The organism is Xanthobacter versatilis (genome assembly GCF_043193975.1).
GTDB classification, from domain to species: Bacteria; Pseudomonadota; Alphaproteobacteria; order Rhizobiales; family Xanthobacteraceae; genus Xanthobacter; species Xanthobacter autotrophicus_E.
This window is the reverse complement of record NZ_JBAFVB010000006.1, coordinates 225,125-326,484: the sequence shown is the minus strand read 5'-3', so window position 1 is coordinate 326,484 and position 101,360 is coordinate 225,125. Positions and strand designations below refer to the sequence as shown.

General features: G+C 68.3%; 84 protein-coding genes, 4 tRNA genes, 1 pseudogene and 1 riboswitch (1 of these 90 cut by a window edge). Of the genes and pseudogenes, 60 read left to right on the top strand and 29 right to left on the bottom strand.

The genetic code is table 11. The features are described from left to right. A pseudogene (locus V5F66_RS14435) lies at window positions 1–1,134 on the top strand (hypothetical protein); the annotation flags it as partial. Window positions 1,135–1,212: 78 nt separating this feature from the next. Here the strand turns inward: V5F66_RS14435 and V5F66_RS14430 are convergent. Both V5F66_RS14430 and V5F66_RS14425 read right to left on the bottom strand, forming a co-directional pair. Then, a complete protein-coding gene (locus tag V5F66_RS14430) occupies window positions 1,213–2,586 on the bottom strand; it encodes a cellulase family glycosylhydrolase (protein ID WP_394094099.1) in 1,374 nt (457 codons plus the stop codon). A gap of 147 nt (window positions 2,587–2,733) precedes the next feature. Beyond that, entirely contained in the window at window positions 2,734–3,738 is a 1,005-nt protein-coding gene (locus tag V5F66_RS14425; RefSeq protein ID WP_012115544.1) for an NAD-dependent epimerase, read from the bottom strand. A 427-nt stretch (window positions 3,739–4,165) separates the two neighbouring features. On the opposite strand from V5F66_RS14425, the gene epsC reads away from it, so the two are divergent. Continuing rightward, window positions 4,166–4,756: a serine O-acetyltransferase EpsC gene (gene epsC, locus V5F66_RS14420; RefSeq protein ID WP_198139121.1), complete on the top strand. Its 591-nt coding sequence runs from the start codon at window positions 4,166–4,168 to the stop codon at window positions 4,754–4,756. Window positions 4,757–4,774: 18 nt separating this feature from the next. Continuing rightward, complete coding sequence (locus tag V5F66_RS14415) at window positions 4,775–5,968, top strand: glycosyltransferase family 4 protein (RefSeq protein ID WP_012115546.1); 1,194 nt, start codon at window positions 4,775–4,777, stop codon at window positions 5,966–5,968. A 92-nt stretch (window positions 5,969–6,060) separates the two neighbouring features. Here V5F66_RS14415 and V5F66_RS14410 read toward each other — a convergent pair whose 3' ends face one another. Next, window positions 6,061–7,164 carry a DUF2778 domain-containing protein gene (locus tag V5F66_RS14410; protein WP_049775989.1) on the bottom strand — a complete coding sequence of 368 codons (1,104 nt, stop codon included), beginning with the start codon at window positions 7,162–7,164 and terminating at the stop codon, window positions 6,061–6,063. Window positions 7,165–7,566: 402 nt separating this feature from the next. Further along, a complete protein-coding gene (locus V5F66_RS14405) occupies window positions 7,567–7,914 on the bottom strand; it encodes an ArsC family reductase (protein WP_394003468.1) in 348 nt (115 codons plus the stop codon). A gap of 135 nt (window positions 7,915–8,049) precedes the next feature. Here V5F66_RS14405 and V5F66_RS14400 point away from each other — a divergent pair, with 135 nt between their 5' ends. Further along, entirely contained in the window at window positions 8,050–8,421 is a 372-nt protein-coding gene (locus V5F66_RS14400; RefSeq protein ID WP_041575806.1) for an antibiotic biosynthesis monooxygenase family protein, read from the top strand. A 26-nt stretch (window positions 8,422–8,447) separates the two neighbouring features. Here the strand turns inward: V5F66_RS14400 and V5F66_RS14395 are convergent, their stop codons facing one another. Then, a complete protein-coding gene (locus V5F66_RS14395; RefSeq protein WP_394094098.1) occupies window positions 8,448–9,617 on the bottom strand; it encodes a CaiB/BaiF CoA transferase family protein in 1,170 nt (389 codons plus the stop codon). A 202-nt stretch (window positions 9,618–9,819) separates the two neighbouring features. Here V5F66_RS14395 and crtY point away from each other — a divergent pair, with 202 nt between their 5' ends. The 4 genes from crtY to V5F66_RS14375 are packed head-to-tail and all read left to right on the top strand — an operon-like array spanning window position 9,820 to window position 14,673. Further along, on the top strand, window positions 9,820–10,977 hold the full coding sequence (crtY, locus tag V5F66_RS14390; protein WP_394094097.1) for a lycopene beta-cyclase CrtY: 1,158 nt from the start codon (window positions 9,820–9,822) through the stop codon (window positions 10,975–10,977). Further along, a complete protein-coding gene (locus V5F66_RS14385) occupies window positions 10,974–12,488 on the top strand; it encodes a phytoene desaturase (RefSeq protein ID WP_394094096.1) in 1,515 nt (504 codons plus the stop codon). Before crtY ends, V5F66_RS14385 begins: the two co-directional genes overlap by 4 nt. Continuing rightward, window positions 12,485–13,420, top strand: a complete 936-nt coding sequence (locus V5F66_RS14380) for a phytoene/squalene synthase family protein (RefSeq protein WP_394094095.1) — start codon at window positions 12,485–12,487, stop codon at window positions 13,418–13,420. The genes V5F66_RS14385 and V5F66_RS14380 overlap by 4 nt, the downstream gene beginning before the upstream one ends. Further along, window positions 13,417–14,673 (top strand): glycosyltransferase, encoded by a 1,257-nt coding sequence (locus V5F66_RS14375; RefSeq protein WP_394094094.1) that lies wholly within the window; start codon window positions 13,417–13,419, stop codon window positions 14,671–14,673. The genes V5F66_RS14380 and V5F66_RS14375 overlap by 4 nt, the downstream gene beginning before the upstream one ends. Here the strand turns inward: V5F66_RS14375 and V5F66_RS14370 are convergent. Genes V5F66_RS14370 through pabB form a run of 3 tightly spaced genes read right to left on the bottom strand, consistent with a single transcriptional unit; the run spans window position 14,639 to window position 17,380 of the window. Next, window positions 14,639–15,199: a GNAT family N-acetyltransferase gene (locus tag V5F66_RS14370; RefSeq protein ID WP_012115555.1), complete on the bottom strand. Its 561-nt coding sequence runs from the start codon at window positions 15,197–15,199 to the stop codon at window positions 14,639–14,641. The two genes, V5F66_RS14375 and V5F66_RS14370, sit on opposite strands and share 35 nt — an antisense overlap. A gap of 1 nt (window position 15,200) precedes the next feature. Beyond that, entirely contained in the window at window positions 15,201–15,992 is a 792-nt protein-coding gene (locus V5F66_RS14365; protein WP_394094093.1) for an aminotransferase class IV, read from the bottom strand. Further along, entirely contained in the window at window positions 15,989–17,380 is a 1,392-nt protein-coding gene (gene pabB, locus V5F66_RS14360; RefSeq protein ID WP_394094092.1) for an aminodeoxychorismate synthase component I, read from the bottom strand. Before pabB ends, V5F66_RS14365 begins: the two co-directional genes overlap by 4 nt. Window positions 17,381–17,692: 312 nt before the next feature. Here pabB and V5F66_RS14355 point away from each other — a divergent pair, with 312 nt between their 5' ends. Then, window positions 17,693–18,364, top strand: coding sequence for an AzlC family ABC transporter permease (locus V5F66_RS14355; RefSeq protein ID WP_394094091.1), 672 nt, complete (start codon window positions 17,693–17,695; stop codon window positions 18,362–18,364). Next, the gene (locus tag V5F66_RS14350) at window positions 18,361–18,708 is read left to right on the top strand and encodes an AzlD domain-containing protein (RefSeq protein WP_394094090.1); all 348 of its coding nucleotides are present in this window, start codon (window positions 18,361–18,363) and stop codon (window positions 18,706–18,708) included. The genes V5F66_RS14355 and V5F66_RS14350 overlap by 4 nt, the downstream gene beginning before the upstream one ends. Window positions 18,709–18,834: 126 nt before the next feature. On the opposite strand, the gene glnA is transcribed toward V5F66_RS14350, so the two are convergent. After that, a complete protein-coding gene (gene glnA, locus V5F66_RS14345; RefSeq protein ID WP_041577350.1) occupies window positions 18,835–20,244 on the bottom strand; it encodes a type I glutamate--ammonia ligase in 1,410 nt (469 codons plus the stop codon). Between the two features lie 51 nt (window positions 20,245–20,295). Beyond that, window positions 20,296–20,634 carry a P-II family nitrogen regulator gene (locus V5F66_RS14340; RefSeq protein ID WP_012115561.1) on the bottom strand — a complete coding sequence of 113 codons (339 nt, stop codon included), beginning with the start codon at window positions 20,632–20,634 and terminating at the stop codon, window positions 20,296–20,298. A gap of 222 nt (window positions 20,635–20,856) precedes the next feature. Between V5F66_RS14340 and V5F66_RS14335 the strand changes: the two genes are divergently transcribed. Beyond that, window positions 20,857–22,347 (top strand): NAD(P)H-hydrate dehydratase, encoded by a 1,491-nt coding sequence (locus V5F66_RS14335; RefSeq protein ID WP_394094089.1) that lies wholly within the window; start codon window positions 20,857–20,859, stop codon window positions 22,345–22,347. A 49-nt stretch (window positions 22,348–22,396) separates the two neighbouring features. Here V5F66_RS14335 and V5F66_RS14330 read toward each other — a convergent pair whose 3' ends face one another. Beyond that, window positions 22,397–23,665, bottom strand: a complete 1,269-nt coding sequence (locus V5F66_RS14330) for a multicopper oxidase family protein (protein WP_394006090.1) — start codon at window positions 23,663–23,665, stop codon at window positions 22,397–22,399. 457 nt (window positions 23,666–24,122) lie between these two features. Here V5F66_RS14330 and V5F66_RS14325 point away from each other — a divergent pair. From V5F66_RS14325 to V5F66_RS14285, 9 genes are all read left to right on the top strand, one after another. Beyond that, window positions 24,123–24,207 (top strand) — tRNA-Leu (locus V5F66_RS14325). 152 nt (window positions 24,208–24,359) lie between these two features. After that, the gene (gene tig / locus V5F66_RS14320) at window positions 24,360–25,718 is read left to right on the top strand and encodes a trigger factor (protein WP_012115564.1); all 1,359 of its coding nucleotides are present in this window, start codon (window positions 24,360–24,362) and stop codon (window positions 25,716–25,718) included. Window positions 25,719–25,803: 85 nt separating this feature from the next. Continuing rightward, window positions 25,804–26,439 carry an ATP-dependent Clp protease proteolytic subunit gene (locus tag V5F66_RS14315; protein ID WP_012115565.1) on the top strand — a complete coding sequence of 212 codons (636 nt, stop codon included), beginning with the start codon at window positions 25,804–25,806 and terminating at the stop codon, window positions 26,437–26,439. A 407-nt stretch (window positions 26,440–26,846) separates the two neighbouring features. Next, complete coding sequence (clpX, locus tag V5F66_RS14310; RefSeq protein WP_012115566.1) at window positions 26,847–28,115, top strand: ATP-dependent Clp protease ATP-binding subunit ClpX; 1,269 nt, start codon at window positions 26,847–26,849, stop codon at window positions 28,113–28,115. A 333-nt stretch (window positions 28,116–28,448) separates the two neighbouring features. Continuing rightward, window positions 28,449–30,866, top strand: coding sequence for an endopeptidase La (lon, locus tag V5F66_RS14305; protein ID WP_012115567.1), 2,418 nt, complete (start codon window positions 28,449–28,451; stop codon window positions 30,864–30,866). A gap of 324 nt (window positions 30,867–31,190) precedes the next feature. After that, window positions 31,191–31,469, top strand: coding sequence for an HU family DNA-binding protein (locus tag V5F66_RS14300; RefSeq protein ID WP_012115568.1), 279 nt, complete (start codon window positions 31,191–31,193; stop codon window positions 31,467–31,469). Window positions 31,470–31,967: 498 nt separating this feature from the next. Further along, a tRNA-Val gene (locus V5F66_RS14295) sits at window positions 31,968–32,043 on the top strand. 307 nt (window positions 32,044–32,350) lie between these two features. Continuing rightward, a tRNA-Asp gene (locus tag V5F66_RS14290) sits at window positions 32,351–32,427 on the top strand. 198 nt (window positions 32,428–32,625) lie between these two features. Then, window positions 32,626–33,498 (top strand): SGNH/GDSL hydrolase family protein, encoded by an 873-nt coding sequence (locus tag V5F66_RS14285; RefSeq protein WP_394094088.1) that lies wholly within the window; start codon window positions 32,626–32,628, stop codon window positions 33,496–33,498. A gap of 118 nt (window positions 33,499–33,616) precedes the next feature. Here V5F66_RS14285 and V5F66_RS14280 read toward each other — a convergent pair whose 3' ends face one another. Both V5F66_RS14280 and V5F66_RS14275 read right to left on the bottom strand, forming a co-directional pair. Continuing rightward, the gene (locus tag V5F66_RS14280) at window positions 33,617–34,258 is read right to left on the bottom strand and encodes an alpha/beta hydrolase (RefSeq protein ID WP_394094087.1); all 642 of its coding nucleotides are present in this window, start codon (window positions 34,256–34,258) and stop codon (window positions 33,617–33,619) included. A gap of 100 nt (window positions 34,259–34,358) precedes the next feature. Continuing rightward, a complete protein-coding gene (locus V5F66_RS14275) occupies window positions 34,359–35,300 on the bottom strand; it encodes a ring-cleaving dioxygenase (RefSeq protein ID WP_394094086.1) in 942 nt (313 codons plus the stop codon). 345 nt (window positions 35,301–35,645) lie between these two features. On the opposite strand from V5F66_RS14275, the gene V5F66_RS14270 reads away from it, so the two are divergent. The 3 genes from V5F66_RS14270 (at window position 35,646) to V5F66_RS14260 (ending at window position 38,597) form a co-directional block, all read left to right on the top strand. Beyond that, window positions 35,646–35,903 (top strand): hypothetical protein, encoded by a 258-nt coding sequence (locus V5F66_RS14270; protein WP_012115723.1) that lies wholly within the window; start codon window positions 35,646–35,648, stop codon window positions 35,901–35,903. Window positions 35,904–36,227: 324 nt separating this feature from the next. Further along, a complete protein-coding gene (locus V5F66_RS14265; protein WP_394094085.1) occupies window positions 36,228–37,577 on the top strand; it encodes a tetratricopeptide repeat protein in 1,350 nt (449 codons plus the stop codon). Window positions 37,578–37,589: 12 nt separating this feature from the next. Continuing rightward, window positions 37,590–38,597, top strand: a complete 1,008-nt coding sequence (locus tag V5F66_RS14260; RefSeq protein ID WP_394094084.1) for a FecR family protein — start codon at window positions 37,590–37,592, stop codon at window positions 38,595–38,597. Window positions 38,598–38,711: 114 nt separating this feature from the next. Here V5F66_RS14260 and V5F66_RS14255 read toward each other — a convergent pair whose 3' ends face one another. Beyond that, window positions 38,712–39,890: a glycosyltransferase gene (locus V5F66_RS14255; RefSeq protein ID WP_394094083.1), complete on the bottom strand. Its 1,179-nt coding sequence runs from the start codon at window positions 39,888–39,890 to the stop codon at window positions 38,712–38,714. A gap of 312 nt (window positions 39,891–40,202) precedes the next feature. Here V5F66_RS14255 and V5F66_RS14250 point away from each other — a divergent pair, with 312 nt between their 5' ends. From V5F66_RS14250 to V5F66_RS14220, 7 genes are all read left to right on the top strand, one after another. Then, a complete protein-coding gene (locus tag V5F66_RS14250; protein ID WP_012115727.1) occupies window positions 40,203–41,210 on the top strand; it encodes an ABC transporter substrate-binding protein in 1,008 nt (335 codons plus the stop codon). 33 nt (window positions 41,211–41,243) lie between these two features. Next, entirely contained in the window at window positions 41,244–41,870 is a 627-nt protein-coding gene (locus V5F66_RS14245; protein WP_012115728.1) for a glutathione S-transferase family protein, read from the top strand. 42 nt (window positions 41,871–41,912) lie between these two features. Beyond that, window positions 41,913–42,695 carry an ABC transporter ATP-binding protein gene (locus V5F66_RS14240; RefSeq protein WP_012115729.1) on the top strand — a complete coding sequence of 261 codons (783 nt, stop codon included), beginning with the start codon at window positions 41,913–41,915 and terminating at the stop codon, window positions 42,693–42,695. Between the two features lie 7 nt (window positions 42,696–42,702). Next, the gene (locus tag V5F66_RS14235) at window positions 42,703–43,473 is read left to right on the top strand and encodes an ABC transporter permease (RefSeq protein WP_012115730.1); all 771 of its coding nucleotides are present in this window, start codon (window positions 42,703–42,705) and stop codon (window positions 43,471–43,473) included. A 4-nt stretch (window positions 43,474–43,477) separates the two neighbouring features. Next, window positions 43,478–44,881, top strand: a complete 1,404-nt coding sequence (xdhA, locus tag V5F66_RS14230) for a xanthine dehydrogenase small subunit (protein ID WP_394094082.1) — start codon at window positions 43,478–43,480, stop codon at window positions 44,879–44,881. Beyond that, a complete protein-coding gene (gene xdhB / locus V5F66_RS14225; RefSeq protein ID WP_394050619.1) occupies window positions 44,878–47,172 on the top strand; it encodes a xanthine dehydrogenase molybdopterin binding subunit in 2,295 nt (764 codons plus the stop codon). The genes xdhA and xdhB overlap by 4 nt, the downstream gene beginning before the upstream one ends. A gap of 109 nt (window positions 47,173–47,281) precedes the next feature. Beyond that, window positions 47,282–47,833, top strand: a complete 552-nt coding sequence (locus tag V5F66_RS14220; protein ID WP_394006073.1) for an invasion associated locus B family protein — start codon at window positions 47,282–47,284, stop codon at window positions 47,831–47,833. Window positions 47,834–47,942: 109 nt separating this feature from the next. Here the strand turns inward: V5F66_RS14220 and V5F66_RS14215 are convergent, their stop codons facing one another. The 6 genes from V5F66_RS14215 to V5F66_RS14190 form a co-directional block, all read right to left on the bottom strand. Further along, complete coding sequence (locus V5F66_RS14215; RefSeq protein ID WP_394050621.1) at window positions 47,943–49,907, bottom strand: AsmA family protein; 1,965 nt, start codon at window positions 49,905–49,907, stop codon at window positions 47,943–47,945. A 121-nt stretch (window positions 49,908–50,028) separates the two neighbouring features. Continuing rightward, window positions 50,029–51,777: an ABC transporter permease gene (locus tag V5F66_RS14210; RefSeq protein ID WP_394094081.1), complete on the bottom strand. Its 1,749-nt coding sequence runs from the start codon at window positions 51,775–51,777 to the stop codon at window positions 50,029–50,031. Between the two features lie 27 nt (window positions 51,778–51,804). Then, complete coding sequence (locus V5F66_RS14205) at window positions 51,805–52,851, bottom strand: Fe(3+) ABC transporter substrate-binding protein (protein ID WP_041577417.1); 1,047 nt, start codon at window positions 52,849–52,851, stop codon at window positions 51,805–51,807. A gap of 435 nt (window positions 52,852–53,286) precedes the next feature. Further along, window positions 53,287–53,766 carry a bacterioferritin gene (gene bfr, locus V5F66_RS14200; RefSeq protein WP_012115737.1) on the bottom strand — a complete coding sequence of 160 codons (480 nt, stop codon included), beginning with the start codon at window positions 53,764–53,766 and terminating at the stop codon, window positions 53,287–53,289. A gap of 144 nt (window positions 53,767–53,910) precedes the next feature. Continuing rightward, window positions 53,911–54,147, bottom strand: a complete 237-nt coding sequence (locus V5F66_RS14195; RefSeq protein WP_081437088.1) for a (2Fe-2S)-binding protein — start codon at window positions 54,145–54,147, stop codon at window positions 53,911–53,913. A 209-nt stretch (window positions 54,148–54,356) separates the two neighbouring features. Next, entirely contained in the window at window positions 54,357–56,231 is a 1,875-nt protein-coding gene (locus tag V5F66_RS14190; RefSeq protein WP_394094080.1) for a PAS domain-containing sensor histidine kinase, read from the bottom strand. A 704-nt stretch (window positions 56,232–56,935) separates the two neighbouring features. Between V5F66_RS14190 and V5F66_RS14185 the strand changes: the two genes are divergently transcribed. The 11 genes from V5F66_RS14185 to V5F66_RS14135 all read left to right on the top strand — a co-directional run bounded on the left by V5F66_RS14185 (window position 56,936) and on the right by V5F66_RS14135 (window position 67,018). Continuing rightward, complete coding sequence (locus V5F66_RS14185) at window positions 56,936–57,490, top strand: phasin family protein (protein ID WP_012115740.1); 555 nt, start codon at window positions 56,936–56,938, stop codon at window positions 57,488–57,490. Between the two features lie 251 nt (window positions 57,491–57,741). After that, window positions 57,742–58,215, top strand: a complete 474-nt coding sequence (locus V5F66_RS14180) for a phasin (protein WP_081437089.1) — start codon at window positions 57,742–57,744, stop codon at window positions 58,213–58,215. Window positions 58,216–58,344: 129 nt separating this feature from the next. Further along, a complete protein-coding gene (gene waaF, locus V5F66_RS14175) occupies window positions 58,345–59,367 on the top strand; it encodes a lipopolysaccharide heptosyltransferase II (protein ID WP_394000349.1) in 1,023 nt (340 codons plus the stop codon). Next, the gene (gene waaC / locus V5F66_RS14170) at window positions 59,364–60,371 is read left to right on the top strand and encodes a lipopolysaccharide heptosyltransferase I (protein ID WP_394094079.1); all 1,008 of its coding nucleotides are present in this window, start codon (window positions 59,364–59,366) and stop codon (window positions 60,369–60,371) included. Before waaF ends, waaC begins: the two co-directional genes overlap by 4 nt. A 73-nt stretch (window positions 60,372–60,444) precedes the next feature. Then, complete coding sequence (rfaD, locus tag V5F66_RS14165; RefSeq protein WP_012115744.1) at window positions 60,445–61,455, top strand: ADP-glyceromanno-heptose 6-epimerase; 1,011 nt, start codon at window positions 60,445–60,447, stop codon at window positions 61,453–61,455. Window positions 61,456–61,467: 12 nt separating this feature from the next. Then, complete coding sequence (gene rfaE1, locus V5F66_RS14160) at window positions 61,468–62,916, top strand: D-glycero-beta-D-manno-heptose-7-phosphate kinase (RefSeq protein WP_394094078.1); 1,449 nt, start codon at window positions 61,468–61,470, stop codon at window positions 62,914–62,916. Between the two features lie 303 nt (window positions 62,917–63,219). After that, window positions 63,220–63,419, top strand: a riboswitch (cobalamin riboswitch). Window positions 63,420–63,464: 45 nt separating this feature from the next. Then, window positions 63,465–63,656, top strand: a complete 192-nt coding sequence (locus tag V5F66_RS14155) for a CbtB domain-containing protein (RefSeq protein ID WP_012115746.1) — start codon at window positions 63,465–63,467, stop codon at window positions 63,654–63,656. A 15-nt stretch (window positions 63,657–63,671) separates the two neighbouring features. Beyond that, window positions 63,672–64,400 (top strand): CbtA family protein, encoded by a 729-nt coding sequence (locus tag V5F66_RS14150; protein WP_394094077.1) that lies wholly within the window; start codon window positions 63,672–63,674, stop codon window positions 64,398–64,400. After that, entirely contained in the window at window positions 64,397–64,918 is a 522-nt protein-coding gene (cobU, locus tag V5F66_RS14145) for a bifunctional adenosylcobinamide kinase/adenosylcobinamide-phosphate guanylyltransferase (protein ID WP_394094076.1), read from the top strand. Before V5F66_RS14150 ends, cobU begins: the two co-directional genes overlap by 4 nt. Continuing rightward, the gene (gene cobO, locus V5F66_RS14140) at window positions 64,915–65,547 is read left to right on the top strand and encodes a cob(I)yrinic acid a,c-diamide adenosyltransferase (RefSeq protein ID WP_394094075.1); all 633 of its coding nucleotides are present in this window, start codon (window positions 64,915–64,917) and stop codon (window positions 65,545–65,547) included. Before cobU ends, cobO begins: the two co-directional genes overlap by 4 nt. Window positions 65,548–65,551: 4 nt before the next feature. Beyond that, complete coding sequence (locus V5F66_RS14135; RefSeq protein ID WP_394094074.1) at window positions 65,552–67,018, top strand: cobyric acid synthase; 1,467 nt, start codon at window positions 65,552–65,554, stop codon at window positions 67,016–67,018. Here V5F66_RS14135 and cbiB read toward each other — a convergent pair. Then, window positions 67,002–67,973 carry an adenosylcobinamide-phosphate synthase CbiB gene (cbiB, locus tag V5F66_RS14130; protein WP_394094073.1) on the bottom strand — a complete coding sequence of 324 codons (972 nt, stop codon included), beginning with the start codon at window positions 67,971–67,973 and terminating at the stop codon, window positions 67,002–67,004. The genes V5F66_RS14135 and cbiB overlap by 17 nt on opposite strands. Window positions 67,974–68,341: 368 nt before the next feature. Between cbiB and V5F66_RS14125 the strand changes: the two genes are divergently transcribed. The 4 genes from V5F66_RS14125 to V5F66_RS14110 all read left to right on the top strand — a co-directional run bounded on the left by V5F66_RS14125 (window position 68,342) and on the right by V5F66_RS14110 (window position 72,465). After that, entirely contained in the window at window positions 68,342–69,097 is a 756-nt protein-coding gene (locus V5F66_RS14125; protein ID WP_394000334.1) for a metallophosphoesterase, read from the top strand. 230 nt (window positions 69,098–69,327) lie between these two features. Then, window positions 69,328–70,518, top strand: coding sequence for a polysaccharide biosynthesis/export family protein (locus V5F66_RS14120; RefSeq protein WP_012115753.1), 1,191 nt, complete (start codon window positions 69,328–69,330; stop codon window positions 70,516–70,518). Between the two features lie 199 nt (window positions 70,519–70,717). After that, window positions 70,718–71,890 carry a vWA domain-containing protein gene (locus V5F66_RS14115; RefSeq protein ID WP_012115754.1) on the top strand — a complete coding sequence of 391 codons (1,173 nt, stop codon included), beginning with the start codon at window positions 70,718–70,720 and terminating at the stop codon, window positions 71,888–71,890. Then, complete coding sequence (locus V5F66_RS14110; protein ID WP_012115755.1) at window positions 71,887–72,465, top strand: hypothetical protein; 579 nt, start codon at window positions 71,887–71,889, stop codon at window positions 72,463–72,465. Before V5F66_RS14115 ends, V5F66_RS14110 begins: the two co-directional genes overlap by 4 nt. On the opposite strand, the gene V5F66_RS14105 is transcribed toward V5F66_RS14110, so the two are convergent. Further along, window positions 72,451–73,461, bottom strand: coding sequence for a YcjF family protein (locus V5F66_RS14105; RefSeq protein ID WP_012115756.1), 1,011 nt, complete (start codon window positions 73,459–73,461; stop codon window positions 72,451–72,453). The genes V5F66_RS14110 and V5F66_RS14105 overlap by 15 nt on opposite strands. A 212-nt stretch (window positions 73,462–73,673) precedes the next feature. Between V5F66_RS14105 and V5F66_RS14100 the strand changes: the two genes are divergently transcribed. The 5 genes from V5F66_RS14100 (at window position 73,674) to V5F66_RS14080 (ending at window position 77,193) form a co-directional block, all read left to right on the top strand. Further along, entirely contained in the window at window positions 73,674–74,405 is a 732-nt protein-coding gene (locus V5F66_RS14100) for a cytochrome c biogenesis CcdA family protein (protein WP_012115757.1), read from the top strand. 205 nt (window positions 74,406–74,610) lie between these two features. After that, window positions 74,611–75,342, top strand: a complete 732-nt coding sequence (locus V5F66_RS14095; protein ID WP_012115758.1) for a metal-dependent hydrolase — start codon at window positions 74,611–74,613, stop codon at window positions 75,340–75,342. A gap of 149 nt (window positions 75,343–75,491) precedes the next feature. After that, on the top strand, window positions 75,492–76,001 hold the full coding sequence (gene coaD, locus V5F66_RS14090; RefSeq protein ID WP_394094072.1) for a pantetheine-phosphate adenylyltransferase: 510 nt from the start codon (window positions 75,492–75,494) through the stop codon (window positions 75,999–76,001). A gap of 46 nt (window positions 76,002–76,047) precedes the next feature. After that, the gene (locus V5F66_RS14085) at window positions 76,048–76,608 is read left to right on the top strand and encodes a peptidylprolyl isomerase (protein WP_012115760.1); all 561 of its coding nucleotides are present in this window, start codon (window positions 76,048–76,050) and stop codon (window positions 76,606–76,608) included. 126 nt (window positions 76,609–76,734) lie between these two features. Continuing rightward, a complete protein-coding gene (locus V5F66_RS14080; protein ID WP_012115761.1) occupies window positions 76,735–77,193 on the top strand; it encodes a peptidylprolyl isomerase in 459 nt (152 codons plus the stop codon). A gap of 114 nt (window positions 77,194–77,307) precedes the next feature. Here the strand turns inward: V5F66_RS14080 and V5F66_RS14075 are convergent, their stop codons facing one another. From V5F66_RS14075 to V5F66_RS14060, 4 genes are all read right to left on the bottom strand, one after another. Continuing rightward, complete coding sequence (locus V5F66_RS14075; protein ID WP_012115762.1) at window positions 77,308–78,078, bottom strand: proteasome-type protease; 771 nt, start codon at window positions 78,076–78,078, stop codon at window positions 77,308–77,310. 105 nt (window positions 78,079–78,183) lie between these two features. Then, window positions 78,184–79,356, bottom strand: coding sequence for a GNAT family N-acetyltransferase (locus V5F66_RS14070; RefSeq protein WP_394094071.1), 1,173 nt, complete (start codon window positions 79,354–79,356; stop codon window positions 78,184–78,186). 122 nt (window positions 79,357–79,478) lie between these two features. Beyond that, window positions 79,479–80,219: a glycerophosphodiester phosphodiesterase family protein gene (locus V5F66_RS14065; protein ID WP_394094070.1), complete on the bottom strand. Its 741-nt coding sequence runs from the start codon at window positions 80,217–80,219 to the stop codon at window positions 79,479–79,481. Between the two features lie 22 nt (window positions 80,220–80,241). Then, the gene (locus tag V5F66_RS14060; RefSeq protein WP_012115765.1) at window positions 80,242–80,706 is read right to left on the bottom strand and encodes a RidA family protein; all 465 of its coding nucleotides are present in this window, start codon (window positions 80,704–80,706) and stop codon (window positions 80,242–80,244) included. Between the two features lie 140 nt (window positions 80,707–80,846). On the opposite strand from V5F66_RS14060, the gene V5F66_RS14055 reads away from it, so the two are divergent. The 10 genes from V5F66_RS14055 to V5F66_RS14010 all read left to right on the top strand — a co-directional run bounded on the left by V5F66_RS14055 (window position 80,847) and on the right by V5F66_RS14010 (window position 91,267). Continuing rightward, on the top strand, window positions 80,847–81,668 hold the full coding sequence (locus V5F66_RS14055; RefSeq protein WP_012115766.1) for a cell envelope integrity EipB family protein: 822 nt from the start codon (window positions 80,847–80,849) through the stop codon (window positions 81,666–81,668). 25 nt (window positions 81,669–81,693) lie between these two features. After that, window positions 81,694–81,984: an acylphosphatase gene (locus V5F66_RS14050; RefSeq protein ID WP_394050647.1), complete on the top strand. Its 291-nt coding sequence runs from the start codon at window positions 81,694–81,696 to the stop codon at window positions 81,982–81,984. A 189-nt stretch (window positions 81,985–82,173) separates the two neighbouring features. Beyond that, entirely contained in the window at window positions 82,174–83,694 is a 1,521-nt protein-coding gene (locus V5F66_RS14045; protein ID WP_394094069.1) for an ArnT family glycosyltransferase, read from the top strand. Then, window positions 83,685–84,185 (top strand): GNAT family N-acetyltransferase, encoded by a 501-nt coding sequence (locus V5F66_RS14040; protein WP_394094068.1) that lies wholly within the window; start codon window positions 83,685–83,687, stop codon window positions 84,183–84,185. Before V5F66_RS14045 ends, V5F66_RS14040 begins: the two co-directional genes overlap by 10 nt. 158 nt (window positions 84,186–84,343) lie before the next feature. Next, window positions 84,344–85,054, top strand: coding sequence for a glutathione S-transferase N-terminal domain-containing protein (locus tag V5F66_RS14035; RefSeq protein WP_012115770.1), 711 nt, complete (start codon window positions 84,344–84,346; stop codon window positions 85,052–85,054). An 82-nt stretch (window positions 85,055–85,136) separates the two neighbouring features. Further along, on the top strand, window positions 85,137–87,212 hold the full coding sequence (locus tag V5F66_RS14030) for a CHAT domain-containing protein (RefSeq protein WP_394050653.1): 2,076 nt from the start codon (window positions 85,137–85,139) through the stop codon (window positions 87,210–87,212). A 119-nt stretch (window positions 87,213–87,331) separates the two neighbouring features. Continuing rightward, a tRNA-Ser gene (locus V5F66_RS14025) sits at window positions 87,332–87,423 on the top strand. 578 nt (window positions 87,424–88,001) lie between these two features. Next, window positions 88,002–88,181, top strand: a complete 180-nt coding sequence (locus V5F66_RS14020; RefSeq protein ID WP_394050655.1) for a Myb-like DNA-binding domain-containing protein — start codon at window positions 88,002–88,004, stop codon at window positions 88,179–88,181. A gap of 171 nt (window positions 88,182–88,352) precedes the next feature. Then, the gene (locus tag V5F66_RS14015) at window positions 88,353–90,050 is read left to right on the top strand and encodes a glycosyltransferase (RefSeq protein ID WP_394094067.1); all 1,698 of its coding nucleotides are present in this window, start codon (window positions 88,353–88,355) and stop codon (window positions 90,048–90,050) included. Continuing rightward, window positions 90,047–91,267 (top strand): glycosyltransferase, encoded by a 1,221-nt coding sequence (locus V5F66_RS14010; RefSeq protein WP_394094066.1) that lies wholly within the window; start codon window positions 90,047–90,049, stop codon window positions 91,265–91,267. Before V5F66_RS14015 ends, V5F66_RS14010 begins: the two co-directional genes overlap by 4 nt. Here V5F66_RS14010 and V5F66_RS14005 read toward each other — a convergent pair. The 3 genes from V5F66_RS14005 to V5F66_RS13995 form a co-directional block, all read right to left on the bottom strand. Beyond that, window positions 91,218–92,552: an aminotransferase class I/II-fold pyridoxal phosphate-dependent enzyme gene (locus V5F66_RS14005; protein ID WP_394094065.1), complete on the bottom strand. Its 1,335-nt coding sequence runs from the start codon at window positions 92,550–92,552 to the stop codon at window positions 91,218–91,220. The two genes, V5F66_RS14010 and V5F66_RS14005, sit on opposite strands and share 50 nt — an antisense overlap. Further along, window positions 92,549–99,919: an SDR family NAD(P)-dependent oxidoreductase gene (locus tag V5F66_RS14000; RefSeq protein ID WP_394094064.1), complete on the bottom strand. Its 7,371-nt coding sequence runs from the start codon at window positions 99,917–99,919 to the stop codon at window positions 92,549–92,551. Before V5F66_RS14000 ends, V5F66_RS14005 begins: the two co-directional genes overlap by 4 nt. Before the next feature lie 255 nt (window positions 99,920–100,174). After that, window positions 100,175–101,360 carry the 3' portion of a glycosyltransferase family 4 protein gene (locus V5F66_RS13995; protein ID WP_012115778.1) on the bottom strand. It continues 101 nt past the right edge of the window, so the window shows 1,186 of its 1,287 coding nt (coding positions 102–1,287); the start codon falls outside the window, past its right edge — the gene reads right to left on this strand; its stop codon occupies window positions 100,175–100,177.

The following is a 101,360-nucleotide window of genomic DNA, read 5'->3' as shown; positions in this document are numbered from 1 at the left end:
ATTGCGACCGACGGCACGCGCACGACGCTGACCTATGATCCGTCCTCGGGCAATCTCACCCAGTCGGTGTTGCAGGCAGCAAGCGGGGTGGTCACCACCAAGACCTATACCGCCGGCGTGTTGACGCGGACGGTTGTGGCGAATACCGACGCTTCTGTCGATTATTACTATTACAACATCACCGGCCAGACCTACACCTCGCAGCATCTGACGGTGAACTCAGCGGGCGTCACCGTGCTCACCGAGCGCTTCCACTCGGACGGCACCCGGGACTATGTACAGACGGTGGCCGCCAACGGCACCAAGGACACGATCAACTACAACAGCGCTGGCCAGAAGACCACGGACACCATCGTTACAGTGGACGGCTCGCGCACCACGCTGACCTATGATCCGTCCTCGGGCAATCTCACCCAGTCGGTGGCCCAGGATACAAGCGGTACGGTGACCAAGACCTACACCAACGGCGTGCTGATGAAGACGGTCGAGCAGCACTCGGACGGTACGATCGACTATTATAATTACAACATCACCGGCCAGACCTACACGAGCCAGCACCAGAAGACGACGAGCAGCGGGAGCATTCTGGAGATCGACCGCTACCATGCCGACGGCACGTTTGATTATGTCGAGATCCGCCATACGGACGGTTCGAAGGATGTTTCGAACTATACCAGCACCGGTGCAATCCTGAACCATTCGCTTATCCAGGCGAACGGCTCCAGGGTGGTCGACAACTATCTGCAGGATGGAACCAAAGATATTCGCCACGATACCTACGACACGGCGTTGAACCTCCTGATCCGCGATTACGAGCACATTGATGGAACCCATACGATCTATTCCTACGGGAACAATCAGGTGCTTGATGGTGGGGTGCAGAACGACACCTTCTATTTCCGCAATACCACCGGAGGTACCCTGCATTATGATGGTGGCAACGATACGGTGCTGAATTTCGACACCAGCGGCGGGCACATCGTCATCGACAGCAAGCTGGCCCACAGTACCAGCGACCTGGTGATCACCCAGACCGGCAGCGATGTCACCATAACCATCGATGCGAACGATACGATCGTGCTGAAGGCGACCACAGTCGCCAACGTGCATCTCGACGCATTCAGCTTCGTGTGATGCTCGTTTGCGGCTCCGCCGATCAGGAGGGGTCCCCAAATGGTCCCGCGCCGCCCGCGGCGCGGGACGTCCGGCCCGTCACGGTGCTTGACTGACCTCGATTGTCACGTTCGCGGCGTCGAGGTCGACGATGACCGGTTCAGGGCCGAGCGCGATGGTGTTGGATGCCGGAGCGGGCCCGGCATTGCAGAGGGCTTTGGTCCGCGTCGGCTCGCGGTTCGGGAGCCGCAGGGTGCCCTTGGCTTCTGCCCGGGTGGTCCAGCCGACAAGGCGTATGCCCTGAGGCGTGGTGGCCTGCAGGATGAAGACATCCCGGAATGGCCGTTCCAGCCGAAAGGTGGTCGAAGCCTTGATCAGCTTGATGGCTTCCCGGACCGCACAGGCCGCAGGCTTCGGATTGTAGTTGTAGTCATAGAGGCCAAAATTTTCCTCGAGCTCGTCGAGGGAGCGGCCCTGGTCCTTGAGCTGGTAAATCCAGGCTCCCTTCATCCAGGGTGTGGCGGCAGACCACAACAGCACCTGCGCGATGTTGTCGGCAGCCGCTGTCTGCGTGATCACGCAGGGGCGGCGCGCTGTGGGCCAACCGAACTCGGTGAGATAGATCGGAACGTCGGCGCCGGTCTGCGCCCGAAGTCGGCTCTGAAGGTCGCCGAGCCGGTCGATAATGTCGGTGGCATTGCGCGTGCGCACGTCCGGCTCGCAGTGATTGTAAAGATGAACGGAGAGGCCGGACGCATTCTTGATCGCGCCATCGCGTACGATGGCCTGGGTCCATTGCCAGCCGGGGTCCGAACCGACCGCGCCCGACAGGAGGGTGGTTGTGGGCTCAGTGGTGCGCAGCGCTGCAATGGTGGTGCGGGCGAGCGCTGAATAATGCGCCGCGGCACGCGGATCTGAATCCACGCCGGCTCCCACCAGCCACGGCGGGCGCTGGCCGCCGGTCAGGTTCCATTCGTTCCAGATCTCGAACATGGGATTGGAAGACCGGGTCGCCGCGGCGGCGCGCACCGCGAAATCGGCGTATGCGGTGCGGCCGGCCTCGTTCATGGGCTTCACGCCGCCGTCCACCGCCGGATTGGAGTGGGAGAGGATCAGGAGCGGCTTGGCCTTGGTGAGCTTCATGAAGTCGAAAAGCCGCGTCGGCCTCAGGACTCCGGGCGGCGTGCCGGGCGCGTCGAACACCGGCCAGGCCAGGTCATCGCGAAACGAATCGAACCCGATCTCGTCCACCAGTTCGGCGGTCTTCGTGGGAATGTAATTGTATTCGCCGCCGATGCCGAAATGGACACAGATCCCGGTGATGAAGGGATCGGGGCGCTGTGAGAGCGGGCCATTGGCAAATTTCAGCGTCTTGATATCGGCGCCGGCGGCAGGAGCGGTGAGGCCGGCCACGGTGAGGCCGGCGGCCAGAAGCGCGATCTGAACGCCCGAACGCAAGCTTTTGCCCATCATCCGTATCTCCCCGCTAGGCTGCGCCCCGTTGTGCCCACCCCCGGCGGCCGGTCGGGGGATGGGCACAGCAAGGCAACCAGAGGCCGGCGTTGGCGCGGCGGAGGCGGCGGTAGGGCCGTCTCTGGCAAATACGGGAGCGCTCCGGGATCAATAATGTTCCTGGTACCACTCCGCGAACCGGCGCACGCCCACCTCGATTTCAATCTGCGGCTTGAAGCCCGTCAGGGCCACCAGCAAGTCGGGGGCGGCGAATGTGCGCGGCACGTCGCCCTGCTGCATGGGCAGCATCTTGCGCACTGCCGGCTTGCCCATGCTCTCCTCGATGGTCTCGACAAAGCGCATCAGCGCCACCGGCTGGCCGCCGCCGATATTGACGATGCGGAAGGGCGCGTGGTGCGACAGCGTATCGATGACGCCTTCGGCGGTGACCCGGTTGGCTTCGTCCGGCGGGACGCCGATCAGCCGCACGATGCCTTCAATGAGGTCGTCGATATAGGTGAAATCCCGGCTCATCTTGCCTTCGCCGTAGATTTCGATGGGCCGGTCGTTGCGGATCGCGTCCACGAACTTGAACAGCGCCATGTCCGGCCGGCCCCACGGCCCGTAGACCGTGAAGAAGCGGAAAGCCGTGGTGGGGATCTTGTGGAGGTGGGAATAGCTGTGCGCCATCACCTCCATGGATTTCTTGGTGGCCGCATAGATGGTCATCGGCTCGTCGGCCTTGTCGCTCTCGGCGAACGGGACCTTTTCGTTCGAGCCGTAGACGGACGAGGTAGATGCGAGCAGCAGGTGCTTGGGCTTGAAGCGCGACGCCAGATCGATGACGTTGAACGATCCCACCAGGTTGGAATCGATATAGGAGCGGGGATTCTCCAGGCTGTAGCGGACCCCGGCCTGGGCCGCGAGATGCACGATCACGTCCGGCTCGGCAAGCTCGGCCGCCTTCTCCAGCGCATCCTTGTCCTCAAGCGCCGCAATCACCGCCTTGAAGCCGTTGGAGCGGGCGAGTATGGCGTGCCGCTTTTCTTTCAATGCAACGTCGTAATACTTGGTCATGCCATCGTAACCGACGACAAAATGGCCCTCGTCGAGCAGCCGCTTCGCCAAGTGAAATCCGATGAAGCCTGCAGTGCCAGTAATAAGATACCGCATCCGATTCCCTCACTGCGGGGCGGATTGGCTTCATTCAGCCCCCGATGGCCCGCCTCGGCTTCACGCTTACCGCACTGCACACAGCCATGTCTACCACGGAGAACGATGGGACGACGGGACCGTTGCAACCGCGTGGAAGCGGGTCCGGAACTGCCGGTTGAACCGGCCCCAACGTGAGGGGGCGTCAAGCGGATACGGGATGCCGCCAGGACGATATCGAACCATTTTTCTGCTGAAGATGCGCCATGCGCCGAGCGCTTCCAGCCGATGGTGCGCTGCGCAAGAGCGCAGCGCCGCCTCGAAGTCATGCTGCACTGCGATCCGTTTCATGCTATCGCAGAGGCCACTCTCGAACACGCTCGCCAGCTCCCCCTTGGGTCCGTTCGCCTGCATGTCCCGCGCGCATCTTTCGCAGGAAAGGAAGGGTATGACCGTTTCGGAAACGCCCCTGCAGAAAATCAAAGCTGATCTTCGCCACTATGCGTCTTCCGAGCGCAGGGGCGTGTCTACTGCCTTTGTCTTCCGCATGTTCCTGCTGACGCCTGGGTTTCAGTTCGTGTTCGCGAACCGGCTGCAGGAGATCGTCGTCCGCATCCCGCTCATCGGGCGTTTGCTGCGTCGGATCATCTGGTGGGCGACCTGCCTGATCTTCAGCTCGGAGATCGCGCTCGCGGCCAAGGTCGGGGGCGGCCTCTACGTGCCCCACCCCTATGGCATCGTCGTTGGCGCGGCCACCATCGGCCGGAACCTGCGCCTGCTGCAGAACGTGACCATCGGTCGCAAGAGTTCGGTCGACCCGCGCGATCCGGTGATCGAGGACGATGTCCAGATCTCCGCGGGCGCTGTGCTGCTCGGCCCCATCACCATCGGCGAGGGGGCTGTCGTCGGCGCCAATTCCGTCGTGCTGAAGGACGTTCCGGCCGGAGCCCTGGCCATCGGCATTCCGGCGCGGATCATTCCGGCCGCCGTGCCCGAGGTTGTGGCTGGCGCCGACCCTCTCGTCGCCTCCGCCCTCTGACCGCGGGGCGGCTCGACCATGCGCATCGCCCTGTTCAACGCGCTCTATCCGACGCCGCTCCAGCCGAAGATCTTCGGTGGCGCGGAGGTGCTCGTGCGGCAGATCGCCGAACGTCTCGTGGCCCAGGGCGACGAGGTCACGGTGGTGCGCCTTTCGCTGGACGGGATCCGCCAGACCGAAGAGGCCAACGGCGTGCGCGTGGAATTCGTGCCGATCCGCAACCTCTTCACCCCGTTCGGGCCGCGGCATAACACGCTGGCCCATCTCGCCTGGCACGTCATCGACGACTGGTTCGTCGCACCGGGCGAGATCGCCGGCATTCTCGACGGCTTTCGACCGCAGGTCGTGCACTCCCACACCCTCAACGGCCTGAACGCCCACATCTGGCACCTGGCGCGGGACCGGGGCGTGCCCGTGGTCCACACCCTGCACGATTACTATCTCGTTTGTCCGCGCTGCTCGCGCTTCAAGGGCGAGGCCCCTTGCGCGGTGACTTGCGGCAGCTGTGCCGCCCTCACCGTTCGCCGCCGGCAGCGCGCCGGGCTCGTGAATGCGGTGGTGGGCGTGAGCCAACGGACGCTCGACATCCACCTTGACGCGGGGCTGTTCGCGGATGCCGCCCGCCACGTCATCCGCAACGTGCCCAATCCGGACATCACATTCGTGCCCATGGACCTGCCGGGGCGGCCGTTGCGGGTGGGATACCTGGGGCGCTTCTCGCCGGAAAAGGGCGTGCGCCTGCTGGTCGAGGCGGCGGGGCGCCTGCCGCCGGGGACGGTAAAGCTCGTGCTCGCCGGCAATGTCTCCCAGGAGGAGCGAGCGGCGCTCGCCGCGCTGGCGCCGCAGACCGAGCTGGATTTCGTCGGCTTCGTGGCGCCGAAGGATTTCTACGCCCAGGTGGACGTGGCCGCAGTGCCCTCGATCTGGGAAGAGCCGGGCGCCCTCGTCCTGCTGGACGCGCTGGCCGCCGGCCGTCCGGTGCTCGCGACGGCCTTCGGCGGTTTGCCGGAAATGTTCGCGGACGGCCTCACAGGATGGACCGTGCAGCCTGATGCCGAGAGCCTCGCCAGCACCATCGGCCGACTCGTGGACACGCCCGCCTTGGTGCTGGACGCCCACCGGCGCCTTGAAGCGCATCGCTCCCGGAACCTTGGCGACATGGTCGCCAGCTATTCGCAGATCTATCGCGATCTGGCGCGGCTTCCCGCCTGATCAGATCAGACGGCATCAGGTCAGGCGGGCTTCTGCTCGCGCACCTGCCGCATGTTCTTGCGGCATCGTCTGGCCGCAGACGGCGTCGATGCTCAGCGCGGCTTCAGGAACGACATGAGGAAGTTCTCTTCCTTCGGCGCGTTCGCGAGCTGGGCGACCACCACGATCTTCTTCACTTCGCCGCGCTTGAAGGCGGTGAGGAATTTCTCGTAGTCCTTGAAGGAAATGCAGCCGTTGGAATCCCCGCGCGGGCCGAGCATGTAGGTGTGGGCGAGGATGCCGGCGCGGCCATACATCTTGCCGGTGCCCACCGGATTGAGGCGCACCGCCTCGACCCCATGGAACAGGGATTCGCGCATGGTCAGCGAATAGGTGTTGGGCGGGGTGGCGCCAACCATCCGCTTGGCCACGTGGCGCGGATCATCCAGCAGCTCGCCGTAGCCCGAATGGGCTTCCAGCTTGTCGCCGTTGGGCATGTAAACAACCTTGCCCTTGATGTCGTAGATCGCATAGCCCGAGCCGGGCGTCGGCAGCGCCACCTCGTCATCGGAGGCGGGCGGTGTATCGGTGGCGGCGGGCGCGCTCGGAGCGGCAGGCGTGTCCACGAGTGGCGCCGACGGATCGGGCAGGGAGGCGTAGGCGAGGCGCTGCTCGCGCACCAGCGGGTTGCGCTGGGGCAACGGTGCGCCGCCCTGGTCGAGCTGCTGGAGGGCGCGGATGCCGTCGCCGGCCGCCATCTGCGGGATGCGGTTGGGCAGCGGGTTCGCCAGGGGCAGCGGGACGTTGCGGGCGAGCGGGGTGCCCATGTTCACGGGCGCTGAGGCGGAAGCCTGCTGCGCGACGTTTGCCGTGGCGAAGGGCGCGCCTTCAATGGACAGGCTGGTCAGGTAGATGCGGTCCGGCTCAAGCTCAAGGGCGCCGGAAGAGACGATCAGGGATACTTCGGTGACGGTGGCTCCGGCGGCGGCAAGCGAGAGCTCGCGTACCGGGCGTTCCACCACGCGCGGCTCGGAAACGCCGAATGCGAACGAGCCCTGGGTCACCCAGACGGCCCCGGCCGCCACCAGCAGACCGGCGAAAATCCCGGTGCCGATGCCGACAAGGGTCGCGTGCCTTGATCCGCTGCGCGGACGGCCCTCCGGACCCAGCGGGTCGAAGGTGGCATCCTCGTCCGATGTCCAGCTCTTATGCCTCATGGTCCCTGCTATCAGCGTTGCCGGACGTTTCCGGCGCTCGTTCCTCATCGGCAGGGTCCCACGGTGGTGCGACGAACGCGCTTGCATCGCACAAACCTCGCCCGGTGCGGAATGCTCCGCCCGAATCGCCGGCTTGTTGAATGCCCGGCCGGATGTGCCCGAACCGTGCGCCAGCCCCCCAAACCTGCCTAAACTCGGTAACTTTTCCCTTTACGACCCCCGTAACACCAGATCACGAAGGCGAGAACAAGGCCATCGGGGCCGGACTTTAGCAATCGAGGGCCAGCTTGGCGAGGGCATTGTATTCCGCTGCGTAATGTTGCGGTGCGCCATCACGGACCCGAGATTGAGCCCTCACCGGCGTGCATGGCCGGGGGTGCCGGTGCTCGTCCGGTGCGGGGCTCAGCCGAATTTCGCGGCGTACTCCTCGGGCTTGAAGCCCACTAGAAGGTCGCGTCCCGTCTCCAGCACCGGACGCTTGATCATGGATGGCTTCTCCAGCATCAGGCCGATGGCCTTGGCCTCGTCGATGCCCTCCTTGTCGGCGTCGGGCAGCTTGCGAAAGGTGGTGCCGGCGCGGTTGAGGAGCTTTTCCCAACCCACCTTCTTCACCCAGCCTTCCAGCGTCTTCCGCTCGATGCCGGCGGTCTTGTAGTCGTGGAAGGCGTGGTCGACGCCGTGCGACTCAAGCCAGCCCCGAGCCTTCTTCATGGTCTCGCAGGCCTTGATTCCATAGATCGTCGTCGCCATCGCAATGCCCCGTATTGAAAGCGCGGACTTTACCTGAGCCGGACGCGCGACGGTATCGTATGCGTCAAATCCGGTGCGAAGCTTGCGGGCGATGTAAAGTCGCGGCAACAGCGGCAAAAGCCGAGGGAGGGGAGGTTGATCGCCATCATTTTCGAGGTCTGGCCGGCCGAGGGCCAGAGGGAAACCTATCTCGACCTGGCGGCCCGGTTGCGCATGGAGCTGGAGCAGATGGACGGCTTCATCTCCGTGGAGCGCTTCGAGAGCATCACCGAGCCTGGCAAGATGCTTTCCCTGTCGATCTGGCGGGACGAGGAGGCGGTGAAGGCCTGGCGCAACCTGCCCATCCATCGCAAGACGCAGGCGGCCGGGCGCGCCGGCATCTTCCGGGATTACCGCCTGCGCGTGGCCGCCGTGCTGCGCGACTATGGCCTCGATGCCCGCGATGAGGCGCCCGAGGACAGCCGCGCCGCGTTCCGTCCCCGGATGGAGCCCGACTCGGCCTTCTGAGGGACGGTGGCGGACGGGTGAGCGCCCTACCGCAGTTCTGGTGGCCAGGCGAGGCCGGAGCGGCCTTCGCCCTCGTCGGGCGCCGCGGCGGCACGGGCCACCTCGTCGCTGAGGCCGATCTCGCGCAGCACCTCGGCGGTGCGGTCGGAGAGATCCAGCGGGCGCGCCTCGGCCGGGGTGCGGGAGAGGCGCGGCACGGCGGGCACGCGATGGGGGCCGCATCCGGGGTGGCGCGCGGCGACATGGGGATCGCTCCAGACCTCGTCGGGCGCGAGCACCGGGGCGACGCAGGCGTCCGTGCCTGCGAACAGGGCGGTCCAATGGTCGCGCGGCGCGCTGGCGAAGGTCTCCGCCAGCTGGCGCTCGATCCCCGGCCACAGGTCGCGACGCATGTGGTCCGGAGCCTCGCCCAGATCGAGGGTGCGCCACAGGCTCTCGAAGAAGCCGCGCTCCAGCGCCCCCACGGCCATGAAGCCGCCGTCGGCGCAGGCATAGGTGCGGTAGAACGGCGCCCCGCCGCCCAGCAGCCCGTCGCCGCGCTCCGGCCAGTGGGGCGTCTTCCACAGGGGTAGGTGCATGGCCATGAGGGAGAGGGCGCCGTCCATCATGGCGGCATCGATGAACTGGCCGCGCCCCGAGGCCCTGGCCTCGATCACCGCCGCGAGGATGCCGATGGCGGCGATCAGGCTGCCGCCGGCGAAATCCGCCACCAGGTTCAGCGGCGCCTCCGGCGGCGCTCCATTGGGGCCGAGGCCGCCGAGCACGCCGGACAAGGCGAGATAGGTGATGTCGTGGCCGGCCTCCCTGGCCCGCGGGCCATCCTGGCCGAAACCGGTGAGGGCGCAATAGACGAGGCGGGGATTGAGCGCCGACAGCTCCGCATATCCCGCGCCGATGCGCTCGGCCACGCCGGGGCGGAAGCCCTCCACCAGCACGTCCGCCGTTTTCACCAGCGCGTGGAGCGCGGCGCGGCCTTCCGGGGCCTTGAGGTTGAGGGCCACGTGGCGCTTGCCGCGGGAGAATTCCGCGATGGCGACCCCGGCGCGCCCGCCGCCCACCACGATCACCTCGGCGCCGAGGTCCGCCAGCAGCATGGTGCAATAGGGGCCCGGCGCGAGCCGGGACAGGTCGATGACGCGCACGCCTGCGAGCGGACCGCGCGGGGCGGGGGTAGGGGAGGGCGGCGTATCAGGCATGGCGTTTCCCTTTTTCCCGGACCTGCGGGGAGCGTTCTCTCGGGCCCCGCAGCAGCCTTCGGCGGACTCAGTATGCGGGGGTCCGTCCGGGCAGCGGTTATGGCAGATTGGGGGCCGAGCTGGAATCCGGGGCGGGGGTGACAGGCGACAGCCCGGCGGCTATTGCCCTTGCGGGGGCAACGGCAGGAGCAGCGCTTAGGGCATGGACATCGTCTTCGTCGGCGCCGGACTTGCCAATTGCCTTATGGCGGCGCGCCTCGCGGCCCAGCGTCCCGGCCTTCACATGCTGCTGCTGGAAGCCGGCGAGAGCGTGGGCGGCAATCACAGCTGGTCCTGCCACGACAGCGATCTCACTGCCGCGCAGCGCGCCTTCCTCGCTCCCTTCCAGAGCTATCTCTGGGCCGGACACGGGGTGCATTTTCCCGCTTTCTCGCGCACGCTCAAAGGCGGCTACGCCACCATTTCCTCCGAGCGCATGGCCGAGGTGATGAATGAGCGCCTGTGCGCCGCCATCCGCACCAATGCCCGCGTCGCCCATGTGGCGCCCGACCACGTGGTGCTGGAGGGCGGCGAGCGCATCGACGCCCGCGCCGTGGTGGACGGGCGCGGCCCACTCGCCTCGCGCCATCTCGACCTCGGCTACCAGACCTTCCTGGGGCAGGAACTGCGTCTGTCGCGGCCCCATGGCCTCACCCGCCCCATCATCATGGATGCGCGGGTGGAGCAGCTGGGCGGTTACCGCTTCGTCTATGTGCTGCCGCTGGACGACGACACGCTGCTGGTGGAAGACACTTATTATGCCGACGGCCCGGACCTTCCCGCCCATGCCTTGCGCGGCCGCATTTCCGCCTATGCCGCAGCGCAGGGCTGGGCCGTGGATTATGTGGTGCGGGAGGAGGACGGCATCTTGCCGATAGCGTTGGGCGGCGACATCGACGCCTTTCTTGCCGAGACGCCTTCGGGCGTCGCGCCCGCCGGACTGCGGGCAGGCCTGTTCCACCCCACCACCGGCTACAGCCTGCCCGACGCCATGGCCCTGGCCGACTCGGTGAGCGCGCTTGCCGACCTTTCCGGCCCCGCGCTTTCGGCGGCAGTGCGCAGCCATGCGGCGGCGGCGTGGAACGGGCGCGGCTTCTTCCGCCTGCTCAACCGCATGCTGTTCCGCGCTGCCGATCCGGAGCGGCGCTATGCCATTCTCCAGCGCTTCTACGGGCTGTCGGAAGACCTGATCGCCCGTTTCTACGCCGATCGCCTCACCCTTGCCGACAAGGCGCGCATCCTTTCGGGCCGCCCACCCGTATCGGTGTTCAGGGCGCTCTCCTGCCTTGTTGAGACGAAAGCCGCACCCGGTTCCCCATGATGCTCGATGCCACCAAGACCATCCGCCGCGCCGCCGTCATCGGGTCCGGCTTCGGCGGGCTCTCCCTCGCCATCCGCCTGCAGGCGGCGGGCATCCGCACCACCGTGTTCGAGCAGCGGGACAAGCCCGGTGGACGCGCCTACGTCTATGAGCAGGACGGCTTCACCTTCGATGGCGGCCCCACCGTCATCACCGATCCCACCTGCCTGGAAGAGGTGTTCGCCGCCGCCGGCCGCAAGCTGTCCGACTATGTGGAGCTGATGCCGGTCTCGCCGTTCTACCGGCTGCTGTGGCCGGACGGCCGGCAGTTCGACTATGTGAACGATCAGGCCTCGCTCGACGCCCAGATCGCCACCTTCGATAAGGCGGACGTGGAGGGCTATCGCCGTTTCCTTGCTTATTCGCAGGCTGTCTTCGAGGAGGGTTATCTCAAGCTCGGCGCGGTGCCGTTCCTCGAATTCTCCAGCATGATGAAGGCCGCGCCCAAGCTGGTGAAGCTGGAAGCCTGGCGCTCGGTCTATGCCATGGTTTCGCGCTTCATCCGCGACGATCACCTGCGGCAGGCCTTCTCGTTCCATTCCCTGCTGGTGGGGGGCAATCCCTTCTCCACCTCGTCCATCTATGCCCTCATCCATGCGCTGGAGCGCAAGTGGGGCGTGTTCTTCCCCCGCGGGGGAACCGGCGCCCTGGTGCGCGGCATGGTCAAGCTGTTCACCGACCTCGGCGGCGAGATCCGCCTCTCCAGCCCGGTGGACGAGATCGTGGTGGAGGGCCAGCGCGCCACCGCCGTGAAGCTCAGGAGCGGCGAGACCCTGCCGTTCGACCTCGTCGCCTCCAATGCGGACGTGGTGCACACCTATCGCCACCTTCTGCGCGGGGCGGCGCGCGGCCGCTCGGAAGGCGCGCGGCTGGCCAAGACGCGCCATTCCATGTCGCTGTTCGTCACCTATTTCGGGGCGCGGCGCACCTGGGACCATCTCCAGCACCACACGGTGCTGTTCGGTCCGCGCTATCGGGGCCTCGTGGACGAGATCTTCAAGGGCCCGAACCTTCCCGACGACTTCTCGCTCTATCTCCACGCGCCCACCGTGACAGACAAATCGCTGGCGCCGGAAGGCTGCACCGCCTTCTACGTGCTCTCGCCGGTGCCGCATCTGGGCAAGGCGGACATCGACTGGGAGGTGGAAGGCCCGCTCTATCGCGACCGCATCCTCGCCCATCTGGAACAGCGGCTGCTGCCGGGGCTGCGCGACAGCCTCGTCACCTCGCGCATCCTCACCCCCTTCGGCTTCCGCGACGAACTGTCCGCCCATCAGGGCTCGGCCTTCTCGGTAGAACCGCTCCTCACCCAGTCAGCGTGGTTCCGGCCGCACAACCGCGATGCCAAGATTGCCAACCTCTATTTCGCCGGGGCCGGCACCCATCCGGGGGCGGGCGTGCCGGGGGTGGTGGGCTCGGCCAAGGCCACGGCGCGGCTCATCCTCGCGGATCTGGGCGTGACGCCGCGATGAGCACGCCTGCGCCTACCGTCCTCGGTGCCAGCGAGGAGGCCATAAACAAGGGCTCCAAGAGCTTCGCCGCCGCCGCGCGCCTGTTCGGCCCGCGCATGCGGGAAGACGCGGTGATGCTCTATGCCTGGTGCCGCCACTGCGACGACGTGGTGGACGGGCAGGAACTGGGGCACGGGCGTGTCTCCAGCGCCGCCTCGCCCGCCGAGCGGCTCGATGGCCTCTATGAGGAGACCCGCAACGCCTATCGCGGCGCGCCCTCCGCCCATCCGGCCTTCGCCGCCTTCGCCGAGGTGGTGAAGCGCAACGACATTCCCGAGCGCTATCCCCTCCAACTGCTGGAGGGCTTCCGCATGGACGTGGAAGGCCGGCGCTACGACACCCTCGATGACACGCTCACCTATTGCTACCACGTGGCCGGCGTGGTGGGCGTGATGATGGCTCTCATCATGGGCGCGCGGGATGAAGTGGTGCTGGACCGGGCGAGCGACCTCGGCCTCGGCTTCCAGCTCACCAACATCGCCCGCGACGTGATGGAGGATGCCGCCATCGGCCGCATCTACCTGCCGGCGGCCTTCCTCGCCGAGGCCGGCGTGCCGGAGGCGGACATCGCCGCGCCGGAGCACCGCGCGGCGGTGGCCGGCGTGGTGGCGCGGCTGCTCGACGTGGCCGAGCCCTATTACGACCAGGCCCTCATCGGCATGGCCGCCCTGCCGTTCCGCGCGGCGGCGGCGGTGGGCGCGGCGCGTGGCGTCTATCGCGCCATCGGCGTCGAGGTCCGCAAGCGCGGGCCGAAGGCGTGGGATACCCGCGTCTCCACCTCCACGGCCCAGAAGGCCGGCTTTCTCGCGGGTGGCCTCGCGCAGGCCCTCGCCACGCGGTTCAGAGGCGCGCCGCCGCCCCGTCCCGCGCATCTTTGGACGCGTCCCGCATGACCCACTTCGCCGTCGTCGCCCCGCCGCTGCCGGGCCATATCAATCCGTTGCTGGTGCTCGCCCGGGAGCTTACCGCGCGCGGCCATCGCGTCACCTTCGTGCACATGGCCGATGCCGCCCGCCTCGTCGCCGGCAAGGGTGCCGAGTTCGCGCCCGTGGGCGAGAAGGACTACCCGGCCGGGGCGCTCGACGCCTATGTGGCACGCCTTGCCGCGCCAACCGGCCTGTTCGGCCTGCTCGGCACCCTGAAGGTCACCGCGGCGCAGACCGACATGCTCTGCCGCGACCTGCCGGGCGTGCTGAAGGCCATCGGCGCCGACGCGGTAATCGCCGACCAGACCGAGGCGGCGGGCACGCTCGTGGCGCGCCACCTCGGTCTGCCCGTGGTCTCCACCGCCACCGCGCTGCCGCTGAACCGCGAGATCGGCGTGCCGCCGCCCTTCGTACCCTGGCCCTACGATGCCAGCGAGCAGGGGCTGGTTTGGAACAAGGGCGGCTACCGCATCACCGACTTTTTGATGCGGCCCATGCGCCGGGTGCTGGAACGCCACGGCGCGGTGTTCGGGCTCGATCCGTTCGCGGACGGTGGCTTCTCGCCGCTCCTGACCGTGGCGCAGATGCCGAAGGGGCTGGACTTTCCCCGCTCCGAACTGCCCGCGACCTTCCACTACGGCTCGCCCTGGCGCGACGGCGCCGCCGTGCCGCGCATGGATGTGGCCTTGCCGCACGTGGAGGGCATGCCGCTGCTGTTCTGCTCCCTCGGCACCTTGCAGGGCGGGCGGATCGACCTGTTCCACAAGGTGGCGTTCGCGGCGCGGGACGTGGGGGCGCGGCTCCTCATCGCCCATGGCGGCATGCTGTCCGATGCGGAGGCGGCCCAGCTCTCGGGCCTCGCCGAGGTGCGCTCTTTCGTGCCGCAGCAGGAGGTTCTGAAGCGCTGCGCCGCTGCCGTGCTCCACTGCGGCATGAACACTGTGCTGGACGCGCTGGCCGAGGGCGTGCCGCTGGTGGCCATGCCCATCGCTTTCGAGCAGCCGGCCACCGCCGCCCGCCTCGCCTATGCGGGCGTCGCCGAGGTGGTGCCGGCGGGCCGGGCGAGCCGCGTGCGCCTCGCGAATGCCTTGAAGGCGGTGCTCACGGTGCCGGATTATCGGCTTGCCGCACGGCGCATCGCCGACGAGATGGCGGACGGCGGCGGGGTGAAGCGCGCCGCCGACCTCATCGAGCAGGCGGTGGCGGGGACGGCCGCCTGAGCCGGTATAGCACCTGCCGCCGCAGCGGATGACCCACGGGGATGATCGGCAGGTCGAAATCCCCTTCTTCGTCCCGCGCCATGCCGAGCCGTTCCATCACGGCTCGTGAGCGGCGGTTGGCCGGCACGGTGATGGCGACGATCTCCGCGAGCCCCAGCGTATCGAAGCCGAAGGCGAGGGCCGCGCGCGCCGCCTCGGTGGCGTAGCCGTGGCCCCAGAAGGCGGGATCGAAGCGCCAGCCGATCTCCACCGCCGGGGTAAAGTGCTCGTCATAGGGCACGTGCACGAGGCCGGCATAGCCGGCGAAGTCTGTCACGCCGGGCGCCTCCACCACCCACAGGCCGAAGCCGTGGCGGGTGAAGTGCGCTTCGGCCCGCTCCGCCACCGCGTCGCTGGCGGCGCGGTCGGGCACCGGCATCAGGAATTCCATGGTGGCGGGGTTGGACTGCATGCGCCACAGGCCGTCGCGGTCTTGCTCGCGCCACGGGCGCAGCACCAGCCGTTCGGTGCGCAGGACCGGCGCCACCTCAGGCCCCCGGAATGCGGGCGCGCAGCCGTTCGGCGATCGCGCGACCAGCCACCTCGCGCCCCTCCAGCGCCTTAACGGAGCGGATGCCCAGTGCCGAGGTGAGGAAGATTTCCTCTGCCCGGCTCAGGTCCTCCACCGTCAACGGCCGTTCGCCGGCGCCCTCAGTCAGCACCGCCGCCCGCATGATGCCGGGCAGCACGCCTTCCGCCAGCGGCGGGGTGACGAGGTCGCCGCCGATCACCGCGAACAGGTTGGCGATGGAGGTCTCCGCCACGCCCTCGCGTGTATTGAGCAGTACGCCATCGTCCGCGCCGCGCCGGGCGGCCTCCTGCCGGGCGAGGATGTTGTCGAGGTAGTTCAGCGATTTCACCTGCGCCAGCGGCGAGCGATCATTGCGGCGGGTGCCCTGCGCGATCACGAGCCGCGCGGGCGGGGCCGGGGCGGGCAGGGGGGCGGCGGTGATGACGAGGGTGAGATTGGGCTCGGCCGGCGGCAGCACGCCCCGTGGGCCGGTGCCCCGGCTGAGGGTGAGGCGCAGCACGCCCTCCGTCAGATCGTTCGCCTCGGCCGTGGCGGCGAGGGCGGCGGAAAGATCGAGTGTCGGCAAGGGCAGGCCAAGCACCCCCGCGCCGGCGGCGAGGCGGGCGAGGTGGGCGTCCAGCCGCAGCACGGCGCCTTCGCGCACGCGCAGGGTCTCGAACAGGCCGTCGCCGAGGGTGAAGCCCCGGTCGAACGGGGAGAGGCGCGCATCGTCCTGCGCGACGAGGCCGGTGCCGAGCCAGAGCTTCACGATGTCTCCCCCGACAAGGCCCGCAGCATGGGCGAGAGCTTCACCAGGCTCTCCTCATATTCGTCCGCCGGATCGGAATCCGCCACGATGCCGCCGCCCGCCTGGGCCAGCAGCGTCTCCCCGGCCCGGGTGATGGTGCGGATGACGATGGAGGAATCCATCGCCCCGTCGAAGCCGATCCAGCACACCGAGCCGCAATAGACCCCGCGCGGCACCGGTTCCAGCTCGTGGATGATCTCCATGGCGCGGATCTTCGGCGCCCCCGTGATGGACCCGCCGGGAAAGCAGGCGGTGAGCAGGTCCACCGGGCCGAGGCCGTCTTTCAGCCGGCCTTCCACTACCGAGACCAGGTGATGCACGCTGGCGAAGGTCTCCAGCGCGCACAAAGCCGGTACCTTCACGCTGCCCACCTTGCAGACCCGCGAGAGGTCGTTGCGCAGCAGGTCCACTATCATCAGGTTTTCCGCCCGGTCCTTGGGCGAGGCGAGGAGGGCGGCGGCAAGCCGCGCATCCTCCTGCGGGTCCGGGCTGCGGCGGCGGGTGCCCTTGATGGGCCGCGTCTCCACCCGCCCGTCGGGATCGAGGGAGAGGAAGCGCTCCGGTGAGGCGCTGAGCACGGCAAGCTCCGGTCCGGCGCGCAGGAAGGCGGCGAAGGGGGAGGGGGAGAGCGCGCGCAGGCGAGCATAGAGGGCAAGATCGCTGAGCCCCTGGGGCCGCGCCGCGCGCATCTGCTGGGTGAGGTTGGCCTGGAAGATGTCGCCGGCGCCGATGTATTCGATCACCCGCGCGATGGCGGCTTCCACCTGGGCGCGCGGCTGCTCCGGCACGAAGCGGCCGGTGCGGGAAAAATCCGGCGCCGGCGCGATGGCGGGGGCCGTCTCCAGCCGGCGGCGGATCGCCTCGGCCCGGACCTGCGCGCGCGCCTTGGCGGCGGCGCCATGCTCCGGCCGGCCGGTGGAAACGATGTAGGCGCGGCGCTCCAGCCGGTCGAAGGCGAGCACCGTGTCGTAGAGGCCGAGAACCAGCTCGGGAATGGCCGGGGCTGCCGGGCGGGGGGCGGGCAGGCGCTCCAGATGGCGGCCCAGCTCATAGCCGAGATACCCCATGGCGCCGCCGCGAAACGGCACCGGGGAGGGTTCGGCCGGCGCCGCATTGGCGGCCAGCGCCACAGACAGAACCTCGAACGGAGTGCCGGGCACGAGCCGTCCGTCCACGCGCACGCCATCGGCCGCGCTGGTGATGACCTGGAACGGATCGGCCCCCAGATAGGACCAGCGTGCCCGCGCGTCCCCCTCCGCGGCGCTGTCGAGGAAGGCGCAATAGGGCGCATCGGCGAAGGCGTGGAGGACGGCGAACGGGTCGCGGTACGGAATTTCAACGATAAGCACGGCAGGGCGACCGATTCGAAACGCTGGGCACAAGATGGCGTCCCCGACCCCCGGGGGCAATGCGCGCGATGGTCCGGAGGGCGGCACCTGACGCGAAGCTACCCCATCGCTGCATGGCCGTCGTGTTTCGCCTGCGCGAAGCTGCCTTCCCACGATCAAGGCATGTGCTATGGCATTAATCACCAGCCGGCGGGCCTGCGCCCGGCCTTCAGAACCTGTCCCCGGAACGAGCCCCGCGTGTCCGCCCCGCCTGCCCTCCATCCCGCGCATCATGCGCCGGCCGTCTGGTTCCTGAAGGGGATGAGGGCGGGCATGTCCGTGCCTGCCATCGTGCTGTTCGCGAGCTATCTCGGCTTCGGCGCGGTGCTCCAGAGCGTGGGCTTCCCGATCGGGGCGGGGCTCGTCTCCACCCTGCTGGTGTGGGCGCTGCCGGCGCAGCTCATCCTGATCGGCGGCATCGCGGCGGGCACTGCCCTGCCGGCGGTGGCGCTGGCGGTGGCCATTTCCTCCATCCGGCTGCTGCCCATGGTGGTGTCGGTGGCGCCCTATATCCGCGGGCCGCGTCGCAACCTGTTCTGGGAGCTGGTGAGCGCCCATTACGTGGCCATGACCGTATGGCTGGAGGGCCTGCGCCTGCTGCCCCATCTGCCGGGCGAGGCGCGGCTGCCCTTCACCCTCGGGCTCGGCAACGTGCTGATCGCCATCAGCATGCTCGGCACACTGACCGGCTTTCTGGTGGCGGGCGAAGTGCCGACGCCGCTGGCGGCGGCCCTGCTGCTGCTGACCCCGCTGTCCTTCACTATCCTGATGGTGCGCAACGCCGCCCGGCCCACCGACTGGCTGGCGCTGGCGGCGGGGTTCTTCCTCATGCCGGTGACACTTGGGCTGGAAGGCGGTCTCGACCTGATGATCGCCGGCATCGGCGGCGGTACGTTCGCCTATGTGGCGGGCCGGCTGCTGGAGCGTCGGCGGGGGCAGTCATGACCGGCGCCCCCATGACCGAGGGCGCGGCGCTGCTCATCGTGCTGCTGGCGGGCTTCCTGCCCACCGAGATCTGGCGTTCGCTGGCGATTCTCGCGGGACGGCGGTTGGAGGAGGGCAGCCCGGTCTTCCACTGGGTGAAGGCGGTGGCCACCGCGCTGCTGGCCGCCGTGGTGGCGCGGCTGCTGTTCGCGCCGGCCGGAGCGCTCGCCGCCGTGCCGCTGCTGCTGCGGCTGGGCGCGGTGGTGGGCGGCGTGGCCGGCTTCCTCGCGTTGCGCCGTTCGGTGTTCGGCGGGGTGCTGGTGGGCGAACTTCTCTTGGTGGCCGGCATCCTGCTGTCCCATTGAAGTGCAGCAGGCACCAGGAAAGAACCGACCTCTGCCAAAAGAAAGGGCGCCCCGAGAGGCGCCCAAGGAGGTCATGAAGACCGGAACAAGGCCGGCCCAGCCTTTTGGCCGGGCCGGAGATGTTCGTCAGACCGAGTAGTACATCTCGAACTCGACCGGGTGCGGCGTCATTTCGAAACGCATCACTTCGGTCATCTTCAGCTCGATGTAGGACTCGATGAAGTCCTTCTGGAACACGTCGCCCTTGAGCAGATACTCGTGGTCGGCGGCGAGCGAATCCAGGGCCTCGCGCAGCGAGCCGCAGACCGTGGGGATCTGCTTCAGCTCAGCGGGGGGCAGGTCGTACAGGTCCTTGTCCATGGCCTGGCCGGGGTCGATCCGGTTGAGGATGCCGTCCATGCCGGCCATGAACAGGGCCGCGAAGGCGAGGTAGGGGTTCGCGCCGGGATCGGGGAAGCGGACCTCGACGCGCTTGGCCTTCGGGTTGTTGGTGTAGGGGATGCGGCAGGACGCCGAGCGGTTGCGGGCCGAATAGGCCAGCAGCACCGGAGCCTCATAGCCCGGGACCAGGCGCTTGTAGGAGTTGGTCAGCGGGTTGGTGAAGGCGTTCAGCGACTTGGCATGCTTGATGATGCCGCCGATGTACCACAGGCAGTAGTCGGACAGGTCCGCATACTTGTCGCCGGCGAAGAGCGGCTTGCCGTCCTTCCAGATGGACTGGTGGACGTGCATGCCCGAGCCGTTGTCGCCGAAGACGGGCTTCGGCATGAAGGTCGCGGTCTTGCCGTAGATGTTGGCCACCTGGTGGATGCAGTACTTATAGACCTGCAGGTGGTCGGCCATGGTCACCAGCGAGCCGAACTTGAGGCCGAGCTCGTGCTGGGCGGAGGCCACCTCGTGGTGGTGCTTCTCCACCTTGGCGCCCATCTTGGCCATGGCGGCGAGCATCTCGGAGCGCATGTCCTGCGCCGAATCGATCGGCGGCACGGGGAAGTAGCCGCCCTTGGTCTTCACCCGGTGGCCGAGGTTGCCACCCTCATATTCGGTGTCGCCGTTGGTGGGCAGCTCGACCGAGTCGAGCTTGAAGCCCGTGTTGTACGGGTCCGCCTTGAAGCGCACGTCGTCGAAGATGAAGAACTCGGCCTCGGGGCCGAAATAGACGGCATCGCCGATGCCGGTGGACTTCGCATAGGCCTCGGCCTTGCGGGCGATGGAGCGGGGGTCGCGGCCGTAGGGCTGGTTGGTGGTCGGCTCCAGCACGTCGCAGACGATGGAGAGCGTGGTCTCGGCGAAGAACGGGTCAATGCAGGTGGTGGCCGGATCCGGCATCAGCAGCATGTCGGATTCGTTGATGGCCTTCCAGCCGGCGATGGACGAGCCGTCGAAGGCAGTGCCTTCGGTCAGGAACTCATCGTCGACCATGGAAATGTCGAAGGTAACATGCTGCCATTTTCCGCGCGGGTCGGTGAAGCGCAGATCGACGTATTTCACGTCCTCGCTCTTGATCAGGTCGAGGACGTCCTTGGCCGTCTTGATGGTCATGGGGGTATTACCTTTCTGCTGGCACGCAGGTTTTTATTGGACGCGTCAAATCGCGTCGAGGCCGGATTCGCCGGTGCGGATGCGGATCGCCTCCTCGATGGACGAAACGAAGATCTTTCCGTCTCCGATCCGTCCGGTCTGGGCCGCTCGGCGAATGGCGTCGACGGCCCGGTCTACCATATCGTCGGAGAGCACGACCTCGATTTTCACCTTGGGCAGGAAATCCACCACATATTCCGCGCCGCGATAAAGCTCGGTATGGCCCTTCTGCCTGCCGAAGCCCTTGGCCTCGGTTACCGTGATGCCTTGCAGTCCCACGTCCTGGAGGGCCTCTTTCACTTCATCGAGCTTGAAGGGCTTGATGATAGCCTCAATTTTCTTCATCCGGTCCGTCTCCCCTGGCCCGGCCACCGCCGCTGGTCGAGCCGGCAGCATTTAAGCAGGATGTATGCCATCCATACGCCTAAGTGCCTATGCGGACCAGAGCGTAAGGTGAGCCGTGTGTTGCTCATGAAATAGGCTTAATGACTTTAAATTAGGCGATTTATATCTTCATTGCGTGCGTTCGCTGAGTATCAACTGGGCATTAGAGAGGCAGGGCATCACGTGCACGCACTTCTCGATCCACAGGAAATGGGTCAGGCAGATCGACTCGCCACCGAAATGGGCACGCCGTCCTTCACGCTTATGGAGCGGGCGGGCACCGCGGTGGCCGACGTGGTGGCGCGGTTTCCGCTGCCGACCCGCGTCGTGGTCCTGTGCGGGCCGGGCAACAATGGCGGCGACGGTTTCGTTGCGGCACGGGTGCTGACGCAGCGGGGCTTCCGGGTACGGGTCGCCCTGCTGGGCGAGCGCGACAAGCTGGGAGGGGACGCAAGGCGCGCCGCCGAGCGCTGGCGCGGGCCGGTGGAGGAGCCGGCCGTCCTCGATCTCACCGAGGCCGGGGTGATCGTCGATGCCCTCTACGGTGCCGGCCTCGCCCGTGATCTCGACGGCGCGGCAAAGGCGCTGGTGATGCGCATGGCCGCCTCCGGCCGGCCCATCGTCGCCGTGGACCTGCCCTCCGGCCTCGACGGCGCCACCGGCAAGGTGCGTGGCGCGGCGGCGCAGGCGCAGGAGACGGTCACCTTCTTCCGTCGCAAGCCCGGCCACCTGCTGGAGCCGGGGCGTAGCCTGTGCGGGCGGGTGCGGGTGGCGGACATCGGGATTCCTGATGCGGTGCTGGATGTGATCAGGCCCGCCACCTCCGTGAACATGCCCGAGCTGTGGCGCCCGGCATTTCCGCTGCCGTCGGCGCTGGGCCACAAATATGATCGCGGCCATGCGGTGGTGGTCAGCGGCGGCGCCTGGACTTCGGGCGCCGCCCGCCTCTCGGCCCGCGGGGCATTCAGGGCCGGGGCCGGGCTGGTGACGGTGGCCCTGCCGCCGGACGCCCTGCCGCTGCATGCCGCCTCCTATGCCGCCATCATGCCCCGTCCCATGGCCTGCGACGACGACCTCGCCACCCTGCTCGCCGACCGGCGGCTCGGCACCGTGGTGCTGGGTCCGGGCCTCGGCATGGGGGCGGCGACGCGGGCAAAGATCGACATCGCCGCGCCGGGCCGGCGCCTCGTGCTGGATGCGGACGCGCTCACCTCCTACGCGGGCGTGCCCTGGGCGCTGGCGGACGTGGCTGCGCGCACGGCGGGCCTCATCATTACCCCCCACGAGGGCGAGTTCGCCCGTCTTTTCGCCGGGGATCGGGCGGTGCTGGAGGCGCCCTCCAAGCTGGCGCGCACCCGCGCCGCGGCGGCGCGGCTGGGCGCAGTGGTGGTGTTGAAGGGGGCGGATACGGTGGTCGCGGCGCCCGACGGACGCGCCGCCATCGCGGAAAATGCACCGCCCTGGCTCGCCACCGCGGGGGCCGGAGACGTGCTGGCCGGCATGGCGGGGGGCCTTCTGGCCCAGGCCATGCCGCCGTTCGAGGCCGCCGCGGCCGCCGTGTGGCTGCACGGGGAGGCCGCCCGCGTCGCCGGGCCGGGCCTCGTGGCCGACGATTTGCCGGAGGCGCTGCGCGAGGTCTACCGCCGGCTGTACGAAACGCTCGGGGTGCGGTGACCAGGATAGCCCGGGCCGTCCTGGTCACTCGCGGAAAATGCTCCGGGCCTCAGGCCGTCACTTCATAGGTCTTGGAGACCACCACCTCGCCGTCGCCGCCGCGCTGGCCGATGATGGACCAGGTGCCCGGCTGGGCGGCGCGGAACGCTACCCGCACTGTGGCCTTTGACGGCACCGGCACGGTGTCGTGCCACCACGGCCGCCAGCCGTCATAGACATTGTCCAGCAGCCGCACCGGATGGCCGGCGATATAGACCGACACCGGCGCGTCGAGGCTGTTCACCAGTGTCAGTACCACGCTCTTGCCGGCCTTCACGGTGCCGAGGGAGGCTGCCCCCGCGCCCGGCTTGTCGCCGATGGGCAGCTCGATGCGCAGGGCATCCTTGAGGGGGATCTCGGCCGGCAGGTCGTTGGGCGGCAGCGGCGCCGGCGCCCCGGTCGGTGGCGTGACGGCGGCGCCCACCGGGGTCACCACCGCCAGCCGGATGGGGTCCTGTGTGGTCTCGATCTCGATGATGGTGGCGTCGGCGTCGTCCAGCGTCGCCGCCACGTCCACCCGGCCGCCGGGGGCGATCTGGATGCGGCCGTCCTTCAGTTCGAAGGGCTCGGACACCGGCTGGCCGTCCACCGCGATGGCATAGCTCGCCGGCCCGCGAATCTTCAGGCGCAGGAACAGCGGGGTCGCGTTCACCAGCCGCAGCCGGGCGCGCCCGCCGGCCGGACCCTGGAAGGTGGGCGAGATAGCGCCGTTAACCGGGAAGATGGGCACCCCGCTCTCCGGCGGAAACGACTGGATGAACAACAGGTGGTCCGCCGCATAGGCCGAGGCGCCGGCCTCCTCCACCACCAGCGGGCCGGCAAGGGCGCGGCGGGCGAGGCTAGGCGAGGTCGCATGATACCAGAACGTGCCGGCATCCGTGGCCACGAGACTGAGGTTAGCGCTCTTGCCGGGCGCGACCGACGCCAGTGCGGGCGACCCCGCTGGCAGCCGCACGCCCTGCCAGGTCAGGGCGACGTTTTCTTTCAGGCTGTTGGCGAGGGTGACATTTAGTGTGCCGCCCTTCTTCACCCGCAGCACCGGGCCGGGGAGGGCACCGTTGAACAGGGCGAGCGGACCCGGTCCGGCCAGCTCAGGCAGGCTGCCTTCGGCGGCGGTGAGCGTCACCGGGGGGCTGGCCTGGGGGGCGGGGGGCACCGCCGCCGGCGCAGCGGCCGGCGATTGCGCGAGCGCCGGCACCAGCGCGCCCGCCGCGCCGGACAGGGAGAGGGCTGCAGCACCCTTGAGGACGGTGCGTCGGGAGGGAATCGGCGTCGTCACGCGGCGTCTCCTGGCAGGGTGCGTGGACCTTCATACGTGGCTGGAAAAAGGGCAAGCGGCTTTCCACCGCTGATTTTCACGGCCTGGTCGACAAGCTCGACCGCCGCCGGTCCGGACGATGCGGCGCAACGGCTTGCGGGACGGCGGCGCAAGCCCGGGGGCTACGGCCGGGGCAGATGGCGCGGCAGCTGCGCGGTCCATGGGATGGCGCCATTTTGTTGCTGCATGCGCGCGCCGTCATGATATAAGCCGCGACCCGATCCATGCGTGCACAGGCGTGCGCGTGCGGTCGAACCTCTATGGTGCGCGTCCCGGATCGCGCGTCTCCGATTGGGCGTTTCCGTGATGGAGCGTTTCCGTGACGGAGTGCTTCGGGGTCTGCCGTCCGGTGCTCCTGATGGCGCACCCGGCAGCGCGCGCCTTGCGGACGTGGCGGTCTCGCGGACGTAGCGGACTCGCGGGCGTGGCGGAACTGGTAGACGCGCGGGATTTAGGTTCCCGTGACGCAAGTCGTGGGGGTTCGAAACCCTCCGCCCGCACCACGTTTCCGGTTCGCCGGCCGCCGCGGAGGTTCGTTCGCCGCAAGGCGCGGGACGCACCGTGCGGCCTTTGGCGGGATGCCGGGGGATCTGCGGGGCCGAACCGGTTTTGAATGTTTTCCGCGCCATGCGCGACAGGATGTGAAGGCAAGACGATGCAGGTGACCGAGACCCAGGCCGATGGCCTCAAGCGCGCGTTCCGTGTGGTGGTGTCTGCCGCCGACCTCGGCGCCAAGGCCGATGCCAAGCTGGCCGAACTCAAGGGCCAGGTGAAGCTGAACGGCTTCCGCCCCGGCAAGGTGCCCGTGGCGCACCTCAAGCGCGTCTACGGCAAGTCCGTCATGTCCGAGGTGATCGAGCAGACGGTCAACGAGACCAACGGCAAGATCGTCGAGGAGCACGGCTTCAAGCTGGCGCTCCAGCCCAAGGTCAAGCTGCCCGAGGAAGATCCCCAGGCCCAGGGCCTGCTGGAAGGCGGCAAGGACCTCGCCTACGACCTCGAGATCGAGATCCTGCCCAAGATCGAGCTGGGCAACTTCAAGGACATCTCGGTGGAGAAGCTGGTGGTCGAGGTGTCCGACGCGGAGGTCGACGAGACCATCCAGCGCATCGCCGACGCCAACCGCCCCTTCGTCACCCGTGAAGGCGGCTACGCCGAGAATGGCGACCGCGTCACCATCGACTTCACCGGCTATGTGGACGGCGAGAAGTTCCCCGGCGGCGAGGGCCAGGACATCGACGTCCTGCTCGGTTCCAACGGCTTCATCCCCGGCTTCGAGGAGCAGCTGCTCGGCGTCTATGCCGGCGACAACCGCACCCTCAACGTGACCTTCCCCGAGGCCTACGCCGCCAAGGAACTGGCCGGCAAGGCAGCGACCTTTGAAGTGACTGTGAAGTCGGTGGCCGCCCCCGGCCCGCTCACCCTGGACGACGAGTTCGCCAAGACCCTCGGCCAGGAAAGCCTGGAGAAGCTCAAGGAGATGGTGCGCGCGCGCATCGCCAGCGAGCACGCCGGCGCCGCCCGCCAGAAGGTAAAGCGCGCCCTGCTCGACGCCCTCGACACCACCCACCAGTTCGCGGTGCCGGAAGGCCTCGTGGAGCAGGAATTCTTCGGCGTGTGGAGCCGGGTGCAGGAAGACCTCGCGGCCCAGAACCGCAGCTTCGCCGACGAGGGCACCACCGAGGAGGAAGCCCGCGCCGATTACCGCAAGATCGCCGAGCGTCGCGTGCGTCTCGGCCTGGTGCTTGCGGAAATCGGTGAGCGCAACAATATCCAGGTTTCTGAAGACGAGGTGACGCGCGCGGTTGTGGAACGGGCCCGCCAGTTCCCCGGCCAGGAGCAGCAGGTGTGGGAATATTACCGCCGCACCCCCGAAGCCCTGGCCTCCGTTCGCGCCCCCCTGTTCGAGGAGAAGGTCGTTGATTTCCTCCTGGAGCTCGCCAACGTGACCGAGAAGACGGTGACGCGGGAAGAGCTCTACAAGGAGGAAGAGGACGACGAGAAGGCGGCCTGAGGGCCAAAGTCCGCCTTCGTCCTGCGACGATATTGCGCGGCACGCCCCCCGGGGCGTGCCATCGCCCGCGCCCCGAGGACTGACGATGCGTGATCCTGTCGATACTTATATGAATTATCTCATTCCCATGGTGGTCGAGCAGACCAACCGCGGGGAGCGGTCCTACGACATCTTTTCCCGCCTCCTGAAGGAGCGCATCATCTTCCTGACCGGCCCGGTCGAGGACGGCATGTCCACCCTCGCGGTGGCGCAGCTGCTGTTCTTGGAAGCGGACAATCCGAAGAAGGAAATCTCGATGTACATCAACTCCCCCGGGGGAGTGGTGACATCGGGCCTCGCCATCTACGACACCATGCAGTTCATCAAGCCTGCGGTGTCCACGCTCTGCATCGGCCAGGCCGCCTCCATGGGCTCGCTGCTGCTGACCGCCGGCGAGAAGGACATGCGCTTCGCCCTGCCCAACGCCCGAATCATGGTGCACCAGCCGTCGGGCGGCTTCCAGGGTCAGGTCACGGACATCATGCTGCACGCCCAGGAGATCCTGAACCTGAAGCGCCGGCTGAATGAAATCTATGTGAAGCACACTGGCCGCTCGATGGACAAGATCGAGGACGCGCTGGAGCGCGACAACTTCATGACCGCAAAGGCCGCACTGGACTTCGGTCTCATCGATGCCGTGATCGATCAGCGCCCCACCGACGACACCTCCAAGGCGGCGTGATCGGGAGCCGCGCGACGGGGGTTCTCGTATTGCCCCCCTTGCGTGCGGTGCAAGATCGCGCTTGCATGTCGTTAAGCCGGCATCGGATGCCGCGTATCCGGCCCTCGCCCCAAAAGGCGGGGGCCGCTGCGTTCAGGGGTCTTCACATTTCGGCAGGACCCCCGGGATCACGATGCGGCCGACGGCGCGATGAAGGCGCGGCGGGTCCGGATGGTCGTATTCCGGCGCTTCGTCACCTGGGGAATGTCGCTTCCCCGCCTTGATCGTGTCGCCTCGGGGTGATTGGCTCTCATGAACCGATCACCGTTTCGGGATTGGCTGGAAATTTGCATGGTCCAATCCCCATATGTGACGCTAGCGTGATGGGCGCGTTTCGTGTCCGGATCGGTAGATGGTAGGAGACGAAGATGAGCAAGACCGGCGGCAGCGACAGCAAGAACACGCTTTATTGCTCGTTCTGCGGCAAGAGCCAGCACGAGGTCAGGAAGCTCATCGCCGGACCGACTGTGTTCATCTGCGACGAATGCGTCGAGTTGTGCATGGACATCATCCGGGAAGAGTCGAAGTCCTCTCTGGTGAAGTCGCGGGATGGCATCCCGACCCCGAAGGAGATCCGCAAGGTCCTCGATGACTATGTCATCGGCCAGGATCACGCGAAGAAGGTCCTCTCCGTTGCGGTGCACAATCACTACAAGCGCCTCAACCACGCCACCAAGCACGGCGACGTGGAGCTCGCGAAGTCCAACATCCTGCTGATCGGGCCCACCGGCTCCGGCAAGACGCTGCTCGCGCAGACCCTGGCGCGCATCCTCGACGTGCCCTTCACCATGGCCGACGCCACCACGCTGACCGAAGCCGGCTACGTGGGTGAGGACGTGGAGAACATCATTCTCAAGCTGCTCCAGGCTGCCGACTACAATGTCGAGCGGGCGCAGCGCGGCATCGTCTACATCGACGAGATCGACAAGATCAGTCGCAAATCCGACAATCCCTCCATCACCCGCGACGTGTCGGGCGAGGGTGTGCAGCAGGCGCTGCTGAAGATCATGGAAGGCACGGTGGCCTCGGTGCCTCCCCAGGGCGGCCGCAAGCATCCCCAGCAGGAATTCCTGCAGGTGGACACCACCAATATCCTGTTCATCTGCGGCGGCGCCTTCGCCGGCCTCGACAAGATCATCTCCTCGCGCTCGAAGGGGTCCACCTCCATCGGCTTCCAGGCCAAGGTGGCCCCGCCCGAGGATCGCCGCCCCGGCGAGGTGTTCCGCGAGGTGGAGCCCGAGGATCTGCTGAAGTACGGCCTGATCCCCGAGTTCATCGGGCGTCTGCCGGTCCTGGCGACGCTGGGTGACCTCGACGAGGAGGCCCTGAAGAAGATCCTCTCCGAGCCGAAGAACGCGCTGGTGAAGCAGTACCAGCGCCTGTTCGAGATGGAGAATGTGGACCTGACCATCCACGAGGAGGCTCTCGGCGCCATCGCCCGCAAGGCGATCGAGCGCAAGACCGGCGCCCGTGGCCTCCGGTCCATCATGGAGAGCATCCTCCTCGACACCATGTTCGACCTCCCCGGCCTTGAAGGGGTGGAAGAGGTGGTGATCTCGCGGGAGGTGGTCGAGCAGAGTGCGCGTCCGCTTTATATTTACGCGGACCGTGTCGGCGACGCCGGCGCCAGTGCGTGACGGCGTCCGCCCCACAGCCCGCCCCCGGCCTCGCGGCATGGGGGCAGGCCGGGGCATGGTCCGAAAGTCGGGCCAGACAGGGGGGAAGACGGAACGCGCTCCGGCACTGTTCCGCCCTCACCCGAACCCGGTAAACGGGGTGCCCTTGAAACGGGCAGGTTGCGTGTCCATTTACTTTTCGACAGTTCCGGTCTCGGGGGTCGGACCTCGTGCCTCCTGCGGTTCACGCCGCTTCAGCATTGAAATTCCACGCCCGTCTCCGGCCGCGTGCACGCGCGGCAACGCTCAGTTGTGCGTTTTTCCAGCGCGTGTACTTCTTGAAAGGATTGCGTCATGACGAGCCAGAAGCCGCGCCCGCCGCTCGTTGCCGGGGTGTCCCAGACCTACCCGGTCCTGCCTCTTCGGGACATCGTGGTTTTTCCACATATGATTGTTCCCCTGTTCGTGGGGCGCGAGAAGTCCATCCGCGCCCTCGAAGAGGTCATGCGCGGCGATACCTACATCCTCCTCGCCACCCAGGAGAACGCCTCGGACGACGATCCCGCCGCCGAAGCCATCTTCTCCGTGGGCACGCTCGCGACCGTCCTGCAGCTGCTGAAGCTGCCCGACGGCACCGTGAAGGTGCTGGTGGAGGGTGTTAGCCGCGCCCAGGTGACCCGCTACACCGAGCGTACCGATCTCTATGAAGCCGAGGCTATCACCCTCGACGACGAGAGCGGCGACCAGGTGGAGGCCGAGGCGCTCGCGCGCTCGGTGGTCACCGAGTTTGAGAATTATGTGAAGCTCAACAAGAAGGTGTCGCCGGAGGTGGTGGGCGTCGTCAGCCAGATCGACGACCACTCCAAGCTCGCCGACACCGTCGCCTCGCACCTCGCCGTGAAGATCCCGGAGAAGCAGGGCGTCCTGGAGATGCTCAAGGTCGCCGACCGCCTGGAGAAGGTGCTCGGCCTGATGGAGAGCGAGATCTCCGTCCTGCAGGTGGAAAAGCGCATCCGCACCCGCGTCAAGCGGCAGATGGAGAAGACCCAGCGCGAGTACTACCTAAACGAGCAGATGAAGGCGATCCAGAAGGAGCTTGGCGACGAGGACGGCAAGGACGACCTGCAGGAGCTGGAAGACCGCATCAAGCGCACCAAGCTCACCAAGGAAGCCCGCGAAAAGGCCACCCACGAGCTGAAGAAGCTGCGTCAGATGTCGCCCATGTCGGCGGAAGCCACCGTGGTGCGCAACTACCTGGACTGGCTGCTGTCGATCCCGTGGGGCGTGAAGAGCAAGGTCAAGAAGGACCTGCCCTTCGCCCAGCAGATCCTCGACAGCGACCACTACGGCCTCGACAAGGTCAAGGAGCGCATCGTCGAGTATCTCGCCGTGCAGAGCCGCGCCAACAAGCTCACCGGGCCCATCCTGTGCCTCGTCGGCCCCCCCGGCGTGGGCAAGACCTCGCTCGGCAAGTCCATCGCCAAGGCGACGGGCCGTGAGTTCGTGCGCGTCGCTCTGGGCGGCGTGCGGGACGAGGCGGAGATCCGCGGTCACCGGCGGACCTACATCGGGTCCATGCCGGGCAAGATCATCCAGTCCATGCGCAAGGCCAAGAAGTCGAACCCGCTCTTCCTGCTGGATGAGATCGACAAGATGGGCGCCGATTTCCGCGGCGATCCGTCCTCGGCCCTGCTCGAGGTGCTGGATCCGGAGCAGAACCACACCTTCGCCGACCACTATCTGGAGGTGGACTACGACCTTTCGAACGTCATGTTCGTGACCACGGCGAACACGCTGAACATCCCGCCGGCCCTTCTGGACCGCATGGAGGTGATCCGCATCGCTGGCTACACCGAGGACGAGAAGGTGGAGATCGCGCGCAAGCACCTTCTGCCCAACTCGCTCGGCAAGCATGGCCTGACGCCGAAGGAGTTCACCATCGACGACGGTGCGCTGCTCCAGCTGGTCCGCCGCTACACGCGGGAAGCCGGTGTGCGTAACCTCGAGCGCGAGATCTCCACGCTGGCCCGCAAGGCGGTGAAGGAGCTGGTGCTGTCGAAGAAGAAGTCGGTGAAGGTGACCGCCAAGAACCTTGAGGACTTCCTCGGCGTGCCGCGTTACCGGTACGGCGAGGTGGAGACCGAGGACCAGGTGGGTGTCGTCACCGGCCTCGCCTGGACCGAGGTGGGCGGCGAGCTGCTGACCATCGAAGGCCTCATGATGCCCGGCAAGGGCAAGATGACGGTCACCGGCAACCTGCGCGACGTGATGAAGGAATCGATCTCGGCGGCGGCGTCCTACGTGCGCTCGCGGGCGGTCGATTTCGGCATCGAGCCGCCATTGTTCGAGCGGCGCGACATTCACGTCCATGTGCCGGAAGGTGCCACTCCGAAGGACGGCCCGTCCGCCGGTGTCGCCATGGCCACGGCCATCGTCTCGGTGATGACCGGCATCGCGGTGCGCCGCGATGTGGCCATGACGGGTGAGATCACCCTGCGGGGCCGGGTGCTGCCCATCGGCGGCCTCAAGGAGAAGCTCCTTGCGGCCCTGCGCGGTGGCATCAAGAAGGTGCTGATCCCCGAGGAGAACGCCAAGGACCTGGCGGACATCCCGGCCAACGTGAAGAACGCGCTGGAGATCGTTCCGGTCTCCCGCATGGACGAGGTGCTCGCCAATGCGCTCGTTCGCCCGCCGGTTCCGATCACCTGGGAAGAGCGCCCGGTGAACGCCCCGGTGCCGGGCGAGGAGACCCCCGGCGTGGTCGCCCACTGACGAAAGATCTGGCCGGATTGCCCGCAAACCGGCCAGATTGAAGCGTTTTCCAGCGAAAAGAGAGGGCGTGTTGCCGCTTCCCCCCATCAAGCCGGGGGAGCGGCGCACGCCCTTAATCTTTTCAATGCCTTAGCGATCGGTCTCACGCCGCCGGAGTAACCCGTTTTCCCCCGTTTGTTCGCAGGCGCACAGTGGGAAATCGTGCATTGGTGCGGGTTTGACGCCGATCGCGCTTGCAAAAGCCTTATTTTCCGTGATGCTCGCGCCGTTCGTGAGGGCTTGAGCCTGCACGATTCGCGTTCTGACAACGGAAGGAAAGGTCAGATGACCACCAAGAACGAACTGATCGCCGCGGTGGCCGAAGAGGCGAAGCTGACGAAGACGGCCGCGGCTGCGGCTGTGGACGCCACCTTCGACATCATCGCCAAGGCGCTGCAGGAAGGCGAGGAAGTCAAGCTGATCGGTTTCGGCAGCTTTTCCGTGGTGACGCGCGCCGCGCGCGAAGGCCGCAATCCCCGCACCGGCAAGCCTGTCAAGATCAAGGCTTCCAAGGCTCCGAAGTTCACCCCCGGCAAGGGCCTGAAGGAAGCCGTCAACGGCTGATCGGCCCCCGGGTCCCTGACGCGGGGACCCCTCCAAAGGCTTCCCGGACGCTCCCGGCCCGCCCATTTGGCGGGCGGAGCGTCCCCGAGCCGCACGGCGGTCAGGGTGTGGGGAAGCCTTGCGCATTTTGGTGCGGCTCCGACAGTGGTCTGCCTGACGAAAATGCGATGGACAAAGAGATAGGGCATTTCCTGCGACCCAGCGCGGGCGGAAAGTGCTCTAGGTCCGGTCTGATGGCGGCTCGGCTGCCATCCTTCCTTCCAGACGGATGTGTCCTGCGGCCGGCGATCAATCGCGCCGGGCCGGAGGGCATCTTGGAGCGGCGGTGCCGCTTGCGTACATGGCTGGCCCACGGATCCCTGCCCGTGGGCAGATCCCGCAATAGCGGTCCGCAAGGCGCTGCCCTGTAGCGGTCGCAGCGGCTTTGATCCCGCTCCGCCGCTGCCGCCCTTGCCGCCTGCGGAGCATGGGACTATAGCGCCTGCACGGTCCCGGCCTGGGCGGTTAGCTCAGTTGGTAGAGCATCTCGTTTACACCGAGAGGGTCGGCGGTTCGAGCCCGTCACCGCCCACCAGGCCCGCCGCTTTCCCCTTCTCCAGCTTCGGCCATGTACGCGGTATCGACCCGCGGACGTCAGACCGGGCGCGCCGCCGATGCGCCGATGTGGAACCGGGAGATTCGTATTCGGGCTCTTCCACCCGCCTTCGGGCCAGCCGCGCGCGTGCGTCGCGGTCTCGGCGGAAAGCTTTGCCGCGACTGGATCTTTATGCGGCCTGTGGACAAGTTCGGCGCAAAAAGTGCGGGTGTTGCTTGACTTGCGCAGAGGGCTGCCGTACCACGCCGCTCTCTTCGGCGGCACGGTTCGTCCGGCGCCGGTTCGGGGGGGTGTAGCTCAGTTGGTTAGAGCGCCGGCCTGTCACGCCGGAGGTCGCGGGTTCGAGCCCCGTCACTCCCGCCATTCATCCCAATATCTTGCGACAGTTTCCCGGTAGGCTGTGACACTTTTCCAGCCGGCACCGTGACACTTTTCGTGCAAGTTTCGTCCCTGACCTTCGCGCTTGCGGCCTTGCGTTGTATCGCTATCGCTTTGGCCGGGCCTTGCGTTCCGCCGGTGAGACGACGCACTTTGGGCCTGTTTGCCGATAACCTCCGATCCATGACCCTTCCCAGCCCTTCATCCCGTCTCTTCCGGTCGGGCATGGTGCGCCGCTTCGCTGTCGGCGTGCTTGGCCTGCTGATGCTCGGCGCCCCCTTCGTCTCCGGTCCCGCCTTGGCCTGTCCCGATGACGTGCGCCCCGCGCCGCCCCTGGTGCTGGCGCAGGCCGCCAGGGTGCGGGCCGAGGGACGGCCGCTGCGCATCCTCGCCATCGGCTCCTCCACCACCGCCGGGGCGGGGGCCTCCAGCACGGCTGCCAACTACCCGAGCCAACTGGCCCTGAGGCTGGAGGCGGCGCTGGGGGAGGGGAGCGTCGAGATCACCAATGCCGGCGTCAACGGCGAGAGCGCGCCCGCCACACTGCGCCGGCTGGAACTGTTCCTGAAGACGCCGCCGGTGCCGGACCTGGTGCTTTGGCAGGTGGGCACCAACGATGTCATCTTCGGCGGCGATCCTGTGCGGCTGAAGCAGCTGGTGGGGGCTGGGCTCGATGCCATTGCGGCGGCGGGCGCGGCGGTGCTGGTGATCGACCAGCAATACTACCCGGCCATCATGAACCTCGACCGCTACGAAAGCTTCGTGGCCGCCGTGGGCGCGGCCGCTTCAGAGCGGGGGGCGCCGCTGCTCCCGCGCTACCTGATGATGAAGCAATGGGCGGCACAGGATCCGGCAGGGCTGCGCGCCACGCTGGCCTGGGACAGCTTCCATTCCAACGACAAGGGCTATGCCTGCCTTGCCGACCTGCTGGCGCCGGCCATCGTGTCGGCCATGGCGGCGCCCGCCACGGCGCCACAGGGCCCGCCGCAGGCCAAGGCGACCCCGCCCAAGGGGGCCAATGCCAGGCAGCCGGCGGCCGCTCCGGCCCTGCGCTGAGGCCCGTCGGGAGGTCTGGGGCGGCTGCCGTTCTCAGGCACTCACGGCAACCGCTCCAAACTCCTGCCTTGACGCGTGTTCTTCACCCGAACCGGTGTCGGCTTCGCGCGAAGGCGCTCTAACGGCCGATCCGGGCGATGAAGTCCCGGGCGGCGGTCAGGTCGGCGGAGGTGAGGCCGTGGCTCGCCGGCAGCGTCTTGTGCTCCACCTTTCCGCCGCGCGCCGAAAGCAGGGTCGCGAGCCGTGCGGCATTCTCGGCGGGCACGATGGGGTCCATGGCGCCGGAGAGCATCAGCACCGGCGTTGAGGGCAGGTCTCCGGCCGGCGGGTCGGCGAGTGGCACCATGGGGCGCAGCAGCACCGCGCCGGCAAGCGCCTCGGGCCGCAGCAGCATTATGGCGGCGGCGATGTTGGCTCCGTTGGAGAAGCCCACCGCCACCGGCGCGGCAAGGCCGTAGGCGGTGCGGGCGGCGGCTATGAAGTCCGCAAGATCATGGGCGCGGCGCACCACGTCGGCTTCGTCGAACACGCCTTCGGCAAGGCGGCGGAAGAAGCGCGGCATGCCGCCCTCGCTCACCTGCCCGCGCGGCGATAGCAGTGCCGCGCCAGGGGCGATCATGCGGCCGAGGGGCAACAGGTCGGTTTCATCGCCGCCGGTGCCGTGGAGCAGCAGCAGCGGCGATGCTGCCCCGTCCGTGGCGGGCTCGAAGCGATGGGTGAAGGCGAGGGCGGGCGCGTCCCGGGTGAGGGTCGAAGCCATGGGAAGATCCTCGCGGCTGGGCCGATCTGGTCGGCACCGCAGCCGCCGTTCATGAAAGGGGCAGACACCCGGCCGCACAGGGCGGCCGGGCAGGGCAGGGTCAGGCGACGGCGGGCAGGGTCGCCTCGATCTCGGCGCGATGGGCCTCGTACTGGGCCGGCAGCTTCAGGGCCTCGCCGAGGCTTTCGGGGGCCTCGTCCACCGCGAAGCCGGGATCGTCGGTGGCGATCTCGAACAGCACGCCGCCTGGCTCGCGGAAATAGACCGAGCGGAAGTAATTGCGGTCCCGCTGGCCGGTGACGCGCGCCCCGTGATGGGCGGTGAGGCGCTCCACCATTTCGGCCTGGGCAGCATCGTCGGCGGCGCGGAAGGCGATGTGGTGCACGCTGCCACGCCCCTGCCGGCCCGACAGGAAGCCGCCGGCCTCGCGGATATCCACGATGGTGCCGATCCCACCGTCCTCCGCCCCGCCCGCGGTGAAGCGGATGCGGGTACCCTCGCGGCCGGTCTCGGCAAAGCCGAACACGTCGGTGAGGATGGCGGCGGTGGCGCCGGCCTCCTTGAGCAGCAGGGTGACCGAGTGCAGGCCGCGAATGGCATGCTCCGCCGGCACCTCGCCGCCGGTCCAGGCCGGCTCCGCGTCGATGCCGGGGACCCCCACCAGGGCGAGGCGCATGCCGTCCGGGTCCTTGAAGCCGATCACCGAGGCGCCGAAGCGCTTCTCCGGCAGCTCCGGGGCAAGGCCTCGGGCGATCAGCCGCCCGGTCCAGTAGCCGATGGAGGCCTCCGGAATGCGGAACGCCGTCTCCTGGGTCTCGCCGACGCCGGCACGGCCCTCGTCCGCATGCTCCCACGGGAAGAAGGTGAGGATGGAGCCGGGGCGGCCGGCGTCGTCGCCGAAGTAGAAATGATAGGTGCCGGGATCGTCGAAATTGACGGTCTTCTTCACCAGCCGGAGCCCGAGGGTGGCGGTGTAGAAGTCGAGGTTGCGCTGGGCCGAGCCGGCGATGGCGGTGACGTGGTGGATGCCGTTGCTGGTCATGATGGCGATCTCCTCGCCGGTGGCGTCCGGCGTTGGAGTTAATTTAAGCAATGAACTGATGATATAAAGTTCGAGTTCATTGCGTATATGCAATGTAGAAGTGCGAGGCTGGCGCTCTCGGTGTGGCTTCGGCGGAGCCTTCTGGGGGCGACCGGCGGTCGCTCATTGCTTTTCCCGGGCAGCGATGCCCAATGCCGGTGAGGCGCGCGATCGGTGCTGTCCCGGATGCGGGTGGGTGGCGACGGGCGGTCTCGCGGTTTCGGCCAAGGCGACCTCGGACAAGGGGTCGCGCAATCAAGCCGCTCCCCCGGGGGCTTCATGCCGGGCGGCGGTCGGGAGGTTCCAATGACGACATTCAGGACTCATGCGGTCCGGCTCGCTCTTCTGGGGGCGGTGGCAGGCGCCGGGCTCATGGCGAGCGCGGGCTCCAGCCAGGCGGTGGTCTATTGCCGGGCCGTCGGCTACCCGAAGGGATGCGTCGTGCGTCCCACCGGCGCAGTGGTGGTGCACCCGGCGCCGGCGGCGGGCGCCGTCGTGGTCGCCCCGCGCCGGGTGATCTATTGCACCCGTCCGGGCTACCCCCGCGGCTGCGTGGTGCGTTGAGTGTCGGCCCCGGACACCGCGGCCCGGGAGGCGCCGCGGTGTCCGGGGCGTTTCGGCTGGCGCAAAGTTGATGCGGTAGCAAGGTGACGCAAGACATGCGTGCCTGTGGCAAAAATGCTCTTCCTGTCAGGAAATGTTCAGTCTGCCGGACGTTTCCAGCCGCTGCGGAATCCCTTTTCCGGAGGTGAAGTGTTAAGGAGCACTTAAGGGCAAGGGGCGGGGCCTTGCCAGCAAACGCCGGAGAGATCAGGCATGCTGGTAGTGCGGACACATGCGGAAATCAGAAAGCGATCGGTCGCCCCGGCGATGGGTCTGAGGCGCGCGGTGAGGGCCCTTGCGGTGGGCGCCCTGGCTGTCGGTGCCATGGCGCTGAGCGGCTTGCCGGGCATGGGCGTGGCGCCGGCCGTTGCGCAGCAGACGGCGGTCGCCAATGCCGATCCCGAATTCAATACCCTGTTCCAGCAGTCGCTGAAGCGCCCGTCGGACGTGGAACTCGCCTTTCGGCTGGCGCGGCGCGCCATCGAGGTGGGCGACTATGAAGCCGCCATCGGCGTCTACGAGCGGATCCTATTCTACAATCCCAATCTGGTGCGGGTGAAGCTGGAGCTGGCGCGCCTCTATTACCGGCTCGGCGCCTACGAATCCGCCCGCTCCTATTTCGAGCCCATCGCCGAGGCCCCGGCGCTCACCAGCGCCGAGCGGGACAATATCGCCGCCTATCTGGTGGAGATTTCCCGGCGGCTCGATCCCAACCAGATCACCGTCTATGCCCAGGTAGGCGTGCGCTACCAGTCCAACGCCAATTACGGCCCGTCGAGCCGCCTGGTGCTCGGGCAGGATCTCACCGCCCTGCTGCCGCCGGGCGCCACCAAGCAGGCGGACGGCAATGCCTTCGCCCTCGCCACGGTCCGCCATGTCTATGACTTCGGCAACCAGCGCGGCGATGTCTGGGAAAGCAACGCCAACCTCTATTATTCCCAGCAGTTCCAGCTGGAGAACCTCAATCTCGGCTATGCCGAGTTCAACACCGGCCCACGTTTCGCGCTGCTGCCGGACCAACTGCCCGGCTCGTCCATCCGCGCCTATGTGATCGCCGGTGGCATCGCGCTGGGTGGCGACAGCTATCTGGGCACCTATGGCGCGGGCGTGTCGCTCTACGCGCCGTTCAGCATGTATTTCGCCATCGAGCCGTTCGCCGAGGTGCGCCAGCGCGAGTACCAGAACTCGCGGGACTACCCCACCGCCAGCCTGCAGAGCGGCGACATGTGGACCCTTGGCGCCAACCTCTCCGGCCGGCTCACCGACGCGTCCGGCTGGCGCGCGCGCGTCGCCTACAACAATGCCAGTGGCGACGTGCCCTGGTATTCCTACGACAACTTCGCCTTCGACCTCGCCGTGCCGGTGGAATTCCAGGGCTTGTGGGGCGTGCGGCGGTGGGTGGCGATCCCGAGCGTCGGCTATTCGCGCTACAGCTATGACGCGCCCAATCCCTACATCAACAGCTTCATCACCCAGGTGAACGACCAGTATCGCGTGGGCCTCGCCCTCGATGTGCCGGTCCACGAGCAGTGGGGTCTGCTGACGCAGGTCCAGTACAGCTGGTCGCAGTCGACGCTGCCGAACTACGCGTTCGACAATTTCAGCGTCACCGTCGGCCCGAACGTCCGGTTCTGAGGAGCGCCGCACATGCCCATCAGCACCCCTGCGCGGCTTCTGGCCTCCGTCGCCTCCCTCGCCCTCATCGCCGCCACTGGCCCGGCGCTCGCCCAGAGCCAGTCGGTGGGCACCGCCGCCGCGGTCAACCCGCGCTCCACCGGCTCAGGGACGCGCACGCTGGAGCTCGGCTCCAACATCGTCCATCGCGAGCGCATCGAGACCAGCAGCACCGGCAGCGTCCAGGTCCTGTTCGTGGACAAGACCACGCTGAACATCGGCCCCAATTCCAACCTCCTGATCGACGAGTTCGTCTACGACCCCAACGCCAAGAAGGGGTCCATGGCCATTTCCCTCACCAAGGGCGCGGTGCGCTTCGTGGGCGGCAATGCGAGCCATTCGGACGGGGCGGAGGTGAAGACCCCGGTGGCCACCATCGGCATTCGTGGCGGCGTCGCGGCCATCCTCCATCGCGACGGCGAGACCCAGGCCATCCTCCAGTTCGGCACGCTGACCATCGTCGGGCCTTCGGGCGAGACGGTGGTGGTGCGCCGGCCCGGCTTCATGGTCACGGTCAACCGCGCCGGCATCACCGGGCCAACCCGCGTGCCGCAGGGCCAGATCGACGCCATCATCGCCCAGACCCGCAGCCGCACCGGCCAGAACGGCGGTCGGCCCGAGCCGACGCCGGACGTGACCGGCATCGACCGCGGTTCCAGCCATCCCTGTTCCATCCCGGTGCAGGGCCAGACCACCATGGATCTGGCCGCCGCCTCCTGCCGCTATGTGAACACCGACCTGAAGGGCGAGGCCGACCTCGTCGCCCAGCAGGCAGCGCAGCAGAACCAGGCGAACGTGCTCATTCCGCTCGTGCCGCAGGCGCCGTGCCCGCCTTACAGCTACAATTGCGGCGGCGGCGGTCCGGGTGGCTATTTCGCGGCAGGGCCGGTGGTGGTGCCGCAGCTGCCGCAGGGCAATCCCGGCGGCATCGGCGGCGGCATCGGTGGCTTCGGCCGCCCGCGCGGCGTCCTGGCCGACTGAGCGGGCATCGACCGAACCCGGCGCCGCGGCGCTGGCGGCCGCGGCCTGACCAGTGGCCGCGGTGCGCTGCCAGGGCCCGACAGAAAACTTGCCAGCAGGTTCGCTCGCGGCCGCTCACAGCAATGCGAGACAGCGCCGGGTGAGCACGTCGAGGGGATCCTCGGCCAGCATCGCCCGGTGCATGCGCCCCGCCGCCTCGGCCATGAGCAGGGCCTCCTCGTCCGCATGCATGGCGCGGATGGTTTCCACCGCCACCCGCACCCGGGGATCGAACAGCGGCACATTGTGGCTGAGGCCGGCGGCAGCGAGGCACTCGCCGTTCAGGTAATGCTCGCCGTGGACGCTGAGCGTCACCTGCGGCACGCCGGCCAGCAGCGCCTCGGTGGCGATGCCGGCACTGCCCTGGTGCAGCACCAGGCGGCTGCGCGACAGCACCTCGGCCATCTGCGCCGGCTTGGCGTGGACATGGACGCCGGCGGTGCGCAAGGGCTCGGTCAGGCCTTCGGCGGCGCCGGGAATATGGATCTCCAGCTCCGGCCCCAGGGCGCGCAGAGCCTCCATCACATCCGGGCGGCTCGCCACCTGGACGTGAAGATAGGCGAAGATGCCGCGCGCGCCGGGCCGCATCCGGGTGAACGGCGTGCCGAGAATCGGCCCCTCAGCCTGCCGCTCCCGGAGGTCCGCATAGGGGTCGATGAGCGGGAAGGTGCGCACGAACACGTCGTCCCCCGCAAACAGGGCGCCGATGCGCGGCAGCTGTGCCATGCCCTCATCCGCGAGCGCGCTGTTGACGCTGGCCAGAAGATCGGCGTCCCGGTGGACCGGCGGGGCGATCTCGTGCAGCACCGGCATCTGCTCGAGGTCCGCCGGCGGCAGGCAATAGGCGGTGCCGGCCTGCATGATGGCGCAGCGGCCCTGCGCGGCGGGAGCGGCGAGGGGGGCGTAGTCGCACACCATCAGGTCGGGCTGCTCCGCGTCCAGGATGGCGCGCCAGCCCCTTAGTGCCATCCGCACGCTGGCAGGATCGCGCAGGCCGGCACGCCCGAGGCTGTCGGAGAGGGTGGCCGAGGCGGGCACTGCGTCTTCGGGGCGCTGGGGCGGCGGCGGCCAGATCGGCGATTGGATCACCCGGATGCCTGCCTCGGCGAGGGGGGCCGACAATTGTGGATAGCGGACCGCCGCCACCACCTCGTTGCCTGCGGCCATGAGCCTGCGGCCGAGGCGGGAGAGCTGCGTCGTATGGCCGAAGCCGGCTCCCTGCTCCCACGCCAGCAGCACACGCTTCGCCCGCATCGTCCGTGATCTCCCTGACTGCTCTCCGGCGCTTCCGGGATGGCGGAGGCGGAGCCACTTGTCCAGCGCACCGCAATGCGCAGGATCATTGCGCAGGACGGCGACAGGATGCTCAATGGGTGGGCAGATTTACCCTGCGCTCGGCGAGGCGCGGAGCCGGCCTTCCGGAACGCGAGCCGGCCGGTGCAAAGCGCGGAACCTTGGCACGCGGGTTGCTGTTCCCGCGGCAGGCCGACGACACAGGTCACGCCGCGCCGGGGTGGATCTGGCGCGGACAACGCCACAGGACCGGAATCCCGGGAGGAGCCTTGCATGACGCCGTTACGTACTCTTCTGGCCGCCGCGCTCACCCTTCTCGCGGTGGCGCCGGCCGTGGCCGAGACCGACGTGAAATTCGCCCTCGACTGGAAGTTCGAGGGGCCGTCCGCGCCCTATTTCGTGGCGCTGGACAAGGGCTACTACAAGGCGGAAGGCCTCAACGTCACCATCGACTCCGGGCCGGGCTCGGTGGCCGGCATCGCGCGGGTGGCGGCGGGCACCTATCCCATCGGCTTCTTCGACATCAACTCGCTGATGAAGTTCCGCGACCAGAATCCGGACAAGGCGGTGAAGGCCGTGCTCATGGTCTATGACGAGCCGCCCTTCTCCATCGTCACGCTGAAGAAGACCGGCATCGCCAAGCCGAAGGACCTGGAGGGCAAGACCCTGGGCGCCCCCGCGCCCGACGGCGCCTTCGCTCAGTGGAAGGCCTTCGTGAAGGAGAACGGCATCGACGCCGACAAGGTGAAGATCGAAAACGTGGGCTTCCCCGTCCGCGAGCCCATGCTGGCGGCGGGCCAGGTGGACGCCATCACCGGCTTCTCCTTCTCCTCCTTCTTCAACCTGCGGCAGAAGGGCGTGCCCGCCGAGGACATCGTGGTAATGCTCATGTCCAAGTATGGGCTGGTGCTCTACGGCAACGCCATCATGGTGAACCCGGACTATGCCAAGGCCCATCCCGAGGTGGTGAAGGGCTTCGTGAAGGCCACCATCAAGGGCATCATCGAGACCGCCCGCGATCCCAAGGCCGCCATCGCCTCGGTGATGAAGCGCAACGAGACCGCGGACGAGGCCATCGAGTTGGCGCGCCTCGAAATGGCCCTGCGCGACAACATCGTCACAGCCTGGGTTAAGGCCAACGGCGTGGGCGACGTGGACCCGGCGCGGCTTGCGAAATCCATCGATCAGGTGGCCGTCACCTACGACTTCAAGGCCAAGCCCACGGCGGCGGACATCTTCACCGGGGAATACCTGCCGCCGGCGGCTGAGCGGAAGCTTTAAGGCCTCAAGCCGTAAGGGCGATCAGGAGCGGTGATGCGCATCTATGGGATGAACGGGTCGGGCAATTGCTGGAAGGCGGCGCAGATTCTGAGCCTCACCGGCCACGACTTCGAATGGGTGGAGACATCGAGCGGCGCCGCCGGTACCCGCTCGGCGGATTTCCTCGCACTCAATGCCATTGGCAAGGTTCCCGTCGTCGTGCTCGACGACGGGACGGCGCTGAGGGAAAGCAACGCCATCCTTCTGCATTTCGCCGAAGGCACGCCGTGGCTGCCGCCGCCCGGCCTTGCGCGCACCCGCGTGCATGAGTGGCTGTTCTTCGAGCAGTACAGCCACGAGCCCTATATCGCCGTGGCGCGCTATCTGAAATCGTGGCTGCGGCAGGCGCATCTCCACGAGGCGCGGCTGGCCGACTGCGCCACCCGAGGTGCCGCCGCGCTGGATGTGATGGAGCAGCACCTTGCGGGCGAGCCATGGCTCGTGGGGGAGGGGCCGACCATCGCCGACCTCGCTTTGTTCGCCTACACCCATCGCGCCGAGGAGGCGGACTTCGACCTCGCGCAGTGGCCGGCGGTGCTCGCATGGGTGGATCGGGTCGCCGCGCTGCCCGGCATCAACCTCATCCCGCCGCTCGACGAGATCCTGCCCCGCGCAAGTTGACGACGGCGGCCATGCGGCCGCTCCAGATCCGAAAGGCCCGTCGTGATCGCCCTCGACAACGTGACCCTCACCTATCCCGGCCGAACCGGCCCGGTGACGGCGCTGGCCGGCACCACGCTCCATGTGCGGCGGGGCGAGTTTGCCGCCGTGGTGGGGCCGTCCGGCTGCGGCAAGTCCACGCTGATGAAGCTGGTGACGGGCCTCATCCGCCCCACCTCTGGCACCGTGGCGGTGGAGGGCAAGCCCGTCACCGGCCCGGTGAAGCTTGCCGGCATGGCGTTCCAGAACGCCAATCTGCTGCCGTGGCGCACCGTGCTCGCCAACGTGATGCTGCCGCTGGAGATCGTGCCGCCCTATCGCCAGCGTTTCTCCCGTGACAAGGCCGCGTTCCAGGACAAGGCCATGGCGCTGCTCAATGTGGTGGGACTTGGCGCCTTCGCCGACCGGTTTCCGTGGGAGATGTCCGGCGGCATGCAGCAGCGGGCCTCCCTGTGCCGTGCCCTCATCCACGAGCCGGCGCTGCTCATGCTGGACGAGCCGTTCGCGGCGCTGGACGCCTTCACCCGCGAGGAATTGTGGTGCGTGCTACGCGACCTCTGGCAGAAGCTCGGCTTCACGGTGATCCTGGTGACCCACGACCTGCGCGAGGCCGGTTTCCTCGCCGACACCATCCATGTGATGAGCGCGCGCCCCGGCCGCATCGCGGAGACGCGGGCGGTGGACTTCCCGCGCCCGCGCGATCTCGATGTCTGCTACACGCCGGACTTCACCCAGCTGGTGCACGAACTGCGCGGCAAGATCGCCGAAGCCCGGCAGGCGGCGTGAGATGAAGATGAAGCTCTCCGCCGAGGATATCGCCCCCGTCGCCTTCACCGTGGGCCTGTTCGTGATCTGGGAGGCGGCGTGCCGCCTGTTCCGGATCGACACCTTCATCCTGCCCGCGCCCACCGATATTTTCGCCGCCATGGGCAAATACTGGTGGCCGCTGCTCAAAAACTCCTTCGTCACCCTGTGGACCACCATGGCCGGCTTTGCCATCGCCGTGGTGTTCGGCATCGCGTTGGGCATGGTTGTGGGCTGGTCGCGCACCATCTATCGCGGGCTCTACCCGGTGATGATCGGGTTCAACTCGGTGCCCAAGGTGGCGGTGGTGCCCATCCTCATCATGTGGTTCGGCATCGGCGAGATCCCTGCCATCCTCACCGCCTTCCTCATCTCCTTCTTTCCCATCGTGGTGAACGTGGCCACCGGCCTTGCTACCACCGAGCCGGAGCTGGAAGACGTGCTGCGGGCACTGGGCGCCTCCAAACTCGACATCATGCGCAAGGTGGGCATCCCGCGCACCGGCCCCTATCTGTTCGGGGCGCTGAAGGTGGGCATCACGCTCGCCTTCGTCGGCGCGGTGGTGTCGGAGACCATCGGCGCCAATGCGGGGGTGGGTCATCTGATGGTGCAGGCGGGTTCCAACTTCCAGATGCCGCTGGTGTTCGCGGGCCTGCTGGCGCTCGCGGTGGAGGGCATCCTCATGTACGCCATTTTCGCCGCCTTCGAGCGCCGCATGGTGGCCTGGGCGTTCCGCTCCTCCACCGGCGCGGGAGGCTGACCGGGTGGCCATCGCCTTCGTGCTGAACGGCGAAAGCGTGCGGGAGGCGACAGCTGCCCCCTCCACGACCGTGCTCGATTATCTGCGCACAAGAGCCCATCTCACCGGCACCAAGGAAGGCTGCGCCGAAGGCGATTGCGGCGCCTGCACCATCGCCATCGGACGGGCGGATGGGGAGGGGGTGCGCTGGCAGGCGGCCAATGCCTGCCTCATGCTGCTGTCGCAGCTCGACGGCGCTCTGGTGAAGACGGTGGAGGGGCTGGCGACCGGCGATGCGCTGCATCCTGTCCAGCTGGTGCTCGCCGAGAGCGACGGCACCCAGTGCGGCTTCTGCACGCCGGGCATCGTCATGTCGCTCTTTGTGCTCCAGCAGGACGGGGCGGCGGATGACGCAGCGATACACGAAGCGCTGGCCGGAAACCTGTGCCGCTGCACCGGCTATCGCCCCATCGTCGACGCCGCCCGCGCGCTCTGTGCCGCCCCTCAGGCGAGCGAGCCAGCCGTGGCCGCGCCGCGCCCGAGCACGGCCCATGGAGCGGCTGGCGAGTTGCACCTGTTCCCCGACAATCTGGCCGATCTCGTCGCCCTGCGCGCCACCCATCCGGAGGCCGTGCTGATCGCGGGGGCGACCGACCTCGGCCTCATTGCCTCCAAGCAGCGGCGGGGTTTTTCCCTCGCCATCTCCACCCGCCGCGTGGCCGAGCTGAAGCGTGTCACGCGGGAGCCGGATGGCCTCGTCGTCGGTGCGGCGGTGACCTATGCGGACGGCCTCCCGGCAGTGGAGGCGGCCTTTCCCGCCTTCGGCGCGCTCATCCGGCGCATCGGCTCGCGGCAGATCCGGGCGCTGGGCACCTTCGGCGGCAATCTCGGCACCGCCTCCCCGGTGGGGGACACCCTGCCGGTGCTGCTCGCCCTCGACGCGCAGGTGGAACTGGCCGGGCCGGCGGGTTCCCGCTGGATGAAGGTGGACGATTTCCTCACCGGCTATCGCGCCACGGCATTGGCGCCGGACGAGGTGATCGCGGCGCTGCGCCTGCCGTACCTTGCCGAGGGCGAGCAGCTTCACGTCTGGAAGCTCTCGAAGCGCCACGACCAGGACATCTCCACGGTGCTCGCCGCCTTCCGCGTGCGGATCGCCGACGGCGTGCTGGTGTCGATCGAGGCCGCCTTCGGTGGCATGGCCGAGCGGGCGAAGCGGGCACGGGCGCTGGAAGCCGCTCTCACCGGTGCCCCGTGGGGCGAGGCTGCGCCCGAGGGTATCGAGGCGGCGCTCGCGGCCGATTTCGCCCCGCTCTCCGATCACCGCGCCAGCGCCGCCTATCGCCGGGCGGCGGCGGCCAATCTCGTCCGGCGGTTGCATCTTGCCACCACGCGACCGGACGTGGCGATCGAGGTCCACGCCCTATGAGCCGCGTGGTCCATGCTCCCGCCCGCCACGAGAGCGCCAGCGCCCATGTGAGCGGGCGTGCGCTCTATCTCGACGACATGCCGGAGCCGCCCGGCCTGCTCCATGGCGTGCTGGTGCTGAGCCCGCACCCCCATGCGCGGATCGTCTCCATCGACCTCTCCGCCGCCCGTGCCCTGCCCGGCGTGGTGGCGGTGGCGGCCGGCGAGGTGCCCGGCATCAACGACATCGCCCCCATCCGCACCGGTGAGCCGGCTCTGGCGCAGGGGGTGGTGGAGTATGTGGGTCACCCGGTCGCCGCCGTGGCGGCGCCGACGCTGGACGAAGCCCGCGCCGCCGCCGCTTTGGTGAAGATCGAATACGAGAAGCTGCCCGCGCTCCTCGACCTCGAAGAAGCCCTCGCCGCCGGCGCGCGCGTCGCGCCCGACCAGATGGTGGGGCGGGGCGATGTGGATGCCGCGCTCGCCGCTGCCCCCCATCGCATCACCGGGGAGGTGTGTTGCGGCGGGCAGGATCACTTTTATCTCGAAGGCCAGATCGCCATCGCCGTGCCGGGGGAGGACCGCGACATGCAGGTCTATTCCTCCACCCAGCACCCCACCGAGGCGCAGCACGGCGTCGCCCATGTGCTCGGGCTGCCGTTCGCCGCCGTGACCGTGGAGGTGCGGCGCATGGGCGGGGCGTTCGGTGGCAAGGAGAGCCAGGCCACCATCATCGCCGCCATCGCCGCGCTGCTCGCCCATCACGCGCGAAAGCCGGTGAAACTGCGCCTGCCGCGCGACGTGGACATGGAGGCCACCGGCAAGCGCCATCCCTTCCGCATCCGCTGGAATGTGGGCTTCGACGGCGAGGGGCGTCTCGCCGGCCTCGACCTGGAGCTTGCCGCCGATTGCGGCAATGTGGCGGACCTCTCCCCGGCGGTGGTCTCGCGCGCCCTGTGCCATGCGGACAATTGCTATTTCATCCCGGCGGCGCGCTATCGCGGGCTGCTGGTGAAGACCAACACCGTCTCCAACACTGCCTTCCGCGGCTTCGGCGCGCCGCAGGGGATGCTGGCCATCGAGGCGGTGATGGAGGCCATCGCCCGCCATCTGGGTCGCCCCATCGAGGAGGTGCGGGCGGCGAATTTCTATGGCGACGCCCCGCGCAACCTCACCCCCTATGGGCAGGAGGTGGAGGACAACATCATCGCCGAAGTGGTGGCCGAGCTTGACGGCAGGGCGGACCTTGCCGCGTGGCGGCGCGACATTGCGGCTTTCAATGCGACGAGCCCCATAATCCGCAAGGGTCTCGCCACCATGCCCATCAAGTTCGGGGTGTCGTTCAACCTGACCACACTGAACCAGGCCGGCGCGCTGGTGCACGTCTACACCGACGGCTCGGTGCACTTGAACCACGGCGGCACAGAGATGGGGCAGGGCCTGTTCGTGAAGGTGGCGCAGGTGGTGGCGGACGCCTTCGGCATTCCCCTCGACCATGTGCGGGTCTCCGCCACCAGCACCGCGAAGGTGCCCAACACCTCGCCCACGGCGGCGTCCTCCGGCTCCGACCTCAACGGCATGGCGGCGCTGATCGCGGCGCAGGAGATCCGGGGCCGCATGGCAGGTGTGGTCGGCGCCCGTTTCGGGGTGCCGGCGGAGGACGTGGTGTTCGCCGACGGGCGGGTCAGCGCGGGCAACCAGAGCCTCTCCTTCGGCGAGGCGGCCAAGCTCGCGTGGCAGGAGCGGGTGCAGCTCTCCGCCGCCGGCTTCTACAAGACGCCGAAGATCCATTTCGACCTCGCCACCGCGCAGGGCCGGCCCTTCTATTATTATACCTATGGCGCGGCGGCGGCCGAGGTGGCGGTGGATACCCTCACCGGCGAGGTGCGGGTGCTGCGGGCCGAGATCGTACAGGATTGCGGCCGCTCCCTGAACCCGGCCATTGATCTGGGACAGGTGGAAGGCGCCTTCGTTCAGGGCCTCGGCTGGCTCACCTGCGAGGAGCTGAAATGGACCCCTGAGGGCCGCCTCGCGACCCGTGGCCCCTCCACCTACAAGATCCCCGGCTCCCGCGACGTGCCGCCCGATTTCCGTGTCCACCTGCTCGATCGGCCCAACCGGGAAGAGACGGTGCTTCGCTCGAAGGCGGTGGGCGAGCCGCCCCTGATGCTTGCCATCTCGGTGTGGCTTGCCATCCGCGATGCCATCGCCAGCGTTGCGGGGGAAGGACCCATCCGCCTCGATGCGCCGGCGACGCCCGAGCGGGTGCTGGAGGCGGTGGCGCTCCGCGGGGGCCATGCCGGGGCCGGATAACCCACGGGCAGGCACGATTCCCGTTGCCTCCTGCGCCCCGCGTCGGATATCTCCCCCAACGCCCCGCGCCACAGGCCGGCGGGAGGACGCGACGCAAAGGACGAAACAGATGGCGCTTTTCGATCGGCTACCCGCCTTCCGCCTGTCCGGGATCTCCGCACTGATCGTGTCGGCCGTCGCGTTCGCCGTACCCGCCGCCGCCCAGACCGCCGCCGCGCCCTCCACCGATGCCCCGGCCACGGTGACCCGCTCGGTCCATGACGACTGGACGGTGCGGTGCCAGGGCGAGGCCGAGAAGCGCGCCTGCGAGGCGGTGCAGACCCTTCAGCCCACGGGCGGCTCGGGCATCCTCGCCCATATCGCCGTGCGGGCGGACAAGGGCGGCCCGGTCCGCCTCATCGTCCTGACGCCGCCCGGCGTGTGGCTGCCCACGAACGTTGCCCTGAAGGTTGCCGGCGTCACCGACGTGGTGCTCACCTTCAAGCGCTGTGGCCAGTTCTGTGTGGCCTCCACCGAGCTGGACAAGGACCAGTTGGCGGCGCTGAAGGCCAGCTCCGGTACGGGCGACCTCGTGTTCGAGGACGGCTCGCGCCGTCCCATCATCCTGCCCCTGTCCTTCAAGGGCCTCGGCGCAGCCATGGAAGCCAGCCTCAAGGGCTGAGGCGGCTTTCGGCCGGCGGAGCTCGGCGCACCGACTCCGGTGGAATGGGGCGTTGGTATTGAATTCATAAAGACGGCTTCGAGCCGAGCGCCGCGACGGCGCCGTCGCCTCAGTTGGCCGGCGGCGTCGGCGGAGCGGCCTTGCGTCCGGACGTGCCGTCCATGGCCGGCTCGGCGGCGGCGGTGCCGGCGCGCCCCTTCACGGCTTCCAGCAGCGGCAGCGCCGCGCCCGAACGCTCGATGAGGCTCAGGGGGTCGGCCATCACCATGGGGGTGTCCCATGGCCCACGCACGCTGAAGGGCAGGTCCACGCCGGCGGTCGTGCTCTTGCCGGAGGGGAGAACCAGCGAGGCATGGCCGGCCAGGTCCAGGGACCGCTCGGCGATGGAGATGCTGCCCTCCATGCCCAGGCGCACCTGCTTGCCCTGAAGCTGCATCTCTTCCACGGTCCCCACCCCGTCGGTGATGGCGATGCGGCCGGACAGGTCGGTGAAGGCGGTGCGCCCGCCGCGGGCGTCGCTGGTGGCGGAGAGCGGGCGGCGCTCGATGCGCTGGAGCACCTGGGCCACGTCGAGCCCTGCCAGATACCCGTTGCCGGCGGAGATGGAAGCGGTGCCGGTGAGGGTGCGGGCGATCTCCACCACATTGCCGCCGGCACCCGAAACCTCCACCTGAAGCGTGCCGGTGCCTTCAATGCGACGCATGCCGGCGATGTCCTCCAGCGACCGGCCGAGGTCCACGTCGGTGGCTTCCGCCTCCAGCCGCACCTCGGCGCCGGTGGCGCGCCCGTAGGGCAGGGCGGGATCCGGCGGGCCGGGCGCAAGGCTCAGCGAGGCGCGCAGGAGCCCGCCCCAGCCGGTGGCCTCGCCCAGCACCATCACCAGCCGGCCGCCGGTGAGCACGGCGCTGGCGGCAACGGTGTTCAGGGTGGTCTCGTCCGCCACCACACGGCCGGCGGACAGGCGCAGGTCGAGGTCGAAGCCCTCAAGTGGGGATAGGTCGATGGGGCGACGGTCCCAGTTGCGGCCGTTGTCGGTGGTCAGGTGGATGCCGCCATAGGGGGTCAGCGTGATCTTGTCGGCGGCGAATGTGCCCTGCAGCACCGGCCGGCCCTGAACCAGCTTCAGCAGGAAGGCGCCGTCGCCGCGATTGCCGTCAAGGTCCAGCGACGCATCGGTCAGGGCGAGCCCGCCATCCTCCAGCGCGAGGTGCGTGGATAGGGCGAAGGGGCCGAGGCCGCCACGGGTGGGCGGCTCGATCCCGGCCCAGTCGAGCAGGTCGCGCAGGGCATCGGCTTCCGCCGACAGGGTGCCGGTGAGGACGGGAGCGGTGCCCAGCGCCGCGCGACCCTGGAAGCGCGCCTCGGCACCGGTGGCGGCCAGAACCACCCGCGCCGGCGAGGGCGTGCCGTTGAGAAAGCCGGCAGCATCATCCAGCACCAGGTTGACGGTGACGCGCTCGTCGCGCCAGTCGAAGGCGGCGCCAAGGGCGAGGCCACGTCCAGCCACCACCCGGTCGAGGTTGGCGGTAAGGCCGCTGACCAGTTCCCGCGTCAGCCCGCCTTCGGACCGCCAGGCGATGGTGCCGTCCACGATTCGCAGCTCAGGCCAGTGGGCGGCGGCGAATATGGGCGCGACCGCGAGGGCCGGGGTAAGGCCGCCGCCGGTCAGCACCAGGGTGGGATGCTCCACGATCACGTCGTCCACCTCCACCCGGCCGGCGAGGAGGTGCCAGATGTCGAGGCGTGTCACCACGTTCTCGGCGTCGAGGGATTGGCCCGATGGCAGGGGGAAGGAGACCTTGCCCAGCACCACGCGCGGGGAAGGGAAGAGGCGCAGCGCTGGTTCGCCGAGGATCACCACCTTCTGTCCCGTGGAGCCGGCGAGCGCGTGCACGGCGATGCGGCGCAACTCGGCACCGGGCACCACCAGGGGCAGGGCGGCCGTAACCACCAGTAGCGCGGCCGTGATCGCGCCGATGACGATCGCGACCACCACGCCGGCACGGCGGGCATTTTTTCCAAGGCGCAACATGAAGATCTTGATGGCTCCGATGGCGAAGAGCGCCGCCCGCATACGGTGCCTCCGACCTCGATACGGAGCGGAACCATCTGAGCCGTCTGTGTCGCTTTGATGGCTCCGGCGGGCGCAAGCGCGGCCGATGCACGCCGCGCTTGCCGTCGGCCATGCCGCAGCGTCAATCCGTCCCGGACGGTGAGACCCCTTCGGATGGGGACGGGCTGCTGCTGCGCCCCCGCCCCGCCGACGAGCGCAGGGCGGACGCTGACATGCGCGCCAGCAGAATCACCGGCCCCAGCCCGACCAGGAGGATGACGAGGGCGGCCAGCGCGCCGTCTTCATAGGTGCCGCGCGCGGCCTCGCCATAGACATGGGTCGCCAGCGTCTCCAGCCCGAGGGGGCGCAGCAGCAGGGTGGCGGGCAGTTCCTTCATGGCGTCCACGAACACGAGCAGCGCGGCGGTGGCCAGCGCCGGGCGCAGCAGCGGCAGGTGGATGCGGCGCACCGTGCGCGGCTTGGACGAGCCGAGGCTCCGGGCCGCCATGTCGAGGTGGGGGGACAGCTTGGCGTAGCCCGCCTCGATGCCGCCGATGGGGATGGCGAGGAAGCGGATGGCCAGCGCCATCACCAGCGCCGCCCCGGAGCCGGAGATCAAAAGCCCGGTGGAGATGCCGAAGCTCTGGCGGAGGAGATGGTCCAGCGCATTGTCGAAACCGGCGAGCGGGCTCAGCAGCCCCACCGCCAGCACCGTGCCCGGGACCGCATAGCCAAGGCTCGCCACGCGGGCAAAGCCGGAGGCCAGCGGCGCACGGGTGAGGCGTTGGGCCAGCGTGACCACGAGACCGAGCGACAAGGCGAGCGTGGTGCTGGCGAGGGCGATGCCCGCAGTGGTGGCCGCCTCGCCGAAGATGCGTTCCGGAAAGCTGGTGTCGGCCATCCGTCGCACGGCTGAGATGGACAGGTGCACGAAGGGCACTACGAAGCCCAGCGTCACCGGCACGGCGCAGAACAGCGCCGCGCCGAGGCCGGCGAGGCCGGTGAGGCGGGTGGGGGCCTGCGGGCGGGCCGATCCGGTGGCGACGAAGCGCTTGGCCCGCCGCGCCGCCCGTTCCACCAGGATCAGGACGAGCACGAGGGAAAGCATCACCAAAGCGATCTGGGCCGCGCCGGGCAGGTTCGAGCGGTTCACCCAGGTGGTGTAGATGGAGACGGTCAGGGTACGCACGCCGAGGAATTCGGACGCGCCGATGTCCCCCAGAGTTTCCAGCAGCACCAGGGTGAGGCCGGCGACGATGGCGGGCCGGGCCAGCGGCAGGCCGATTCTCAGGAAGGCGCGCCAGCGGCTTGCCCCCAGCGTGCGGGCGACTTCCAGTGCCGCCGCCGATTGCAGTACGAAGCTCGCGCGCGCCGAGAGGTAGACATAGGGGTAGAGCACCGCCGAAAGCACGAGGATGCAGCCGCCGGTGGAGCGCACATCCGGCAGGCGCAGGTCGCGCGGGCTGGCGATGCCGAGGACGGCCCGTAGCGCCTCCTGCACCGGGCCCAGCGGATGCAGCACGTCGAGATAGGAGAAGGCGACGATATAGCCCGGCACGGCGAGGGGCAGCAGCAGCGCCCACTCGAGCACCTTGCGGCCGGGAAAGGCGCAGGTGGCCACCAGCCACGCGCACGGCACCGCGACGGCAACAGTCGAAAGGCCGACGCCGAGCAGCAGCAGCCCCGTCTCCATCAGCGCATTGGGCAGCACCGTGGCGATGAGATGGGGCCACATGTCCCCCGAGCCTTCTGCCGCGATCACCGCGAGGCCGATGAGCGGCAGAAGGACGACGAGAGCTACCAGCCCCGCGGCCAGAAGCAGGGGGGAGATCCGCGCCGGCAGGGCGAAGCGGGCCGGGCGCGGTTTCGGGATAAGGACGGCGTCGGCCACTTCAGCCCCGCTTTCAGTCCGGCGGCGTCAGTTGTCGAAGCCGACCTTGTCGATCAGCTCGCTGGCGCGCTTGCGGTTCCTGGCGATGTCCACCAGCGAGATGGTGTCCACCTTCAGCGGGCCGAGGTCGGCGATCACCGGATCGATGGTGGCGGTGGCGAGCACCGGATATTCAAGGTTCTGCTGGGCATAGACCGCCTGCATGGCGGGGGAGACGGCGAATTCCAGCAGCTTCACCGCCTCGGCCTTGTGGGGCGCGTTCTTGGCCACGGCGGCGCCGGAGACGTTCACATGGGTGCCGCCGCCCTCGAAGGTGGGCAGCAGCACGCCGATGCCGTCGCCCCACTTCTTCTGGTCGGGGCCGCCCTTGCCGGAGCGCATGAGGCCCACATAATAGGAATTGCCCACGGCGAGATCGCAGATGCCGCCGAGGATGTCGCGGGCGCCCTCGCGGTCCCCGCCGGCCGCCTTGCGGGCGAGGTTGGCCTTCACGCCGCGCAGCCACTCTTCCGTCTTCGCCTCGCCGTGATGGACGATATAGGCGGCGACCAGCCCCACATTGTAGGGGTGCTGGCCCGAGCGGATGCAGATCTTGCCCTTCCACTTGGGGTCGGCGAGGTCCTCATAGGTGATGGCGGAGAGCTTCACCACGTCCTTTGCGGTATAGACCAGCCGCGCACGCAGGGAGAGCGCGAACCAGTTGCCGTCGGGATCCCGGAGGTTGGCGGGAATGGCGGCCGAGAGCGCGGGCGAGGTGACGGGCTGGGTGACGCCGGCATCCACCACGTCGAGGAGGTTGCCCACATCCACGGTCATCAGCACATCCGCGGGGGAGCTGGCACCCTCCGCCTTCACCCGCTCGGCGAGGCCGTCCTTGATGTAGACGCTCTTCACCTCGATGCCGGTGGCCTTGGTGAAGGCTTCGAACAGGGGGGCGGCGAGGCCGGGCTCGCGGGTGGTGTAGACGTTCACCACCTGCTGCGCGCGCGCGGCGTGGGGCGCCACAAGTGGGCTCGCCAGAAGAAGCGCGCCGCCGGCAAGAAGGCTGCGCGAGAACAGGCGGCGGGACAGCATGTGCTGCGCGAGGACGCGGCATAAGGGGCGGAACTCGGCCATCGGTATCCCTCTGTGCTCCGGCCGCCGCAGGGCCGTCATGGCAAGATGGGAGTGTGGCTAACCCCTCGCTTTGCGTTCCGTCAACGAAGAAGAAAGTGAGCTGAAAACATTGGAAGGCGTCTAATTCTTCTTTGAAATCGTTCCAATTATAATGCCATCCGCCGCAGTCCTGCCGTGGCATCAATTGGCACTTTCGGTGCATTGATGGCCTTGCGGTCGCCTGCTCGGCGGATCTGCGTCACCGACCTTGAATGCTGGCAGGCCCGCCCGCGAGCGCGCCAACCGAGGTCGAACACGAAAAAGCGGTCAAAACGAAAAGGTGGAGAAAACGAAAAAGCCCGGCACGAGGCCGGGCTTCATTCGGAGCCTGTCGCGCGCGATGGCGCAGGCGACTCAGTCTTCCAGCTCGCCGATGTGGTGCTGGGCGTAGAGCTGCAGGCCGAGCTTGGAGACGAGGTCCAGCTGGGTCTCAAGGAAGTCGATGTGGCCTTCCTCGTCCGCCATCAGCTCCTCGAAGAGGTCGCGGCTGGGATAGTCCTTCACCGAGTGGCAGTAGGTGGCGGCTTCCTGGTAGAGCGCCCGCGCTTCCAGCTCGGCGGCGAGGTCGCAATCGAGGATTTCCTTCACGTCCTGGCCGATCCGCAGCGGATCCAGCACCTGCATGTTCGGGAAGCCGTCGAGGAACAGGATGCGGTCGGTGAACTTGTCCGCGTGCACCATCTCCTCGATGGACTCGGCACGCCACTTCTTGGCGAGGGCCTTGTAGCCCCAATTGTCGAGCATGCGGTAGTGGAGCCAGTATTGGTTGATGGCGGTCAGCTCCGAGCGCAGCCCCTTGTTAAGGTACTCGATAACCTTTGCATCACCCTTCATATTCCGCTCCTGAGGCCTGTATGGCGTCTTGTTTGGATTCAGCGTTAGACCAATTCTAATGTCGAGGCAATACCGGTTATGGGGTACCCGCGCAATTTCATTCCGCAGCGGAAGTGGTAAGCCCGAATCTGGGAGTGTAAGTCGTTACTCCGCCGCCACCATTCCGGTGATGGCTGCGACCGGACAATCCTCCGCGCAGGTGCCGCAATTGTGCGCCTGCGCCTGATCCATCAGGGCGCGGATGGTGCGGGCACAACGCCCGCACTGGGGGGAGCAACCAAGACAGCGATAGACCTCGCCGGGGGTGCGCAATCCCTGGGAGCCGGCAAGAGCGTCGAGCACTTGACGGTCTGAAAAGACGTTGCATGAACAAACGATCATGGCCAAGCTCGGAAGGGCTAAATTGGAAAGCTTCTAAAAACTTGTTTCTATTACATTTTTCGCAGGAAACGGAGACCCCCGTCAACTCCGTAGAAATGCGACATGGTGCTCCCGCCGAGGTCTCGAAAGACTTCGGGGTACCACAATGGAGTAATTCTATTTTCTAAACCCGCCCAGATGGTGTCTCGCCACCGGAAAATCGCGGGACTCTATCGCTGCGGAAGGCGCAGGCGGGCGATCATGCCGCGGGCCGGCTCCGGCGCCACATCAAGAACCCCGCCGAGCTGTTCGGCCTCCCGGGCGAGGCGCGCCAGCCGCAGGGGGAGTCCGGCCGCGGCGAAGCGGTCGGGGGCCGGGGCGGGAAGGGGCGCGAGCGGATCGTGCGCCGTCGCCAGCGCCACCTCGTCCAGCGCCGCGCCGCCATCGCTGACCTGAAGGCAGGCGCCGGCCGTGCCGTCGTCAAACACCGAGACGCTGACGCTCGCCCCCGCCGGGGTTGCGGCAATAGCCTCCTCCAGCATCAGCCGGGCCAGCCGGGTCACCTGCGGGCGCTGGGTCGTCACCGTCACCGTCTCGGGCGCATCGAGTCGGAGCGCAATGCCCCGGCGCCGGGCCGCGGGTGCGAGTGCCGCCACCGTGAGGGTCACCAGCCCGGCGATGTCGCACCGTTCGGGCGCGGCCTCTTCCGTAACGGCAGTAAGGGTTGCGAGGTCGTCGAGGGTCGACGCGACGGCGGCGAATGCCTCGCGCTCCGGCCCGGACAGGGCGGCCGGTGCCGAAGTACCGGTCAGGCGAGCCAGGGGCGCGGCCAGGGCCTGCCGCAGGCGGCTGGCGAGACGGGGCAGCAGGTCCGGCCCCTCGCTGGCGGCCGCAGGAGCGGACGGTGACTCAGGATCCACCACCACGCACAGCATCTGGTCTTCGGCGCCGGCGCGGGTGAGCCCGGCGCGGGCGGGCGAAACAGTGCCGGCGCGGTCGCGCAGGGCAAGCGTGACCTGTTCGCGGGCAGCACCCGCCGCCACCCGGTCCATGGCGGCTACCACGGCGGCGCGATCCTGCGGCGCGACGGCGACGATGAAGGGCTCGCCGGCCAGATCCAGCGCAGAAAAGCCGAGCCGTTCGGCCGCCGCCTGGTTGGCGAACCGGATGGTGCCGTCCGGTTCCAGCAGGAAGAGCGGCCACGGCACCATGTCGAGCGCGTCGCGGCGGGCGATGGCGCGGGCCTCGCGGCCTTCCGCCTCGCTCAGGGGCCGGATGACATGCACCAGCGCCGGCCGGCCGAGGAAGGATGCCGCCACCAGGCGCACCTCCACCGGCAGGCGGGTGCCGGCGGTGGTAGCAAGATGCAGGCTGGCGCCGTCGCGCACGAGAAGGGCATCGAGCCCGCCGGCCGCCGCGATGTCGGCGAGGTCTTCCCACCCGCTCAGGGTGAGGAGTGTGCGGTTGGCAAAGGTCGCCGCGCCATCCTGCTGCACCAGAAGCCCGAGGGGCAGGTGGTCGAGCAGGTCGAGGTCGTCGGTTGCGGCTGGATGTTCGGATGTGGGCGGGGCGTCGGCTTCGGGCGCTTGGGCGATGCCGTGCGGCTCGGAGCGGGCAGGGCCGTTCCCATCCGCGTGAGGCAAGGCGTTGAGAGGCGCATCCGGCTGCGGGTCAAGCCGGGGCAGATCGGGACGCGGCTTCGGCCAGTCCTCGATGGCGGCGGCCAGTGTCCGGGCGATCTCGCGAAAGGCCGAGCGCTCCTGCGGCGACAGGCTTCCGGAGCGCAACGGCACCACATTCTCCCCGAAGCCGGCCGGCTCGGCGGCAGGTGGCGGCGGGACCGGGAGCACCGGCCGGGGCTGCGCCTCGGGCGGCGGTGCGGCGGCTGCGCTCACCACGCCAAAACCACGGATGCCCTGGCGCCGGCGCCCGGCATCGAACACGGGCGCTCCGCCGAGTGAAAGGTCGAGCGCGGCCTCGTCCGTGTTTGCGGTGGGCACGTGGGCCTTCACATCGGCGAAGCTGCCGCCGGCGATGGCCTCAGCGACGGCGGCGCCGGACTGAAGCAGGCCCTCGTTCTCCAGGACCGCGAATGTCGCGCCCATGAATTGGCCGGCGCGGGATCCGAGGGCTTGTGCAAATACCGGCGAGAGTGCGCGGATGCGGCCCTCGGCATCGGTCTCGAAGGTGATGCGCACCGGCTGGGCGAACAGGGGCTGAAGCGCCACGGGTATGGCGGGTGCGCTTGCCGCCTCGCCGGACGCCCCGGCGGCGGGCGCGAAGGCGGCGGGATCGGCGAACAGCACCACGGCTCCGGAAGGCAGGGCGAGCGGCGCGTAGCGGAACAGGCGCGGGACAAAGCTGCCGCGCAGGCGCAGGCGGGCGAAGCCAAAGCGTGCCAGAGTCTGGCGCGACAACTCCCGTGCCGCCGTCGCCACGATCTGGGGCGCGGGGGTTCCGGCGACCAGTCCAAGGGCGGCGCACGCCGGTGTCGCTTCCAGCACGCGGGCGGACGGCACCGCCACCAGGAAGGATGGCAGATCCTGCCGCTGCAGCGGCGCAAGGGCGAGATCCACCCCGGGAAACGAACGTGCGCTGGTCTGCGTCATGGGCTGCCGTAGGTCCATTCCGCCGGGTGCGGGCCGATTCTGCAAGGCGGAGCGCTGCCCATAGTCATGACGATTGATTAACGTCAGTGCAATTGGAGCGCTTTTTCGGCATTCATATTGGCGAAGCGCACCTGAGCCATATTAGACTTCATCGGAGCGGTTCAGGTGCGCCGCCCGAAAACCCTGGAGGAGAAACGGCCATGACGACGAAGTTCGGACCGGATCTGGAACTGCCCGCCGAGATGCGGGCCATTGCCGAGAAGAATGTGGCTCAGGCCCGCCAGGCTTTTGAAACCCTGTTCCAGAACGCGCGCGAGCAGGTCGGCGACACCGAGGGGCATTTCGAGGACGTGCGCACCGGCATCAAGGACCTGCGCCAGAAGGCGATCGGCCTCATGGAAGCCAATGTGGAAGCCAGCTTCGACTTCCTGCATCGGCTCGTGGCCGCCAAAAGCCCGCAGGAGATGATGAGCCTGCAGGCCGAATTCCTCACCAGCCAGATGAAGTCGGTCGCCGAGCAGGCCAAGAGCCTCGGCGTCGATGCCAAGTCCCTCGGCGAGACCACCGTGCGCAGCCTCGACGAGCACGCCCGCACCCTCGCCGAGCGCCTCAAGACGCTGGCCGCCGCCGCGACCGAGAGCGCCCAGGCCGCGGCGCAGGACTTCAAGGCCGTGAGCGAGAAGGCTGTCCGCGACGCCAAGACCGCCGCCGAGCATGCCGCCTCCAGCGTGACCGATCCCAACCAGTCGCACTGAGGTATCGGGTGGCGTTTATCAGTCGCTCGGATTTATTAAGTGACTGAAGATCCTTGAACTTGGCTTGTGCAGCGCAGAAATTCTTTTTGCGCTGCACGATTTGTTAGGATACAGTCACAAAGTCGAGGTTTCACAGCCGTTACCGCTCTTGTTCGAAGGTCTGATGCTGGCGCTCCGCCAGCGTCCTCCTCGCAGGTGCGGGTTTGTGCCTCGGCGCACGGACCTTAGCTGCCCGTTTTACCGAGGATGACATGAACGACACCTTCATCAAGGCCTATCAGGATCAAGTCGAAGCCGCGAAAAAGGCGTTCTCGAGCCATGCCGTTCCCGGCGTGGAAGTGCCGGCCGGCGTGCGCGAGATTGCCGAAAAGGGTCTCGCCACCTTCCGCGAGAACTATACCAAGCTCAAGGGTTCCGCCGATCAGGTGAATGCGGCGTTCGAAGACACCTATACCAGCGCCAGCAAGGGCGTGGCGGAATACAACGCCAAGGTGCTCGAGGCTGTTCAATCGAACGTGAACGCGGCGCTCGACTATTTCAATTCTCTGCTCGGCACCAAGACGGTGAGTGAGGCCGTGGAGCTGTCCACCGGCCACGCCCGCAAGCAGTTCGAGGTGCTCACCTCCCAGGCGAAGGACCTGTCCGCGCTCGCCCAGAAGGTGGCCGCCGACTCGTCCGAGCCGCTGAAGGCTTCGGTCGAGAAGACCTTCCGTACCGCCGCGTGAGATGACGTCCGGTCCGGCCCTGCCGGACCGTCCGATCCCGGCCGCTTGCCCGCCGCGTGCGTTGCTTGACGCTTGACGCGGCGGGTCCGCCTTGCAATGACGCGGGCGTTCCACCCCGCGAGCGTTCGTATGCGTGCCCTTGGTTCCGTTTCGCCCCTGCTGGTTGTCGGCCCCTCCTGGGTCGGCGACATGGTCATGGCGGCGAGCCTCGTCGAGGTGCTGCGCCTGCGTGAGCCCGGCCGTCCCATCGACGTGCTGGCGCCCCCCGCCGCGGTTCCCATTGCCCGCATGATCCCCGGCGTCCGGCGCGCCATTCCCCTCGGCCTCGGCCACGGCGAGCTCGGCCTCATGGCCCGCTGGCGGGCGGGGCGTGCGCTGCGCAACGAGGGCTACGGCAAGGCCATCATCCTGCCCCGCGCCTTCAAGGCGGCCATCGTCCCCCTCGCCGCCGGCATTCCCGAGCGCGTGGGCTACAAGGCGGAACTGCGCAGCCCGCTGCTCACCGACGCCCGGCCCGATCCTGACCGCAAGACCGCCCGCACCCTCGACCGCTTCGTGGCGCTGGGCCTGCCGGTGGGCTCCACCGCCCGCCCGCCGCGCCCACGCCTGATGCTGCCCGATGGCGCGGTGGACGTGGCCGCTGCCAAGTTCCCGCTTGCCGGCGAAGGCCCGGTGATGGTGCTGTGCCCCGGCGCCGAATACGGCCCTGCCAAGCGCTGGCCGGCGGCCAAGTTCGCGGCCCTCGCCGCGCTGGCTGTCGCCGCGGGCTACCGCATCCGCATCCTCGGCTCGCCCAAGGACCAAGAGGCGGCTGACGCCATCGCGGCGGGTGCCGGCGTGCCAGTGGACAATCTGGTGGGCCGCACCAGCCTCGTCGAAGCCGCTGCCATCCTCGCCGGCGCGGACGTGGTGATCTCCAACGATTCCGGGCTGATGCACGTGGCCGGTGCCTTCGACCGACGGCTGGTGGTGCTCTATGGCGCCTCCTCCGAGAAGATGACGCCCCCCGCCTCGCCGTTTGCCCGGGTGATGGCGCGCGATCTGCCATGCCGGCCCTGCCACAAGCGGGAATGCCCGCTCGGCACCCTCGCCTGCCTCGAAGGCATCGCCGCCGAAGAGGTTCTCGCCGCCGCCGAGCAGATGCGTCGATGAAGGTGCTGCTGGTGAAGCTGTCGTCGCTGGGGGATGTGGTGCACACGTTCCCGGCGCTGACGGACGCCATGGCCGCGCACCCCGGTCTTCAGCTCGACTGGGCAGTGGAGGAGGCGTTCGCCCCGGTGGCGCGCCTGCATCCGGCGGTGCGGAACACCATCGTCGTCCCGCTCCGGCGGATGCTGCGCAAGCCGCTCAAGGCCCTGCGCTCCGGCGAGGCCGGGCGCATCCGCGCCGCGCTGGGCGCCGAGCGCTACGATATCATCATCGATGCCCAGGGCCTGATGAAGAGCGCGGCGGTGGCGGCGCTCGCCCAAGGGCAGCGCCACGGCTTCGATCGCGCCAGTGCGCGGGAGAGCCTTGCCGCGCTCACCTATCACCGGCGCCATCACGTGCCGGAAGTGGAGCATATGGCGGTGCGCATCCGCAAGCTGTTCGCCACCGCTCTGGGCTACAGCCTCGACGGCCGTCCGGCGGATGCGGGGCTGATGCCCGGCCCTCAGACAGGCGCGTCCTACCTCGTCTTCCTCCACGGCACCACCTGGCCCACCAAGACCTGGACTCGCGCCGGCTGGCGGGCGCTGGCGGAACAGGCCGGGGCGGCGGGCCTCGACATCCGCCTGTTCGCCCAGGGTGCGACCGAGCAGGCCCGCGCCGAGGCCATCGCGGACGGCCTGCCCAACGTGCACCTCCTGCCGCCGCAGACCCTGGAAACCCTCGCCCCGGTGATCGCGGGAGCAGCGGGCGTGGTCAGCGCGGATACCGGCCTTGGCCATCTGGCGGCGGCCTATGGGGTGCCGACGGTGGGACTTTACGGCCCCACCGACCCGCGCCTCACCGGCCTCTACGGCCCCCGGGCGGTGGAGCTGAAGGCGACCCGCGACTGCGCCCCATGCGAAAAGGCGCGCTGCCGCATCGCCCCGGAGGTCATCGAGGGACCGCCTTGCCTCGCCGATATCTCCGCCGCCGAGGTCTGGCGAGCGCTGGCGGCGCTGACGGCCTGAACCGGGCCGAACATGGACAAAAGGAGGCGCGGGTGGCACACCCTGCGCCCGACCTGAAGATGGGATGTTCCACATGACCCGATCGGTGGCGCTCAGCCGCGACCTCCTCCTCGTCACGGGCGGGGCGGGCTTCATCGGCTCCAACATCGCCCGTGCCGCCGCCGAAGATGGCTATCGCGTGGTGGTTGCCGACTGGCTGGAGGATGGCCCCAAATGGCGCAACATCTCCGACATCGCGCTGCATGACGTGATCCGCCCGGAGACGGTGAACGCCTTCGTGGAGAAGGAGGGCGGTCGGCTTGCCGCCGTGGTGCACATGGGCGCCATCTCCGCCACCACCGAGCGCGATGCCGACAAGATCGTTGCCCGCAACATCCGCTCGACGCTGGATCTGTGGGAGCTGTGTGCGCGGAAGGCGCTGGGCCTCGTCTTCGCCTCCTCGGCCGCGACCTATGGCGACGGTACCTCCGGCTTCGTGGATTCGGAGGAAGCGGCGGACCTTGGCGCCCTGGCGCCGCTCAATCCCTACGGCTGGTCGAAGCTGTTCGTGGATCGCCGCATCATGGCCGACGTGGCGGAGGGCCGGCCGCGCCCGCCGCAGTTCGCGGGCCTGCGCTTCTTCAACGTCTACGGCCCCGGCGAGGGCCACAAGGGCGACATGCGCTCGGTGGTGCACAAGATCTATCCGGCTGCAGCGGCCGGGGAGGATGTGACCCTCTTCAAGTCCCACGATCCGCGCTACGAGGACGGCGGCCAATTGCGCGATTTCGTCCATGTGGGCGATTGCGTGGAGGTGGTGCGCTGGCTGCTGGAGAGCCCGGACGTGTCCGGCATCTTCAATGTGGGCACCGGCGAGGCGCGGTCGTTCGCGGATCTCGCCAGGGCGGTGTTCTCGGCGCTGGGCGAGGAACCGCGCATCGCCTACGTGGACATGCCGGAAAGCCTGCAGAAGGCCTACCAGTATTTCACCCAGGCCGATGTTTCGAAGCTACGCGCGGCGGGCTTCACGCGTCCCTTCACCTCACTGGAGGACGGGGTCGCGTCCTATGTGAACGGCCATCTGAAGCCGCGCAACGCGGCGTGAGGACAGAGCATCATGGCGGGTAAAGGCGCGACAGGCGCGGTGGGTCCCATCGCCGTCATCGGCGACGTGATGGTGGATCGCTATATCGTCGGTTCCGTTTCGCGCATCTCGCCGGAGGCGCCGGTGCCGGTGCTGGTGCACGGCGCCGAGCGCATCGTGCCGGGCGGCGCCGCCAACGTGGCGGCCAATGCCGCGGCGCTGGGAGCGCAGGTCATCCTGGTGGGCCTCACCGGCGCCGACCCGGAGGCCGAGGCGCTGAAGGACGCGCTTTCCGCCTATCGCGGCATCGACCTGTCCAGCCTGGTGGCGGACGGGGGGCGGCCCACCATCACCAAGACGCGGGTGATGAGCGGACGCCAGCAGATCGTCCGCATCGATGCCGAGGTCCTGACCCCGCCGGCCGATGACACCGTCGCGCGCCTTGTCGCGACCGTGGAAGAGGCGGTGGGGCGCAGCTCGGTGGTGGTGCTGTCCGACTATGCCAAGGGCGTGCTGTCGGATGTGGTCATCGGCGCCGCCATCGCTGCTGCGCAGGCGAAGGGCGTGCCGGTGATCGTCGATCCCAAGCGCCGCACCTTCGAGGCCTATCGCGGCGCGACGCTGGTCACCCCCAACCGGCTGGAACTGGCCGCCGCCACCGGCCTGCCCGACACCACCGACGCCGAGGCGGCCCTGGCGGCCGAGGCTGCGTCCGGCCAGTTCGGCGGCGACGTGCTGGTGACCCGCGCCGAGAAGGGCATGACGCTGTGGCGCCGCAACGGGCAGGTGCTGCATGTGCCGGCCCAGGCCCGCGAGGTGTTCGACGTGTCGGGTGCCGGCGATACGGCGCTGGCGGCACTGGCCGTCTCCCTCGCCTCCGGGCACACGCTGGAGACCAGCGTGCATTTCGCCAATGCCGCCGCCGCGGTCGCGGTGGGCAAAATCGGCACCGCAGTGGTGACGCGGGCGGAACTCAACGCGGCCCTCGACGCCAGCGTGCCCGAGGGCGCGGCCCCCGGCGCGCTGGTGGACCGTGCCCGGGCCGCCGCCGTCATCGCCGGCTGGCAGGCGGCAGGCGCCCGCGTGGTCTTCACCAATGGCTGCTTTGATCTGGTCCATCCCGGCCACGTCGCCATCCTGGAGGCGGCGGCGCGGGAGGGCGACCGGCTGGTGGTGGCGCTGAACACCGATGCCTCGGTGCAGCGCCTGAAGGGGCCGACCCGTCCGGTGCAGGACGAGGCTGCGCGCGCCCGCGTCATCGGTGCGCTGCGCTGCGTCGACCTGGTGGTGCTGTTCGAGGAGGACACCCCGCTGGAGATCATCACCGCGCTCGGTCCGGACGTGCTGGTGAAGGGCGCCGATTACCGCGAGGACCAGGTGGTGGGCGGCGACGTGGTGAAGGCGCGCGGCGGGCGGGTCGCCCTGATCCCGCTGGTGGAGGGGCGCTCCACGTCAGCGCTGGTGGCGAAGGCGAAAGGGTAGGGGACAGGGCGTGGCATGCAGACGCCTGCCGGATCCGCTACATGAAGTGATTTTGAATTATTCATTTATTTCAATTATTTGTCTGCGATTGCTAAAGTCTTGATGCATCGCTTTAAGAGGTGCTTCGACACCTCTTTGGGGCAATCCGCCGATCCGTATTCCCCCATTGGAAAGGCTGACGCCGGGCGACGACCGGGGTCCGCCTCGGGGATCGCCCCGACCGCCGTGCAGTTTTTGCCCGGGGATGGGTCAGCCCCATGGGCATGTCCGCCAAGCCGCAGTTGCGGTGGGGCGCGATAACCCTATAGTCGTCCCGTCGTCGGTGTTCGCTTTCGGGCGGACCAAGAGGGAATGCGGTGCGGGAGGTTTCTCCCTAAGCCGCGGCTGCCCCCGCAACTGTCGGCGGTGAGCGGGCCTGCAACATGCCACTGGAGCAATCCGGGAAGGCGCAGGCTTCGCAATGACCCGCGAGCCAGGAGACCTGCCGGCGACATCCTGCCCGTTGAGGGCATCGCCATGCGCCCTCGGAGGGAGGGCTGAAAGGACGGATGATGACCACCCAGACCCAGTCGCCCAATACAGCCGCCACCGAATCCGGCCTCGCGTCCCGCGCGGTCCAGATCACCCTTGCGGGTTTGCTCGGCCTGTTCATTGTCGGCGGCGTCGGCTTCTCCGGTATTCCGGTGCTGCACAATGCGGCGCACGATTACCGCCATTCCACCGGCTTCCCCTGCCACTGAGGGGAGCTTTCAGCCATGGCGATCTTTCGCGCCCTCGTCTTCGCGGCGGCGCTTAGCGGGCTATTGGCCGGTCTCCTGATGACCGGGCTGCAGCACGCGGCGACCACCCCTCTCATCCTGAAGGCCGAGGCCTATGAGGAGGCGGCGCCTGCGCCTGCCTCCCATGATCATGGCTCGCACGATCATGGTACCGCCGGCCAGTCTGTCGCCGCGCCGCATGATCATGCAGATGCCTGGGCACCGTCCGACGGCGCCGAGCGCCTGCTCTACACCGCCCTCGCCAATGTGGTAGGCGCGGCGGGCTTCGCTCTGCTGCTGCTGGCGGTCTCCGAGGTGGCCGGCGGCCTTGCCGGCTGGCGCGACGGGCTCGCCTGGGGCGTCGCCGCCTTCGCCGCGGTCACCCTGGCCCCCAGCCTGAGCCTGCCGCCCGAGCTGCCCGCCATGCCGGCGGCGGATCTGTTTGCCCGTCAGGCATGGTGGATCGGCACGGCGGTGGCCACCGCCGCAGGTATCGCCCTGCTGGTCTACAAAAGGTCGTTGCCGCTGGCGGTGCTGGCCGTGGGGCTGATCGTGCTGCCGCATCTCATCGGCGCGCCGCAGCCCGACAGCCACGACAGCCCGGTGCCCGCCGGCCTCGCCCACGGTTTCGTGGTAGCGGTGGTGGTCACGAGCTTCGTATTCTGGGCGGTGCTTGGCGCGCTGGCAGGGCTGCTGCGGCAGCGTTTCACCCGGTCTGCCGCTTGAGCGGCGGCCTCGTCCTGGTCCTCGGTGGCGCGCGCTCCGGCAAGAGCCGCTTCGCTGAAGGCGAGGTCCGGCGCCAGCCGGCGCCCTGGGCCTATATCGCCACCGCCGAGGCCCGCGACGGCGAGATGGAGGCGCGCATCGCCCTGCATCGCTCCCGGCGCGGGGAGGGATGGCAGACCCATGAGGCGCCGCTCGACCTCGCAGGCACCCTCAAGGCGCTGCCGCCCGAGCAGCCGGTGCTGGTGGACTGCCTGACGCTCTGGCTCACCAACCACCTGCTCGCCGAGCACGACCTCGACGCCGAGGGCGCGGCCCTGGAGAGCGCCCTCGCGGCGCGCCCCGGCCTCACCGTCTGCGTCGCCAACGAGGTGGGCTTCGGCATCGTGCCGGACAACGCGCTGGCCCGGCGGTTCCGCGACGCCGCCGGCCTCCTCAACCAGCGCCTCGCCGCGCAGGCGCGGCAGGTGGTGCTGGTGGTGGCCGGCCTGCCCCTGATCGTGAAGGATGTGACGCCGTGAGCGAGCCCGTTCCTCCCCCCGCCGTCGATGACGCCGAGGCCGCCCGCCATCGCGCCAAGATGGAGAAGCGCAAGGCGGTGCAGGACAAGGAGGTGGCGGAAAAGACCATCGAGAAGGGCCTGCTCATCGTCCATACCGGCCCCGGCAAGGGCAAGAGCACGGCCGCCTTCGGCCTCGCCCTGCGCATGCTCGGGCGCGGTGGGCGGGTGGGCGTGGTGCAGTTCATCAAGGGCGCGTGGCAGACCGGCGAGCAGGAGGCCTTCGCCGGGTTCGGCGATCGGGTGGTCTGGCACACCATGGGCGAGGGCTTCACCTGGGAGACGCAGGACCTCGCCCGTGACCGCGCCGCCGCCGCCCGCGCCTTCGCCAAGGTCCGCGAGCTGATGGCGGACGAGACCATCAACCTCCTCGTTCTCGACGAGCTGAACATCGCCCTGCGCTACGACTATCTCGATCTTGGCGAGGTGGTGTCCACCCTTGCCGCCCGCCGCCCCGGCCTGCACGTGGTGGTGACCGGTCGCAATGCCAAGCCGGAGCTGGTCGCGGCCGCCGATCTCGTCACCGAGATGGGGCTGGTGAAGCACCATTTTGCGGCCGGCGTGAAGGCCCAGGCCGGGATCGAGTTCTGATCGGATGGCACGCGCGCTGATGTTCCAGGGCACCGGGTCGGACGTGGGCAAGTCGCTCCTCGTCGCCGGCCTTGCGCGTGCCTTCACCCTGCGCGGGCTGAAGGTGCGCCCGTTCAAGCCACAGAACATGTCCAACAATGCCGCCGTCACGGCTGACGGCGGCGAGATCGGCCGGGCGCAGGCGCTGCAGGCGCGGGCGGCGCGGGTGCCCCTCAGCGTCCATATGAACCCGGTGCTACTGAAGCCGCAGGGCGAAACCGGCGCGCAGGTGGTGGTGCAGGGCCGCGTCCACGGCACCGCCAAGGCGGCGGCCTACCAGGGCATGAAGCCGTCGCTGCTGCCCTTCGTGCTGGACAGCTTCGACCGCCTGAAGGCCGAGGCCGACCTGGTGCTAGTGGAAGGGGCGGGCAGCGCCTCCGAGGTCAATTTGCGCACCGGCGACATCGCCAACATGGGCTTTGCCCGCGCGGCGGACGTGCCGGTGGTGGTCATCGGCGATATCGACCGGGGCGGCGTGATCGCGTCGCTGGTGGGGACGAAGGCGGTGATCGATGCCGCCGATGCCGCGCTCATCAAGGGCTTCGTCGTCAACCGCTTCCGGGGCGACCCGAGCCTGTTTGCCACCGGCATGGAGCTGATCGCCCGCCAGACCGGCTGGGCGGCGCTGGGGCTGGTGCCGCATTTCTCCGAAGCCATCCGCCTGCCGGCGGAGGACGCACTGGCGCTGTCTGCCCCGCCCGCTCCCAAGCCGAGGGCTCGGACCAGGATCTGCGTGCCCATCCTGCCCCACGTCTCCAATTTCGACGATCTCAACCCGCTGGACGCCGAGCCCTCCGTGGAGGTCCGCCGCATCCGCCCTCATGAGACGCTGCCGGTGGATACGGACCTGGTGCTGCTTATCGGCTCGAAGGCCACCATTGCGGACCTTGCAGCGCTCAAGGCCGAGGGGCTTCACCACGACATCCTCGCCTTTGCCCGGCGTGGCGGCCATGTGATGGGCCTGTGCGGCGGCTACCAGATGCTGGGCGAGACCATCGCCGATCCCGACGGTATCGAGGGCGAATCGAAGATCGCCCGGGGCCTCGGCCTGCTCAAGGTCCACACCGTGCTGTCGCCGGAAAAGCGACTGGTGGAGGTGGAAGGCGTGGCGCTGGATCCTGCCGTCGCCGCGCCGTTCTCCGGCTACGAGATGCACATGGGCGTCACCGCCGGCGCGGATGCGGAAACGCCCTTCGCCGTGCTCTCCGATGGGCGGCAGGACGGCGCCCGATCCGCTTCCGGTCGGGTCAGCGGCACCTATGTGCACGGCCTGTTCGCCTCCGATGCCTTCCGCAGCGGGCTGCTCCGTGCGCTCGGCGGGGCCCCGTCGCAGGCGGCCTATGAGCAGGGGGTGGACGAGACGCTGGATCGCCTCGCCGCGCACCTCGCCGCCCATCTCGACCTCGACCTGCTGTTCAGCCTCGCCAGATGAAGGGGGCCGCCGCGCCCGCGAGCACCAGCAGCACCATCAGCGCATCGGCCCGCCGATAGAGTCGCAGCGCCGCGCGCACGTCCTTCGCCGTTGCCTCCCGTCGCCCGTCGCCCATGTAGGCGTCCTCGGTGAAGACGCCGGCATAGACCTTGGGGCCGTTCAGCTTCAGCCCCAGCGCGCCGGCCATGGCCGCCTCCGACCAGCCGGCATTGGGCGAGCGGTGGCGCGGCGCGTCGCGCAGCATGGCGCGGTGGGCGGCGCGGGCATCGGCGCCGGGGGTGAGGGCGGCGGCTGCAATCAGCAGCATGCCGGCGAGGCGCGAGGCGGGCAGGTTCACATAATCGTCGGTGCGGGCGGCGGCCCAGCCGAAGGCGGCGTGGCGCTCGGTGAGATGGCCGATCATGCTGTCGGCGGTGTTGAGCGCCTTGTAGGCGGCGCCACCGGCCAGCCCGCCCACACACATCCACAGTGTGGGAGCCACCACGCCGTCGGAGAAATTCTCGGCGAGGCTCTCGATGGCGGCGCGGGCGACGCCGGCCTCATCCAAGGTCTGCGGGTCGCGCCCGACGATGTGGCTCACGGCAGTTCGTGCCGCCTCCAGACTGCCGCCTTCCAGCGCCTCGGCCACCCGTGCCACATGCCAGTGCAGCGAGCGCTGGGCGATGAGCGTCGAGCCGATCAGGCCCAGCACCAGCAGGCCGAAGGGCAGGGGACGCAGCAGGGCTTCAAGAAGCGCGGCGGGAACGGCGGCCGCGACAAGGATCACTCCCACCGCCACCACGCCCAGGCCCTTGCGCGTCGTGGCGGTCAAGCCGGGACGGTTGAGGCCATGGTCCAGCAGGACGATCAGCCGGCCGATCCAGATCACCGGATGGCCAATGCGGCGCACCAAGCCCGCCGGATAGCCGAGCAGGGCTTCCAGGAGGACGGCCAGCGCCGTCAGATCGAATGCCATCACGCCCCTCCCGCAGCCACGGTGCCCTGTGCCTGTCTTGCGCCAACGCCGCAAGCGCCTGCTGTTTCAAGTGCTTGGTGTGGAGCGTTTTGACGCGCGTTCTCCACGCGAGCCGGTATCCCCTTCGCGCGAAAGCGCCTTAGCCCGACCTTAGAGCCGGACTCCCCGCTCCGGTCGAGATATTCCCCTTGCGTCCCTCTGCCGCCTGTGCCCCACCGGGAACGCTGCCCCTAGGTGATTGCTGTTTTGCTTTACGTCGTTACCGCATTGCAACAAAGGCTCTTCGCAGTGCGGGCGGGCGTGTGATAGACTTTTAGCCTGATCGTGCCCCACGGGGGTGCCGCAGTGGCAAAGGTCAAGCCCCGACCATGGCAATGCTGAAGCTCCGCCCCAATCCTTTGGCTGAAGCCGCGTTCGCCCCGCCGGTGCCGCGCCTTCCGCCGAACAAGCGGGTCTATGCCGTCGGGGACATCCACGGTCACCTCGATCTGCTCAAGCGGCTGCAGGCGGCGATCGACGAGGACATGCTCGTGCATCCGGGCGTCGATTGCATCGAGGTCTATCTCGGCGACTATGTGGACCGCGGCCCGCAGTCGGCGGCGGTCATCGATGCGTTGATCGAACGTCAGGCCAGCCGCAAGGCGGTGTGCATCAGCGGCAACCACGAGGCGGTGATGATCGACGCCCTCCTGTCGCGGGAGACGTTTGCGCGCTGGCTGAAGATGGGCGGGCTGGAGACGGTCTTCTCCTATGTGGGTCACCGGCGCAACCTGGACGAGAATACGCTCTGGAGCCTGTGGCGCGCAGCCGTGTCATCGGCGCATCTGGCGTTTCTGAAGCGACTGTCCAGCCATTTCGTCTGCGGCGACTATCTGTTCGTCCACGCGGGATTGCGCCCCGGCGTCCCGCTGGAGGAGCAGAGCCGCGAGGACATGATGTGGATCCGGCGCGAATTCCTCGATTGTCCCGACTGGCTGGGCCATTGCGTCGTGCACGGCCACACTCCGACCAAGGTGCCGGAGGTATTGCCCAACCGAATTAACATCGATACCGGGGCCTATGCCTCAGGGCATCTGACCTGTCTGGTGCTCGAAGGCGCCGACTGCTTCCATATCACGACCTGATTCCCCGACTGTCTCCAGCGGCGCTGTGCGGAGCGATAGCCCGATACCTCAATTTTGGAGGTATCATTTTAACTTTTACGCATGGAACCCCGCATCGGCACTTGTTGCTGCGATGCCACATGACTCTTGGAAACGCGCCGGCCCGCAGTCGATTCAGGCCGACAGAGATAGGCCGTTCCCGGCCCATCATGGTAGGGATCACACGCGACGTTGTAAGGGGGTATTGGCCAGTGTTGCTCGTCCGAAAGAGTTGGTTCGACCGCCTACGTTTCGCAGGCTGCGTCGCCATCGCTGCAGTCCTGGGCGGCTGCAATTTTCTTCCGGCTTCCGGCCCCTACAGCACAGAAGTGCGCAACCCGCAGTCTCAGGACACGGACGGCGTCGGCTACAAGCTGGTGCCCATGACGATTGACGTGGTGCGGGTGCTGGCCACCACTGACAGCGAGGGGCTGATCGGCACCTTCCGCAACGACCGCAGGCCCATCCCCAACGTCAAGATCGGCGTGGGCGACGTGGTGGGCGTGTCCATCTTCGAGGCGTCCTCGGGCGGCCTGTTCATTCCGGCGGAAGCGGCTTCGCGCGCCGGCAACTTCGTCGACATCCCCGACCAGTCGGTCGATCCCAACGGCTTCATCTCGGTGCCCTATGCCGGCCAGATCAAGGCCGCGGGCTTTTCGCCGTCGCAGGTGGAGAAGGAAATCGTCGATCGCCTGCGCAACCGGGCCATCGAGCCCCAGGCCGTGGTGACGGTGAAGACCCAGCGGTCGAACGCCGTGACCGTGATCGGCGAGGTGGAAACACCGCTGCGCTTCCCGCTGACCTCCGCCGGCGAGCGCATTCTCGACGCCGTCAGCCGCGGTGGCCTGGCCCAGGCCAAGGGCTATGATCTGCTGGTGACCCTGCAGCGTGGCAATCGCGAGGCGACCATCAGCTTCAACCGCCTGGTCCGCGAGCCCGCCAACAACATCTATCTGCAGCCCGATGACACCATCTACGTGTTCAGCCGTCCCCGCACCTTCCTGGCGTTCGGCGCCACCGGAAAGCAGGGCCAGTTCAACTTCGGCAACGACTCCATCAGCCTGAGCGAGGCTGCCGCCAAGGCCGAGGGCCTGCTCGATCAGCAGGCGGACCCGCAGTCGGTGTTCCTGTTCCGCATCGAGAACCGCACCACGCTGGAGCGCATGGGCGTGGACGTGTCCAACATTCCGGACAAGCGGATCCCCACCATCTACACGGTCAATTTCCGCGAGCCCACCGGCTATCTGATGTCCACCAAGGTCCCCATGCGCGACAAGGACATCATCTACATCGGCAATGCCGGATCGGTGGAGCTGACGAAGTTCCTCAACCTGGTGCTGCTGGGGGCGACCACCGCCCGCGAGATCGCGGACGCCAACAACCTGGTCTCCACCGCAAACTGAGCCTGACCCCAAACGGGGGCACTCCGCTCCACGCCAAGGCCGCGCCCCCCGGGACGCGGCCTTTGTCGTTGTGAAGATGCCGCGTGGAGGGGCGTCGGCTTTGCGCGGGGCTGGCGCTCTCCGCTATGCTGGTGGACATCGCACGCGGCTAACCTGGCCGGCGGGCCGGTGCATGGCACGGAGCGGGGAGAGAGCCTGGATGTTCATCGCCTTCTTCGAGGCGCTCAAGGCTGGCGGCGTGCCGGTCTCCGTGCGTGAATATCTCACGCTGATGGAGGCCATGGACCGCGACGTGGCCGGCCGGCAGGTGGATGCCTTCTACTATCTCGCCCGCGCCAGCCTGGTGAAGGACGAGCGCCACCTCGACCGCTTCGACCAGGTCTTCGGCCGCTGCTTCAAGGGTCTCGAAGGGGCGCTCGGCGAAGAGGGCCACTCCATCCCCGAGGATTGGCTGAGGAAGCTGACCGAGAAGCACCTCACCGAGGAGGAGAAGGCCCAGATCGAGGCCCTGGGCGGCCTCGACAAGCTGCTGGAGACGTTGAAGAAGCGGCTGGAGGAGCAAAAGGGGCGCCACCAGGGCGGCTCGAAATGGATTGGCACCGGCGGCACCTCGCCCTTCGGCGCCTATGGCTACAATCCCGAAGGCGTGCGCATCGGCCAGGACGGCAACCGGAACTTCCGCGCCGTGAAGGTCTGGGACAAGCGCGAGTTCAAGGACCTCGACGACACGGTGGAGCTCGGCACACGCAACATCAAGGTGGCGCTGCGCCGGCTGCGCAAGTTCGCCCGCATCGGCGCGGCGGAAGAACTGGACCTCGACGGCACCATCCGCGAGACTGCCCGCCAGGGCTGGCTCGACGTGCGGCTGCGGCCGGAGCGGCGCAATGCGGTGAAGGTGCTGCTGTTCCTCGACGTGGGCGGCTCCATGGACTGGCACGTGGCCCAGGTGGAGGAGCTGTTTTCCGCCGCCCGCGCCGAGTTCAAGCACCTCGAGCACTTCTACTTTCACAACTGCGTCTATGAGGGCGTGTGGAAATCCAACGCCCGGCGCGCCACCGAGCGCATCCCCCTGTTCGACGTGCTGCACACCTACCCGCACGACTACAAGCTGATCTTCGTGGGCGATGCGTCCATGAGCCCGTATGAAATTACCTATGCCAATGGCTCGGTGGAGCACAACAATGCCGAGCCGGGCAAGGTCTGGCTGGAGCGCCTCACCACCACCTATCCCAAGGCGGCTTGGCTCAATCCGGTGCCTGAGCCCCATTGGGGCTATACGGAATCCATCCGTCTCATGCGCCACCTCATGGAGGGGCGGATGTTCCCGCTCACCGTCGAGGGCATCGATGCGGCCATGCGGGAGCTGACGTGAGCGCGGATGCAGGAGGCGCCGCCTATGCCTGCTTTCCCCGCCTCGGCGGCGCCGGCGTGCGGCTCCAGCTCACGCCTCCGGTGCTGGAGTTCACAGTGGGCCCCAAGGAGGGGCGCCTCGCGCTGGCGGATATCACGGCCGTGACCCTGCGCTTCCTGCCGGCCAAGTTCGCGAACCCGAGCTTCGAGATCGAGCTGTCGGGCCGCGACGGCACGAGGTTGAAGACGGGCTCCGCCTCGCGCATCTCGCTTACCGGCGTGCGCGACCAGGGGGCGGACTATGCCGCCTTCGTCCGGGCGCTACATGGTGCGCTCGCGGCGGCGGGAAGTCGCGCCAGCTTCATCGGCGGCTATGCGCCGTGGCGGTTCGCCCTGATGGTGGCGGTGGGCCTGGCGGCGCTGGCAGGGCTCGCCACGGTGCTGGGCTTCGCGCTCAGGGAGCAGCAATGGAGCGTGGCGCTGTTTCTCGCCGCCATGGGGGCGTTCGTGGTCTGGCCCACGGCCCAGATGATCTGGCGCAACCGGCCGGTGCGCTACACGCCGGATGCCATCCCGTCGCACCTATTGCCGGCGTGAGGCGGCCGCCTCGTCTTCCTCCGCCTTGCGCAGGAGGCCGCCGGCCACGTCCGCGAGGCGCGGCGCGGGCAGGGCGGTGAAGGGCAGGGGGCGGGTGACGGCGATGGCGGCAAGCCCCAGCCGCGCCGTGAGTAGCCCGTTCACCACCCCTTCGCCGAGGCGGGCGGACAGCCGCGCTGCCAGCCCCTGGCCCACGATCTGCTGCACCAGCGTATCGCCGGCCGCCATGCCGCCGGTGATGGCAAGATGTCCCAGCACATGCTTGACCAGCTTGAAGGTGCCCAGCGTCCCGGGCCGCCCGCCATAAAGCTGGGCGAGGCGGCGCATGAGGGTGACGGCGCTGTAGAGCACGAAGGCAAGGTCCACCGCTGCCCGCGGGGAAACGGCGGTAACCACCGAGACGTTGCGCGCCGCGTCCGACACCATCTGCCGGGCGCGGGAGTCGAGGCCCGCCAGCAAGGTGCGCTCGGACAGGCGCACCAGGTCCGCCCCATCGATGATGCCGGTGAGGTGCCCCTCCAGATCGGTACGGGCGCGAGCCAGCGAAGGTGTTTCCGCCGACAGCCGCAACACGTCGCGCACCACGGTTTCGGCGAGGGCGCGGTCGTCCTCCGCGAGGGCCTTTTCAGCACTGGCACGGATGGTGTCGAGCTTGGTCAGCCGGGCCATCCCCGCCACTTCCCGCGCCACGATGGCGATGGCGGCGGCCAGCAGAGCGGCGGTGAAGGCGAGGCCCACATAGCCGAGCCATTCGGCGCGGGCGAACAGGTCGGTGATGAGCTGGCTGAGGCCCACATAGGCCATCAGGCTCAGCACGCCGCCCAGCGCCGACCAGAACAGGCCGGCCAGCGACAGGCCCCAGCTGCGGCGCGGCTCGGGCGCCGGAACGGGAAGGGGAAAGGCGGGCTCCACCGGCTCCGGCGGCGCCATGGTGATGGCGGCTTCGTCGAGCCGGAAGACCTGCGGCCGGCGGGGGGGCGTGCGCTCGTCGCTCATGCCCTTCAGATGTCCTTGAAGTGTGGCGGTTGCAAGCCCCGGTCGGCGCCGGCCTGCGATGACGGCCGTGCTCACAAGGCGGGGAGCGCGGCGAAGTGTGGCTTGCCCGAACGTCTCCGGCGGCTCATGAGGCAAAGCAACGCGAGACGGTGCTTCGACGGGACGCCCGCCTGCTCACCGGATGCGCGACAGAGGAGCTGCGACGAAGACCCATGGCCGACGTGACCCTGCCCGCCGCCTTTCTCGCCGGCCTCGTGAGCTTCGTTTCCCCTTGCGTGCTGCCTTTGGTGCCGCCCTATTTGTGCTTTCTCGGCGGCAGCACGCTGGATGACCTCGCCGGCGACGAGCCGGTGAAGGAGGTGGGGCGCCGGGCCATGGTGGGGGCCGTGCTGTTCGTGGCCGGCTTCAGCGTGGTGTTCGTGATGCTGGGGGCGGGGGCCTCGGCCATCGGCGACCTGCTGCGGGCGCATCTCGACGTGCTCTCCATCATCGCCGGCCTCGCCATCATCGTGATGGGGCTGAACTTCCTCGGCGTGTTCCGCATTCACCTGCTGCACCGTACCGCGCGCGCCCATGTGCACGAGCCCACCGGCATCTGGGGCGCCTTCGTGATGGGACTGGCCTTCGCCTTCGGCTGGACGCCCTGCCTCGGCCCAGTGCTGGGCGCGATTCTCGCGGTGGCGGGGTCGGAGGCGACGGTGTCCAAGGGGGCGGGGCTGCTCGCCATCTATTCGCTGGGGCTCGGGGTGCCGTTCCTGCTGGCGGCGTTTGCGGTGCGGCCGTTCCTGAAAAGCCTCGTCCATATGCGCAAGATCCTGCCGGTGGTGGAGAAGGCCATGGGCGCGCTGCTGGTGCTCACAGGCATCGCCTTCATGTCCGGCTGGATTGCCCATGCGAGCTATTGGCTCATCGAGACCTTCCCGGCGCTCTCGACGCTGGGGTGACGGGCGCATGCCATTTCCGCCGGCAAGCGTGGCGAAAGGCCACCTCGCCGTTGCGCCATGCCGGACCTTCCGGGATACTCCGCGCCCGATCGAGTCTGGCGCCGGATCCGTCGCCAGGCTTCAAGACGGAGACCGCGTGATCCGGCCAGCCTGTCCTGCATGCTGACCGGCACGTGCTCCGCGTAGCCAAGGGGCGTCCTTTCCCATGAAGATCACCTGGTTCGGCCACGCCGCGTTCCGCCTCGACTTTGCGGACAAGGCGGTGCTCATCGATCCCTTCTTCACCGGCAATCCCAGCTTCAACTCCACGGTGGAGGAGGCCGCCCGCGGGGTGACGCACATCCTGCTCACCCACGGCCATTCCGACCATGTGGGTGACACCGTCTCCCTGGTGGAGGATGCGGCCGATGCCAGCCGGACCCTGCCGGTAGTGGCCAATCCCGAGATCTGCGCTTATCTGGCCGCCAAGGGCGCCGGCAATGCCGGGCAGATGATGAACACCGGAGGCTCGCTGGATTGCGGCGGCTTCACCGTGACCATGGTGCGTGCCGACCATTCCTCGGGTGGGCCGGGCAGCCCCTCCGAATATCTCGGCAACCCCACCGGCCTCATCATCCGGGCGCCGGGCGAGCCTACCGTCTGGCACATGGGCGACACCGACATCTATTCCGACATGGCGTTGATGTGCGAGATCCACCGGCCCAAGGTGGTCTTCATTCCCATCGGCGACCGCTTCACCATGGGCCCCGCCGTAGCGGCGCTGGCGGTGAAGCGCTTCCTGCCGGGCGTGGAAGTGGTGGTGCCGTGCCATTACGGCTCCTTCCCCATCCTGGTGCAGGACGCCTCCTTCTTCGCGCAGGCGCTGGCGGACCACCCGGTGAAGGTGGTGGTGCCCGGCCCCGGCGGGTCGTTCGACGCCAACATCACGCCGGCATAAGGTGCGGTTCCGTCCGCCCGGCCGCATCTGCCTTTGGCGGTTGCGCCGGGCGGTGCGGACGGCTACCCCTTCCGCCGCAAGAGGAGGCGCCCGGAGTGGGGTGCCCCTGAAGACGCCCCCATGAGGTCAAGCGCCATGACGAGCGCAGCATGAGCGCCCATACGCCCCGCACCGCCATCTATGGCGGCTCGTTCGATCCGTTGACCAACGGCCACCTAGACGTGGTGCGCTCCGCCTGCCGCCTCGCCGACCGGCTGGTGCTGGCGGTGGGCATCCATCCCGGCAAGGCGCCGCTGTTCTCGGCGCAGGAGCGGCTGGAGATGCTGCGCGAGGTCTGCGGGCCGGTGGCGGCGCAGGAGAATGCGACGCTGGAGGCCATCACCTTCGACGGTCTCATCACCTCCACTGCCCAGGGGCTCGGCGCGACGCTGCTCATCCGTGGCCTGCGCGACGGCACCGACCTTGATTATGAGATGCAGATGGCGGGCATGAACGGGGTGCTCGCCCCCGCCATCCAGACCGTGTTCCTGCCCGCCTCGCCGCGGGTGCGCCCCATCACCGCCACGCTCGTGCGGCAGATCGCGGCCATGGGCGGGGACGTTTCCGCCTTCGTGCCGGCCGAAGTGCTGGCGCGCCTCAAGGACAAGTTCCCGCGCTAGAGCACGCCCATCCGCCCCGAAACGGGGCCGTTCGCAGGAGATCTTTATGACGCGTCTTTTGGGCCGCTTCCTCGCCGCAGCCCTGCTCGCCTTCGCCGTCGCGCTGCCGGCGGCCGCGCAGACGAAGCCCGATCCGCAGAACACCCTCTTTCTCGACACGCCCTATGGCCGCGTGGTGATCCAGCTGCGGCCGGACCTTGCGCCCAAGCATGTGGAGCGCATGAAGACCCTGACCCGCGAGGGCTTCTACAACAACGTGCCGTTCCACCGCGTCATCGACGGCTTCATGGCCCAGACCGGCGACGGCCAGTACGGCAACGGCACCGGCGGCTCCAAGTATCCCAACCTGCCGGCGGAATTCTCCTCGGTGCCGTTCAAGCGCGGCGTGGTGGGCATGGCGCGGGCCTCCTCGCCCGACAGCGCCAACTCGCAGTTCTTCATCATGTTCGACGAGACCCCCAGCCTGAACAACCAGTACACCGTGGTGGGCCAGGTGGTGTCGGGCATGGAGTTCGTGGACAAGATCAAGAAGGGCTCGGGCGCAGGTGGCGTGGTGTCCGGCCCCGACCGCATCGTGAAGATGCAGGTGGCGGCGGACGCCAAGTGATGCAGTTGACGTGATTGCGTGCCGCACCGGTCGGCTCAGCCGATCGGTGCGGCTTTCTTGAGTCCCGGCACGGCCGGGCGGACGCGGCGGCCGGCCCTCCGGCGCCGCCTCGAAAGGATGACACCCATGAGTGACGAAGTTCTGGTTCTGGAGACCACCAAGGGTCCGGTGACCATCGCGTTCCGCCCGGACCTCGCTCCCGGCCACGTGGCCCGCATCAAGGAACTGGTGTCCACCGGTTTTTATGACGGCGTGCCGTTCCATCGCGTCATCGACGGCTTCATGGCCCAGACCGGCGATCCCACCGGCACCGGCATGGGCGGCTCGGGCAAGAAGCTGAAGGCCGAGTTCAACCGCCAGCCCCACGTGCGCGGCACCTGCTCCATGGCGCGCGCGCAGAACCCCGATTCCGGCGACAGCCAGTTCTTCATCTGCTTTGGCGACGCCCGCTTCCTCGACGGCCAGTACACCGTGTGGGGCGAGGTGGTCTCGGGCATGGAGAATGTGGACCAGATCAAGCGCGGCGAGCCGGTGAAGGATCCTGACAAGATCGTCTCCGCCAAGCTCGCCCCCAAGGCGGCGTGAGCCGCTAGGCGCAATAAGGGTCGGCGTGAGCCGGTGCCGAGAAAAAGGAAGGGCGCCCTCAAGGGCGCCCTTCTCGTTCCGGGGTCCGCGGATCGTATGTCCGAAGCGCTCCTGTCACACCTCCGTGAGGCGGCGGGTGCGCACATCCTTCAGATAGGGCGGGCGCGGGATGGAAGCGTGGGCGGAGCGCAGCGCCGCCGACCAGCGCTCGCGCAGGTCGTGGAAATAGGGCTCCCCCGGCTCGACGCGGTAGAGCAGCTCGGAGCGCAGCGTATCCGGCGACACCACCATCACGTCGATGGGCAGGCCCACGCCGAGGTTGGAGCGCATGGTGGAATCCATGGAGATAAGGCTGGATTTCAGCGCGTCGGAAATTTCCATCTCATAGGTCACGGCGCGGTCGAGGACCGGCTTGCCATATTTGTGCTCGCCGATCTGAAGGAACGGCGTGTCCGGCGTACATTCGATGAAATTGCCCGCCGAATAGACCATGTAGAGGCGCAGGCAGTCACCGAGGATCTGGCCGCCGAGCAGGAACGACACCTCGAAGCTGATGCCGCTCTGCTCCATCAGCTCGCCATTGACCTTGTGCACCTGTCGGATGGCGGTGCCCACCAACTGGGCGGCCTGGAACATGGTGCGGCAATCGCGCAACTGGTGGCGCTCGCCCGCCTCGTGATCCTCGACGCCCTCGCGCAGCAGGCTCACCACCGATTGGGACACCGACAGGTTGCCGGCGGTGGCGAGGCCGAGCACATGGTGTCCCGGCTCCTCGAAGATGTGGAGCTTGCGGAAGGTGGAAATGTTGTCGAGGCCGGCATTGGTCCGGGTATCGGCAATCAGAACAAGGCCGTCCCGCACCAGGACCCCACAGCAATACGTCATCGCAAACCCCCGGTTTCGCGGGCGGACTATAGCGACCGGGCAAGGGGCCGGGCAACGGCGGGATGATACGCCGGCAAAAGGGACGCAAGGTGTGTCCCATTACCCTCAGTCGTGCTCTTCCTCCCGGCAGCGGCGGAAGGGGCCGAGTTCGGTGAGGACGGCGGCATCCTCCTCCACATAGGCGCGCTCGCGGTCGAGATATTGCGCCACCGCGGCCCTCAGGCCTGGATGGACGATGTAGTGGGCGGAATAGGTGGTCACGGGCAGATAGCCGCGCGCCAGCTTGTGCTCGCCCTGGGCCCCGGCCTCCACCACCTTGAGCCCGCGGGCGATGGCGAAGTCGATGGCCTGATGGTAGCAGACTTCGAAATGCAGGAAGGGGTGCTGCTCCACCGCGCCCCAATAGCGCCCATAGAGCGTCTCGGCACCGATGAAGTTGAGCGCCCCGCCGATGTAGCGCCCGTCGCGCCGTGCCATTACCAGCAGGATGTCCTGCGGCATGCGCTCGGCCAGCAGGGAGAACAGCTCGCGGTTGAGATAGGGCGTGCCCCACTTGCGGCCGCCGGTATCCAGATAGAACATGAAGAAGGCGTCCAGCGCCTCGTCGGTCAGTCCCGCGCCGGTCAGCCACTCGATGGTGATGCCGTCGGCCAGCGCCTCGCGCCGCTCCTTCTTCAGCGCCTTGCGCTTTCGGGACGCAAGCTCGGCCAGGAAATCGTCGTAGGTGGCGTAGCCGGCATTGGTCCAGTGGAACTGGCGGTCGGTGCGCGGCAGGAAGCCAAGCTGCGACAGGCCCTCCCACTCGCCCTGGGTGGCGAAGGTGACATGGGCCGAGGAGGCCCCGCGCAGGCGTACCAGCTCCTTGAGCCCGGCGGTGAGGGCGGGCCGGCCCACCGGGTCTTCAGGGTCCTTCAGCAGCAGGCGGCGGCCGGTCACCGGCGTGAACGGCACCGAGACCTGAACCTTGGGGTAATAGTCGCCGCCGGCGCGGCTGTAGGCGTCGGCCCAGCCCTGGTCGAAGACATATTCGCCGCGCGAATGGGATTTCAGATAGGCCGGCATCACCGCAGAGGGGGTGCCGTCCGGCCCGTCGATCACCAGATGCTGGGGCAGCCAGCCGGTGCGCGCGGCGGCGCAGCCCGAGCTTTCCAGCGCCGAGAGGAAGGCGTGGGACAGGAATGGCTCCGGCCGCGCCGCGCCGCCTGCGGCGCAGGCGTCCCAGTCGGCCGGCTTGATCTCGGTAAGGGCTGGCAGGATGCGAATGCGGGCGTCGGGCATCCCCCTAATTTGTGCGTTGCATCACAGCCTGCCCACCGCGACAGGACGCCGCAGGCGGTCTGACGTAAGGGCAGAAACCCTCGCACGCCGTCGCTGGTCCGGGCCGCGATACGCGTGTGGACCTAAGGCCGGAAGCCCTCGAACACGATCTGGTCGGCGTAGCGCGCGGCGCGCTCGCGCTGGTCCGGGGTGCGTACCGTCCAGGTCAGCACCGGCATGCCCAGGGCACGGAGCAGGCGCACGGCCGGCTTGTCGAGGTCGGCCACGCGATAGTTCACGAACTGGAAGCGCGAGCGTGGCCAGTGGAGCAGATTGGCGAGGACGAAGCCGCGGGCAGCACTGATGTGCTGCCACTCCGGCCCGTAGCGACCTTCCGCAACGATGCCCCGCACGACGCCGGGGGCGCGGGCGCGCACCACCTCCAGCATCTGCGGATCGAACGACATCAGCGCCGCCGGGCCGTTGTAGGCCGCCACCAGGTCTGCCGCGCGGGCGGCGAGGCTCGTGTCGCCGGAAAAGGTGCTCTTGATCTCGATGACCAGCGGCACCCGTCCTGCCACCCGCTCCAGCAACTGGGGAAGGGTGAGGATCAGGTCGCCGGTGCCACGGAAGGCGATGGCGCCCAGTTCTGCCGCCGGGCGGTCGGCCAGCGGGCCTTGGGCGTCGGTGAGGCGATCGAGGGTGAAATCGTGGAACACCATGGCCTCGCCGTCGGCGCTGGCCTGCAGGTCCAGCTCGATGGCGTAGCCGGCGGCGATGGCGGCATCCATCGCCGCACCGGCATTCTCGATGATGCCGCGGGCCGCGTCGTGCAGTCCGCGATGGGCGACCGGACGCGCCGTCAGCCAGCTCAGGTCGTCCATGCTTGCGTCCCGCCGTTCGGCCTCACACCACTTCCACGATGGCGTCCACTTCCACTGCTGCGTCCAACGGCAGGGCGGCGACGCCCACGGCGGAGCGGGCGTGGCGGCCCTTGTCGCCGAGCACTTCCACGAAGAAGTCGGAGCAGCCGTTCACCACCTTGGGCTGGTCCAGGAAATCGGGTGCGGAGTTCACGAAGGCGACGAGCTTGACCACCCGCACCACCTTGTCGAGGTCGCCGATGGCGGCCTTCACCTGGGCCAGGATGTTGATGGCGCAAAGCTTCGCGGCCTCGCGGCCGGCCTCGATCTCCACACCCGCGCCGAGCTTTCCGGTCACGATCTTGCCGGCGCCGTCGATGGAAACCTGGCCGGAGATGAACAGCAGGTTGCCGGTGCGCACCACGGGGACATAATTGGCGAGCGGTGGCGTCGGCGTCGGCAGGGTGATTCCGAGTTCCGCCAGCTTGGCGTCGATGGGCGAGGTCATGAAAGGCTCCTGTCCCGTGCGGGCTCTGCCACACGGTGCGCGCAATTGGGCCTTCCTCTTCGCCGAACGACAGCGCCCGTGCAAGCTGGTACGGCGGCGCAGGCGCATGCTCTCGGGGCGGCGCAGGAGGAGTTTTGACCATGCAGTTTCGCTCGCGCCTCGCCTTCGTTGCGGTGCTCGCAGTCTTCGGCCTCGGCGCGGCCTCGGCGGGAGCGGTTCCGCTGCTGCCCCACAAGGCCAGCTACCGGCTCTCCCTCGACGGCTCCAAGCCCTCCGGCCAGCTCGAGGAAATGAACGGGGTGATCCAGTACGAGATCACCGGTGACGCCTGCGCCGGCTATTCCACACTCACCCGGCAGGAGAGCCTCGCCTCCACGGGGGAGGGCAGCCCCCTGCGCCAGGCGGTGACCTCCAAGGCGTGGGAGGATGGGGCGGCGAAGGCCTACCGCTTCTCCTCCAGCTCCACCGGCGATGATGGCGACGAGAAGATCGAGGCCAGTGTGGAGCGTCAGGGCCGCGATGCCCTGAAGGTCACCGTCACCCAGCCTGACGCGCGCACCCTGGACCTCAAGGGCGAGATCCTGCTGCCCACAGAGCATGTGAAGCGGGTGTTGGCCGCGGCGGCGGCGGGGGAGAGCGTGCTTGAGGCGAAGGTCTATGATGGTGCCAACGACCCGGCCAAGGTCTACGAGACCCTCGCCGTGGTGGGCCGCCCCAGCACCGACGAGAGCCGCATCGCCGCCCCGGCGAAGGAGAGCCTGACCGGACGCACCTTCTATCCGGTCACCATCAGCTATTTCGAGACCGGCGGGGTGGATCGCGCTCCGGCCTATGTGATGAACATGCAGCTCTACGACAACGGCGTCGTGGGCAGCCTGAAGATCGATTACGGCAAGTTCGCCCTGGTCGGCGCCATGTCCACCTTCGAGGCGCTCAAGGCGCCCGGCGGCTGCGCCAACTGACCGCCGGCTTCATCAGGGGGACCCCATGCGGTACGTGCATGTGATGCTGCGCGGGCGGGTGCAAGGCGTCGGCTATCGCGCCTGGTGCGCCCGCACGGCCGAGGCGCGGGGCCTGACCGGCTTCGTGCGCAACCGCCGCGACGGGGCGGTTGAGGCGGTCTTTGCCGGTCCGGACGCGCTGGTGGAAGCCATATTGGACGCCTGCCGCGCCGGACCTCCCGGGGCGCGGGTGGACGACATGCTGGTGCATGAGGTCTCCGACACCGCGCTCGCCGCCGGCGGGCGGGAGCGATTCGCCGTGCTGGAGACGCCTTAGGGCGGTCGGGGCAGGGGGCCCTTGCGATTCCCGCGCCGCGTCGCAGCCGGTGTTGCCGACTGGTAACCATTCCCCAGCGGTACCTGATCCATTCCCGCGATGAGGGGTGCAATCCTCGCTCCACCCCTTCCCCAAGGTGGCGCCAGCGGGCGGGCGCGGCTATAGAGGCCCGCGCATCAGGAGTGTCCCGTGACTGCAAGTTATCTTCATCGGGAAACCGAGGCCGTAGCGCCCGGCGACGTTCCGTTCTGGGCGCGGCAGGAAGGCGTTGCGGTCATCCTCGGCATCTACATGGTGCTGCACGCCATCATCGCCACGGTGTTCGAGATCGCCGTCAATCCGGACGATGCCATCGAGAGCTATCTCGTGCAGTCGCTGGAACTGTCCTACGTCCCGCGCAATCCGCCCTTCTTCGACTGGCTGCTGTGGGGCCTCCAGCAGGTGCTGGGCACTGACCGGCTGTCGTTCGCGGTGTTGCGCTACACCCTGCTGTTCGCCTGCGCCATGCTGGTCTATCGCGTCGCCCGCCGGGTGATTGCCGAGCCGCGGCTGCAGGCGCTGGCCACCTTCTCGCTCTCGGCGATCTGGGTGATCGGCTATCACAGCCATCGCATCCTCACCCATTCCAACGTGATGATCGTGGCCATTGCCGGCGCCTTCCTCACGGTCATTGCGCTCGCCCGCAAGCCGTCAGCCGGCCTTTACGCCGGGCTCGGCGCGTGGATTGCGGTGGGCATGCTCGGCAAGTTCGGCTTCGTCGCCTTCCTGGGCGTGCTGATCGTCGCCTGCCTCATCGAGCCCACCTACCGGCGGGTGATCCTCGACCGGCGCATCCTCATCAGCCTTATCGTCGCGGCGGTGCCGCTCGGCATCTATGGCTGGGCGCTCTGGCACTTCGGGCACAACGTGGCCAGCGCCACCGCCCAGACCATCGGCGCCACCGGCGCGGGCTGGAACGATGTGCTCGTCACCTTTGTCGGCGCGATCGCGGGCTATGTCCTGCCCCTTGCCGGCCTGATTGCGGTGGTGTTCCTGCCCTACAACCGGGGCGAGGGGACCGAGCCGGATGTGCCCGAGCGCGCCGCCGCGCGGCGCGTGCTGCGCACGGTGATCGTGCTCGGCATCGTGGTCACGGTCATCACCACCTTCACGGTGGGCACCACCAACCTGCGCGACCGCTATTTCCACGTCTTCCTGTTGCTGCTGCCGGTCTATCTGTTCGCGGAACTGGAACGGCTTGGCGGCTGGCGGCCGCGGGTGAAGCTTTATCTCGGCGTCCTTGCCGCCATTGCGGTGGGCGTGATGGCGGTGCGCGTTGCCGTGCCCCTGTGGCCCGACCAGCGGCTGTGCGGGCGCTGCGTCTCGGCCGAGCCGCTGTACAAGATGCAGCTCGGAGTGGCGACCCACCTCGGCGCGTCGCCGACCCTCGTCGCCGACGACCGGTTCTCCGCCGGGCGCCTGCGCGCCGCCATTCCCGGCGCCCGGGTGGTCGTTTGGTACCAGGATCAGTATCGTCCGCCGTCACGGCCGACCACGGGTTGCGCGCGCATCACCGGCATCGCCAACGGCCTGCCCAAGCTGCTGTTGCCGCCGGCAGACAAGAACACCATCGAGATGGCGGTGAAGTGGTGGTCGCCGGCCATGAACCCCCATCGCTGGAGCGACTGGCAGATGACCGTCCTCTCTCCGGACGACCCGCTGTGTCGCTGACCGATCCGGTTGGCGGCCAAATTGCCGGCCAAATTGCCGGCATCGTGATCCGCCCGGCCCGGCCCGAAGATCTGCCCGCGCTGGTCGCCCTGTTCGCCGCCGATGCCCTCGGCGGCCACGGCGACACCTGCGATGCGTCGGCCCTCGGTGACTACCGGGCCGCCTTCGAGGCCATCGCCGCCGATCCGCGGGCTCGCCTCTACGCGGCCGAGCTGGACGGGCGGGTGGTGGGCACGTTCCAGCTCGTGTTCGTGCACAGCCTGCCGGGGCGCGGCGCTCTGCGCGCTTTTCTTGAAGCTGTGCAGGTGGATGGGGCGGTGCGCGGCCGCCGCATCGGCGAGGCCATGGTGCGCTTCGCCATGGCCGAGGCCGGTCGTGCCGGCGCGCGGAGCCTGGCCCTGACCTCCAACAAGGTCCGCACCGACGCCCACCGATTCTACCGTCGGCTGGGCTTCGCCAATTCCCACGAGGGCTTCAAGATCGAGCTTTAGCCCGTGGCTGCCGGCTTTGGCGGGGCCACTTGCCCTTAGGCCGGCTCCTGTCTACCTCTACGCTGCGGCCGCGGGACCGGCCTCTGACACGAAGATGAGAGTCCGCCGGACCTCGGGATCGCCAAACGATCCGAGGGAGACGGCTCTGGGAGCGCATCATGGCCGCAGTCCAGTCTTTGCCGATCGAGCTTTTCTACTGGCCCACCCCCAACGGATGGAAGATCACCATCATGCTGGAGGAATGCGGGCTGCCCTACGAGGTCAAGCTCGTGAACATCGGCAAGGGCGACCAGTTCAAGCCGGACTTCCTCGCCATCTCGCCCAACAACAAGATGCCGGCTATCATCGATCCGGACGGGCCGGGCGGGCAGCCCATCTCGGTGTTCGAATCCGGGGCCATCCTCCAGTATCTCGGCCGCAAGACCGGCCTGTTCTATCCCGCCGACGAGCGCGGCCGGGTGGAAGTGGACCAGTGGCTGTTCTGGCAGATGGGTGGCCTTGGCCCCATGGCCGGGCAGGCGCACCATTTCCGCATCTACGCGCCGGAGAAGATCCCCTATGCCGTTGAGCGCTACACCAACGAGGTGCACCGGCTCTACGGCGTCATGAACACCCGCCTGAAGGACCGTGAATACCTTGCCGGCGACTATTCCATCGCCGATATCGCCTGCGTGGGCTGGGCCAAGCTGTGGGAGCGGCAGGGCCAGAACATCGAGGAGTTTCCCCACTTCAAGGCGTGGCTGGGCCGCGTCCTGGCACGTCCGGCGGTGCAGCGGGGCCTGGCCGTAAATGCCGAGGAGCGGGCCAAGGTGGACCTCTCCAGGGACAAGGAGGCACAGAGCGTCCTCTTTGGCCAGCGCGCCCGCTGATCTCCCGTCTGCGATCAAGCCCGCGTGTGAGCCGGCAATGCTATAAGGGTGGTTCCGACTGATTCCGCGGCAAGGAGCGCCCATGGCCGAGGACGAGCGCGCCGCATTTGCCCGCGCCACCGCATTGCATCGGGAAGGGCGCGTCGACGAGGCGCTGGAGGTCTACCAGGGCCTCCTGAAGGCGCGGCCTGGCGTGTTCGAGGTGGAACGCCTGATCGTGTTCGCCCATCTGCAGGCCGGACGGATCAAGGACGCCCACGCGGCGGCCCGCCGGGCCAAGCATGGCCATTCCAAGAACCCCCATGCCCACGTGCTGCTCGGTGCCACGCTTCAGGCCGAGCACAAGTGGGAGCGGGCGCTGAAAGCCTTCGAGGCGGCGGCCAGGCTCGATCCGGGCCTCGTGGAGGCGCGCTATCTGGCTGGCAACATGCACGCCAATCTCGGGCGCAACGTGGAGGCGCTGGCCTGCTTCGACATGGCGCTCGCCCTCGATCCCCGCGCCGTGGAAGTCCTCGCCAACCGGGCCCAGGTGCGGGTACGCCTGGGCCAGTCCGTCGAAGCGCTGGCCGATTTCACGCGGCTCGCCGAGCTCCAGCCCTGGGAGCCGGCCCATTTCCTCGCCAAGGGCGCGTTGCTGCACGAGTTCGGCCGTAGCACCGAGGCGGCAGAGGCGGCATTCGCCGCCCTGCAGCTCAAGCCCGATCTGGCGGACGCCCATTTTCTCATCGGCCAGACGTTCCAGGCGGCCGGAGATCTTTCCGCCGCGCGGGAAGCCTACCGCATCGCCCTGGCCACCGCTCCCGACCGCCCCGCCTTTCAGGTGGCGCTGGCAAGCATCGAGCGCGACCTGGGCGATGGGGAGATGTCCGCGCCTGTGAGCGTGCCGGCGGCAGCGCCCGATGCCGGCCTGCCGCTGGCGGGGCCGGAGCCCGCTGAGGTGTCGCGCGCGCCCACTGATCCGGGCAATCTCGAAGCGCCCCAAAAGGCCGCCGCTCCCGCCACGGCCGCCGCAGAAACAGCCGAGCCTTCTCCCGCGATTGCGTCCTCCATCCCTGTCACAGAGCCTCCGGCATGCGATCCCGGCCCGCCGGCCGTGGCCACGGCCGAACGGGATCTGCTTCTGGACGAGCGCCAACCTGACACCGGGAGCCTCCCGGCGGAAGCCGCCTCGCCAGAGCCGCAGCCGGGCCTTTCGCCGGGAGAGGTCCGCGGTGAGAGCCTGACGCCGCAGGCGCTTCGCCAACGCGCCGTCGATGCACTCGCTGCAGGGCGCTGGCAGGAGGGCTGGGACGGCCTGGAGGCCGCCGCGTCGGATGCCGAGACCGCGCAGAAGCCGCTGCCGCTGCCGCACTGGGATGGGGTGGAGAAGCCGTCCGCGCTGATCGTGACGGCGGAGGGGGGCCTTGCCGACCTGATCCTGTTCGGCCGCCTGCTGCGGCTTTTGGGGGATCGGAGAATTCCCGCGCGATTGCTGGCGCAGGCCACAGACGTGCCTCTGCTGTCGCGCATTGACGCGCGCATTCCCGTGGCCAGCGACCTCGCCGGCGTGGATGTGCGCGACGCGGGCCTGCGCTGGACGCCCCTCGCCAGCCTGCCGCGCCTCATGGCGCCGGATCCGGGAGGCTGGCCGCAGGCGCCCTATCTCCTGGCCGATCCCGCGCGCATCGCCCGCTGGCGGGACATGCGGCCGGACGGCTTCGCGGTGGGCATCGCCTGGAATGGCGATCGCACCCTGCTGGCCGCTTTCGCCGCCCTGGCCTCGCTGGACGGGATCGCGCTGGTCAGTCTCGAAACGCGGCCGGAGGCGGAAGCCGAACTGGCTGCCACCGGGTTCGGCGCGCAAGTGGCGCGTCTTGGACCCGGCTGGGACGGGGACGGCACCCTGATCGATACGGCGGCCCTGATCCAGCATCTGGATCTTGTGGTGACGGGGGAGGGGCCCGTGGCCCATCTCGCCGGGGCCCGGGGGCGTCCTGGTCTTGTCGCCGTCGGCCCGGTTCCGCACTGGTGCTGGGGTAAGGACGCAGGCACCAGTGCCTTCTACCCATCGCTCGCGCTTGTCCGCGCGGAGCGCGCCGACGACTGGTCCGATGTCGCGCCAAACCTCGCGACAAGCGTTGCCGCAAGCGCCTCTGCCCAGCGTGCCGCGATGCGCTGATCGCCTCCCGGCTGTCCTGCCCCGGTGCCCAATCATTCGCGTCGGCGTCACATTTCCGGCGGGATACCACGCCGGACGCCTTGCAAAGGCCGCGGCGGTTCGGCATAGGGAGACGTGCTGGAGACGTGGCCGAGAGGCTGAAGGCACTCGTTTGCTAAATGAGCAGACCCCCAAAAGGGTCTCGAGGGTTCGAATCCCTCCGTCTCCGCCATCCTGCATCTGCCGTCTCAAGGTCCGTTAACAGCTTGAACGGAAAGGCGGTTTTCGGGGTTCGTTCCGGCCATAGGCGAGACGCTCGGCAAAGGCCAGTTTCAGCGCTATTCGCCGTGTGTTTAGGGGCTGGATTTCTCATAAGTTTCAAGAGCTTGAGACAGATCCGCAGGCGAGTTCGAACGTTTCGTCGAAGGATCGCTTCGGCCCGGGCTTCTTGTTCAGCCGCTCGGCGGCGATCAGTCGGACTTTCTCCAATTTGGCGATTCGGCGCTCATCGGCCACGACGGTCGAGGCGTACGATGTCGGCTTTGAGTGTGGCGTTGATCGCGGCCGAATGTTCGAGGCAGTCCATCTGGGCGCCTGTGGTATGGATGGCGCCGCGCAGGTGGAGAGGGGGGCGGACGTCGCGGGCGAGCCGCCTGATGGCGTCGAATACCACTACGAACTGCTCCGGCTGCTTCTCGTGCTTGCGCGCAGTGGGCTCATGTTGCCTGCACGATCTCATGCGTCCGCCTGCCCGGCGCCATCCCTGATATAGATTGGGCCAATGCCATTCCGGCAGAGGAGGAGCAGATCATGGCCGAGCGATTTGAACGGCACCGCCAGCCCTGGACGCATGAGGAAATCGACAAGCTCAAATTGCTCGCCAAGAAGGGCATGGCACTCAAAGCCATTTCGAAAGCAATGACGCGTAGCGAGGAGTCCATCAAAGACCGCGCCAAAATCGATGGCATCGGGATCGCCAAGCTCCGTTAGGTTCGGCTGACGGTCCGGCCCCGGCTACGCGCCCAGGCGTGGCTTGCCGTGTGCCAAACCGACATTTTGGCAATTTCGGCAGAAATGTCGTGTCGGAAGTCAAATTTCCTGGATTTTGTAGAGTATTCGAATCTTATTATTATATTTCAGGTATATAATAAAATAATTCAATTGCCTACGATCGGTAATAGTCTGTCCGATCTGTCCTCAGGTTTCGGCGCTTCGCAGATCGTCGCGCCAGGGCAAGCGCGACCGTTCGAACGTGGAGAGCAGCGTTCGCGAAGCCTCGACCATTGGGAATTCGTCCATATCGCTGTAATGCCTGAGCAGGCGATCATTGGTTCAGGTATTATAGTAAGTTCAGCGTCCTCGCGTCAGAAATGTGAACTATCCAAATTACGGATCGCTTTTGGTCCTTCCCCAAGGGTAAAGTATTTCCAGGCGTGTGAATCATGTTGCCGAGAGTTGATGCCTCATTTCCCCGACGAAGGTCAGAAGCCTGTTACAGCCCACGCTCTCAGGGTTGCGCTCTTTGTCCACGCCTTCTTTCCGGAACATATCTACGGCACTGAATCCTATACGCTCGCGCTCGCGCGGCAGTTGCAAGCCCTTGGCCATTCTCCGGTCGTGATCACGGCGGTCAGCCCCGGCGAGCCGCCCCAGATGTCCGAGGTCGAGCGCTACACCGTCGGCGACATTCCGGTTCTGCGCATCGACCGGAACTTGAGCCCGCCGCGCAATGCGCGCGAGGAGTACGACATGCCGGCCCTCGCTCCACTGCTGGAGCGCCTTCTCAGGGAGATCCGGCCGGACGTGGCTCACGTCTGCCATCTGGGCAATTTCTCCGTGGTCCTGCCTCAGGTGACCGAGGCGCTCGGCATTCCCACCTTTGCCACCCTGACGGATTTCTTCAACCTGTGCCTCAACAGCCTCCTCCAGCTTCCCGACGGCGGCCTGTGCGCGGGTCCTGATGCGCGACGGCTCAACTGCATGACATGCGGCATCCTGATGCGTCGATCCGAGCGACCGAGTCCGTTTTGGGCTGCGCTGGCGCATCCAGCGGTGCATCACCTCGCAGCCCTTGCCGGAACCCGCCTTGCTCCGCTCCTGCCGCCACCGCTGGGAACCGATGCGCGGGCTGTGATCCGGCGGCCGAAGGCTTTCACGGCGGCCATGGGGCGGTACCAGGCAGCCATCGCGCCGACGCGCTACCTGAAGGATACATTCGAGGCCAATGGCGTCACCCTGCCTCTGGTACACAGCGCCTTCGGCATCGATATTGACCGGCGCCCCAAGCCGCCCGCCGGTGATCGCCCGGTGCGCTTCGGCTTCATCGGCCAGATTCTGATGCACAAGGGGCCGCATCTGCTGCTCCAGGCGCTCCGGCTTCTGCCGGTGGACGCCTTCACCCTCGACATCTGGGGCTCCGACAAGCTTTATCCCGACTATGCGCGGGACCTGCGGAGCGTCGCCGGGTCGATGCCAGTCACTTTCAATGCGCCGTTCGCGGAACACCGGATGGCCGAGGTGCTTTCCCAGGTCGATGTCCTGGTACTGCCGTCGACCTGGTTCGAGAACGGGCCGCTCACCTTGCTCAAGGCGCTTGCGACCCACACTCCCGTGGTGGTTTCCGATGTTCCGGGCATGACCGAATTCATCCAGGAGGGCATTGACGGCTTCGCCTTCCCGCGTGGGGATGTGGACGCGCTCGCGGCGGTTCTGCGCCGGTTCGTGGAGGCTCCGGACCTCGCCCGCCGCATGAGCGCGGCCACGGCCTATCCGCGTACCGAGCGCGCCATGGCGCTGGAGGTGCTGGACCTCTATGCGCGCTTCGGAGGCCGCCCGGCGCCGGTGGCCGGCGCAGCATGAGGATCGCCATCCTCAGTTCGGGCTATCTGCCGGTGCTGGATGGCGTCACCGTCAGCGTGGATGCGCGGGTCCAGCGGCTCGCGGCGCGCGGGCACGATGTCCTTCTGCTCGCGCCCCGGCCCGCGGACGACTTGCGGCGGCCGGCCGGTCTGCCCGACGGGGTGGTCTTCGTGGGCCTACCGGGAACGCCATTCGGTGCCGCGGCGGGGGACATCAATCCCGGTCCCGCCGCCCATGCGGTGATCGAGCAGGCGCTCGCTGCTTTCCGTCCGAATCTCATCCATGTGGACGAGCCCGAGCGCCTCGCCTGGGGCATCAGGCGCCTGCCGGGCCTTGGCTTCGCGCGGCGCCACGGCATCCCGGCCGTGGCGTTCTTCCACACCAATTTTGTCGACTATTGGGGGCAGGGGAGCCGCCTGGCACCACTTCTGGACCCGTTCAAGGCCGTAGGCTGGCGGCTGGTGACAGCGCTTTACAACAGGTTTGACGCCACCCTGGTGCCGAGCGCGCAGACCCATCGGCGCCTCACCGGCTTCGGGCTGCGCAACGGGGTCTGCGGCCGTTTCAACGGCGCCGATACGGCGCGCTTCTCGCCGGCCCTGTGCGCCCCTGGCTATTGGGGGCGGAACTGGGACCTGCCCGGTCTCGACGATCGACCGGTGATGCTGATTGCCGGCCGCCTGACGCCGGACAAGGGCTGGTCGTCCTGGGACAAGGCCCTGCCGAAGCTCGCCCGGCGTCTGGGCGACAAGCTCGGCGTGGTCATCGCCGGCGACGGGGCGCTGCGGCCTCGCGTGGAGCGTCTGGCTGCAACGCTGCCCCAAGCTCATGTGCTGGGCGCGGTGCCGCACGCGGACCTCGGCGCGCTTCTCGCCAACAGCGACGCCTATGCCACCTTCTCCCGCTGCGAGAATGCGAGCCTGGCCATCTGCGAGGCGCTGGCAGGCGGCGTGCCGGTCATCGCCCCGCGCGCGGGCGGCATTCCGGGGCAGGTCCGCCACGGGGAGAACGGCTTGCTGTTCGCGCCCGGCGATGTGGGTGATTTCGTGAACCAGATGGCCCGCCTCGTCGAGGACAAGGCGCTTGCCGCCCGCCTCCGCGGGACCCTCGCCGCCGAGCGCGAGATGCTCGACTGGGAGCCCGCCTTCGAGGCGTGGCTCGATGCCGTCAGCCGGATCGCGGACGCGGCAGGCCGAGGGCGGCGGCCTCCTGCGTGAGGGCCTCCAGAGCCTGATCGAGATGGGCGTCGCTATGGGCGGCCGAGAGGAAGAAGCGCAGGCGGGCCGAGCGGTCCGGCACCCCCGGCGGCAGCACCGGGAAAACATTGATGCCGCGCTCCAGAAGCTTTTGGGCGAGCTGCACGGTCTTGATGGTCTCGCCCACGATGACCGGGACGATGCCAAAGCCCCAGGCGGCCCCCACATCGAAGCCACCGGCCACCAACTGGGCCCGGAGGCGCGCGCCATTGGCCGCCAGGCGCTTCACCCGCTCGGGCTCGGCGATCATCAGTTCCAGCGCGACGCGGGCGGCCTCCGCCACCGGCACCGGCATGCCGACGCTGTAGACCATGCCCGGAGCAAAGGCCTTGAGATAGTCGATGAGGGCCATCGATCCCGCGATATAGCCCCCACAGCTCACCAGCGTCTTGGAGAGCGTGCCGAACCAGATGTCCACGGCCCGCGGATCGACGCCCGCATGCTCGGCGATGCCCCGCCCCGTGCCACCCAGCACGCCGAGGCCGTGGGCGTCGTCGATCATGAGCCAGCAGCCAAACCGCTCCTTCAACGCCACGAGACGCTTCAGGTCCGGCCCGTCGCCGTCCATGGAGAACAGGCCCTCGCTGACGATCAGGACGCGGCCGAAGCGGTCCCGGTCGCGCGCCAGCATGGCCTCAAGGGCGTCAAGGTCATTGTGGGGGAACGTGCGGCGGGTGGCGGGGCTGTACTGGGCGCCGAGCAGCACGCAATTGTGCATGAGGGCGTCGGTGACGACGAGGTCGTTCGGCCCCATGAGGGTGGGGATCACCGCCAGCGCGGTGGCATGGCCGCTCACGAAGGCGAGGGCCGCCTCGGCTCCGTAGATGGCGGCGAGCCCTGCCTCCAACGCGCCATGGGCCGGGCGCTCGCCGGCGGACAGGCGGCTGGATGACACGTTGGTGCCCCACTGCGCCGCCGCCTCGGCAACGGCGCGGGTGATGCGCGGGTCGCCGTTGAGGCCGAGATAGTCGTAGGAGGCGAAATTCACCACCTCGCGCCCGTCGATCCTGGACACGGCACCTGCGCGCATCTCGTGAACGCGGTGATAGGGGCTTTCGAGCCCCAGCAGCTCCGCCGCGGCGCGTTGCGTTCTCAGTTCCGTGAAGCGAGGCAGGGTCTCGAACGCCGTCTGCGGCCTGTGGTCGGCCCGCTCGGGCGCTTTGGGCGCGGCCGCAGGGGTGGGTGCCTTCATCTCGGCCATGAGCCGCTCGAACTCGTCGTCCGAGAGGCGGCCGCCGCCGCTCATGCTGATCGCCCGGTTGCGCCGCGCCGGGCACCGATGGCCTTGAGGATGGCGCTGCCGTCTTCCGGGGCGAGGCTGACGCCGTGCTGCTCCAGCATCGCCGCATCGGTGGCGTCCGGACGGGCTTCCGGCGCCTCGGAGGCCGGTTCGGGTGTCCCGCGCAGGCTCGCCAGCGCAACGCCCGTGAGGTCCGCCAGGGTGCGGCCGCTGCCAATGGCAAGAAGCGGCAGTTCCAGCCCGAACTTCTTTTCCAATGTCAGCCGCAGCTCCAGAGCCATGAGGGAGTCCATGCCGAGCGCGGCGAGCGGTGTGGCCGGATCCACCGCCTCGGCGGGGAGCCTCAGAATGCCGGCAATCTCCCGCGCCAGCAACGCGCCGAGCAGGTCGCGGGCGGCATCCTCGCTCAACCCGGCGAGGCGTTCGGGAAGGGGGGCGCCGTCGCCTCCGGCCTCGTTGGCCGCCGCGGAGAAGAGGCGCGGGAAGGTCGGCGTCTTCAGCACGGCGAGCTGGCTTGCGATCGCCGTCTGGTTCACCTGGGCATAGACCGCCACGGGTCCCGCCTCCTGCCCCCGGGCCATCAGGCGACCGAGGAAGGCGACGGCCTCGCTGGAGGCGATACCGGCGACGCCGGTGGCGCGGGCGAGCCGCTGGCCGAGCGCTTCCTGCTTGGCGATCACGCCAGCATCCGAAATGGCGCCCCAGGCTACGGCAAGTCCAGCAAGGCCCCGGCTGCGGCGGTTGCGCACCACGCCTTCAAGAAAGGCATTGGCCGCCACATAGGCGCCCTGACCGGGACTGCCGATCATGGCTGAGGCCGAGGAATAGACCACGAAATGGTCCACCGGATGGGCTTCGGTCAGGCGGTCGAGGGCCAGCACGCCGTCCACCTTGGGGGCGAGCACGGTGGCAAGGCTCTCGGCGGTGAGGTTTGCCACCAGGCCGTCCTCCAGCACCATGGCGGTGTGGATGATGCTGCGCAGCGGGCCATGTGCGGTCACGAGGCGCTCCACGAGAGCCGTGAGCGCGTCGCCGTCGCGAGCGTCGGCGGCCGCCACGACGATGCGGGCGCCGGCCTCATTCGCCGCGGCGATGCGGGCGGCGGCCTCGCCATCGCGCACGCCGCTGCGGGAGGCGACCGCAACCACGCCCTTGGTCTGGCCCGCGAGCCACAGGGCGGTTTCGAGCCCGAAGCCGCCGGTGCCGCCGATCACCAGGTGCACGCCTTCGCGCAGTACGAGGGTATCTGCGGCGGCGGCCACGAGCCGGCCGCTCTGCTGCGGCCGAACGACGATCTTGCCCATGTGACGGGCGCCCTGCATCTGGCGGAAGGCGTCTCCCACATTCTCGCCGTCCACCGCGCGATAGGGCAGGGGATGGAGCTGGCCAGAGGTGAAGGCATCGCTGATGTCGGCCATCACCCGTTTTGCCCGCTGCGGATCGTGGGCCAGCAACTGGTCGAGATCCACGCCGAAATAGCTGAGGTTGCGCGCGAAGGGACGCAGACCCACCGCCGTATTGGCGAGGAAGTCACGCTTGCCCAACTCGACGAAGCGCCCGAACGGCTTCACCAGACGCAGGCTTGCCGCCATGGCGTCGCCGGCGAGGGAATTGAGAACCACGTCCACCGCGCCATGGTCCCGGGCAATCTCCCGGGCGAAGGCGAGATCGCGCGAATTGTACACGGCCTCGACGCCCAGAGCCCGCAGCAGCGCCGCCTTGGACGGCGTGCCCGCCGTGGCGATGACACGCGTCCCGCGCGCCAGCGCGATGTTCACCGCCGCGAGGCCGACACCGCCGGCCGCCCCATGAATCAGCACCAGCTCTCCCGGCGCAAGGCGGGCGCAGTCCACGAGCCCGTACCAGGCGGTGGCGAACGCCACGGGGAGGGCTGCGGCGGCTTCGAGGGCAAGGCCGTCCGGCGCCCTGAAGGCATACCAGGCCGGGACGGTGACGTGGGTGGCGAAGGCGTCCGGCGCAAAGCCCATCACGCCGTCGCCGACCTTGAGGTCGGCAACATCGGCCCCGACGCGCACCACGGTGCCCGCGCACTCGAATCCCAGGGACGCGGAGGTGAGGCCGGGGCCGAGGATGTCGTCGTCGAGCGCGCCCAATGCCAGCATCACGTCGCGGAAATTGAGGCCGGTGGCGGCAACCTCGATCTCGATCTCGCCGGCGGCCGGCGCCTTTCGCTCGTCCGTGATCCAATCGAGGCAGCCGAGCGCCCCTTGCTGCGGCACATGGAGGCGCACGCGGCGGGAGGCGTCCGCTGCGGCCCTCTCCTCGCGGACGCCGCGGAGCACCCGCACCCCGAACGCGCCTTCAGGGTAGGACGCGATTTCCGTCTCCGGGCCGCCGCTGTTGACGATGCCCTGCAAGCGACGGGCGGCGTCCGCATTGAAGGTGTCCACATCCACGAGACGCAGGTCGAGTTCAGGATGCTCGTTGAGCACCACCCGGCCGAAAGCGCAGATGGCCACGGCCGACGGATCGAGGGTGATGCCCTCCAGCGGTCGCCCGCGGGCGGTGACGATCCAAAGGCGCACGGACTTGTTGCCCGCGGCCCAGCCGACGATGCGCTTCAATTCCAGCAGGCAGGCGGACAGGGCCGCACGCGGGGCGATGTCAGGGGCAAGGACGGAGGGAAAGATCACGTCCCACGCCGCATCGTCCGAGGGGGGCTCGGGGAGGGGCGCGCCCGGGCCGATCAGCTCGCCTTCGCTGGCGAGGATGCGACAGAAGTCCGGTACTGCCGCATTGCCGAGCATGATGGAACGGCGCCCGGCGGGTCTGCGCTCGACGGGTGGGAGTGCGGTGCCGACGAGGGTGGAGAGGCCATCCGGCAGCGGGATGCTCTCAATGTGGGAGCAGCCCATCTCGCCGAGCACAGCGTCAAGTTCGGCCCTGGAGATGGGGGCCTGGCCTGTGTTCGTCCGGGTGCCAGACAGGAGGTCCATGGCCGCATCGGCCACGGGAAGGGCGAGCACGATGCGGGCGCCGCGACCGATCTGGGCGATGCGGGCGGCCTCATCCGGATTGCCGTCGAACGGCTGGCCGGCGGCAAGGCCGACCACGAGGTCCACCGGTGCGTGGGGAGGGTCCGGCTTTCCGGTGTCGAGAAAGCCGAAGCCGTCCGCACCCGGGCGCGCAGCAATGCGCTCGAAGGCTGCCGTGTTGCCCCCGGCGAAGGTGATGCGTGCCGTGCCTTCCCGCACGAAGGGCAGGAGGGTGCGGACGAGGCCGGCCGTCCATGGCTGCCCCACCACCACATGGGGCCGGGCGGGCGCGGCTGTGGCGACTTGTTCCGCCACGGCGCGGCGCAGGGCGTTCAGCCCGGCCTGGAAGATCAGGCCGTCTTCCTCGAACAGGTCGGCGATCGCTGCCGGCAGGGGTCCAAGGTCGCCGGTCTCGAGGCCGCCGGGTAGCGTCGCCATGAGATGGGCGGCGAGGCGGATCTCGGCATTCGCTGCCGGAAAGCGCGCGACAAGGGTCCGGAAGATGGTCTGCGACGCCAGCAACTGCGCGTCCTGGAGGGCCCAGCCGCCGGCCTTCGCTTCGGCCAGGCCGAGCGCCTCCAGATAGGCCATCAGGCGGACGAACTGATCCTGCGCACCGGCCCCGACCCGCCGGGCCGCCATCAGCCCCGGCAGCACCACATCTGGCCCGTTGGCGATGTGGCGCACGGTTTCAAAGACGAAGGAGCGCACGAAGCCGCGCAGCAGCAGGACCGCGTCGGTGGGGGCCGGCGTGAAATCGGCGAGGGCGTGCAGGTCGGGAGTGGCGGCGACGCCCTTGCCAAGGGGTTCGAACGCCAGCCGGAACTGGCGCTCGGCGTCGTCGTGGCGCGACAGCACCACCTCGCGCAGGACGAGGCCTTCCGCCTCCGCCACCACCGAGCCGTCGGCGGCGAGCAGGCTGATGTCGACGCGCGAGGTGAACCGGCCTTCATGGACGCGGCGCAGGACGCTTTCCGTCACCGGTACGCCCTGTTGCCAGACCCGCAGGGCGCGGATGCGCACCGGCAGGTGGGTGCGCGTCTCGCCTTCCACCTGGTGGGCGTCGAGGAACAGCGAATGCAAGGCGGCGTCGAGGCTCGTCGGGTCGATCACATGAACGCATGCGAACAGGCCGGTGGGCGGCGCCTGCGTGGAGAGGCGCGCGACCGCCCCGTCGTCATCGCGCTCAACGCCCAGGATCTTGCGGAAGCTCGGTCCGTAGCCGAGGCCGCAGCGCTCTGCCGCAGCATAGACGGCCTCGGGCGTCGCCGGCTTCAGCGCCGCCGGGTCCGGGCGGTCCAGGTGCGCGGGACTGCCCGAGGCTCGGCCGATGCGGCCGACCGCGTGGAGCAGGAACTCGCCACCGCCGAGCCGGCGCCGGGCGCGGATCTCGCAGGTTCGCGACACTTCGTCGATGCGGGTGGACACCTCGCGCATGGTCCCGTCCGCGAGGGTGAGCGGGCGCAGGATGTCGAAGTCGAGGAGTTCGAGCGGTCCCGCACCCAAAGTGTCGCGGCCCGCCGCCAGCATCATTTCCGCGAGCGCGGCGCCGGGCACCACGGGCTCGCCCTCCACCTTGTGGTCGGCAAGATAGGGGACGATGTGCGCGTCGATGAAACTGCGCCAGTCCGGGATGTTCTGGCCGACCCGCCGTCCCAGCAACGGATGTGTCGGCGTCGATCCGAAAAAGCTGCCGAAGAGATCGAGGGCCTCGCTCGTCCGCGGCAGCACGAAGTCCTGACGCTGGAACGGGTAGGGCGGCAAGGCAAGGGGCGTTGCCGGCGCTGCGCCGAAGGTGCGCGTGGTGTCGAGCCGTGCGCCTCGCACGAAGGCGTGGGCGACGATGGCGCGCACCGGGTCCGCCTCCTCGGCATCGTCACGCTCGGACAGGCTGCCAAGGCATTCCGCCGCAAAGCCCGCCTCCTTCAGCGTGTCTCTCGCCGCCGACAGGAGGATGGGGCGGGGGCTGATCTCGATGAAGTGCGTGGCACCCAGCACGCCCGCCGTGGCGATCGCATCGGCAAAGCGAACCGGTTCGCGGATGTTGTGCCACCAATAGCCGGCATCGAGCGCAGTGCCGGCAAGGAGCGTGCCCGTGACCGTCGATATGAAGTCGAGCCGTGTTGCGGTGGGCGCTAGCCATTCGAGGTCGGCGCGGATACCTGCTTCGGCATCGTCCAGCAGCCTCGAATGGAAAGGATAGTCGACGCCAATTCCCATGTGGGCGATGCGTTGGAGCCGTGCTGCCTTTTCGGCGTGGGCGATGGCCTCGGCGGAGCCGCTGAGGGTAACCGAGCGAGGGCCATTCACGGCGGCCAGATCGAGATCGGGCAGGCCGAGGGTATCCAGGAGCGCGCGCGCCTGCGCCTCTCCGGTTGCCAGCGCCAGCATCCGCCCGCGTCCGGCGAACGGCTCCTGCCTGAAGCTGCGATGGTGGATGAGACGGATCGCGGCTTCAAGGTCGAGGGCGCCGCTCGCCACCGCGGCGGCCACCTCGCCGACGCTGTGGCCGAGGACCATGTCCGGCGTGAGGCCCTCTTCGGCCAATGCCGCGGTCAGCGCGACCTGGATGGCAAAGATGAGGGGCTGCGCGACCGAGGTCCTGCCGATCCGCTCTTCAAGGTCGGGGGCCTCCAGCGCTTCTGAGAGCGAGGTGCCTCCGACGTCGCGATAAAGCAGGTCGGCAGCTTCGAACGCCGAGCGGAAAGCGGCGTTGCGCGCCATGGCTGCCCGGCCCATGCCCACCCACTGGGCCCCGTTGCCACCATAGACGAACGCGACCTTGCCATGCTGCGGCAGGGCCTTGCCGCTGGCGACGGGGGACGCATCGCCGCCGCTCTGGGCAAAGCTGCGCAGCGCGGTCGACATGGCGTCGGCAGGGCCCACCGGCACCGCCAGGCGCAGGTCGAACAGATCGCGCTGGTGTCGGGTGGCGGCAGCGATGTCCGCCGGCGTAACGTTGCCGCTCGCGTCGGCGGCCTCAAGGCGGGCCGCATAGGCGCCGGCGAGATCCCGCAGGGCGTCCTGGGTTCGCGCCGACAAGGCCAGCAGCCGGGCCGGCGCCGTTGCCGGCCGCACCTCGGGCACGGGTTCGGAGGCGCGCAGGACCACATGGGCATTGGTGCCGCCGAAGCCGTAATTGCAGATGCCGGCAAAGGGCGTCCGCCCGAGGTCGAGGGGCACATGCTCCGTCGCCGGCGCAAGATTGAGTTGGGAAAACGCGATGTTGGGGTTGGTGCCGTCGAGATGGAGCGTGCGCGGATAAAGGCTGTGCTCCAGAGCCAGCGTCGCCTTCGCCAGTCCTGCGAGGCCGGAGACGCATTCGAGGTGGCCGATGTTGGATTTCACGGAGCCCATGGGAAGCGGCGTCGACCGCCCCTGGCCGAGAGCCGACCCGATGGCCTGCGCCTCGATAGGGTCGCCCACCGGCGTCCCTGTGCCGTGCGCTTCCACGAAAGCAAGGCTCGACCCGTCGATCCCCAGGCCCTTGTAGGTTTGCGCGATCAGCCGTGCCTGGCCCTCGGCGGAGGGCAGGGAAATACCGTTGGTACGGCCGTCGGAATTGACGCCGGCCGCAACCACATGGCTGCGAATGCGATGGTTGGCGGCGCGGGCATCCGTGGTCCGGCGCAGGATGACGGCGACCGCACCCTCAGAGCGCACGTAGCCGTCTGCCGCCGAGGAGAAAGGCCGGCATCGCCCCGTTGGCGACAGCATGGAGGCCCGTGAGAAGCCGATGAAGGGGGCCGGCGACAGCAGCAGGTTCACGCCGGCAACCACGGCGGTGTCGATCAGCCCCGTCTCCAGCGCCATGGCCGCCTGCGCCAGCGCAACGAAGGACGAGGAGCAGGCCGAGTCGATGGTGAAGCTCGGGCCATGCCAATCGAAGACGTAGGATATGCGGTTCGAGATGATCGACAGGGAATTGCCTGTCATGAAATGGCTCTCGATGGCCGCCGGATCGCCAGACGCGCCCATCTGGTAGTCGACGTTGGAGGCACCCACGTACACACCCACCGCGCCGAGTTCCGGTGAGGACGCGGGCAGGCCAGCATCCTCCAGCGCCTCCCAGACCACTTCGAGCAGCAGGCGCTGCTGCGGATCGATCTGCTGTACTTCCCTTGGGGAAATGCCGAACGCCGCAGGGTCGAATGCAAACGGCGTGTCGAGGTAGCCGCCGGCGAACGTATAGGCGAAGCCGGGCTCGGTGCGGCGCGGATGGAGGCCAAGCTCGACAGGCCAGCGGCCGGTCGGGAAGTCCCGGATGGCGGATCGTTCTTGCTGAAGGAGTGTCCAGAGCGACGCCGTGTCGGTGGCACCCGGAAGGCGGCAGGCGAGACCGATGATTGCAAGATCACAAGTGGAAAGGCGTATCAATCTTTCATCCATGCGCCGGAATGAGCCAACATCAGTCAAAGGCCGATATTCGGGGCTGCGTGTTGCAAGCTGCTTTCTTGTTAAACTTATCTACTCTGATGTGTGTCGTTCCGGTTCGTCAGGTCGACGACATATATCGCGCTGCGTCATCTTGGTCGAGCAAAAGCGCGCCGCAAGTTGTTTTTAGCAGTTTGAGAATGAGGTAGTCCGGGGTGGGCGTAGCGTGAGCGCCTGCCCCCACCTGTCGAGGTCACATCATACGTCGGCGGCAAGGCGCGTCGAAGCGCGAAGGGCGGGACTGGCGTTCTCAAGCGCCCAGGCCAGATAGCGTTCGGCCGCCCGCTCGACAGGCAGCGGCGTCTTCATGGTGCTGTAGAAGCGGTCCCAGCCATCCATGTCTGCGGCGGCGGATAGGAGCGTCTCGCCCCAGTCGGAGGTATTGCCGACGCCCACGTGCAAGCCGTCGATGCCGTCGCGCACGTGTTCCGCCATTCCGCCGATGTTCGAGCAGAGCAGCGGCCGACCGAAGCGGAAGGCCTCCTGGATGACCACGGGGGAGTTTTCCCACCACACGGACGGCACCACCACCCAGTCGATGCGGGCCATGCGGCGGCCCAGGTCGTCGCGGTGGTAGGCTCCGGGCCAGTGCAGCACGCCTTCCTCCATCAACGGCCGTCGCAGCGCTTCGATCCGGTTGCGGAAGGTCTCTTCCTGGTGTTCGAGGTTGGCGCCGTGAATCTCGACGTGGATATCCTTGCGCTGCTTGCGGGGCAGGTTGGCGAGGGCGGACAAAAGCACGTCCACGCCCTTGAACGGCGTCACCTGCCCGAAAAATGCGAAGCGGTTGCGCGATCCGCCGGGCGGCAGCGTGCGCGGCGGGAGGCGCGCGCCCTCCGGCTGCCCGTTCTCGATGACGGCGATCCGTTCCGCCGGCAGGCCCCAGGAGATGTAGCGCTGACGCAAGAATTCGGACGGCGCGATGAAGCGATCCACCGCATCGAAATGGCGGCGGATGAAATGCTTACGCAGCCAGAAGTCTTCTTCGCTGCGATCCGGGTAGCAACCCACGCACGCCTGAAGGCTCTCGCCAAAGCACAATTCGGCGGAGCCGCGCTTCACCATCTGGCCGTTGTTGGCGCAGATCGCCTGGAATTCGTGGAGCGTCAGCACGATCTTCGCCCGCGGGCAGGTGTGCCGGATTTCCCGAAGCAGTTCCAGGCCCATATGGGCGTAATGGTGGACGAACACGATGTCGGGCTTCAGCCCGCCGAGAAAGCGCCGGAACGAAGCCGTCACGGCATCGCGCACGCCGGATTGGAACTTGAACCAGTCCCGCATGCCGGTGCGCCAGAGAAACTCGTTGTTCCGCAACACGGTGATGAGGCCGGACTGCTCGCCCGCGTGATGGCCTGCGAGCAGGACCACCTTGCGCGCGGCCTCC

Bases quoted from the DNA above. Each gene is read 5' to 3' on its own strand.
- V5F66_RS14300 (WP_012115568.1), top strand. From the start codon at position 31,191: ATGACCACCAAGAACGAACTGATCGCCGCGGTGGCCGAAGAGGCGAAG.
- V5F66_RS14220 (WP_394006073.1), top strand. From the start codon at position 47,282: ATGGCGCTTTTCGATCGGCTACCCGCCTTCCGCCTGTCCGGGATCTCC.
- rfaE1 (WP_394094078.1), top strand. From the start codon at position 61,468: ATGGCGGGTAAAGGCGCGACAGGCGCGGTGGGTCCCATCGCCGTCATC.
- coaD (WP_394094072.1), top strand. From the start codon at position 75,492: ATGAGCGCCCATACGCCCCGCACCGCCATCTATGGCGGCTCGTTCGAT.
- V5F66_RS14070 (WP_394094071.1), bottom strand. From the start codon at position 79,356: ATGCCCGACGCCCGCATTCGCATCCTGCCAGCCCTTACCGAGATCAAG.
- epsC (WP_198139121.1), top strand. From the start codon at position 4,166: ATGACCGTTTCGGAAACGCCCCTGCAGAAAATCAAAGCTGATCTTCGC.
- xdhB (WP_394050619.1), top strand. From the start codon at position 44,878: ATGAGCCGCGTGGTCCATGCTCCCGCCCGCCACGAGAGCGCCAGCGCC.
- V5F66_RS14315 (WP_012115565.1), top strand. From the start codon at position 25,804: ATGCGTGATCCTGTCGATACTTATATGAATTATCTCATTCCCATGGTG.
- V5F66_RS14215 (WP_394050621.1), bottom strand. From the start codon at position 49,907: ATGCGGGCGGCGCTCTTCGCCATCGGAGCCATCAAGATCTTCATGTTG.
- V5F66_RS14030 (WP_394050653.1), top strand. From the start codon at position 85,137: ATGGCCGAGGACGAGCGCGCCGCATTTGCCCGCGCCACCGCATTGCAT.
- V5F66_RS14085 (WP_012115760.1), top strand. From the start codon at position 76,048: ATGACGCGTCTTTTGGGCCGCTTCCTCGCCGCAGCCCTGCTCGCCTTC.
- V5F66_RS14060 (WP_012115765.1), bottom strand. From the start codon at position 80,706: ATGACCTCGCCCATCGACGCCAAGCTGGCGGAACTCGGAATCACCCTG.
- tig (WP_012115564.1), top strand. From the start codon at position 24,360: ATGCAGGTGACCGAGACCCAGGCCGATGGCCTCAAGCGCGCGTTCCGT.
- V5F66_RS14280 (WP_394094087.1), bottom strand. From the start codon at position 34,258: ATGGCTTCGACCCTCACCCGGGACGCGCCCGCCCTCGCCTTCACCCAT.
- bfr (WP_012115737.1), bottom strand. From the start codon at position 53,766: ATGAAGGGTGATGCAAAGGTTATCGAGTACCTTAACAAGGGGCTGCGC.
- V5F66_RS14275 (WP_394094086.1), bottom strand. From the start codon at position 35,300: ATGACCAGCAACGGCATCCACCACGTCACCGCCATCGCCGGCTCGGCC.
- V5F66_RS14010 (WP_394094066.1), top strand. From the start codon at position 90,047: ATGAGGATCGCCATCCTCAGTTCGGGCTATCTGCCGGTGCTGGATGGC.
- V5F66_RS14155 (WP_012115746.1), top strand. From the start codon at position 63,465: ATGATGACCACCCAGACCCAGTCGCCCAATACAGCCGCCACCGAATCC.
- rfaD (WP_012115744.1), top strand. From the start codon at position 60,445: ATGACCCGATCGGTGGCGCTCAGCCGCGACCTCCTCCTCGTCACGGGC.
- crtY (WP_394094097.1), top strand. From the start codon at position 9,820: ATGGACATCGTCTTCGTCGGCGCCGGACTTGCCAATTGCCTTATGGCG.
- V5F66_RS14185 (WP_012115740.1), top strand. From the start codon at position 56,936: ATGACGACGAAGTTCGGACCGGATCTGGAACTGCCCGCCGAGATGCGG.
- lon (WP_012115567.1), top strand. From the start codon at position 28,449: ATGACGAGCCAGAAGCCGCGCCCGCCGCTCGTTGCCGGGGTGTCCCAG.
- V5F66_RS14135 (WP_394094074.1), top strand. From the start codon at position 65,552: ATGGCACGCGCGCTGATGTTCCAGGGCACCGGGTCGGACGTGGGCAAG.
- V5F66_RS14115 (WP_012115754.1), top strand. From the start codon at position 70,718: ATGTTCATCGCCTTCTTCGAGGCGCTCAAGGCTGGCGGCGTGCCGGTC.
- V5F66_RS14405 (WP_394003468.1), bottom strand. From the start codon at position 7,914: ATGGCGACGACGATCTATGGAATCAAGGCCTGCGAGACCATGAAGAAG.
- waaC (WP_394094079.1), top strand. From the start codon at position 59,364: ATGAAGGTGCTGCTGGTGAAGCTGTCGTCGCTGGGGGATGTGGTGCAC.
- V5F66_RS14355 (WP_394094091.1), top strand. From the start codon at position 17,693: ATGTCCGTGCCTGCCATCGTGCTGTTCGCGAGCTATCTCGGCTTCGGC.
- V5F66_RS14190 (WP_394094080.1), bottom strand. From the start codon at position 56,231: ATGGGCGCGACATTCGCGGTCCTGGAGAACGAGGGCCTGCTTCAGTCC.
- V5F66_RS14050 (WP_394050647.1), top strand. From the start codon at position 81,694: ATGCGGTACGTGCATGTGATGCTGCGCGGGCGGGTGCAAGGCGTCGGC.
- V5F66_RS14180 (WP_081437089.1), top strand. From the start codon at position 57,742: ATGAACGACACCTTCATCAAGGCCTATCAGGATCAAGTCGAAGCCGCG.
- V5F66_RS14105 (WP_012115756.1), bottom strand. From the start codon at position 73,461: ATGAGCGACGAGCGCACGCCCCCCCGCCGGCCGCAGGTCTTCCGGCTC.
- V5F66_RS14065 (WP_394094070.1), bottom strand. From the start codon at position 80,219: ATGGACGACCTGAGCTGGCTGACGGCGCGTCCGGTCGCCCATCGCGGA.
- V5F66_RS14285 (WP_394094088.1), top strand. From the start codon at position 32,626: ATGACCCTTCCCAGCCCTTCATCCCGTCTCTTCCGGTCGGGCATGGTG.
- V5F66_RS14195 (WP_081437088.1), bottom strand. From the start codon at position 54,147: ATGATCGTTTGTTCATGCAACGTCTTTTCAGACCGTCAAGTGCTCGAC.
- cbiB (WP_394094073.1), bottom strand. From the start codon at position 67,973: ATGGCATTCGATCTGACGGCGCTGGCCGTCCTCCTGGAAGCCCTGCTC.
- V5F66_RS14270 (WP_012115723.1), top strand. From the start codon at position 35,646: ATGACGACATTCAGGACTCATGCGGTCCGGCTCGCTCTTCTGGGGGCG.
- V5F66_RS14410 (WP_049775989.1), bottom strand. From the start codon at position 7,164: ATGAGGCATAAGAGCTGGACATCGGACGAGGATGCCACCTTCGACCCG.
- V5F66_RS14150 (WP_394094077.1), top strand. From the start codon at position 63,672: ATGGCGATCTTTCGCGCCCTCGTCTTCGCGGCGGCGCTTAGCGGGCTA.
- V5F66_RS14380 (WP_394094095.1), top strand. From the start codon at position 12,485: ATGAGCACGCCTGCGCCTACCGTCCTCGGTGCCAGCGAGGAGGCCATA.
- V5F66_RS14005 (WP_394094065.1), bottom strand. From the start codon at position 92,552: ATGAGCGGCGGCGGCCGCCTCTCGGACGACGAGTTCGAGCGGCTCATG.
- V5F66_RS14430 (WP_394094099.1), bottom strand. From the start codon at position 2,586: ATGATGGGCAAAAGCTTGCGTTCGGGCGTTCAGATCGCGCTTCTGGCC.
- V5F66_RS14205 (WP_041577417.1), bottom strand. From the start codon at position 52,851: ATGCTGTCCCGCCGCCTGTTCTCGCGCAGCCTTCTTGCCGGCGGCGCG.
- V5F66_RS14100 (WP_012115757.1), top strand. From the start codon at position 73,674: ATGGCCGACGTGACCCTGCCCGCCGCCTTTCTCGCCGGCCTCGTGAGC.
- V5F66_RS14255 (WP_394094083.1), bottom strand. From the start codon at position 39,890: ATGCGGGCGAAGCGTGTGCTGCTGGCGTGGGAGCAGGGAGCCGGCTTC.
- V5F66_RS14055 (WP_012115766.1), top strand. From the start codon at position 80,847: ATGCAGTTTCGCTCGCGCCTCGCCTTCGTTGCGGTGCTCGCAGTCTTC.
- V5F66_RS14260 (WP_394094084.1), top strand. From the start codon at position 37,590: ATGCCCATCAGCACCCCTGCGCGGCTTCTGGCCTCCGTCGCCTCCCTC.
- V5F66_RS14250 (WP_012115727.1), top strand. From the start codon at position 40,203: ATGACGCCGTTACGTACTCTTCTGGCCGCCGCGCTCACCCTTCTCGCG.
- V5F66_RS14340 (WP_012115561.1), bottom strand. From the start codon at position 20,634: ATGAAGAAAATTGAGGCTATCATCAAGCCCTTCAAGCTCGATGAAGTG.
- V5F66_RS14235 (WP_012115730.1), top strand. From the start codon at position 42,703: ATGAAGCTCTCCGCCGAGGATATCGCCCCCGTCGCCTTCACCGTGGGC.
- V5F66_RS14125 (WP_394000334.1), top strand. From the start codon at position 68,342: ATGGCAATGCTGAAGCTCCGCCCCAATCCTTTGGCTGAAGCCGCGTTC.
- V5F66_RS14020 (WP_394050655.1), top strand. From the start codon at position 88,002: ATGGCCGAGCGATTTGAACGGCACCGCCAGCCCTGGACGCATGAGGAA.
- V5F66_RS14415 (WP_012115546.1), top strand. From the start codon at position 4,775: ATGCGCATCGCCCTGTTCAACGCGCTCTATCCGACGCCGCTCCAGCCG.
- V5F66_RS14375 (WP_394094094.1), top strand. From the start codon at position 13,417: ATGACCCACTTCGCCGTCGTCGCCCCGCCGCTGCCGGGCCATATCAAT.
- V5F66_RS14035 (WP_012115770.1), top strand. From the start codon at position 84,344: ATGGCCGCAGTCCAGTCTTTGCCGATCGAGCTTTTCTACTGGCCCACC.
- V5F66_RS14385 (WP_394094096.1), top strand. From the start codon at position 10,974: ATGATGCTCGATGCCACCAAGACCATCCGCCGCGCCGCCGTCATCGGG.
- V5F66_RS14395 (WP_394094098.1), bottom strand. From the start codon at position 9,617: ATGCCTGATACGCCGCCCTCCCCTACCCCCGCCCCGCGCGGTCCGCTC.
- V5F66_RS14075 (WP_012115762.1), bottom strand. From the start codon at position 78,078: ATGACGTATTGCTGTGGGGTCCTGGTGCGGGACGGCCTTGTTCTGATT.
- clpX (WP_012115566.1), top strand. From the start codon at position 26,847: ATGAGCAAGACCGGCGGCAGCGACAGCAAGAACACGCTTTATTGCTCG.
- V5F66_RS14080 (WP_012115761.1), top strand. From the start codon at position 76,735: ATGAGTGACGAAGTTCTGGTTCTGGAGACCACCAAGGGTCCGGTGACC.
- V5F66_RS14425 (WP_012115544.1), bottom strand. From the start codon at position 3,738: ATGCGGTATCTTATTACTGGCACTGCAGGCTTCATCGGATTTCACTTG.
- V5F66_RS14245 (WP_012115728.1), top strand. From the start codon at position 41,244: ATGCGCATCTATGGGATGAACGGGTCGGGCAATTGCTGGAAGGCGGCG.
- V5F66_RS14095 (WP_012115758.1), top strand. From the start codon at position 74,611: ATGAAGATCACCTGGTTCGGCCACGCCGCGTTCCGCCTCGACTTTGCG.
- waaF (WP_394000349.1), top strand. From the start codon at position 58,345: ATGCGTGCCCTTGGTTCCGTTTCGCCCCTGCTGGTTGTCGGCCCCTCC.
- V5F66_RS14350 (WP_394094090.1), top strand. From the start codon at position 18,361: ATGACCGGCGCCCCCATGACCGAGGGCGCGGCGCTGCTCATCGTGCTG.